Here is a 104,878-nt window from a genome sequence, read left to right on the forward strand (position 1 = left end):
GTGGCCGACCAGGTGGCGGTCAATTACCGCAAGGCCGACATCAGCGCCCGCCAGCGCGCCATGCTGGACTTCGCCATGAAGGTCTGCGAACGCAGCCATGAAATCTGCGAGGCCGACTTCGAGGCGCTGCACGCCCACGGCTTCGATGATGAGGACATCTGGGACATTGCCGCCATCACGGCCTTCTTCGGCCTGTCCAACCGCATGGCCAGCTTTGCCGGCATGCAGCCCAATCCCGAGTTCTTCCTCATGGGGCGCGTGCCGCGCGAGAAGAAGTAGGCTGGCCGACCTGTGCCCCCTGGCGCGCAGCAGCACCCTCGACCAAACCCCGGCATATCTCCCCCACCTGCCCCACGGCCCCCAGCAGGCGCGGCGTGGGCTCGTTGGCGCAGTTCAGGCGCAGGTGGTTGGGCAGGTCCGAGCGCGATGAAAACAGCGGGCCGGGGCTGACGCCAATGCCCAGCTCCAGCGCGCGGCGGTGCACCTCCAGTGCATTCACCTGGCGCGGCAACTCCACCCACAGCAGAAAGCCCGCGCGCGGGGCCGAGACACGGGTGCCGGGCGGAAAGCTGGCCTCGACCCTGGCCGTGACGGCCTGCACCCCGGCCTGCACGCGGGACTTGAGACGGCGCAGGTGCCGGTCGTAGTCGCCGCTGGCCAGCACCTCGCTCACGGCGGCTTCCAGCAGCGGCGCACCGGCCCAGTCGCCCGCCAGGCGCACCTGCAGCACCTGGGCATGGAAGCGGCCCGCCGCAATCCAGCCCACGCGCCAGCCCGGCGCCAGGGTCTTGGACACCGAGCCGCAATACAGCACGTTGCCGCTGCCGTCGAAGGCCTTGCAGGCCGGCGGGCGCTGGCCGTCGCCTGCAAGGTCGCCATAGACATCGTCTTCGATCAAGGGAATGCCCGCCCGCTCCAGCAGCGCCACCAGGGCCTGCTTGCGCTCCACCGGCATGCTGGCGCCCAGCGGGTTCTGCACGGTGGGCGATGCCAGCACGGCAGCCGGCCGGTGGCGGGCAATGGCCTCGGCCAGCGGCTCCAGCAGCAGGCCTTCGCGGGGATCGGTGGCAATCTCCAGCGCCTTCAGGCCCAGGTCCTCCAGCAGCAGCAGGCTGCCGAAATAGGCGGGCCGCTCTACGGCCACGACATCGCCGGGCTTGCACACGGCGCGCAGGGCCAGCCGCACGGCCTGGGTGGCGCCTGCCGTCAGGACCAGGTCATCGGGGCCGAAGCGCGCACCCCATTGCGCGGCCCGGGCCGCGATCTGGCCGCGCAGGTCGGCGCGGCCCGGCGGCATGCTGTAGGTCTGCCCGTGCGCGTCCAGGCGGCGCCCGGCGGTCTGCAGCGCGCGCTGCAGCCGGGCCGTGGGCAGCCAGGCCGGATCGGGCAATGCCGCACCCAGCGGGATCAGGCGCGTGTCGGGACTGCTGAACAGCGAGCGCGCCAGGGCCGACAGGGTCACGGGCACGGGGCGCGACGACGGGCGGGACGCCTGCAACGCCGCGCCGCCGATTGCCTGCCGCACAAAGTAGCCCGAGCGCGGGCGCGCCACGATCAGGCCCTCCGCCTCCAGGCAGCGCAGCGCCTCCAGTGCGGTCGGCAGGCTGACCTGTTCGCGCTCGGCCAGGCTGCGGGCGGAGATCAGCCTGTCGCCGGGGCGCAGTGCGCCGCAGGCCAGCGTCTGGCGCAGGGCCTGGGCAATGCGGCGGTACTGGGGCAAGGGTTCGTTGGTGGTGGGCATGCCAATCTGTACAGGTCAGTTTTCTTGGATTCTGCTTATACAGGCATTGGCTGCCCGGATTTATCGTTGCAGCCATCAAGCAACCCGAGGAAACCCATGCAAGCCAGCAATTTCGATCTCCAGGCCTACTTCCGCCGCATCGGCTTCAGTGCCGGGGACTCCGCCCAGGCGAATGCCGCCACCCTGCATGCGCTGATGCGCCAGCAGCTGTTTTCCGTGCCTTTCGAGAACCTCGACGTGCAGGCCGGCAAGATCGTCTCTCTGGTGCCCGAAGACATTGCGGGCAAGATCCTCGGCGGCGCCCGGGGCGGCTACTGCTACGAGGTGAACGGCCTGTTCGCCATGGCGCTGCAGGCCCTGGGCATTGCCTACCGCTTTGTGGCGGCGCGGCCCATGTTCTATCCGGCCCGCCGCCCCCGCACCCACATGGCCCTGGTGGCCGAGGTCGAGGGACGGCGCTGGCTGTGCGACCTGGGCTTTGGCAGCTACGGCATACGCGCCCCCATGGCCCTGGACGTGCTGGACACCGAGGTCCGCCAGGACGGCGACACCTTCCGCCTGAGCCTGGATGACCAGGGCGAGTACCTGCTGCAGGCCCGCGTGGACGGTGAATGGGCCAACCAGTACGCCTTCAACCTGTCGCCCCAGGAATGGGTGGATTTTGCCCCCGCCAACTACCTGAACTCCACGCACCCGGATGCCATCTTCGTGCAAAAGCGGGTGGTGGTGCTGCACCAGCCGGCCGGCCGCATGATCCTGGTGGGCGACGCGCTCAAGACCATCACGGCCAGCGGCACCGAGACCAGGCAGCTGGCGCCTGATGAAATCCAGCACGTGCTGGGCAGCCTGTTCGGGCTGGCGACCGAGCGCCAGGCGGCCGCCGTGTGCTGACTCTCTAAGCCAGGCGGGTCGAATCCCGCTCGATCAGCTCGAACCCCAGGTCGAACGCCGAGCGCCCGGCACTGTGGCCCTTGCAGCGTGCCAGCACGAGTTCGGCGGCCAGGCGGCCTATGCCCGGTCCGTCCACATGCACGGTGGTCAGCGACGGCAGCAGGTGGGCCGCGAAATCGGCATTGCCGAAGCCCGAGACGGCCAGGTCCACGGGCACGCGCAGGCCGCGCGCCTGGGCTTCCACCAAAATGCCATGGGCCAGCATGTCCGAGCTGCAGACCACGGCCTGCAGATCGGGCTGCTGCGCCAGCAACTGGCCCAGCGCCTGCCGGCCCAGCTCCAGGCTGCCGGGCGCGGACACGGTGACCGTGGGCACCTCGCGGCCCCAGGCTGCAAGAAAGCCCTCGCGCCGCTGCTGGGCCCGGTGGTCGCTGCCCGTGGCCATGCCAACGCGCTGCAGGCCGCGCGAGAGGAAATAGCCGGCCAGCGCGCTGCCCACCTTGAGGTGGGAAAAGCCCACCACCATGTCCAGCGGCCGGTCGCTGAAGTCCCAGGTTTCCACCACGGGAATGCCGGTCCTGCGCAGCCGCTCGCGCGCCTTGTCGGACTGCACCAGGCCCATCATCACAATGCCGTCGGGCTGGCGCCCGATCATGGCGTTGAGTACCTCCTCCTCCCGCTGCTCGTCGTAGAAGGTCTGTCCCAGCAGCAGCTGATAGCCCTCCTGCGCCAGCGTTGCCGTCAATGACTGCACCGTGGGCAGGAATTGAGACACTGACAGCGCGGGCACCACGCCCGCCACCATGCGGCTGCGGCGGGACTTGAGCCCGCCGGCCAGCAGATTGGGGATATAGCCCGTGGCCTCCACGGCCTGGCGCACGCGCTCGCGCGTCTTCTCCGAAACGATGGAAGGATTGCCCAGGGCGCGCGAGGCCGTGATCAGCGAGACGCCGGCCGCCTCGGCCACGTCGTGCAGCGTGGCGGGCCTGGGTGGTGTGGGTGTGTTCATGGGCAAGCGCGATCGCGGGCTGGTATCGGGGACGGGCCTGAAGATAGCAGACCGCCCTCCACGCACGGGCGCCAGGCCTGCCCTGCATCGCAGAAATCGTGATTGACAGCCAAAATGACAACGATATCATTTTGTTGGAAGCGCAAATCCTTGCATCTAAAAAACGGCATCTGCGCTTTTTCATTTCCACGGAAATGACAACGATGTCATTCATAAACCAGGAGACAAGATGAACCACATTCTTCGTGCCATGGCGCTGGCCCTGGCCGCGCTCACCGCCTTTTCTGCCTCGGCCCAGGCCTGGCCCGACAGGCCCGTCACCCTGGTCGTGCCCTTCCCCGCCGGCGGCTCCACCGACCAGGTCGCGCGCGCCGTGGCGCCCAGGCTGGGCGAGAAGCTCAGGCAGTCCTTCGTGGTGGAGAACAAGGCCGGCGCCACGGGCACCATCGGCGCGGCCTTCGTGCAGCGCGCGGCGGCGGACGGGCAGACCTTTCTCGTCACCTCGCTGGGCCCGCTGGTCATCGTGCCCCACCTGATCAAGAACCTGCCCTACGACGCCCTCAAGGACTTCGACCTGATCACCGTGGCCGTGCAGTCGCCCAACGTGCTGGTCGTGCCTGCCGCCTCGCCGCACAGGAGCGTGGCCGACGTGGTCGCCCACCTCAAGGCCCATCCGGGCAAGATGAGCTTTGCCTCAGCCGGCCACGGCTCCAGCGACCACCTGACGGCCGAACTGTTCTGGCAGCAAACGGGCACCCAGGGCGTGCACATCCCCTACAAGGGCGGCGCACCCGCCCATGCCGACCTGATCGGCGGCCAGGTCGATGCCTCGTTCCAGAACATCAATGCCGTGATCCAGCACATCCGGGCCGGCAAGATGCGCGCCCTGGCCGTGACCAGCCCGCGCCGCTCGCCCGTGCTGCCGGACCTGCCCACGCTGGCCGAGGCCGGGGTGAAGAACGTGGAGGTCGCCTCCTGGCAGGCCATCGTCGCGCCCAAGGGCCTGCCGCCTGCGCTGCGCGACAAGGCCCATGCGGCCTTTGTCGAGGCGCTCAACGATCCCCGGGTGCGCGAGCAGTTCGTCTCCATCGGCTACGAGATGGTGGCCGGTACGCCCCAGCAGTTCGCCGAATTCCAGCGCCAGGAATACGCGCGCTGGAAGACGGTCATCGAGGCCGGAAAGATCAGCATCGACTGATGCCTGCCCCTGTCCTTTTTCCAACCACCGCACTCCCGCAGCCATGACCTCTTCCGCGCTCTCCGAAACCACCAGCCAGGACCGCATCCAGTGGATACGCCTGTCGTCCTGCTACCTCCCCCTGGCCCGGCCCATCAGCGATGCCAAGGTGCTCACGGGCCGCCAAAAGCCCATGACCGAGGTCGCCATGCTGTTCGCCGAGATCCAGACCCGCGACGGCCACCGGGGCCTGGGCCTGAGCTACGCCAAGCGCGCAGGCGGCCCCGGCCAGTTCGCCCATGCCAGCGAGATCGCCCCCCAACTGCTGGGCGAAGACCCCAGCGACATCGCGCGGCTGTGGACGCGCATGTGCTGGGCCGGCGCCTCCGTGGGCCGCAGCGGGCTGGCCGTGCAGGCCATCGCGGCCTTCGACGTGGCGCTGTACGACATCAAGGCGCGCCGCGCGGGCCTGCCGCTGTCCAAGCTGCTGGGCTCGCAGCGCGAATCCGTGCGCTGCTACAACACCTCGGGCGGCTTTCTGCACACGCCGCTGGATGAACTCAAGCGCAACGCCAGCGCCTCGCTGGAGCGCGGCATTGGCGGCATCAAGCTCAAGGTGGGCCAGCCCGACTGCGCGCTGGACATACGGCGTGTGGAGGCCATGCGCGCCCACCTGGGCGATGCCGCGCCCATCATGGTCGATGCCAACCAGCAATGGGACCGCCCCACGGCCCAGCGCATGTGCCGTGTCTTCGAGGAATTCAACCTGGTCTGGATCGAGGAGCCGCTGGACGCCTACGACCACGAAGGCCATGCCGCGCTGGCCGCGCGCTTCGACACGCCGATCGCCACCGGCGAGATGCTGACCAGCGCCGCCGAGCACGGCGATCTCATACGCCACCGCAGCGCCGACTTCCTCATGCCCGACGCGCCGCGCGTGGGCGGCATCACGCCCTTCCTGCAGATCGCCGCCCAGGCCGAACTGGCCCACCTGAGCCTGGCGCCCCACTTCGCCATGGAGCTGCATGTGCACCTGGCCGCCACCTGCGCCAACGAGCCCTGGGTGGAACACTTCGACTGGCTGGAGCCGCTGTTCAACGAACGCCTGGACATCGCCGATGGCCGCATGCTCGTGCCCACGCGCCCCGGCCTGGGACTGAGCCTGAGCGAGCAGGCGCGGCGCTGGACGCGCGAAAGCGTGGAGTTCGGGGAGCGGGGTTGAGGGAATTGGGGCGTCAGGCCTCAAAGGCTTACGCCCCGTACTGCAGAGAAATGGCGCCATCAGTCACTGGAGTAGGCCCAGACTCAATGGGACCTACTTTCATTCCAGCGGCCATTCGAGATAGATGTAATTACCTGAAACAAAAAAGAAAAGGTCGGACAGAAGATTGTTACGATGCTTGCCGCCAGACAACGATCCGCCCAAATTGGGGATTGCAAACCTGCACGCCAGCCTGCCGATCAAGGGAAAAATGCGAGTGGTAAGCCCCCGTCCCGATTGCAGCCAGCCCGGACACTCTCCATCACTTTGCGGTATCGACATGAAGATTGGCGTATAGCAACGAAAGGCGAATTTTGATCAAACCAAATTTTCATCGGCTATGGCAGGAGTTTCCTGACCACGTCAGATTCAAGACCATGAAAGATCTATACACAGAACTGGGTGGTGCTGCCGAGAAAAATATCTACTTACCAGGCTTCGGTCCCAATGGAAACACATGTGCCAGCCGGTTGAGCGTTGCCTTCAACAAGGCCGGTGCGCCGATCAACGCAGCCTTGGCGGGTACGGCTGGTGCACGGACATTGGGAACAAAAGACGGTTCTCGCATCATTTATGGCGTAGCAGATTTTCGATCCTATCTTTTGAAATCACTTGGCAAACCATCCACTGATGCCGTCAGCCCATATGATGACAAATTTCGCGGCCTGAAAGGCATCATTGCCTTCAGCGTGAACTGGAGTGGCGCCACAGGTCATATCGCCTTATGGAATGGAGTCCATTATCGTGAACCGGGCTATGACAACTACTCCACTTACACAAATCCGGACAACCCATCCATCAAAACTTCACTTGGTGAATTTTGGGAGCTCACTTGATGCGCATGGCTTTGCTGGCATGTGGTCTGGTCATCGCCGGATGCACCCCAGACACGAATCCCGCAGGTGGCACTCGCACGCAAGTGCAGCGCGACGTTGAAAGCTATGCCATCGCAAGCTGCCTGACCCAGCAGGCCGAGCCCTATCTCAAGGACCAAGGAGATGCCTGGGCATCCGTTGTCGTGCAGCGCATGCACGGGGATATCGAAGTGCTGGTGGGCATTGCCGAGCAGGTGCAACGGGAGAACACCAAGGGCGATATGGCCGTCATGCGCGACGAAACCCGTCCCGGGCAGGGCAAGCCATTGCCCGTGCTGCACTGTGGCGAGGTGATCGACCGGCCCGCCGTGCACGCTGCGATTCAAAAGGCGATTGCGGCACTGCGCCCATCCTACGAATCCAGGTAGGCCAGGCTGTTTCCCGAAAATCCGGGTTGAGGGTGGGCGACCAGCCCTTACCCATCCAGCCCGTACTTGCGGATCTTGTCGTGCAGCGTGGTCTTGGGCATGGACAGGGCTTCGGCCGTGCGCGCCAGGCTGCCGGCGTGGCGGCGCAGGGCGTCGGCGATGAGGGCGCGCTCGAAGGCCTCGACAGCGGCGGACAGCGGCCGGGGCGCGGCGTCCTGCGCGGTGGTGCCGGCCGGCTGGCCGAAGGGGGGCGAGCCGGTCTCGATGCCCAGCACCGTGCGCTCGGCCACGTTGCGCAGCTCGCGCACGTTGCCGGGCCAGTCATAGCCCAGCAGTTGCTGCACGCGCGCCGTGGTCAGCTCGGGCACGGGCCGCTGGTGGCGCGCCGCGCCCTGCAGCGCGAAGTGCTCAAACAGCAGCGGCACGTCCTCGCGCCGCTCGCGCAGTGGCGGCAGCGAGACGGTGGCCACGTTCAGGCGGTAGTAGAGGTCGGCGCGGAACAGGCCCTGCCTGCTGAGCTCGAGCAGATCCACCTTGGTGGCCGCGATCACGCGGCAGTCGATGGGGATCAGGGTGTTGGAGCCCAGGCGCTCCAGCACGCGCTCCTGCAGCACGCGCAGCAGCTTGATCTGCATGGGCAGGGGCATGCTCTCGATCTCGTCCAGGAACAGCGTGCCGCCGCTGGCGTGCTCCAGCTTGCCGATGCGCTTCTTGCCCGCGCCGGTATAGGCGCCGGCCTCGCTGCCGAACATTTCGCTGTCGAACAGCGTGTCGGGCAGGCCGCCGCAGTTGACGGCCACGAAGTTGCCCTCGCGCCGCGCGCTGGCTTCGTGCAGGCAGCGCGCCACCAGTTCCTTGCCCGTACCGGTCTCGCCCTGGATCAGCACATCGGCCGCGCTCTGCGCCAGCCCCGTGAGCATCTGGCGCAGCTGGCGCATGTTGGGCGCGCGGCCTATCAGCCGGTGCTCCAGGCTGTCGCGCTGGTCCAGCTGCTGGCGCAGCGCCCGCACCTCCAGCACCAGGCGCCGGCGCTCCAGGGCGCGGCGCACGGCGCCGACCAGGGTTTCGGGGGCGAAGGGTTTCTGGATGAAGTCCTGGGCGCCGTCCTTCATGGCCTGCACGGCCATGGAGATGTCGCCGTGGCCGGTGATCAGCACCACGGGCAGCTCGGCATCCATGGCCACCAGTTCGCGCAGGAAGGCCATGCCGTCCATGCGCGGCAGGCGGATGTCGCTGACCACGATGCCCGCGAAGTCGCGCGACAGGCGCCGGCGCGCCTGCTCGGCGCTGCCCACGCTTTCGCAGGCGATGCCTTCGAGCTGCAGCGCCTGCTCGCAGCCGAGCACGATGTCGGGGTCATCCTCGATGATCAGGACTTTGAGGGCGTCGGTCATGGTGTGTCGGCAGAGGGTGTGGAGGGTGCCAGGGCCAGGCTCAGCGTGAAGACGGCGCCGCCGCCCGGATGGTTGCTGCCCGTCAGCGTGCCGCCGCATTCACGCACGATGCCGGCCGACAGCGCCAGCCCCAGGCCCAGGCCCACGCCCTCTTCCTTGGTGGTGAAGAACGGCTGGAACAGATGGGCCTGCGCCGCTTCGCTCAGGCCCGGGCCGTGGTCGCGCACGGTGACCTGGGCGCGGCCATCGGCCACGGCGCAGGCCAGCTCCAGGCAGGGCGCGGGCTGGCCGCGCATGGCGTCCAGGGAGTTGTTGATAAGGTTGATCAGCACCTGCTCGATGCGGTTGCGGTCGCACCAAGCCACGGCCTCGGGCACGCCGTCATCGCGCAGGATGCGGGCGCCGGTCTCGGCCACGCGCGACTCCAGCACGGCCAGCGCATTGTCCAGCGCATGCGCCAGCGGCACGGCCTGGCTGGCGCCGCTGGACTTGCGCGCGAAGTTGCGCAGCTGGCCGGTGATGCGGCCCATGCGGTCGGCCAGCTGCGCCATGCGCTCCAGGTTCACGCGCGTGGTTTCGGTATCGCCGCGCTCCAGAAAGCGTTGGCTGTTGCCGGCCAAGGTGCGCAGCGCCGTCAGCGGCTGATTGAGTTCATGGGCCACGCCCGTGGACAGCTGGCCTATCACGGCCAGCTTGCCGGCCTGCACCAGTTCGTCCTGGGCGGCGCGCAGCGTGGCCTCGGCGTGGGTGCGCTCGGCCACTTCGGCCTGCAGCGCCTCGTTGGCGGCCGACAGGTCGGCCGTGCGCTGCTCCACTTTGCGCTCGAGCTCATCGTGCGCGGCCTGCAGCGCCTCGCGCGCGGCCAGCCGGTCGCGCAGGTGGCGGCGGCGCTCGTTGACCATCATGGCCAGCAGCAGCACAAAGGCCGCACCCACGGCCGCGGCCAGCGCGCGGCTCTGGGCCAGCTGGTCGACCTGCTCCAGGTGCGAGAGCACGGTGATCGTCCAGGGCGTGCCAGGCAGCTGGCGCGACTGGGCCAGGAAGCGGCCGCTGACCGGGTAGACCGAGCCCGGCGATTCCTCGCCATGGCGGGCAATGCGCACCAGGCGCGCGCCCTGGCCCAGGTCGCGCAGCACTTGCAGGCCCAGGGGCTCCAGCGCGCGGCGGTTGTACTGGCGCGTGTGGTCGAAGGCGGCGCGCGTGCCCTCGTCCAGCGTGCGCAAGGTGGTGAATTTCCAGTCGGAGACCGTGCCCAGGATGACGACGCCGTTCTCGTCGCCCACCAGCACGGGCGCCTCCACCGTGGACCACGATTGCTCCAGCTGGTCCAGGCTGACCTTGACCACGGCCACGCCCAGCGTGTGGGTGTCGTCGCCCAGGGTGGAGGCCAGGTAGTAGCCGGGCTCGCCGCGCGTGGTACCAATGCCGAAGAAGCGCGCGCTGCCCGTGGCCATGGCGGTGCGGTAGTAGGGGCGAAAGCTCAGGTCCTCGCCCATGTAGCTGTCGGTGCGCCGCCAGTTGCTGGAGGCCACGACGTGGCCGCGCGCATCGACCAGGTAGGCGGTCAGCGTGCCCGCACGGTCGTTGAGCTGCTCCAGGTAGGCGTTGACGCGGTTGGTGAGCTGCTCGTCGCCGGGCTCGGCCAGCAGCCTTTGCACATTGCCTTCCAGTGCCAGCACGTCGGGCAGGAAGGCGTATTTGCCGATCTCGCGCTGCAGGCTGGCGCCGTACAGCTCCAGCCGGTGCATGCCCGTGGCACGCAGATCGGCGATGCCCAGCCGCTGCGCCAGCAGGTACGCACCCCAGCCGCTCAGCCCGCTCAGGGCAAGCCACAGCAAAAGCAGGATGAGCTGGCGCAGGGGGCGGCGGGCGGGCATGGTGAAGGCACCGATGTTATCAGTGCCCCCCAGCGCCGCCTGGGCCTCAGGCCGAGACAGCGGGCCGCCCTTGCTCGGAATGGTCCGTGGGCAGCAGGGACTCGTCGTCATCCGTGGCCGCGGTCGGATCGACGGCGCCTTCCCACTTGGCCACCACGGCCGTGGCAATGGCATTGCCCAGCACATTGGTCAGCGTGCGGCCCATGTCCAGGAAGTGGTCGATGCCCAGGATCAGCAGGATGCCCGCCTCGGGCAGGCCGAACATGGGCAGCACGGCGGCCACCACCACCAGCGAGGCGCGCGGCACGCCGGCAATGCCCTTGCTGGACACCATCAGCACCAGCAGCATGGTGATCTGGGCCGTCAGCGTCATGTCGATGCCGTAGGCCTGGGCGATGAAGATGGCCAGGAAGGTGGTGTAGACCATCGAGCCGTCCAGGTTGAACGAGTAGCCCAGCGGCAGCACGAAGCCGATGATGCGCGGCTTGATGCCGAACTTCTCCAGCTGCTCCATCAGCTTGGGATAGGTCGATTCGCTGCTGGCCGTGGAAAAGCCCACCAGCAGCGGGCCGCGGATCAGGTTCAGCAGGCGGAAGATGTCACGGCCCAGCACGCAGTAGCCGGCCACGATCAGCAGCACCCACAGCGTGGCCAGGGCCAGGTAGAAGCACAGCATGAACTTGCCGAACACCGACAGCATGCCCAGCCCATGGATGGTGATGGTGCCGGCCACGGCGCCGAACACGCCCACGGGGGCGAAGCGCATCACGTAGTCGGTGACCTTGAGCATGATGTGGACCACTTCGTCCATCAGGCCCACCATGGAGCGCGCGGCCTGGTTGTGCAGGTTGCCCAGCGCAATGCCGAAGAACAGCGCGAACACAAGGATCTGCAGCACCTCGTTGGTCGCCATGGCCTCGAAGATGTTCTTGGGGAACACGTGGGCGATGAAGTCCTTGAGGTTCAGCGCCGAGGTCTTGAGGTTCAGGCCCTCGGCCGACGACGGCAGGGCCACGCTCAGGCCATGGCCGGGCTGCAGCACGTTCGCATAGATCAGGCCGATGGCCAGCGAGCAGAACGAGGCCACGATGAACCAGCCCAGCGCGCGGCCGCCGATGCGGCCCACGGCCTTGGCGTCGCCCATGTTGGCCAGGCCCGACACCAGGGTGGCGAACACCAGGGGCGCAATGATCATCTTGATCATGCGCAGGAAGACATCGGTGAGGATGCCGAAGTAGCTGGCGACTTCCTTGGCGGCCTCGGGCGTGGGTGCGTAGCTGTTGCAGGCATAGCCCACCAGCACGCCGAGGACCATGGCCACAAGCACCATGGTGGTCAAGCGGTTGAATTTCATGCGGATTTTTTCGTTGGACGTATTTCGGTCTTGCAAGCGAGCCCGCCCACCACGGCTGCCGGCACGGGCCGGATGCCACAGCGAAGACGGGCTTGTCTCCCTGCATACACAACCACGATGCACGTGGCCTGCGCCTGACAGTGCACAGACCGTGCCAGCCACATCCGGCACCTGCACCCCGCGCTAACTGCTTGATTCGCCTATATCGACCTTACTTTTATGCATAAGGTGGCACGGAAATCCGAACGATGGAACGCCTGCATCGTTCGGAAAACCGGATGGCCGGGCCTGCCGCCTCCGGCCCTCCCGGCCGGCGCTATCATCCGCACCGGCCCCCTGTCACGGGGCCGGTGCTTCAAAACACCTCCATCACACAGCGGCACAACCTCTTCGAAAGCGAGGTCTGTCAATGCAATTCACGGATCAATGCAATCGCAAAGGCCAGTGAATTCGCTTTGCAATGGAGCATCAAGCATGAACACCGTTTTCCTCGCACTCGCCTGCGCGCCCTCTGCTGGCGCCGCCCCTTCCACACGGAGGGCCAAGGCATGAACCCCACCACCCAGCCCAGTCCCGACACGGACGGCCACACCACGCGGCAGCTGTCCAATGCCCTCACCCAGGTAGACCATCTCGTGCAGCAAGGCTGTGCAGAGATTTCCGCCATCGCCCAGCTCGCCCTGGCATGGCTGGAGACGCCCAAGGGCCATCGCCACATGGACGTGGTGGCCCGCGCCCTGCAAAGCATCCGCGACAGCGCCGAGACACTGGCCGACTACGCCGGCACCGAGGCCCAGGCCATGGGCTGCGGGTTTGAAGACGCGGCCGAGATGCGCCGTGCCGAAGCGGCCGAGGCAGCCGCCAAAGCCATGGCGCAACTGTTTGAACGCCGGCCGGTGCCCGGGCAGGACGGCAGCAGCGGCTGATGTTCCGGCGCCTGTAGAGGGGCCCGCTCTCCCAGGGTCCCGCACCGTGTCTTCACCGGTGCGCCAACCCTGCCTCAACCCTGCGCATGAGGCCCCAGGCGAAAAACGCTCACGGACTGCACAAGGTCATGCGCCTGCTGGCGCAGGCTCGTGGCTGCCGCCGCCATTTCCTCCACCAGGGCTGCGTTTTGCTGCGTCGCCTGGTCCATCTGCGTGACCGCCTCGCCCACTTGTGCCACGCCGCTGCGTTGTTCGGCGGAAGCCGCGCTGATCTCGCCCATGAGGTCGGTGACGCTGCGTATGCTCGTCACCACTTCAGCCATGGTGCCCCCCGCACGGTCGGCCAGCACAGAGCCCTGTTCGACCCGCTCGACGCTGTCGGAGATCAGGGCCTTGATCTCCTTGGCCGCCGCCGCGCTGCGGCCGGCCAGGCTGCGGACCTCGGAGGCCACCACAGCGAAGCCGCGGCCCTGTTCACCGGCACGCGCAGCCTCCACCGCAGCGTTCAGCGCCAGGATGTTGGTCTGGAACGCGATGCCGTCGATGACGTTGATGATGTCGGCGATGCGGCGCGAACTTTCACTGATGCCCTTCATCGTGTCCACGACCTGGGTGACCACCTCGCCCGCCTGCCCGGCCACGCCGCTGGCCCGCTGCGCGAGCGCGTTGGCCTTGCCGGCACCCTCTGCGTTCTGGGTCACGGTGGCTCCGAGCTGTTCCATGGAGGCCGCCGTCTGTTCAAGCGCGCTGGCCTGGCTCTCGGTTCGCGAGGACAGGTCGGTGTTGCCCTGGGCAATCTGCGTGCTTGCACTCGCCACGGATTCGCTGCCGCTGCGCACGACGGCCACGACCTGCGATAGCGCATCACTCATCTCGCCGAGGCTGCGCAGCAGGGTCCCCACTTCATCGTGGGTGGTGGCCTCCACCCGCTGCGTCAGATCACCGCATGCCACCGCGCGTGCCACCTGGATGGCCCGGCCGATGGGGCCCGTGATGGAGCGCGTGACCCAGGTACCCAGCAGAGCGGCCAGCACGACGGCCACCAGCGCGCCGCCCAGCTCGAACGCCAACGTCATTGCCGCCAGCGACTCGGTGCGCGTCAGGCGCTCGGCCATGAGCTGTTCCTCCTCACGCACCAGGTCCACCTGCAGTGCGCGCAGCCCATCCATGGCCGCCTTCTCGCGCCCCAGGGAGAACTCGCGAACCAGATCCTCGACCGTCGCCGTGCCGTCCTGGACTTGCCGCCGCAGCGCCTGCAGCGGCTGCACCGCCTGCACGAATTCACGGTGGCGCAGCCGGATTCCGTCGAGCCGGCGCTGCTGGGCGGGGTTGTCCTCGGTCAGGCGTACGGCCTCCTGCCAGGAGGCCTCGAACTCCTTGAGTCCTTCATCCCACGGGGCAAGAAAACGGGAGTCACCCGACAGGAGATAGCCCCGCGAGGCCGTCTCCATGTTGACCATGCCCGTGAGCATGCGCTGTCCCTGGGACATGACCTTGAAGGTGTGCTCATTCCATTGCTGGGCCTCCTTGAGCCGGGACTGGCTGCTCACGGCCAGCGCGATGACAAGAAGAAAAATGGCGATGACGCATGCGAAGGCAGCTGCGAGACGGCGGGCCAGTGGCCAGTTGGACAAATTCATGATGATCATCGGTACGGACTGCGTGGCCGGAAAGACTGCACAAGGGCGCGGCGATCATGGTGTGAAGCCTCGCCTGCGCCTGGGGCAGTCATCTCCTGGCCGGGATCTACAAAGCACTCGCGCCAGCGGCTGCCGGGTGGCGGCCAGCGGGTCCGCGCTTTGTTTCTCTATGTAATATATTGGACAAAACATATTTTTGTCCTAGACAATTCGCAAAATCCCTCAAAACATCCCGGCCATGACCGGACGTTTTGTCCCCTTCAGATCAATGACGCCACTTTCTGACCCCCTGCCTTTGGCGCCTGGCCCCGGGCTGCCCATCTCGGCCGTCGAACGCGAGACCGGACTTGCCAAGGACACCCTGCGTGTCTGGGAAAGACGCTACGGCTTTCCAAGGCCTGAACGGGATTCGGCAGGCGATCGCCGCTACCCGGCGGACCAGGTTCGACAACTGACCCTGATCCGGCGGCTCATGGATACGGGACTGCGCCCCAGCAAGCTGATGGGCGTGGATCTGGACGGCCTGCAGGCGCTGCTGGCCCGCGCCGACACCTCGCCGAGCGTGGATTTGTCCAGGACAAATTCAGAGAATGCAGCAGACTCTGACCGCTTCGCACCCATGCTCGACGCCATTGCCGCACATGATCCCGCCCAGCTCAGGCATTGCCTTAGCCTGGCCCAGTCGCGCATGGGCCTGGCCGGTTTCGTGACCACGCTCGTGGCCCCGCTGACCGCAGCGGTCGGCGAATTCTGGGCACAGGGGCGTTTTGAGGTGTTCGAAGAGCACCTGTACACCGAGGTGCTCACCGGCGTCTTGAGGCAGGCAATCGCCTCGCTCGCCCCCCCTTCCCCGCCGTCCACGCCCAAGGTGTTGCTGACCACGCTGCCGCAGGAGATGCATGGGCTGGGACTGCTCATGGTCGAAGCCCTGCTGGCCCTGGAAGGCTGCAACTGCGTATCGCTGGGCACCCAGACGCCCATCGGCGACGTGGCACAGGCCGCGCGGGCGCATCGCGCCGACATCGTGGGGCTGAGCTTCAGCAGCTCGCACAACGGAGCGATGGCGCAGGCTTGCCTGGGCGAGCTGCGCAGCCACCTGCCGCCGTCCATCGAGTTGTGGGCCGGTGGAGCTTGCCCGGCGCTTTATTCCAGCCCGGTCGCGGGCATGACGCCGGTGCGCCATCTCACGGATCTGCAACCGCTGGTCGCCCGATGGCGGCAGACGACAAGAACATCAAGGACATACGCATGAACTTTCCCGCCCCCCGCACCATCTTCATCGCCAGGCGGCGCACCCTGCTGGCAACGGCCCTTGGCGCCGGCCTGCTGGCCAGCGGTTGCGCCAGCATGCGCCCGCCAGGCTCGGTCACGCCCGTCTCACCGTTCGACCTGCAGCGCTACCAGGGCCTGTGGTACGAACTGGCACGGCTGGACCATGGTTTCGAGCGGGGCATGACCGATGTGACCGCCGAGTACACGCCGCAGGCAGACGGCAGCGTGAAGGTGGTGAACCGGGGGTTTTCCGTGCCCCGGGGCAAATGGCAGCGTGCCGTCGGCAAGGCCTTGTTCACGGGCAAGCCGGACACGGCTTCGCTCAAGGTCTCCTTCTTCGGCCCGTTCTACGGCGGCTACCATGTGGCCGCCCTGGACCCTGACTACCGCTGGGCGCTGGTCCTCGGGCCGGACATGCAGTACTGCTGGATACTGGCCAGAGAGCCGAAACTGCCCCCGCAGACGCTGCAATCCATCGTCGCCAAGGCCGCGCAACTGGGCGTCGATACCGGCGCGCTGATCTGGGTCAGCCATGAGCGGCACCAGGAAGCGCACAGCCAGGAGGCCTTGTGAACGGTGCGCCCCCCGTCGCGGTGATCGGCGCGGGAATGGCAGGTTTGGCATGTGCACAGCTGCTGGCCGATGCTGGCTGCCGCGTGGATATCTTCGAGAAAAGCCGAGGCCCATCCGGGCGCATGAGCACGCGGCGCGCGCAGGATCCGCAGGGTGCGTGGCAGTGCGATCACGGCGCTCCATCGTTTGCGGCCCAGGACCCGGAGTTTGTGCAGGAGGTGCGCCAGTGGGAGCAGCACGGCGTTGTCGCCGCCTGGCGTCCGCGCGAAGTGCGCCTGCAGGGCAAAGACGTGGTGCCAGCAGATGGGGGCCCCGACCGCTGGGTGGGCGTGCCGCGCATGACCTCTCCCGCAGCGTTTCTTGTCCAGCGGCTTGCACAACAGGGGCATGGCGCACGGCTGCACCTGCAAACCACGGTTCAGCAGTTGCAGTACGAATCTGCCTGCTGGACTGTGCACTGTGCCGAACACGGGCAGATCGGATCGGAATACTGCGCCCTGGTTTTGGCAGTGCCTGCACCGCAGGCGGCAGCCTTGCTGGGGCCGGTCTCGCCCTATGCGTCGGCACTGGCTGCCAGCGCGCGCATGCAGCCTTGCTGGGTGGCCATGCTGCGCACCGACGCCCCCCTGCCGCTGGACTGGGATGCGGCAGAAATCACGGATGGCCCGCTGTGCTGGGTGGCACGCGACAGCGCCAAGCCAGGACGACAGGGGCCGCAAGTGCCGCAAGGACCTCAGACCTGGGTGCTGCATGCCAGTGCACGGTGGAGCCAGGATCACATCGAGTCGGACGCCGAATCCGTGGCCCGGCAACTGCTGCAGGCATTCGAGGCCCTGGCCGGGCCACTGTCCGGCTCTCTGTACGACTCTCTGCCAGGCGGCCTGCGCGTCACTGCCCACCGCTGGCGCTATGCGCTGCCGGCGCCGCACCTGGTCAACCGCTGCTGGTGGGACGCACCTGCGGGCCTGGGCCTGTGCGGCGACTGGATGTGCGGCGCAGGCGTCGAAGGCGCCTGGCTCAGCGGACGGGCGCTGGCCCGGCGCGCCCTGGCCACGCTGACGCGCTGAACGGCAGGAACGCCCGCGCCATGCACAAGAAGCCCCACCTGCCCTCCAAGCTGTGTGCGTGCTGCGGTCTTGCGTTCACATGGCGCAAAAAATGGGCACGTGATTGGGACGAGGTCAAATACTGCTCGCAGCGCTGCCGCAACGCGCGACTGCCGCGTGATCCCACTCCCCCATCTGCAGGCCGTCAGCCAAGGCGCTGACCTCCAAGCGGGCCATGCGTCCCGCACATCCTGGGAGCCCTGGATTGCCGCCAGGCCGGCCCCATAATGCGCCACCCATTGATATCAAGGAATTGGCACCTATGTCTTCCGGCGGCTTTCACGTCCACGGCCCACACGATCACGAACTCGAACATGCTGCCCAGGGCGAGCATGGCCAAACCGCCCACCACGGCATCGGCGGCGGCAGCCTGACCAACCAGATCGCCATGTGCACGGCAGTCATCGCCACGGTGGGCGCCATCTTCGCGTACATGGGCGGCGCCACCCAGGCCAATGCCGGGCTGTACAAGAACGACGCAGCCATCAAGAAGACCGAAGCGGCCAACCAGTGGGCCTTCTTCCAGGCCAAGAGCACCAAGCAATCGCTGTCCGAGTTCGCACGTGATCTGGCGACCACGGAGGACAGGCGGGCGGCCTACCAGGCCAAGGTGGAGCGCTACGAAAAGGAAAAGGACGACATCAAGCGCGATGCCGACCGCCTGGAAGCCGAGGCCCGGCAATGGGACGAGAAGTCCGAGATGCAGATGCATCTGCATCACCGCTGGGCGCAGGCCACCACCGCGCTGCAGGTCGCCATTGCCCTTGCAGCCATCGCGCTGCTGACCAAGAAGAAATGGCTGGAATACGCCATGCTCGGCGTGGCAGCGCTAGGCCTTGGCGTGGGCGGGCTGGCCATGCTGCACATCTAGAGCGTGTAGCAAAGCCGCAAAGCCGCATATCCGCCTTGGAAGGCAGCTGTGAAACAGCCCCCTGATTCCCCGGCCTTGCCCGCGGCTCAGTCCTCGCTGGGACGGGGGTAGCCAGCCTCTGCCCAGGCTTGCGCAGACGTCCGGGTGAGCTGATGGTCCGGCCTGACTCCCACCTTGGCCAGCTCGCTGCCGTCGGCAGCAGTGGCGGTGAGCGTGGCGCTGGGATTGTCCTCATCGGGCTCGATATCCAGAGAGACGGTCACGCGTGACCCGCTCACCACGATCTGCACATCCTTGTGCAACTGCGCTGCCAGATGCTGCTCATGCCGGCGCATCACCTCGTGCGCCGTCTTCACGAGCGTGTTGAAGGCGGAAACGTCCAGCGGCTTGGGATTTTTCTTGTCGCGGCCCATGGTCCACGGGCCGACCAGGCTTGGCTCCACCTGGCCGTCCTGGGTCATGGCAACGGCCCAGCCATCGTCGTCTTCATTCTTGATGACGCGGGCCTCCCAGCCGTTGTGATGCCAAAGGCGGTCTTCGAAGATTGAGACGACTTCTTGTTCGAGTTCTGCGGACATGTCCAGACCCTTCCCTTGTGAAAACTATCGAGCCCGAAATTCTACTGTCCATCCATACAGTTCGCGCTCAGGGGTCTATTCCCAAACCGTGGACTCCCAAGAGACGAAAATGCTTCCCGATGGCACCGGAGACGGCATGAACAACGACCTTGCACACCAGGACCCTGAACTGTTGCGCCGGCTGCTGCGCGCGAAGGACAGCATTGACGCCGCATCGCACGAGGCCTGGCCTGTCGGGCGACTGGCGCAGGTCAGTGGCGTGTCCGAAGCGCACTTCGCCCGGTCGTTCAAGCAGGCCTTCGGCAGTCCGCCGCACCGGTACTTGCTCACGCGGCGCATCGAGCGGGCAATGACGCTGCTGCGCGAAACCGATCTGGCCATTACCGACATCGCCTTTGATACAGGCTGGGCAAGCCTGGGCACCTTCGGACGCACCTTCCGCGATATCACAGGCGACAGTCCCAGCGCAGTCCGGGTGCGCGCCCGGGCGACGATGCACGAGCTGGGCCTCGTGCCCGCCTGCATCGTCAGCGCCGCGCACCGCCCCGACCTCACGACCGCAGTTTCGGAGAAGCGACACCGGGCAACAAGCGATACAAACGAACCCGAACAACAGGAGATCCCATGATTCAAGGCGTTGAAGTGGTTGGTTTGTATGTGCGCGATCAAGACGAAGCACTCGCGTTCTATGTCGACAAACTCGGGTTCCGCGTTCACACGGACGTGGCAAACGGCGACTATCGCTGGCTCACGGTGCAGCACCCGGAACAGCCGTCGTTCCAGCTCGGCCTGTTCACACCCGGCCCGCCCGTGCTCGACGCAGCAACGGCGCAGGCAGTGCGCGCGATTGTGGCCAAAGGCGCCATGCCGCCCCTCGTACTGACCGTGGATGACTGCCGCGCGGCCTACGACCGAATGCTCGCAAGCGGAGTGGAATTCACGCAGGAACCCGTGGCACGGTACGGCACCGTGGACGCGGGCTTCCGCGATCCGTCGGGGAACGGGTGGAAGATGATCCAGGCGCGCCGCTAAGGGAGGCCGCCTTGAACTGGAACCACCGGATCCGGCAGATCCACCGCTGGCTGTCAGTCGCCTTCACGGTCACCGTCATCGCCAACTTCATTGTCCGGGCGCAGGGGGAACCTCCCTCCTGGGTCAGCTACTCGCCGTTGCCCCCGCTCTTTCTCTTGCTGTTGAGCGGTCTGTACCTCTTCGTGCTGCCGTACGCCTGCATGCGACGCAGTGGAACAAGGAAGCCAGGCGATGCAAGGTAGGTGTCTTGGCCATTGAATGGCCGCCAGCAACCGAAGGCCACAGCCGGGCGTCGCCAGCCGGCTGCTGGCCGGTGGCTTCAGGCTGGGAACAGTCTTTCGGGGCGAGCTGATCGACTGTCCGCAGTCGACCCCATAAGGAACATCTGCAACTAACTCCCCTGCTCCTGGCCAGCGGCACCGAATGCGGGAATCCTGGAGAACACGTCGCCCATGAAGTCCATGAACGCGATGGCCCGTGTGGGAAGCAAGCGGTTTGCGACGTAGACGATCTGAACAGGCACATGCGGGGCGGTATGTTCCAGCAGGATGCGCTGCAAGGCCCCGCTTTTCAGCCCCCCCTCGAACAACCACGCGGGGCCGTGTCCAACCCCCAAACCGGCGATGACCGCTTCGCGAACCGCGTCGGGCGAGTTGACCCTCAACCGGCCTGAAACCGGAACTTCGGCGTCACGGAAGCGCCATGTCGCACCGGACGACAACAAGGTGTAGACCACGCAGTCGTGGTCACGCAGTTCATCGGGCGTCTGTGGCTCTCCGCGTTTGGCCAGATAGTCCTTGCTGGCAACGAACACCCGCTCGTACGAGCCGACGCGCCGAGCTCGCAGCGCACTGTCTTCAAGATGTCCAATGCGAATGGCAAGTTCAGTCCCCTCGTTGACGAGGTCCACGTAGCGATCGCTGATTTGCAGGTCCAGGGCCAGCCTCGGGTAGCGCTCCAGAAACGCGGGGACGTGGGGCATCACGAAGGTGTGTGCCAGTGAGGTGGGACAGGCCACGCGCAAGAGCCCTGAAGGATCGACGCTGTCCCGGAACGAGGATTCCGATTCGTCCACGGCATCCAGGATGCGCCGCGCGTCGGCGTAGTAGCGCTCACCCTCCGGCGTCAGGGAGAGCTTGCGTGTGGACCGGTGCAGCAGCCGTGTCTGCAGGTGCTCTTCCAGCGCCGCCACGTAGCGGCTCACGTTGGGTTGTCCCAGGCCCAGGTCGCGCCCCGCAGCAGAGAAGCTGCCTGTCTCCACGGCGCGGGCAAAGCAGGTCATCCAGAGCAGTCGGTCCATGTTTTTCCTTTTATTCATGCCAATTTTGCATGAAATATATTGAAAAACCATATCTTATGTATTCCAAGACATGAATGCACATTACTCCCAGGCGGCCGCGGTTGGTCGTCACCCCAAGGAGAATTTCATGTCACGCCTGCAAGGCAAACGCACCCTCATCACCGGCGGCACCAGCGGCATCGGCCTGGAGACCGCCAGGCAGTTTCTGGCTGAAGGTGCCCGTGTCATCGTGACCGGAGTCAATCCCGATTCGATCGCCAAGGCCCAGGCCGAACTCGGCCCAGAGGTCCCGGTGCTGCGCGCAGACTCGGCCAGCGTCGCCGCACAGAAAGAACTGGCTCAAGCCGTAAAGGACCGCTTTGGCCAGCTGGACGTCGCCTTCCTCAACGCCGGTGTGTCGGTCTGGCGTCCCATCGAGGAATGGACGGAAGAGATGTTCGACCGCCTGTTCGATGTCAATGTCAAGGGGCCGTACTTCCTGCTTCAGTCCCTGCTGCCGGTGTTCGCGAATCCCGCTTCCGTGGTGCTGACCACGTCCATCAGCGCCCATGCCGGTGCGGATCGCTCGTCCGTCTACGCCGCCACCAAGGCAGCGTTCCTGAACATGTCCAAGACGCTGTCAACCGAACTGCTCGGGCGTGGCATCCGTATCAACGCGGTCAGTCCCGGCCCCGTCGAGACACCGCTGTACGACAAGCTGGGCATCCCCGGCGCCTACCGCGAGCAGATCAACAAGGACATCGTGGCAACCATCCCGCTCGGCCGCTTCGGCACCTCCGAGGAGGTGGCCAAGGCTGTGCTGTACCTGGCGTCCGACGAATCCCGCTGGACGGTGGGCTCTGAAATCGTGCTCGATGGCGGCCGCCTGCTCAACCGCTGAGGACGCAGCGTGTGCGGTGTGTCACCGCCTGTGGCTACCGCACCCCCACTTCGAAAGAGCTTCATGATCGAGCCCCGCCTCACCCTCGTCAGCCATCCGCTATGCCCCTTTGTCCAGCGAGCGGCGATCGTCCTGCTGGAAAAGGGCGTTCCCTTTGACAGGATCACCATCGATCTGGCCGCCAAGCCCGACTGGTTCCTGGACATGTCGCCGAACGGCAAGGTCCCGCTGCTGCGCGTGCGCCAGCAAGACGGAACGCAAGCCGTGATCTTCGAGAGCATGGTGATCTGCGAGTACCTCGAAGAGTCGCAGGGCGGCGCACCGATGTATCCACGCGACGCACTGGCGCGTGCCCGCCAGCGGGGCTGGATCGAGTTCGGCACCGCGACACTTGCGCACGCCTGGCAGTTCCTCAACGCCATCGACCGCGCGGCTGCAGATGCCAAGCAGGCAGCGTTCCGGCACCGCCTCCAGCAACTGGAAGCGGAGCTCGGGTCGGGGCCCTATTTCGACGGCACCGCGTTTGGCATGGTGGACGCCGTCTTCGCTCCTGTTTTTCGCTACTTCGACAGCCTGGATCCAGCGGTGTCGCACGCCATCTTCGAGAACCTGCCTCGCGTGTCGGCATGGCGCAACGCACTCGCGCTGCGACGCAGCGTCATCGATTCCGTGGGAAGCGACTATGCGCAGCGGTTCAGGCAGCACCTGCGTGAGCACGCCGCGCTGCTCGCCGGCTGACCCGTGGGGATTCAGGGCTCCGTGGCCCGCAGTTCGTCGTGAAGCCAGTCCACCAGCTTCACCACATCGGGGCGGCGGCTGAGGTGGGGCGCGGTCCAGGACACGAGCCGGTTGGGGCCGCGCACAAAGCCCATGGGCGCCACCAGGGTGCCGCTCATCAAGTCGTCGCGCACCAGCATGCGCGGCACATTGGCCATGCCCAGGCCGCAGCGCGCGCCCTGGATAAGCAGGTAGAAATGCTCGAACGACTGGTCCACCCGCAGGTTTTGGTCTGGCTGCGTGCTGCAGCGGGCCCAGTCGGCCCAGGCGTTCGGGCGGGTGCGGGAAACCATGAGCTGCGCTCGCGCCAGGTCTTCGAAGGAAGCGATGCGGTTCTGTCGCAGGTACTCGGGCGAACACACCGGTCCGATCCACTCGTGCGCGACGTCTGCACGCACGGCGTCCCGGGGCGGTTCGATCGACGACAGCCGGATCGCCACACTGACGTTGTCGTGCGCAAAGTCGATCGGCCCGTGGCTCATGTTGAAGCGCAGCTCCACCTCGGGGTGAGCTTCCTTGAAGCGACCCAGCCTGGGAATGAGCCAGTACATCATGATCGACTCCGAGCAGGCCAGGGTCAGCGGGCCCGGCTTGAGCTGCTCGACGCTGGACTGGATCAGTCCGAAACCCTTCGAGAGGCCCTCCGCCAGGCGCTGCCCTTCGCCGGTCGGCATGGCCCCCTGCGCCGTGCGCTGCAAAAGTGCCAGACCCAGCGTGTCTTCCAGCATCCGGATGTGGCGGCTGACCGCGCCATGCGTGACCGACAGTTCCTCCGCCGCCGCGCTGAAGCTGCGCAGGCGCGCCGTCGCTTCAAAGGCCCGCAGTGCGTTGAGCGAGAGGCGGTGGGGGGTGGTCATGGATGCACTTTCCAACTAAGGGTCAACCTGGGTGCCGTGTGAGTTTAAGTCACAGCCTACCGAAATCATATCGTTTTACACAAGGAAAGATGGCTCTTATCGTTCAGTCCGGTTTCAAAATTAACTCACAGCCCGATGACCAAGAACACCACCCGTGCCGAATTCACCGCGCGCTACTTCGTCGAAAGCTCGGTCTCGTCCGAGAAGGTTGCGCAGGTCATCGCCGGCGAACAGTCCAGCGGCACCTTCCTCTCGTTGCCCGGCGAGACGGACGAGCTCAAGGAACGCTCTCGCGCCCGTGTCACCCGCATCGAGCCGCTCGCCCCTGCGCTTGAGCCCACGCTGCCCAGCGCCTATGTGGATCGCCAACCGCACGGCGGGGTGTTCCATCGGGCCGAGATCGAGATCGCGTTCCCGGAGGCCAACGTCGGAGCCAACCTGTCCAGCCTGCTGGCCACGGTGGCGGGCAACCTGTACGAACTGGGCGAGGTCACCGGTCTGCGCCTGCTGGACCTGGACCTGTCGCCCGGCTACGCCGCCCAATTCGCCGGCCCGGCCTTTGGGGTGTCCGGCACCCGGCGGATGGCCGGGGTCCACGGCCGGCCGCTGATCGGCACCATCATCAAGCCCAGTATCGGCCTCACGCCTGGCCAGACTGCCGAACTGGTCGACTCGCTGTGCGCAGCCGGCATCGACTTCATCAAGGACGATGAGCTGATCGCCGATCCACCCTATGCGCCGTTCGACGAGCGCCTGCGGGCCGTCATGCCGGTGCTGCAGCGCCATGCAGACCGCCTGGGCCGCATGCCGATGTACGCAATCAACATCTCCGGCTCCATCGACGAGATGCTGCGCCGCCACGATGCCGTGCTCGCAGCAGGCGGCACCTGCGTGATGGTGAGCGTCAACTGGGTCGGCTTCGCCGGGGTGGAACACCTGCGCCGCCACGCCCAGTTGCCGATCCACGGCCACCGCAACGGCTGGGGCGCGTTCACACGGCACCAGGGGCTGGGCTTCTCGTTCCAGGCTTACCAGAAGCTGTGGCGCCTGGCGGGGGTGGACCACCTGCACGTCAATGGCCTGCGCAGCAAGTTCTGGGAGCCGGACGACTCGGTCATCGCCTCGGCCCGCGCCTGCCTGTCGCCCTGGGCCGGACACCAGCCGCTGATGCCGGTGTTCTCGTCGGGCCAGTGGGCGGGCCAGGCGCCGGACCTGTACGCGGCTCTGGGTTCGGTGGACCTCATGCACCTGGCCGGCGGCGGCATCATCGGCCACCCCGACGGCATCGCCGCCGGTATGGCCAGCATGCGTGAAGGCTGGGAGGCGGCGGTGGCGAGCATCGGCCTGGACGCCTACGCCAAAACGCACCCCGCACTCCAGCGGGCAATGGCGCACTTTGCCGGGCGGTGAACGATGACTTCGACTGACAAGGCCCAAGGGCTGAAGCTCGCGTTCTACGGCGACGACTTCACCGGCTCCACCGATGCGCTGGAGGTCCTGGCTTTCGGCGGGCTGCGCTGCGCGCTCTTCCTGTCGGTGCCGAAGTCGGCGCAGATGGCTGCGTTGGGCGGCTTCGACGCCATCGGCGTGGCCGGCGCGAGCCGGGCGATGACGCCGCAGGAGATGGATGCGCAGCTGCCCGACGTATTGAGTGGGCTCGCCGCCCTGGCGCCGCAGATCGTGCACTACAAGGTGTGCTCCACCTTCGACAGCGCGCCAGCGGTGGGCAACATCGGCCGGGTCATCGAACTGTCTCGGGCGGCCTTCCCGCAGCCCGTGGTGCCGATCGTCGCCAGCACGCCGGCACTGGGTCGCTACTGCCTGTTTGGCCACCTGTTTGCGCGGTCGGGCACCGACGGCGAGGTGTACCGCATCGACCGCCACCCGATCATGAGCGTGCACCCGGTGACGCCGATGCAGGAGTCCGACGTGGCCCGGCACCTGGAAAAGCAGGCGCCATTGGCCATCGGCAACGTGCCGCTGACCTGGCTCGACACCCAGTCGCCGGCCGAGCTGGCGCAACACATCCGCGCCATGGCGCCAGCCCGGCAGGCGGTGGTGATCGACGGCCTGAGCGCCGGCCACCTGACCACCACCGGCGACTGCCTTCAGCAGATGGCTGCGGGGCTAAAAGCGCCCCTCTTTGTGGTCGGATCGTCCGGTGTCGAGTACGCGTTGACGCAATCCTGGCAGGGAGAAACGGCTGCGTCGGGCGACCGCTACGGCAGCTTCGGCGCCGTCGACCAGGTGCTGGTCGTCTCGGGCAGCGCCTCGAAGCTCAGTGCGATGCAGATCGAGGCGGCGGTGGACGCCGGCTTCCGCGAGGTGGCGATCGATGTCGAGGCGCTGGCCATCGGCCCGGACACCGCCGCCGCCGAGGCGCGCCTCGTGAGCGAGGTGGTCAGTGCGCTGGCCAGCGGCGCCAGCGTGGTGATGCACACCGCACGCGGCCCGTCCGATCCGCGCGTGGCCCGCTTGACCCAGGGCCTGCAGATGCGGGGCGCCAGCCTGGAGCAGGCGCGCCACCAGAGCGGGCGCCTGGTCAGTGAACGGCTGGGCATCGCGGTGGACGCCATCGTTCGCCGCCACCGGCTGCGTCGCCTGGTGCTCTCGGGGGGCGACACGTCCAGCCGCATCACACAGGCCCTCGGCCCCGACGCCCTGGAGATCCGCGCCCGCCTGTCGCCCGGCGCACCGCTGTGTGCCGTCCTGTCCACACAGTCCCACCTGAGCGGGCTGGAGCTGGCCCTCAAGGGCGGCCAGATGGGCGCTCCCGACTACTTCGTCCGCGCGCTGCGGGGCAGCGCCGGGGACGCCTGATGCATTGAACCATTCACACAAAACCACCAGGAGACCTGTCTTGCCATCCACCCACACTCCACACCGCGTCGCGGTCGTCACCGGCGGCGCCATGGGCATCGGCGCCGAAGTCTGCCGGCGTCTGGCCGCCGCAGGCTTTGCCATCGTCGTCGCCGACCGCGACCAGACGGCCGCCGAGACCACCGCCGCGGACCTGCGCGCCGACGGTGCGACCGCCGAGGCCCAGGCCATCGACGTTGGCGACGCCGCATCGGTCGACAGCGCCTTCGCCGCCATCGAGCAGCGCCATGGACGCTGTGACGTGCTGGTCAACTCGGCCGGCATCGCCAAGGTCCATCCCTTCCTGGAGTTTCCGGACGACAACTTCGCGGCCACCATGGCCGTCAACGTCAACGGCACCTTCCTGTGCAGCCAGCGCGCAGCGCGCCTGATGGTGCGCAACCATTGGGGCCGTATCGTCAACATCGCCTCGGTGGCAGGCATGCGCGCCGTCGGCACCGGGCGGACTGCCTACGGCACCTCCAAGGGCGCCGTGATCGCGCTGACCCGCCAAATGGCAGTCGAGCTGGCCGAAAAGGGCGTGACGGCCAACGCCGTGGCGCCCGGTCCGGTGGACACACCGATGACCCGTGTGCTGCACACCGCGCAATTCCGTCGAGAGTACGAGAACGCGATCCCGATGAACCGATACGGCACCGTGGGCGAAATCGCAGCGGCCGTGATGTACCTGGTGTCCGAGGACGCGGGGTTCGTGACCGGCGTCACCCTGCCGGTCGATGGCGGCTTCCTCGCCTCTGGCGCCCGGGGCATCTGAACCATCACTTTTTCCACCCTGAGAGGAGACTCCATGAACAAGCGCAACTTCATCGCGGGCGCTGCGCTCGCACTCGCCACCCTGGCCGCCGTTCCGGCCATGGCCCAGCAGGTCAAGGCCCGAATGGGCCATGTCTTCGCTGCCAACAGCACCATGGACCAGGCAGCGCAGGAATTCGCCAGGCTGGTGGGCGAACGCACCAAGGGCCGGATCGGCATCATGGTCTTCCCGGCCAACCAACTGGGCGGCGAGCAGGCACAGGCGCGCGAACTGTCGCGCGGCTCGTTGGAGCTGGCACTGCTGAACCCCGGCTCGCTGGCCGGCCTGAACCCGCTGCTCGACATCCACTACCTGCCCTACATCGCATCCGACTTCAAGCAGGTAGATGCCATCTTCTACAACCCCAAGGGCGTTCTGCAGACGACGCTGCGCGAGACACTGGCCAAGCAGAACATCGAGACGCTGGGCTTCTTCGAGCTCGAGTTCCGCGCTGTGACCAACTCCAGCCGTCCGGTGGAGAAGCCGGCTGACCTGAAGGGCCTGAAGCTGCGGGTTCCAGGTTCGGCTGCGATCAAGGGCTTTTTCGAGGAAACCGGCGCCCAGGTGGTTGTGATGCCGTTCCCCGAGCTGTTCACGGCGCTTCAGCAAAAGACGGTGGACGGCCAGGACAACGGCGCCAGCATCACCTACGAATCGCGCCTGTTCGAGACACAGAAGTACATGACGCTGACCAACCACGTCTACGCCATGGGTACGGTGGCATCGAGCTCGAAGTTCTGGTCGGCGCTGTCCGAAGCCGAAAAGAAGATCCTGACCGACACCGCCGCCGAGGTGACCAGCAAGCAGATCGAAAAGAGCCGCCAGCTCAACGCAGACTTCCTGAAAAAGATCGAGGCCGGTGGAATCAAGATCGTCCGGCCATCGGCGCAGGCCATGGCCGAGTTCGAGAAGGTGGGCCAGGGCCTGTGGGGAAAGCTGTCGGGCACCTACGGTGCTGAACGCATCGCTGCTCTGCGCCAAGAGGCTGCGGCTGCTCGCAAATAAGTGAAGGAGGGGCCCATGTCCGTCAGCAAACGCGCCAGCACGTGGCTGTTTTCGGTGGAACGCCACGCGTTCCTGGCCGAGAAGTGGATTTGCATCATCTCGCTTGTCGCCATGCTGGTGGGCATCTGCTTCAGCGTGGCGGTGAGGTACTTCAGTCTCCACCTGCCCGACGCCGGTGAAATCGCCATCTACGCCATGGCGCCACTCACTTTCGTCGGTGCAGCAATGTGTACCTGCACAGGGACGCACATCGCGGTGGACATCATCGACCAGGTCAAGCGCCCGTGGGTTCGCCGGACCGGTCGGGTGTTCACGGCGCTCACCATGATCGTCTTCGGCGCAGTCTATTTCTGGACAGCACTGGGGTTCTTTCAAAGCGCGTTGAGCTCCGGCGAGCGAGGCCTCGACATGGGCATTCCTGTCGCGATTCCCACTTTCTTCTTCCCGCTCGGCATGGCGCTGGTGGTGCTGCATGCCCTGGCCGAGCTGATCCGTGCCGCAACCAATCAACCATCGGTTGCCAAGGAACACCCATGATCATCGGTCCCGCTCTCATCTTCATTCTGTTGTTGGGTGTGCCCGTCGGTGTGGCCTTCACCTTGGTGGTGATGGTCAACGCCGAACGGTGGAACATCGACTGGTCGGTGCTGCCCTCCATCACCTATGACACCGTTACCGTTTTTCCGCTTCTGGCGATCCCGCTTTTCCTGCTGGGTGGGCAGCTCATGAGTCATGGGGGGCTGATCCGGCAGCTCACCGCTGTCTGCGATGCACTGATCGGGCGGCTACAGGCCCACCTGGGCCATGTGATGGTGCTGGCCAGCGCCCTGATGGGCGCCATCACCGGCTCGTCGGTCGCGACTGTGGCCGCGATAGGTAGCACCGTCGGCAAGGAAATGATCGAACGCGGCTACTCGCCCGGCTACACCGCGGCGCTCAATGCGTCTGCGGGATTGCTCGGCGTGCTCATCCCTCCGTCGATTCCGTTGATCCTGTACGGCTCCATCGTGGGAGTCTCGATCACCGAGCTGTTCATGGCATCCATCGGGCCCGGGATCGTCATGATGCTGGCCTTCATGATCGTGCACGCCTCGCTCGCCCGCCGCGTGCTGCCGGGTGGCAAGGAAAAGCCGGCGGCAGTGCATTCCGGTGAATCCAGCCGTACCGGCGCTGCCGCGCCCGTCTCGCGCACCAGCGTGTTCGTGCGTGCCGTGCCCGCGCTCATGCTGCCGGTGCTGGTGCTGGGAGGCATCTACACGGGCATCTTCACGCCCACCGAGGCGGCAGCGGTGGCGGCGCTCTACGCGCTGCTGATCACGCTCGTCAGCAGGGCCGTGCGCGTGCGCGACATGGAGAAGATTTTCCTGAGCGCCGCGCTGTCCGCCGCGGCGATCCTGGTGATCATCGGCTTCACCAGCATCTTCAACCGCGCCATGGTGCTGGAGCAGGTACCGCAGTCGATCGCGATGTGGGCCACCACGGTGACCGACAGCCCGATCATCTTCCTCCTGGTGGTGAACATCATCCTGCTGGTCGTCGGCATGTTCATGGAAACCAATGCCGCAACCCTGCTCATGGGCCCCCTGCTGGCGCCGACTGCAGCGAAGTTCGGCATCGATCCGATCCACTTCGCCATCATTTTGGTGACCAACATCGAGCTCGGGCTGCTCACGCCGCCGCTGGCCGCGAACCTCTATGTGGCGGCACGAACAAACAAGGTACCGATCATCGACCTGCTTCGAAACCTGGGCTGGTTCCTGGTGGCGTGCCTGGTCGTGATGGCCATGATCACCTACGTTCCGCAGCTGCCCCTTTGGTATCGATTTTTCTAAGCCGCGATGCCCCGCATCCCCATCAAAACCTCAATCGTCACCGTCGTCGCGTCGTCATCCGGCCTTTTGCGATGCGCGATGCCCAACGCCCTTGACAGTGCCGGCCGCAGGGGTCGCGTGGTGATGCGTGGGTCAGGCTGCGGTGCGCCGGCCTCGTGGGGCAGCAGCGCGGCGCCGTAGCCCGCCGCCACCAGGCTCTTCATTGCGTCGTTGTAGTTCAGCTCGATCCGTGCCTGTGGCCGGGCGCCGCCTGCGGCAAACCATTCGGCGGTCTGGCGTGACAGCCGGGTTCCACGGTCGTTGGCGATCAGCGGACGGGCCGCAAGCCACGCGGGCGTGATGTGCTGCGGCGGCTTCCAGGCGGCCGGGATGAAGGCCAGCACGGGGTCCTGGCGCCAGGCCTGCACCTGCAGCCCGCGCAGCACGGGCTGTGGCAAGGCAACGATGCCGATGTCCAGGCTGCCGGCGGCCAGGCGCGCCAGGGCTTCCTCGCTGGTCATCACCGCCACTTGCACGTCGATCTCGGGATGCCGGGCGGCCAGGGTTTCCAGCGCCTGGGGCAAGAGGTGCGCGAGTGCGCCGGTGGAGGCGCCCAGGCGCACGCGGCCCCCGCGCGTGGCGATCTGGCGCTGCACGGTCTGCAGGAGATCGTCGGCCTCGGCCAGGAGCTGGCGCGCCTTGTCTATCAGCAGGCTGCCCGCCGATGTGGCGGTGACGCCGGCCGGTGCGCGGTGCAATAGACGAGTTCCCAGACGCTCTTCGAGCTGCGCCACATGCAGCGTCACCGTGGGCGGCGCCAGGTGCAGCACCTTGGCGGCGGCGGCGAATGAGCCCAGGTCGGCCACCGTCAGCAGGGTGCGCAGACGGTCCAGATTGATTTCGCGCATGGTGCGGTGTCCCAGGTTGCCAGCAATTCAGGAATCATGAATCCGTAGTTTGTCAGATTCAACTGGTCTGCATGCGGCAGGCGCTGCACCATGCGCTCCACACCCAATCGGAGCAACCCATGACCTCTCTTGTTTTCATCGATGGCGACCAAGGCACCACCGGCCTGCAGGTGCGCGAATGGCTGGCGGATCGGACCGACCTGCGCCTGCTGCAACTGCCGGCCGACCAGCGCAAAAGCACGGCGCACCGTGCCGAGGCGCTCAACGACTGCGACATCGCCTTGCTGTGCCTGCCGGACGAGGCTGCGCGCGAGGCCGTGGCGCTGGTGCGCCGGCCCGGCGTGCGCGTGATCGATGCGAGTTCTGCGCATCGCACCGCGCCGGGCTGGGTCTATGGCCTGCCGGAACTGGAGGCAGGCCAGGCTGAACGCATCGCCCATGCCCGGCGCGTCAGCAATCCCGGCTGCTATCCGACAGGTGCGCTGGCACTGCTCAGGCCCTTGATCGACGCGGGCCTGCTGCCCCCCGACTACCCGCTGGCCATTCACGCGGTATCGGGCTACTCGGGACGGGGCCGCGCAGGACTGCTGGACCATGAGGGCGCTGCCGCCGCGACTGCCGTGCCCCTGCAGGTCTATGGCCTGGGACTGCACCACAAGCACGTGCCCGAGATCCAGCAGCATGCCGGCCTGGCCCATGCGCCGGTGTTCGTGCCGGCCTATGGCCACTACCGGCAAGGCATCGTACTGACCATCGCCCTGCATCTGCGGCTGCTGCCCGCTGGTGTGACCGCCCGCAGCCTGCACGCTGCGCTGCAGGTGCGGTATCAGGGCCAGCCCTGCATCGAGCTGCAACCCCTGGAGGAGGACGCCGATGCGCAGCGGCTCGATCCGCGCGCGCTCAATGGCAGCAACCGGATGCGGCTCGCGGTGTTCGGACAGCCGCAGGAGCAGCAGGTGCTGCTGACCGCCGTGTTCGACAACCTGGGCAAGGGCGCCGCCGGCGCGGCGGTGCAGAACCTTGATCTGATGCTCGGGCTGCAGCCACTGCTGCAGCCACTGCTCCACGGCTCAACGAATCCGTCGCGCATTCCCCTCCCCCTCTGAGCGAGGGGACATGCACCCCCTGCATAGCGCGGCAAGCAGGCCGCCGCCTCGCTGCCAGCCAGACCGAAGCGGGTACTGCGCCAGTCGGCCTGAACCGTGCGGCTCGGCGGGCCAGGGCCTGCGGTTTCAGCGGGGCAGCCTGTCGATGGTCTGGATCAGCAACTGGGCCAACCTGTCGCTGGCGGCCTGGGTGCGGTGCACGCCATCCGGGTTCAGATCCTCGTCCCCGCGAAAATCGGCATCCCAGCCGGCGTGCGGTATGCCCTGTTGCGTGGCGATGTCGTGCATCACCGCGTTCAGGGCGTCAAGGTTGTCCGTCCATTCCACGGGAAAGCGCCCCAGCGGCATGCCGGGCAGGCCCGTGAACACGGGAGTGGAGCCGCATTCCCGACTGATGCGCACGGCCTCCAGCAGGTCGGCCCGGTACTCGTCTGGCGGGACCAGGCCGAAGCCGTCATTGGCGCCCAGGGCGATGACCGTGACGCGGCTGTTGTGCGGCACGTCGGCAAACGTCAGCATGAGTTTTTGCAACCGCAGGCCGTTGATGCACCTGTCATCCAGCGTCCACCAGGGGCGTGCCGCCTGGATGCGCTGCACCGGCGTGATGTCCACGCTGTAGCCGTTGAGAATGCTGTCGCCGTTGAGCTCGATGCTCAACGGGCAGCGATAGCCAAACAGCCGGCACAGCAGCTTTTGCAACCAATCCATATCGAACCTCCTGGGGAATGCGGGCATGGACGACACGGCATGTGTCGTTCACCCGATGATCCGCGAGGCTCCCTCGCCCGCAGGCACTCCGGGCGCCATGGCCTGGCGTGCAGTGCCCAGGCACATCATCTGAAGGGCGCCAGGGCCGCTATCCCACCATCTCCCGCACCCAGCCCGGCAACTCGATGGCCTTCTGCCTGGGAAAGTCCACCCAGATCACGGTGCCGCCGCCGGCCGCGCAGATGACGCCGGGCTCGGAGATGCGTTCCATGGTTCCCCAGGTCTCGAAGGTGGTGCGGCCGGGGTCGCTGACGTACATCTTGAGCAGCACTTCGTCGGGATAGGCCAGCTGCTGGTGGAAGTTGCAGAACGCATTGACGATGACCGGCCCCTGCCCGCCCGGCGTAGGCGCCATGCCCGCTTCGACCATCCAGTCGATGCGGGCAGTCTCCAGATAGCGGAAGTACATGGCGTTGTTGACATGGCCCATGGCGTCCATGTCGCCCCAGCGCACTTTGAATCGCATCTCGTGAACGCATTTTTTATATTCTGGAATCTCTATGCGCATGCCTGCAGTCTCCTTGTTGTAGCGCCACCGCAAGGCACCATGCCCCGCAGCCCCCGGTCACTGTGCAGCAGGGCGGATTCCCGCGCTGTCACCTATCAGCAACGACGGGGTCCACGCACGTCATAGAATCCACCGCATTGCGGCATTTGCGCTGCAGCCGAACGAACGTTCGGTCTGCCGAACATCCTGTTTTTTCAATATCCAAGCGAGACACCCCGATGACGAACGAAGAAATCCTGGCCCAGTACGGGCCGCGCGAAGCCATGGAATACGACGTGGTGGTGGTTGGCGGCGGCCCCGGCGGGCTGGCCACAGCCATCCGCCTCAAGCAGCTGGCGGCCGAAAAAGGCCAGGATGTCTCCGTCGTCGTGCTGGAAAAGGGCTCGGAGCCCGGTGCCCACATCCTGTCGGGCGCCATCATGGACCCGCGTGCGCTGACCGAGCTGATCCCTGACTGGAAGGAAAAGGGCGCGCCCCTGACCCAACCCGTCACCGATGACGCCATGGTTTTCCTGGGTGAGAAATCCGCCCTGCGCACCCCCAACTTCCTGCTGCCGGCCTGCTTCCAGAACCATGGCAACTACATCGTTCGCCTGGGCTACGTGGTCAAGTGGCTGGGCGAGCAGGCCGAGGCACTGGGCGTTGAAATCTTCCCGGGTTTTGCTGCCGCCGAGGTGCTCTACAACGAGGACGGCTCGGTCAAGGGCGTGGCCACCGGCAACATGGGCATCGGCAAGGACGGCGAGCCCACGGGCGAGTTCCAGCTGGGCATGGAGCTGCACGCCAAGTACACGATCTTTGCCGAAGGCTCACGCGGCCACCTGGGCAAGCAGATCATTGCCAAATACCAGCTGGACGCCGGCAAGGACCCGCAAAGTTACGGCCTGGGCATCAAGGAGCTGTGGGAAATCGACCCGGCACGCCACAAGCCCGGCTTCGTGATGCACACGGCCGGCTGGCCCATGGACAGCAAGACCTACGGCGGCGCCTTCCTCTACCACCTGGACGACAACAAGGTCACGCTGGGCTTCATCACGGGCCTGGACTATGCCAACCCCTACCTGAGCCCCTTCGAGGAATTCCAGCGCTGGAAGACCCATCCCAACATCCGCTACTACCTGGAAGGCGACGAGTCCAAGGGCATCAAGCCGGCCAAGCGCCTGGGCTACGGCGCGCGCGCCATCACGGCCGGCGGCCTGCTGTCCCTGCCCAAGTTCGTGTTCCCGGGCGGCGCGCTCGTGGGCTGCGACGCAGGTTTCCTGAACGTCAGCCGTATCAAGGGCAGCCATGCCGCCATCAAGACCGGCATGCTGGCCGCCGAAGCCGCCTATGACGCCATCGTCGCGGGCCGCCAGGGCGACGAGCTGGGCGCCTATGTAGAGGCCTTCGAGAACAGCTGGCTGTACGAAGAGCTGAACAAGTCGCGCAACTTCAAGGCCTGGTTCAAGAAGGGCCTGACCACAGCCACGCTGATGAACGGCATCGAGCAGTTCGTGCTCAAGGGCAACATCCCCTGGACGCTGCACCGCGACAAGCCCGACCACGCCTACCTTAAGCCTGCGGCCGAGTGCAAGCCCATCGACTACCCCAAGCCCGATGGCAAGCTGACCTTCGACCGCCTGTCCAGCGTCTTCATCAGCAACACCAACCACGCCGAAGACCAGCCCGCCCACCTGACGCTCAAGGACGCCTCGGTGCCCGTGGCCATCAACCTGGCCAAGTACGCAGGCCCCGAGCAGCGCTACTGCCCGGCCGGCGTCTATGAGTTCGTGGACGACACGGCCCAGGGCGGCAAGCGCCTGCAGATCAACGCCCAGAACTGCGTGCACTGCAAGACCTGCGACATCAAGGACCCCACGCAGAACATCGTCTGGGTCACACCCGAAGGCGGCGGCGGGCCGAACTACGCGGGCATGTGATCCGCACGCCACACCGGCCCTCCTCTGAAGCCTGCCCAAGCCTGCTTGTGCAGGCTTTTTCTTTGAGCGCCGTCAAAGCCATGCAGGCCCAGAAAGCATAGAAGGCCATCCGAAAGGCGCTTGCACGCAATAAAAATGCACGACAAAGCCAAAAACAAGCCCCTGAAGACGCAAACCTGCACCGCCAAACCTATCCAACACGCATGAAAAAGTTGCACCTAGGGCATTCCCCGCAGATTTCATGCCAATTTTTAGATACAAACCTATAGGTGAAAACCGGGTCGTCCAAACGCCAAGGCGTACAGGGCGGCTGCAGTAGACTTTGCCGCGAAGCGCCGCGACCGTCCTGTGCGGCCTTCTGCTGAGCAAACAGGAACAAACACAAGCACGTTGGAGATACACGTATGAAGCACTTGTCTTGGGCGCCCCTGGGCGCGCTGGCCCTGGCAATTTCCGCCATCACGGGCGGCGCCCACGCCGCTGACGAGAAGTCGGTCGCAGTGACCGCCATCGTCGAGCACCCTGCACTCGACGCCGTGCGCGACGGCGTGCAGGCCGCGCTCAAGGAAGCAGGCTACGAAGCCGGCAAGAATCTCAAGTGGCAGTACCAGAGTGCCCAGGGCAACACCGGCACGGCCGCGCAGATCGCACGCAAGTTCGTGGGCGACAAGCCTGACGCCATCGTGGCCATCGCCACGCCCTCGGCCCAGGCCGTGGTCGCATCGACCAAGACCGTGCCCGTGGTGTTCTCCGCCGTGACCGACCCCGTGGCCGCCAAGCTGGTGCCCAGCTGGGAGCCGTCCAAGAACAACGTGACCGGCGTGTCCGACCTGTTGGCCCTGGACAAGCAGATGGATCTGGTCAAGCAGGTCGTGCCCAACGCCAAGCGCGTGGGCATGGTCTACAACCCCGGCGAGGCCAACTCCGCCGTGGTGGTCAAGGAACTCAAGGCCCTGCTGCCCAAGCTGGGCATGACCCTGGTGGAAGCCGCCGCACCCCGTTCCGTGGACGTCAGCAGCGCCGCGCGCAGCCTGGTCGGCAAGGTCGACGTGATCTATACCAATACCGACAACAACGTGGTCTCGGCCTACGAGTCGCTGGTCAAGGTCGGCCAGGACGCCAAGATCCCGCTGGTGGCCTCGGACACCGACTCCGTCAAGCGCGGCGCCGTGGCTGCCCTGGGCATCAACTACCGCGATCTGGGCGAGCAAACCGGCCGCATGGTCGTGCGCATCCTCAAGGGCGAAAAGCCCGGCGACATGAAGACCGAAGTCAGCACCAAGATGGAGCTGTTCGTGAATCCCGGCGCCGCCGAGAAGCAAGGCGTCAAGCTGTCCGACGCGCTGGTCAAGTCGGCCGCCCAGGTGATCAAGTAATACCCGGGGTTTGCCTGCCCGGGACCAACCCGGGCAGTGCGCCCACGGTGGCAGGCGCCATGGCAACATGGCCCTGCCCTTTTTTTAAGTCGTTTTCTGTCCCACGCGCCTGTCGCTCCTCCTATGTCTCTTTTCTCATTGCTCGGTGCCGTCGAGATCGGCCTGATCTTCAGCCTGGTGGCGCTGGGCGTCTTCATCTCGTTCAGATTGCTGCGCTTTCCCGACCTCACGGTGGACGGCAGCTTCCCGCTGGGCGGCGCCGTCTGCGCCATCCTGATTTCCACGGGCACCAACCCCTGGCTGGCCACGCTGGCCGGCACGGCCGCGGGCGCCGTCGCGGGCCTGATCACGGGCTGGCTCAATGTGCGCCTGAAGATCATGGATCTGCTGGCCTCCATCCTGATGATGATCGGCCTGTATTCGGTCAACCTGCGCATCATGGGCGGCCCCAACGTGCCGCTGATCAACGAGACCACGCTGTTCACCCTGCTGCAGCCCGACAGCGTGGCTGACTATGTGATGCGCCCGGTCATCCTGTTCGTGATCGTCGTGCTGGCCAAGCTGGGCCTGGACTGGTTCTTCGCCACCGAGCGGGGCCTGGCCATCCGCGCCACGGGCTCCAACGCCCGCATGGCCCGTTCGCAGGGTGTGAACACCGGCGCCATGATCCTGCTGGGCATGGCGATCTCCAACGGCCTGGTCGGCCTGGCCGGCGCGCTGTTCGTGCAGACCCAGGGCGGCTCGGACATTTCCATGGGTATCGGCACCATCGTCATCGGCCTGGCTGCCGTGATCGTGGGCGAGTCCATCCTGCCTTCGCGCCGCATCGTCTGGGCCACGCTGGCCGTGGTGGTGGGCGCCATCGTCTACCGCTTCTTCATTGCAGCGGCCCTCAACAGCGATTTCATCGGCCTCAAGGCCCAGGATCTGAACCTCGTCACCGCCCTGCTGGTGACCGTCGCCCTGGTGATCCCCCAACTGAAGCGCAAGTTTGCACAGCGCAAGTCCTGATCGCCGGAGAACCCTCATGCTGAGCGCACAACAACTCGAAATCACCTTCAACCCCGGCACGCCCATCGAAACGCGGGCGCTGCGCGGCATGTCGCTGGACATTCCCGACGGCCAGTTCGTCACCGTCATCGGCTCCAACGGCGCCGGCAAGTCCACCTTCCTGAACGCCGTCTCGGGCGACCTGTCCGTGGACAAGGGCCGCATCGAGATCGCCGGCCAGGACATGACGCGCCTGCCCGTGTGGGCCCGCTCCGAGCGCGTGGCCCGCGTCTTCCAGGACCCCATGGCGGGCACCTGCGAGGACCTGACCATCGAGGAAAACATGGCCCTGGCCCAACGCCGCGGCACCTTCCGCCGCCTGAGCCGCGCCGTCAAGGCAGAGATGCGCGACAACTTCCGCGAGCGCCTGTCCATCCTGGGCCTGGGCCTGGAAAACCGCCTGACCGACCGCATCGGCCTGCTCTCTGGCGGCCAGCGCCAGGCCGTGAGCCTGCTGATGGCGGCGCTGCAGCCTTCGCGCATCCTGCTGCTGGACGAGCACACCGCCGCGCTCGACCCGCGCACGGCCGACTTCGTGCTGCAGCTGACGGCGCGCATCGTCTCCGAGGCCAAGCTCACCACCATGATGGTCACCCACAGCATGCGCCAGGCGCTGGACGTGGGCGAGCGCACGGTGATGCTGCACCAGGGCCAGGTGGTGCTCGACGTCAGCGGCGAAGAACGCGCCCGCATGGACGTGCCAGACCTGCTGCACATGTTCGAGAAGGTGCGCGGCGAAAAGCTGGCCGACGACGCGCTGCTGCTGGGCTGAGCGCTCCGCACTTCCGGGAACAAGGGGCGCTGCGGCGCCCCTTGTTCATGGGATGGCTACGGGCTGGCTATACCCACACGTCGTTCAACGCCGTCCTCTCGCCGCCTTCCTCCCCGGTGTTCAGCACCCCGCGCGGCTCGATCAGCATGAGGCGGGCTTCCCGCTCGGCGCTGGGCTTGTGCTCCGTGCCTTTGGGGACCACGTACAGCTCGCCCTGGCGCAGCAGCACATGGCCATCACGGAAGTCGATGCGCAGCTCGCCATCCAGCACCAGGAAGGCTTCATCCGTTTCGGCATGCGAGTGCCAGATGAACTCGCCCTGCACGCGCACGATCTTGAACTGGTAGTCGTTCATCTCGGCGACGACGCGGGGGCTCCACTGGCCGGTGAAGCGGCTGAATTTGTCGGGGAAGTTGATGGCCTCGTAGGGGCGGTTTCCAACGGGGAACGTCATGGGCAGACCTTATGAAAGCGTGTGAAGCCTCCATGCTAGGAAGCGCCTTCCCTGCGGTCTTGCACGATCGTGCAGCTCAGGCCGCGCCCAGGCGCCTGAGCCAGCGTGCGGGCGGCACGCCATAGGCCATGGCGAACTGGCGCGCCATGTGGCTCTGATCGAAGAAGCCGGCCTGCAGTGCGGCATCGGCCACGCCCTGCCCCGCCAGCAGCAGGCGCCGCACGGTGTCCAGCCGGCGCATGGTCAGGTAGCGGTAGGGGCTGGTGCCGTAGAGCGCGCGGAAGTCACGGCACAGCCGCCAGCGGTCCAGGCCACTGGCCTGTGCCAGGGTATCCAGGGTCACGCCCTGCACCAGCGCGTCGTGGATGCAGGCGCGGGCGCGCTCCACGGCCCCCAGGTCGGGCAGGCGCCGGACGTTGCGCCGGCCCGCCACGGCGTCCAGCGCGCATGCCAGGTCGTAGATGGCGTCGTCGCGCGCCAGCGGCTCCAGGTCTTCATCCAGGCCCTGCAGCAGCGGCAGCAGCGCGGCCTTGAGCCGCGGATCGGCAGACAGCCCGCCCTCGACAAAGGGCAAGGGCCTGCCGCCGAGCACCTGCTGGATCAGGGCCGGCTCCACATAGACCATGCGGTAGCGAAAACCTGCGTCGGTGCCCGCGTGGCCGTCATGCAATTCATCGGGATGCAGCACCATGGCACCGCCCGGCAGGCTGTGCCGCTGGCTGCGGCGGTAGGCAAAGCTCTGCACGCCGGACAGCGTCAGGCCCAGTGCATAGGTGTCGTGCCTGTGGGGCGCATAGCCGTGCCCGCCGAAGTAGGCCTCGATGCGCTCCAGGCCTGCACCCAGCTGCGAATGCCGGACCCAGTCGCTGGAGATGCTCGTTTCTGCCATGTGGGTTGGTGGTGAGGGGTGTGCAAAGCAGCCGCAGATGGTAACTGCGGGCCAGTGACCTCAAGGCGAGCAGGCCGGCTGCTCCGCGCCCGGCACGGCCTGGATTGCCGGTGCGCGGCGCATGCCCGCCGACACCACCCACCCCAGCAGCGCGATCAGCGCAGCACCCCATTCGGCCTGCTGCAGCCCCCGGGCCGTGGCCTCGCGCAGCGCATCGGGCGCCGTGATGCCGGCCAGCGGCGCGGTGGCCACCATGACCAGCAGGGCCAACCCCAGCGCCGCGCCCACTTGCTGGGCCGTGGCCGCAATGCCCGATGCCACGCCCTGCTGCGCAGCCGCCACGCCCTGGCCTGCCACCACCCACATGGCGGTCCAGCACGCGCCCTGGCCCAGGCTGAGCACCACGAAGCCGGGCACCAGCCAGACATAGCTGCCGCCCAGCGGCAGCGCCCAGGCCATGTAGGCCAGGCCGATGGTGCCTGCGGCCCAGCCCCCCATCAGCACGGCGCGCGGTGTGGAGCGGTGCAGCCAGTGTTCGGCCCAGCGGATACCCAGCGTGCAGACCGCCGTGGGCAGCAAAAAGGCCATGCCAGCCTGCAGCGGGCTCCAGCCGAAGATCTGCTGGAAATACAGCGCCAGAAAGTAGTACTGCACGCCAAAGCTGCTCATGAAGATCATGGTCAGCAGCATGGCCGCGCGCAGGCTGGGAACGCGCAGCAGGGACAGCGGCATCAGCGGCGAGGCAATGCGCGCCTCGATGCGCCAGAACAGGGCCAGCGCCGCCATGGCCAAGGCCAACGTCCCCAGCGTGGCGGCGCTGGCAAAGCCCCATTCAGGGCCTTGCACCAGGGCCGTCACCAGCAGGCTGCTGCCCACGGTCACGCTCAGGCAGCCGGCCAGATCAAAGCCCTGGCCCGGCGCGGCACGCCCGGTATGGGCCGAGGGCGGCAGAAAGCGCAGCGCCGCCATGGCACACGGCCAGGCCACGGGCACCAGCACCCACAGCACCCAGTTCCAGCCCAGCGTCTGCGTGAGCACGCCGCCCAGCAGCGCGCCGGCCGCCAGCCCGCCGGCCGACGCCATGCTCCACACGGCCAGGGCGCGGTTGCGCTCGGGCCCGGCCGCATACAAGGTGTTGATCAGCGACAGCGTGGCCGGAAACAGCAGCGCCCCGGCCACGCCCTGCCCTGCGCGGCCCAGCACCAGTTGCCAGGGCTGCGAGGCAAAGCCGCCGACCAGGGAGGCCAGGCCGAACAGCGCCATGCCCGCCACATACATGCGCCGCTTGCCCAGCAGGTCCGCGCAGCGCCCGCCCAGCAGCAGGCAGCCGCCAAAGGCCACGCTGTAGGCACTGACTACCCATTGCAGATGGTGCGCGTCCATCTGCAACTGCTGGCCCATGGCGTCGAGCGCGACGAAGACGATGGTGGCATCCAGCGCAATCAGCAGCTGGGACAGGGACAGCAGCGCCAGGGCGGCGCGCGGGTGGCGCAGGGCGCCGGGGGAATCGGTCATTGGCATGGCGCCGATCCTAATTAATGCACTTGTGAAGATAAACAGCAGATTTTCATTTTTCTTATGCAAAACTGCATTAATCGAATCTGGAGACATGCCATGGATCTCAACGCCGTGCACCTGCTCATCAAGGTGGCCGAAAGCCGCAGCTTCACCCAGGCCGCCACGCTGCTGGGCACCAGCCAGCCCCGCATCTCGCGCGCCGTGGCCCAGCTGGAAAAGGACCTGGGCACGCGGCTGCTGCACCGCAATACGCGCAGCGTCTCGCTCACGCCTGATGGCTGTGCGCTGGTGGACCGCTGCGCCCCGCTGATTGCCGGGCTGGAAGAGGCCCGCCAGCTGGTCAGCGACCGGCGCTGCGCGCCCAGCGGCGTGCTGCGCATGACGGCGCCGTCCATGCTGGGCCGCATCGTGCTGGTGCCGCTGCTGGGGCAGTTGCTGCGCGAGCATCCGCAGCTGCAGATCGACACCAGCTTCACCGACCGCATGGTGGACATGGTGGAAGAAGGCTTTGACGCGGCCGTGCGCATCGGCCCGCTGGCAGACAGCCGCATGATTGCCCGCGCCCTGCCGCCGCTGCGCTGGGTGACCGTGGCCTCGCCCGCCTACCTGGCGGCGCGCGGCACGCCGCAGACGCTGCAGGAGCTGGCGCAGCACAGCTGCATGGCCGTCTACAACCACTACCTGGGCCGGCGCGTGCCCTGGCAGTTCCTGGCGGGCAATGGCGAGATGCTGGACTGGCCTGCGCCACAGACCGTGACCTTCGACAGCGGCGATCCGCTGGTGGAAGGCTCGCTGGGCGGCCTGGGCGTGGCCCAGGTCATGGAGTTCGCGGTACGCGAGCACCTGCAGGCGGGCCGGCTGGTGCGGCTGCTGCCCCAGCATGAGGGCCGAGCCCGCGAACTGTCCCTGGTCTACCCGCGCACGCGCCAGGCCTCGCCGCGCATCAAGGCACTGGCCCAGCTGCTGCTGGCGCAGACACAGTGGTAGGCAAGCAGGCGGGCCGCAGACGGCGTGGCGCCATGCACACAGTAGGTTCGGATTCAGTTCCGCTTATGTGGGTGAAGGGGGATTAAACTCCTGCCTTTCCACGATGGCAGCGTTCTCGGACAATCACGCCTTTTCGTGGTGCATGCACCTTGATGGGGCCGCGACACAGCGGCTCTTTTGTTTTTCCTGTTTTGCATTCCTGCCCCCGCGCCGGCCAGCGGCCGCGCGGGATCTGATCCACCAATCGACACATCCATGGCAGCAGAAAACTCCAAGAATGCCGCTCCCACCGCGCTCAGGCGCGAACTCAAGGCGCGGCATCTGTCCATGATCGCCATCGGCGGCTCCATCGGCACCGGCCTCTTCGTTGCCTCGGGCGCCACCATCTCGCAGGCCGGCCCCGGCGGCGCCCTGCTGGCCTACATGATCGTGGGCCTGATGGTCTACTTCCTCATGACCAGCCTCGGCGAAATGGCCGCGAACCTTCCCGTCTCGGGCTCATTCGCCACCTACGGCGCGCGCTATGTGGACGAAGGCTTCGGCTTCGCGCTGGGCTGGAACTACTGGTACAACTGGGCCGTCACCATTGCCGTGGACCTGGTGGCCGCCCAGCTGGTCATGGCCTACTGGTTCCCCGACGGCAACGGCATGCTGTGGAGCGCCCTGTTCCTGGCCATCATGTTCGGCCTCAACGCCATCTCGGTCAAAGGCTTCGGCGAGGCCGAGTACTGGTTCGCCGCCATCAAGGTGACCACCGTCATCCTCTTCATCGGCGTGGGCGTGCTCATGATCCTGGGCATCGTGCGGGGCGGCGCGCCTGAAGGCGTCTGGGGCAACTTTGCCCTGTGGAGCCAGGGCGACGCGCCCTTTGCGGGCGGTTTCTCGGCGCTGATCGGCGTGGCCATGATCGTGGGCTTTTCCTTCCAGGGCACGGAGCTCATCGGCATTGCCGCCGGCGAATCCGAGAACCCCGCCAAGAACGTGCCCCGCGCCGTGCGCCAGGTGTTCTGGCGCATTTTGCTGTTCTACGTCTTCGCCATTCTGGTCATCAGCCTGCTGATCCCCTACACCGATCCGCACCTGCTCAAGAATGATCTGGGCGACATCAGCGTGAGTCCCTTCACCCTGGTCTTCGAGCGCGCTGGCCTGCTGTCGGCCGCCGCCGTGATGAACGCCGTGGTGCTGACCTCGGTGCTGTCGGCCGGCAATTCGGGCATGTACGCCTCCACGCGCATGCTCTACACGCTGGCCTGCCAGCGCATGGCGCCGCGCATGTTCTCATATGTCAACAAGCGTGGCGTGCCCACGCTGGCCCTGCTGGCCACCACCGTGGTGGCGGCGCTGTGCTTCCTGACCAACATCTTCAGCCCGCAGCTGGTCTACATCTGGCTGCTGAATCTGTCGGGCATGACGGGCTTCATCGCCTGGCTGGGCATTGCCATCAGCCACTACCGCTTCCGCAAGGGTTTCGAGGCCCAGGGCCTGGACCTGAACCAGCTGCCCTACCGCGCATCCTGGTTCCCGTTCGGCCCCATCTTCGCCTTCGTGCTGTGCATGGTGATCACGCTGGGCCAGAACTACGAGGCCTTCATGGCCGACCGCATCGACTGGACCGGCGTGGTCGCCACCTACATCGGCCTGCCGCTGTTCCTGCTGATCTGGGGCGGCTACCGCCTGGTCAAGGGCACGCACATCGTGAAGTACAAGGACATGCAGCTGGGCTCCAACGTCGATTGACGCCCGGCCCAGTCCCCATGAAAAACAGCCCGCAGATGCGGGCTGTCGTCTTTCAGGCATCGGCCGACCATACGGCCAGTTCGTACCCGTCCGGATCGGTGAAGTGGAACCTGCGGCCACCCGGGAACGCGAACACCGCGCGGCTGATCACGGCCCCAGCCGCCTCCACGCGGCGCTGCGCCTCGGCCAGATCGTCGGCGTAGAGGATGACCAGCGGGCCGCCGGGCCGCACCTCCTCGCCCGTGGTGAAGCCGCCCGTCAGCCGGCCGTCGCTGAACTCGGTGTAGCTCGGCCCATAGTCGGTGAAGGTCCAGCCGAAGGCCTCGCCGTAGAACGCCTTGCTGCGTGCGATGTCGGCCACGTTGAACTCGATGTTGTCGATCTGGTGGTTCTTGCCCCTGATGCCCATGTGCTGCTCCGTTGAATACTGGTAGGCCGCCATCATCGGCCACGCCGTGGCAGCGGTCTTGAACAAAACGGCCAGACGGGCCGCTCAATCCAGCAGTTGCTGCAGGGCAGCGCGGGGCGTGATGCCGCACAGCGCCCTCACTTCGCGCGACAAATGCGCCTGGTCCGCATACCCGGCGTCCGCCGCCAGCGCCGCAAGACCTGCCTGCTGATCAGACCGTGCCAGGGCCAGCAGGCGCTGAAAGCGCATCACGCGCTCCAACGTCTTGGGGCCGTAGCCAAACTGCGCGTGGCACAAGCGGCGCAGGCTGCGCTCGGACATGTCCAGCTGCGCGCGCATGGCGGCCAGCACACCGGATTCATCCCGCCCGGCTGCAGCCGCCACATTGAACAGCTCCATGGCCTGCCGGTCCGGCGCTGGGGCGTCGCGGCCCATTTGCACCAGTCCATGGATGAACACGGCCTGCCCTGCGCCCGGCTGCGCATCGTTGATGCGATGCACCCACTCCCGCGCGCGCGGCCCCAGCAGATCGCCCAGTTCCACCGCCTGCCCCACGATCTCGTCCATGGGCAGGCCCAGCCAGGCGCTGGCCGCACCGGGGCCGAAGCGCGCCCCCCATACCTCGGACCCCGGCACCAGCGCGGGCCGCGCAGCCACCCTGTCAGGCCCCACGGCCAGCAGCCGCCCGCCCTTGCAGACGATGTCCACGCAGCCATCGGGCACCACGAGAAAGCCGCCGGCATAGTCCGGGGCCACGGTGCTGCTCCACAGGCACTGGAAGTGCGGCTGCAAGGCGGGCGGCGGGCAGTGTTCGCGGTAGGGGGCGGGCGGCGGCGCCTGGCCAGAGGGCATGGACTTCAGACCCCCAGCGGCAGGTCGGCCTTCTTCAGCGTGCGCAGCACAAAGCTGGACTGGCTGTGGCGAATGCCCTTGATCTTGTAGAGCTTCTCGCGCAGCAGGCGCTCGTAGTCACGCGTGTCCTTGACGACGACGCGCAGCAGGTAGTCGTACTCGCCCGAGACCAGGTGCGCCTCCACCACCTCGGGAATGGTCGCCAGCATCTCGCCGAATTTCTCCAGCGTGTTGTCCGAGTGGCTGTCCAGCGTGACCTGCACCAGCACCGTATCGCCCAGGCCCAGCGCCAGCGGGTTCAGGCGCACGGTATAGCCCTCGATCACCCCCGCCTCTTCCAGCTTCTTGATGCGCGCCCAGCAGGGCGAGGCGCTCAGGCCCACGGCGGCGCCGATTTCCTGCAGGCTGGCGCGCGCGTTGGCCTGCAAGGCGGAAAGAATCTTTCTGTCGAGGGTATCCATGGCCGGCAATCTACTGCAAAACAGGCAGTTGCAGAATAATTTTCTGTAGCAACGCCTGTTTTGAAGAAATAAAGTAGCATTTTCTGAGGCCAAACGCGCACACTTGTCTGCATGGGAGCACGCTTACCGGCGCAGCAAAACCATTCACCCAGCCCCGCCGACTACCGCCAGCGCCCGGATGCGTGATCCAGACCAGGAGCCCGTTACAGGCCGCCCCGCTTATCCGCAGCGGGGCGGCCTGTTGCATTGGGGCACCTGGCAGACGACAGACAGCGCTTTCCCGCAATGGCCGCCGGTGCACAATGGCCCCCCGCAAGCCTGCACGGCGGACATATACGGGCGCACGCCACATCAACCAATCGGACCCTTGATCCACACGCAAGACAATCCCACCGAAGGCGGCCGGGGGCACTGGCAAACGGGTGCTGCAGCGCAATGGCTGATGCAGACCCTGGTGCAGGCCCTGGCAGCTGCAGCGCTTCTGGCACTGCTCACCCGCTTGCTGCCCAATCCCCAGGCAGCCCAGGGCATCGCGGTCTTTCCCGGCAGGAGCATGGCGCCGGCCGCCATGCTGCTTTACGCGTACATGGGCTCGGCCCTGGCCATCACGCTGATGAGCCTGATCCTGTGGTGCTGGCTCAGGGAAAGGCTCTACATTCTTTGCGCCGCGCTCCTGGCAGCCGGCTTTGCCTACGCTGCTTTCCGTTACCGGCCCGAAGGCCTGTGGCTGCCCGGCGCCGACCAGCCCCAGCATGCGCTGTCCATCGCCTACTGCAGCTTCTGTGTGGTGGCGACGGTGTTTTTCAGCCAATTGTTCGAGTTCCGTCGCCATTGGATCTGGGCTGCGCACCTCTTCAGCGTGGTGGCCTGGCTGAATGCCATCGCACTGGGCATGGCACTGTTGGGTGGCTATCCGCAGATCTCGCGTGCCGTGGTGTTCACGGCCCTGGTGTCCACATCGTTCGGTGCGGTCTTCGTGCTGTACCTGCTGGTGGTTCGAAGGCAGTGGCAATACCTGCCGGGCGCGCTGGCGTTTGCGGTGCCTTCCGCCCTGGGCATCCTGAACCTGCTGAGAACCCAGGGCCTGCTGCCGGATGTTGCGCTGCCATCGGCCCAGATGCTCTGGTTTGCCGGGCGTGTTTCCGAGGCCATCCTGCTGGGAATGGCGGTGACCAACCGCACGCGGGTGGCGGAGCGCGCCCTGCGCAGTGAGCGGATGCAGGCCCTGTCACGCGCCCAGGCTGCCGAGCGCGAACTGGAGTCCAAGGTCCTGCAGCGCACCGCACAGCTGCAAACGGCCCAGCAGGCCCTGCAGACCGCCTTGCACAGCGAGCGGGAGATGCGGCTGGAACAGCGCCAGTTCTTCAACATGATCAACCACGAGTTCCGCACCCCGCTCACGATCGTGGACGGCGCCGCGACCGAGCTGCAGACGTTCCCGACGACGGACGCGGACTCCCTCATCGAGCAGGCGTCGCAGATACGCAGGGCCTCGCGCCGGCTGATGACCCTGGTGGACACCTGCCTGATCAACGACCGGCTGGACGCGGGCGCGTTCCGGCTGCAACTGGAGCAGACGCCATTGGATGAACTCCTGGAGGAGTCTGCAGAGCTCGTCGGCTGGTCCCGGCGGCATCGCCTGAAACTGGATCTGGAACACGGCCCGCAGCAATGGCAATGCGACCCTGTCCTGGTGCGCATCGCCATCTCCAACCTTGTCGGCAACGCCATCAAATATGCCAAGGCGGGCGACATCACCCTGGCCGCCCGCTGCGATGCGTCCGGTGACCTGCTGATTTCCGTCAGCGACCAGGGACCGGGCCTTGCGCCCGAAGCGGCAGGACAGGTTTTCGAGCCCTATGAACGCGCAAGCGCCACCCGGCACGTCAACGGGCATGGCCTGGGCCTGTCCGTGGTGAGGCGCATCGCCAGGCTGCACGCAGGCGACGCGTTCTTCCAGCCGGCTGCCGGAGGCGGGGCCTGCTTTGTCATCCGGCTGGGCCGGTTCCTGCCCGGCACGGCAGATGCCCGCCAGGAACGTCCGCCAGCGGCAAGGCCGGCCGCCGTGCCGCCGGGCATGCCCGCCTGACGCGGGCAAGGCCGGGGCCTTCGCCCCTGAAGCAGGGCGTGCTCGCGGCGCTCATGGGGCCGCCGCTGCACGGGCCGTCCCGCCCTGCACCACCAGCAGCACGCCACCCAGGATCAAGGCCACGCCGGCCAGGCGCGTCGCATTGACCGGCCGTGCGCCCAGGCCCATCAGGCCGAAGTGGTCGACCAACACCGAGACCACGATCTGCCCCGCCACCACGCAAACCAGAAAGCCGCCTGCGCCCAGCCTGGGCGTGACGGCGGCCGCGCTGGCCACATAGATGGCCCCCAGTACACCGCCTATCCATAGCCACCATGGCCCCGCTGCCGCCTGGGCCATGGCCGGAGCGGGCGCCCGCAGCACCCACAGTGCAGGCACCACGACCATGACGCTCACGGCCAGCGAGACCAGCGCGCCCCACAGCGGGTGGCCCAGCAGGCGGCCCACCAGGGCATTGCTGGCGGCCTGGAATGGCAGCATGGCCCCCGCCATCAGCGCCAGGGCCACGGGAGCAAGGGCGGTGAATGTGCTTTTACCTGTCATGCAGCAAGACCTTTCTTGTTCTGTCAATCGATGCCTGCATGCTCTCGCATCCAGCGTGTTGATGGAAATCGTTTGTGTGCACGGTCTATATTCATGGCATGGATGAACTGCGCCGGATCGACCTCAACCTGCTGCTGGCCCTGCACGCCCTGCTGGCCGAAAAACATGTGACGCGTGCGGCCCTGCGGCTGCACAAGAGCCAGCCGGCCATGAGCCATTCGCTGGCGCAGCTGCGCGAGCATCTGGGCGACCCGTTGCTGGTGCGGCGCGGCGGCCGCATGGCGCTGACGGCACGCGCACAAGGCCTGGTGCAACCGCTGGCGGATGCGCTGGGCAGCCTCAACGGCTTGCTGGCGCAGGCGGAGTTCGACCCAGCCCACGCACGCGGACGGCTGCGGCTGGCGCTGTCGGACTACGCATCGCGCATCGTGCTGCCGCCGCTGATGCGGCATCTGCGCCAGCACGCACCCGGGCTGGACCTGGCCATCAGCCAGTCCACGCGCGAGGTGATGCTGGCCCAGCTGGCCGATGGCGAACTGGACCTGGCCCTGGGCCCCTTCCCCGGCGCACCCGACCTACCCGACGGCATCGAGGTGCAGGATCTTTTCCAGGAACAGTTCGTGAGCGTGGCCGACCAGGCCGTGCTGCCTGCACGCGGCGGGCTGTCACTGCAGGACTGGCTGCAGCGTCCGCACGTCATGCTGGCCATGCGGCCCGACGCCAGCGAGGAGATCGAACGGGCGCTGGCCGCCCAAGGCCTGAGCCGCCGCGTGGTGCTGGCCCTGCCCCACTGGAGCGCAGCGCTGGAGGTGCTGGCAGGCACCGACCTCGTGCTGACCGTGGGCAGCCGCGCCATTGGCGACCTGCGCCGCCACAAAACGCTGCGCCGTTTCGCTCCGCCGCTGGAGCTGCCCCGGTTTGCCTACCAGCAGGCATGGCATGTGCGCAAGCAGGGGGATGCCATGCATCGGTGGCTGCGCAACTCGATGGCGCAGTGCTGTACTGCGCAGAAGTAAACGCAGGCCGCAGCCTCAGGCTGCCACCACCACCCTCAGCAACTGCTTCTGTATCTTCCCGCTGGCCGTCTTGGGCAGGGCCTCGCGGAAGTGGTAGCGGCGCGGGCGCTTGTAGGCAGCCAGGCGGTCGCCATGGACCAGGAAGGCGTCCAGCGCCTCGGCCGTGGGCGTGGCGCCAGGCTTGGCGACCACGTGGGCGGCGACGATCTGGCCCCAGCGCTCGTCGGCCTCGCCGATGACGGCGACTTCGAGCACATCGGCGTGCTCGACCAGGGCGTCTTCCACTTCGCGGGGATAGACGTTCTCGGCGCCCGAATTGATCATGTAGTCGATGCGGTCGCGGATCCAGAGATAGCCGTCGTCGTCGATGTGGCCCAGGTCGCCCGTGTGGTACCAGCCGTGCGCCAGGGCACGGGTGTTGGCGTCAGGGCGGTTGAGGTAGCCGGCCATCATGCAGGGACCGCGCACCAGGATCTCGCCCACCTCGCCAGGCAGGCAGGCCTCGGCCGGATCGGTGGGGGCGTTGTCTTCGCGCAGGCGGGCCACGATGAGGTCATGGCCCATGGAGGGCAGCCCCGCCGAGCCCGCGTGCGAGAGTTGCTCGCGCGGCAGGAGGATGGACATGCAGGGCCCCATCTCGGTGGTGCCGTAGACCTGGACCAGGTCGCTGCCGACCTTGCGTGTCCATTCGCGGATCAGGTGCGGCGCCATGGAGGCGCCGCCGTACTCCACCAGCCGCAGCGCGGGCGCCTGCTCAGGCGAGGCGATGGGGTCGGCCAGCAGCATGGTGACCATGGTGGGCGCCGCGAAGAAGAAGCTCACGCGCTCTTCGCGGAGCAGGCGCCAGGCCTCGGTCACGTCGAAGCGCCGCAGCAGCACCTGGGTGGCACCGGCCTGCAGGCGCGGCAAAAAGCTGGTGTGCAGCTCGGCCGTGTGGTTGAGCGGCGCCATGGCCAGGCCCACGTCGTCGCGCGTGAACTGCATGGTCTGGTGCATGAGGGCGTTGTGCGCCAGCTTGCTGCGGTGCGTATGCAGCACGCCCTTGGGCCGGCCCGTGGTGCCGCTGGTGTACATGAGGATGCAGGGATCGCTCTCGCGCACATGGGCCTGGGGCGGCGCGCTGCTGCGGCCCCTGGCCAGGGCGGACAGGCGCTGCGTGGCCCAGACCGGCAGCGGGTCGGCCGGGGCATCGTCGGCAAAGATCCAGTGCTCGATGCCTGCGCCAGTGCCGCCGCCTTCGGCCTTGAGCAGGGCCTGGGCGCGCGCGGCCACCTCGCCGCCCTCGTGCTCGAACACCAGGGCGCGCGCTGCGCCGTCCTTGAGGATGAAGGCCAGCTCCTGGGCCGCCAGCCGGTAGTTGATGGGGTTGAAGATGGCGCCCAGGCGCGCGGCCGCCAGCATGGTGAAGACAAAGGCCGGCGTGTTGTAGAGAAAGGCCGCGACCACGTCGCCATGGCCTATGCCCAGCTCGGCCAGGCCGTGGGCGTGGCGGTTGACTTCGGCATCGAGCTGGGCGTAGGTCCAGGCGCGGCGCTCGCCGCCCTCCCACGCGACCAGGGCTTCCTTGTTCGGCAGGTAACGTGCCGGCCAGGCCAATGTGTCTCCCAGCGTCTGCTGCATGTGCGCTTCTTCCTTCTCGCTCACGAGATTTCATATATCGATGCATCTCAATGTAGGAGATTTTTTAGACAGTTATGCAATTTGCAAATGCATCCATGCAGGCAAGCGCATGGAGCTGGGGCCGGCCCGCGGAAATCCCGAAGCCGCGCGGACGCTGGCCGCAGCTAGAATGCGCCGGTCAGGAGAGAGTGCCCGCCCGGCCGCAATGGTCACAGGCAGCGGCACCGCCGAAGGCGCAGGGTTCGCCCCGAACGCTCAGGCAAAAGGACTGGCACCGCCTGCCGCCACGGCCGCAGGCGTTCCTAGCTGGAGAGAGATGCAGGGCACGGCGGTGTGCCCCATCCACCGAAGGAGCAAGCCCCACGCATGGAAGGTGCGGGTGAATCTCTCAGGTAAAGCGGACAGCAGGGCAGGACATCCCGGGATTCCGGGATGGCGTTGTGCCTTGCCCCTTGCCGAAAAGAGAGTCCCTCCTTGACCGCTGCCTCCACCACCGATCTGCTCAAGACCCCGCTGTTCGACCTGCACCAGGAACTGGGCGCGCGCATGGTGCCGTTTGCCGGCTACTCCATGCCCGTGCAATATCCGCAGGGGCTGATGGCCGAGCACCTGCACACGCGCGAGGCGGCAGGCCTGTTCGATGTCTCGCACATGGGCCAGATCAGCCTGCGCGGCCCGGATGCCGGCGCGGCGCTGGAATCGCTGCTGCCCATGGACGTGCTGGGCCTGGGCGAACACCGCCAGCGCTACGGCCTGCTGCTCAACGACGCGGGCGGCATTCTGGACGACCTGATGTTCGTGCGCCGCGAGGACGACCTGTTCCTGATCGTCAACGGCGCCTGCAAGCACGAAGACCTGGCGCACATAGAGGCCCGCATCGGCCAGCGCTGTGAAATCGAGCCCCAGTTCGACCGGGGCCTGCTGGCGCTGCAGGGCCCGCAGGCCGCCGCGGCCATGGAGCGCCTGCTGCCCGACACGGCCGGGCTGGTGTTCATGACGGGCGGCTACTTCGACTGGGAAGGCGCCGAGCTGTACATCACGCGCAGCGGCTATACCGGCGAGGACGGCTTCGAGATCTCCCTACCCGCCAGCCACGCCGAAGCCTTTGCCCGTGCCCTGCTGGCCCAGCCCGAAGTTAGGCCCGTGGGCCTGGGCGCGCGCAATTCGCTGCGCCTGGAAGCCGGCCTGTGCCTGTACGGCAACGATCTGGACACGACCACCACCCCGGCCGAGGCCGCCCTGACCTGGGCCGTGCAGAAGGTCCGCCGCATTGGTGGCGAGCGCGAAGGCGGCTTTCCCGGCGCGGCCACCGTGCTGGCCCAGCTGCAATCGCCCGAGCTGCTCACGCGCAAGCGCGTGGGCCTGGTGGCCCTGGAGCGCGTGCCCGTGCGCGAAGGCACGGAGCTGCTGGACGCCAGCGGCCGCAAGGTCGGCCAGGTCACCAGCGGCCTGCTGTCGCCCACGCTGAACCAGCCCGTGGCACTGGCCTATGTGGAGCCGGGCAGCGCCGCCATCGGCACCACGCTGCAGGCCATGGTGCGCGGCAAGGCCGTGCCCATGCAGGTGCAGGCCACGCCCTTCGTGGCGCCCCGCTATCACCGCGGTTGAGGACAGCCTGCGCGCTTGGCGTGGATCGAGTTCGGCGGATTCGTTTTTCCTGCCATCGCATGCCGCTACAGTGCGCACTGACCTTTCTCAAACCGCCTTTCACAGGTTTTTTTTAGTTTCTATCGGAGCAAGCCATGAGCATCCAGTATTCCAAGGACCACGAATGGATCAACGCCGCCAACCCTGACGCGGCCATCGTCGGCATCACCCTCCACGCGCAGGATGCGCTGGGCGACGTGGTGTTCGTCGATCTGCCCGCCGTGGGCACCAGCTTCAACCAGGGCGATGTGGCCGGCGTGGTCGAGTCCGTCAAGGCCGCCGCCGATGTCTACATGCCCGTCAGCGGCGAGATCGTCGAAGTCAACGAAGCCCTGCGCGACGACCCCTCCCTGGCCAACAGCGACCCGCTGGGCGAAGGCTGGTTCTTCAAGGTCAAGCTCAGCGACGCAGGCCAGCTGGCCGCGCTGCTCGACGAAGCCGCCTACACGGCCTTCGCACAGAGCAACTGACGCCACTTTCCGGCCAGGACGGGCGCCAGGGCCCGCCCTGGCGCTTTTCAGCTTTTGAGACAGGTCCCTCCATGCTGATGTCCTCCACCCAGCCCCTTGCCGCCCTCGAGAACGCCACCGAATTCGTGGCCCGCCATATCGGCATCGCGCCCGAAGACGAGGCCCACATGCTCAGCGCCATTGGCGCGGCATCGCGCGATGCGCTGATCGACGCCATCGTCCCGCCCTCCATCCGGCGCCACCAGCCCATGGCGCTGCCGCCGGCCGCCACCGAGGCACAGGCGCTGGCCGAACTCAAGGCGCTGGCAGGCCGCAACCAGCTGCTCAAAAGCTTCATCGGCCAGGGCTACTACGGCACGCACACGCCCGGCGTCATCCTGCGCAACATTCTGGAGAACCCCGCCTGGTACACGGCCTACACGCCCTACCAGGCCGAGATCTCGCAAGGCCGCATGGAGGCCCTGGTCAACTTCCAGACCATGGTCTGCGACCTGACGGCCATGCCGATTGCCAACGCCTCCATGCTGGACGAGGCCACGGCGGCCGCCGAGGCCATGACGCTGGCCAAGCGCTCCGTCAAGAACAAGAGCAACCGTTTCGTGGTGGCGGGCGATGCCCACCCCCAGACCATCGAGGTCATCCAGACGCGCGCCGCGCCGCTGGGCATCGAGGTGCTGCTGGCCAACTCGCTGGAGGAATGGAACCAGCTGATGGAGGGCGACTACTTCGCCGTGCTGGCCCAGTACCCCGCCACCAGCGGCCGCATCGACGATCTGCGCGCCGACGTGGACAAGGCCCATGGCAAGCAGGCCGCCTTCATCGTGGCCACCGACCTGCTGGCGCTGACCCTGATCACGCCGCCCGGCGAATGGGGTGCCGACATCGTGGTGGGCACCACCCAGCGCTTTGGCATGCCCATGGGCGCGGGCGGCCCGCATGCCGCCTTCATGGCCTGCCGCGACGAGTTCAAGCGTTCCCTGCCCGGCCGCCTGGTCGGCGTGAGCGTGGACGTGCACGGCAAGCCCGCCTACCGCCTGGCACTGCAGACGCGCGAGCAGCACATCCGCCGCGAAAAGGCCACCTCCAACATCTGCACGGCCCAGGTGCTGCCCGCCGTGGTGGCCAGCATGTACGCCGTCTACCACGGCCCCGAGGGCCTGGAGCGCATCGCCCGCCGCGTGGCCTCGTACACGGCCATCCTGGCGCGCGGCCTGGCCGAGCTGGGCGCGCCGCTGCGCGAGGTGCCCAGCTTCGACACGCTGAGCCTGCACACGGGTGCGGCCACGCAGGCCATCGTGGAGCGTGCCGTGTCCCTGGGCGCCAACCTGCGTGTGTATTTCAAGGAATACCTGTGCATCTCGCTGGACGAGACCACCACGCGCGCCGATGTCGAGCTGCTGTGGAAGATCTTCGCCCGGGACGGCCAGGCCCTGCCCAGCTTCGCCGCCTTCGAAAAGGGCGTGGAGCCGCTGATCCCTGACGGCCTGCGCCGCAGCAGCGACTTCCTCACGCACCCGGTGTTCAACACCCACCGCTCCGAGACCGCCATGCTGCGCTACATCCGCCAGCTGTCGGACAAGGACCTGGCGCTGGACCGCAGCATGATTCCGCTGGGCTCCTGCACCATGAAGCTCAACGCCACCAGCGAGATGATTCCCATCACCTGGCCCGAGTTCGCCCAGGTGCACCCCTTTGCCCCGGCCGACCAGCAGCAGGGCTATGCGGAACTGGACAAGCAGCTGCGCGACTGGCTGTGCCAGGCCACGGGCTACGCCGGCATCAGCCTGCAGCCCAATGCCGGCAGCCAGGGCGAGTACGCGGGCCTGCTGGCCATCAAGGGCTGGCATGCGAGCCGGGGCCAGTCGCACCGCAACGTCTGCCTGATTCCCAGCAGCGCCCACGGCACCAACCCCGCCAGCGCGCAGATGGTGGGCATGCAGGTGGTGGTCACCGCCTGCGATGCCAACGGCAACGTCGATATGGCGGACCTGGCGGCCAAGTGCGAGCAGCACAGTGCCAACCTGGCCTGCATCATGATCACCTACCCCAGCACGCACGGCGTGTTCGAGACCCAGGTCAAGGAGCTGTGCAAGCTGGTGCATGACCACGGCGGCCGCGTCTACGTGGACGGCGCCAACATGAATGCCCTGGTGGGCCTGGCCGCGCCGGGCAGCTTCGGCGGCGATGTCAGCCACCTGAACCTGCACAAGACCTTCTGCATTCCGCACGGCGGCGGCGGCCCGGGCGTGGGCCCGGTCTGCGTGGTCGAGGACCTCGTCCCCTTCCTGCCCGGCCATGCCACGGCGGGCCTTGCGGGCGGCACGGGTGCCATCAGTGCCGCACCGCTGGGCAATGCGGCCGTGCTGCCCATCAGCTGGATGTACATCCGCATGATGGGTGCCCAGGGCCTGACCCTGGCCACCGAGACCGCCATCCTCAGCGCCAACTACATCAGCGCACGGCTGCGCGACCACTACCCCACGCTGTACGCGGGCGAGCACGGCCATGTGGCGCACGAGTGCATCCTGGACCTGCGCCAGTTCAAGGAAAGCACGGGCGTCATGGCCGAGGACGTGGCCAAGCGCCTGATCGACTACGGCTTCCATGCGCCCACGCTGTCCTTCCCCGTGCCCAACACGCTGATGGTGGAGCCCACCGAAAGCGAAAGCCTGTACGAGCTGGACCGCTTCGTGGACGCGATGATCGCCATCCGCGAGGAAATCCGCGCCATCGAGCAGGGCCGCCTGCCCCAGGACGACAACCCGCTCAAGAACGCGCCGCACACGGCCGAGACGCTGCTGGCCTCGGAATGGGCCCACCCCTACAGCCGCGAGGCCGCTGCCTACCCGGTGGCTGCCCTGCGCCAGTCCAAGTACTGGTGCCCGGTGGGCCGCGTGGACAACGTCTACGGCGACCGCAACCTGTACTGCAGCTGCATCCCCGTGGACGCTTACCTGAGCTGAAGCACCTGCCACCGAAAGGGGCGCTTGTGGCGCCCCGCCTGGCGCGCGTACACTGCGGCCCTGCCCGCGCCGGGCTCCGGTAATCTGCCGGACGCCGGGCGCGGGCCACCAGGATTTGTGCGGCATGTGCCGCTTTCCCCAGCGCCAGCCCGCGATGAGCAGCCCAGACCATTCCGATCCGCCTCGCGACGACGAGCACCTGCCCCTGCATGCGCTGCTGGCGCCCGGCGCCGACCTGCCCCCCGTCGAACGCTTCCCCCCCTTCCAGCCCGAAGACGACCCGCTGCAGGCCCTGGTGGCCGAGCTGCGCAACTACCAGCGCGAACTGGAAATCCAGAACCGCGTGCTGGACTACAGCCAGGCCGTAGCCGAAAGCGCCTCCGAGCGCTTCGAGGCCCTGTTCGCCAGCATTCCCCTGCCGCTGCTGGTGGTGGACGAGCACGACATGGTGGTGCAGGCCAACGCCATGGCGCACAGCGCCTTCCAGCCCTCCGAGCATGACCGACTGCTGGTGAACTTCGCGCCCTTCGTGCACCCGGACGACGCCGAGCGCGTGCGCGAGACCTTCTCCGCCGCACGCGAGCTGGGCCGCACCGAGGCCCACGAGGTCTGCTTCGAGATCACCGAGCAGCACCAGCTGCGCGCCGACCTGCACGTGGCCTGCATCGCCATCCCCCAGCAAAGCGGCCCGCCCATTGCCCAGTACCTGTGCGCCGTGGTGGACCAGGGCCCGCTGCTGGCCGAGCGCCTGGCGCTGCAGCAGCGCAACCACCAGCTGTTCCTGAGCGAGCGGCGGCTGGAATCGGTCATCAACTCGGCGCTGGACGCCATCATCTGCCTGGACTCGGACCAGCGCATCACCGTCTTCAATCCCACGGCCGCCGCCCTGTTCCTGTGCCCGCCGCACGACGCGCTGGGCAGCCCGCTGGAGCGTTTCCTGCCCGATGCGGCACAGGCCCTGTCCTTTGCACCGCTGACCACGCAGGCCGTGCTGGGCGAGATGACGGCGCGCACGGCCAGCGGCCGCGAGATTCCGGTCGAGGTCAGTGTCTCCTTCGAGCACCACAGCGGCGGCGAGACCACCACCGTGTTCGCGCGCGACCTCACCAGCCGCAAGAAGGCCGAGGCCCAGCGCAACGAGCTGGAAGACCAGCTGCGCGAATCGCACAAGATGCAGGCCCTGGGCACCATGGCCGGCGGCATTGCGCACGACTTCAACAACATCGTGGGCGCCATCCTGGGCAACGTGGAGCTGGCCAAGGCCGACTGCGGCGGCAATGCCGCAGCCATCGAAAGCCTGCAGGAGATCGAAAAGGCCGGCCGCCGCGCGCGCGACCTGGTGCGCCAGATCCTGACCTTCAGCCGCAACGAGCCACCACAGCGCAAGCCCGTGCAGGCGCGCGAAGTCATGGGCGATACGGCGCGGCTGCTGCGCGTGACCCTGCCGCCCGCCGTGGAGCTGCAGGTGCACGTGCCGCCGCAGCTGCCCCCCATGCTGGCCGACGCCATGCAGGTGGAGCAGGCCCTGTTCAACCTGTGCACCAACGCCATGCACGCCCTGGGTGAGCGGCGCGGCCTGATCCAGATGGACGCCGACCTGGTGCGCCCCGACCAGCGCCTGTGCGAGCGCCTGGGCCTGCCGCCCGTCAGCTACGTGGCGCTGTCGGTGCAGGACAACGGCCCCGGCATGGATGCGCGCACGCTGCAGCGCATCTTCGAGCCCTTCTTCACCACCAAGCCCGTGGGCCAGGGAACGGGCCTGGGCCTGCCCGTGGTGCACGGCGTCATGCGCAACCACGGCGGCGCCGTGGACGTGTACAGCATTCCAGGGCAAGGCAGCCGTTTCACGCTGTACTTTCCCCCGGCCGACGCCCTGGCGCCCGCCGAGTACGCACCAGCCCAGGCGCCCGTGGCCGAAACGCCGCCCAGCCTGCCGGAGCCGCTGGCAGCCGCAGAAACCCCGACCGGCCCGCAGTTCGCCCTGCTGCCCGACCCGCAGGCCGCACAGCAGCATGTGATGTACGTGGACGACGACCAGGCCCTGGTCTTCCTCGTGCAGCGCCTGCTGCGCCGTCGCGGCTACCAGGTCAGCGGCTTCACCGATCCGCACGAGGCCACCGAGGCGCTGCGCGCCGCCCCCCAGGACTACGACCTGCTGGTCACCGACTACAACATGCCCGGCTACAGCGGCATCGACCTGGTGTACGAGGCGCTGTCCATCCAGCCGCTGCTGCCCATCGCCCTGGCTTCGGGCTACATCACCGCCGAGATCGAGCAGGCCGCCATGGCCGCAGGCGCCCGGGCGCTGGTGCACAAGCCCAATGACGTGGAGGAGCTGTGCGCCACCGTGCACAGGCTCCTGAATGAACGGTGAGCGGCTCAAGCGCTGAACGGCTGCAGGAGTGCATCGGTGCTGGTACTGCTGCCGATGCAGATACCGATGCAGGTGTCTCCTGCCTGTACGAGGACGCCGAGCTGCTGGTGCTGGACAAGCCCTCCGGCCTGCTGTGCGTGCCCGGACGCGGCCCCGACAAGCAGGACTGCCTGAGCGGCCGCGCCTTGCAGCGCTGGCCCGATGCGCTGGTCGTGCACCGGCTGGACCAGGCCACCTCGGGCCTGGTGGTCATGGCGCGCAGCCTGGCCAGCCAGCGCCTCCTGAGCGAAGCCTTTGCGCAGCGCCGCGTGCACAAGCGCTATGTGGCCGTGGTCGCCGGCCGCCCTGCCGCGCAGCAGGCCGACGCCTGGCAAAGCATCGACCTGCCGATAGCCGCCGACTGGGAGCGGCGCCCCTTGCGCATCATCGACGCCCTGCAGGGCAAGCCCAGCCAGACCCTGTGGCGCGCCATGCCACCAGCCACCGAAGACCAGGGCACACTCACCACGCGGGTGCAGCTGCAGCCCGTGACGGGCCGCACCCACCAGTTGCGCGTGCACATGGCGGCGCTGAGCCATCCCATCCTGGGCGATGCGCTCTATGCCGATGCCGCCGTGCAGGCCCTGTCGCCGCGCCTGCTGCTGCATGCGCACCAGCTGGAGCTGGCGCATCCCCTGTCGGGCCAAACGCTGCGTTTCGAATCCGCCGTACCGTTTTGATCCACCGCAGAAACACGGAAACCGGCGTCCCCTGACGCGTTGCTGCGATGCAACATTCCGTGTACGTGTTTCCCCTTCTTGCAGTCGGTCATATTGGTTTCATGCAGCACCGTCTGGGTGCACCGTCGGCATCAGGCGTTTTCGTCGCCCAAAACCGGCGTTGACAAGCGGCCTGCGATGGCATCCAGCCCTTAGCGAAAAGCCTGCATGCGCGCCAGCCCCGGGATAACCCTGTTGCCATTGGTAACCAGGAGATTAATCTGTGCTTCTTTGCGCGGATCGCCCCTACAGGAGCCACCGCGTTTTTCAGAACGCTTTACCCAAAGTTGAAGGAAGTACTCATGAGCATTCCGTTCCGCATGCACACCGTCGTCGCCGCCCTGGGTTTGGCTGGTGCCGCCTTGTTCTCCACAGCGCATGCGCAAATCAAGATCGCCATGGTGGTTCCCACCACCGGCCCGCTGACGCAGTACGGCGACATGGTCAAGGAAGGCGTGAACACCGCCGTGGAAATGGCCAATGCGGCTGGCGGCGTCAATGGCAAGAAGATCGAGCTGGTGTCCGTCGATGACGCCTGCGAACCCAAGCAAGGCCCCGTGGCCGCCAACCGCGTGGTCAACGCCAAGATCGGCTACGTGATCGGCCCCGTCTGCTCGGGCGCATCGATTGCCGCCGCCCCGATCTACAACAACGAAGGCGTGGTCGTCGTGACCCCCTCGGCCACCTCCCCGGCCCTGACCGACGGCAAGAACTACCACTTCATCTTCCGCACCATCGGCCGCGATGACCAGCAGGGCCCAGCCGCCGCCAAGTTCATCCTGGAAAAGGCCAAGCCCAAGAAGGTTGCCGTGCTGCACGACAAGCAGTCGTATGGCCAGGGCATTGCCTCCTCCGTGCGCGACGACCTGAAGAAGGCCGGCGTGGAAGTGGCCCTGTTCGAAGGCATCAACGCCGGCGACAGCGACTACTCCGCCGTCATCACCAAGCTCAAGAGCGCTGGTGTGGACTTCGTCTACTACGGCGGCTACCACCCTGAAATGGGCCTGCTGCTGCGCCAGGCTTCCGAGCAGGGCCTGAAGGTCCGCATGATGGGCCCCGAAGGCGTGGGCAACCCCGAAGTCAACGCCATCGCCGGCAACGCCGTCGAAGGCATGCTGGTGACCCTGCCTGCAGACTTCTCGGCCAACCCCAAGAACGCCGCCGTGGTCAAGGCCTTCAAGGACAAGAAGCGCAATCCCTCGGGCGCCTTCCAGCTGACCGCCTTTGCCGCCACGCAAGTGCTGCTGGACAGCATCAAGGCCGTGGGCGACAGCCCCGCCAAGGTGGCTGACCACCTGCACAAGTCCAACTTCGAGACCGTTCTGGGCTCGGTGGGCTGGAACAAGCAGGGCGACCTGAAGTCCTTCGACTTCCAGGTGTTCGAATGGCACAAGGACGGCAGCAAGTCGGTCGCTGCCAAGTAATCCCCCTCGTTGACTGGCCGGGGCACGCTTGCGCGTGTCCCGGTTGTCTGCATCCTGGCCTTTTAGGCCTTTTCCTGTTTTGGGGCGGCATTACACCATGTCAGAACTCTTACCTCAGCTGATACAGCAGCTGTTCAACGGACTGTCCCTGGGCGCCATCTATGCCCTGATCGCCATCGGCTACACAATGGTCTACGGCATCATCGGGATGATCAACTTCGCCCACGGCGACATCTACATGATCGGCGCCTACATCGGCCTGGTCACGCTGTCGGCCATCGGCACGACAAGCGGCCTGCCCGTGTGGGCCATCATCGGCCTGATGCTGGTGGTGTCGGTCTTCGTCACCGGCGTCTACGGCCTGGTGGTGGAACAGGTGGCCTACAAGCCGCTGCGCCGCAGCCCGCGCCTGGTGGCCCTGATCTCGGCCATCGGCATGTCCATCTTCCTGCAGAACTGGGTGGCCCTGGGCCAGGGCGCGCGCGACATGGCCGTGCCCTCGCTGCTGCCGGGCGCGCTGCGTTTCGGCGCCGAAGGTGGCTTCGAGATCTATGCGCCCTACTCGCGCATCCTGATCATCGTGGTCGCCATCGTGCTCATGGTGCTGCTGACGCTGTACATCCGCCATTCCCGCATGGGCCGTGCCTCGCGCGCCTGCGCCCAGGACATGCACATGGCCAGCCTGCTGGGCATCGACACCAACCGCGTGATCTCGTTCACCTTCGTGCTGGGCGCCATGCTGGCGGCCGTGGGCGGCGTGCTGATCGCGCTGGCCGTGGGCAAGCTCAACCCGTTCATCGGCTTTCTGGCCGGCATCAAGGCCTTCACGGCGGCGGTGCTGGGCGGCATCGGCTCCATCCCCGGCGCCATGCTGGGCGGCGTGCTGCTGGGCGTGGCCGAGACCTTTGCGGCAGCCTACATCTCGTCCGAGTACAAAGACATCGTGGCCTTCGGCCTGCTGGTGCTGATCCTGCTGTTCCGCCCCACGGGCCTGCTGGGCAAGCCTGAAGTGGAGAAGGTCTGATGAAAGCCAAACCCACCTTGAACCTGCGCGACGCCCTGATCGCCACGGTGATGACCGCCGTGGTCGTCACGCCCATCTTCGGCCTGCACCTGGAGCGCGCCGGCACCCGTACCATCATCAACCCCGACTGGACGGTGGTGGCCTGGGCCTGCGCCCTGGTCTTCCTGGTGCAGCTGCTGCGCCCGCTGATCGCGGCGAAGATGCCCAAGGTCTCGCTGCCCTCGCTGCCACACGCACGCCCCAGCCACCGCAACGGCCTGATCCTGGCCGCCCTGCTGATCGCCGTGTCCTGGCCCTTCTTCGCGGGCCGCAACGCGGTGGACATCGCCACGCTGGCCATGATCTACGTGATGCTGGGCCTGGGCCTGAACATCGTCGTGGGCTTTGCCGGCCTGCTGGACCTGGGCTTCGTGGGCTTCTACGCCGTGGGCGCCTACACCTATGCGCTGCTGTTCCACTGGGCCGGCTGGTCCTTCTGGGAAGCGCTGCCGCTGGCTGGCGCCGCCGCCGCGATGTTCGGCTTCGTGCTCGGCTTTCCGGTGCTGCGGCTGCGCGGTGACTACCTGGCCATCGTGACGCTGGGCTTCGGCGAAATCATCCGCCTGATGCTGGTCAACCTGACCAGCATCACGGGCGGGCCGGACGGCATCTCCAGCATCCCCAAGCCCACGGTGCTGGGCCTGGAGATGACGCGCAACCCCTCCACCGAGGGCGGCACGACCTTCCACCAGTTCCTGGGGCTGGAGTTCAGCTCGCTGCACATGGTGATCTTCCTGTACCTGATGGCGCTGCTGCTGGCCGTGGTCACGCTGTGCATCTCCAACCGCCTGGTGCGCATGCCCATAGGTCGCGCCTGGGAGGCGCTGCGCGAGGACGAGATCGCCTGCCGCTCCCTGGGCCTGAACCCCATGAAGATCAAGCTGTCCGCCTTCACGCTGGGCGCCATGTTCGCCGGCCTGGGCGGCGCCTTCTTCGCGGCGCGCCAGGGCATCGTCAACCCCGAATCGTTCACCTTCATCGAATCGGCGCTGATCCTGTCCATCGTGGTGCTGGGCGGCATGGGCTCGCAGCTGGGCGTGATCATCGCGGCCATCTTGCTGACGGTGCTGCCCGAGCTGGCGCGCGAGTTCTCCGAGTACCGCATGCTGATCTTCGGCCTGGTGATGGTGCTGATGATGATCTGGCGCCCGCAGGGCCTGCTGCCCATGCGCCGCCACCATGTGGAGGTGCGCTCATGAGGCATGCCGACACCATGATTTTTGGGACAACAGAAAGCAGCAAGGGCCGGCAATGAGCGAGTATTTGCTAGAAGTCAAAGACCTGTGCATGCGCTTCGGCGGCCTGCTGGCCGTGGACCATGTGGGCTTCAACGTGCGCCCGCAGGAAGTGTTTGCCATCATCGGCCCCAACGGTGCCGGCAAGACCACGGTGTTCAACTGCATCAGCGGTTTCTACCAGCCCAGCAGCGGCTCCGTCACGCTGGACGGCAGCGCCATCGAGGGCCGCAGCAGCCACCACGTGGCCAACCACGGCGTGGTGCGCACCTTCCAGAACGTGCGGCTGTTCAAGTCCATGACGGTGCTGGAAAACCTGCTGGTGGCACAGCACCGCAGCTCGGGCGTCAACCTGCTGTCGGGCCTGTTCAACACGGCAAGCTACCGCCGCAGCGAAGAGGAAAAGATCGAGAGCGCCCTGCACTGGCTGGACGTCATGGGCCTGCGCGAGTTCGTCAACCGCGAGGCCGGCAACCTGGCCTACGGCCACCAGCGCCGCCTGGAGATCGCGCGCTGCATGATCACCAAGCCGCGCGTGCTCATGCTCGACGAACCCGCCGCCGGCCTGAACCCGCAGGAGAAGAAGGACCTGCAGGGCCTGATCGACCAGCTGCGGCGCCAGTACGGCATTGCCGTGCTGCTGATCGAGCACGACATGGGCCTGGTCATGGGTGTGTCCGAGCGCATCCTCGTCATGGAGTACGGCAAGCCCATCGCCATGGGCCTGCCGGACGCCATCCGCAACGATGAACGGGTCATCAAGGCCTACCTGGGAGAAGCCTGATGCCTGCCATGCTGCAACTGGAGAACATCTCCACCCACTACGGTGCCATCTGCGCGGTCGACAGCGTGAGCCTGCACGTCAACCAGGGCGAAATCGTCTCGCTGATCGGCTCCAACGGCGCCGGCAAGACCTCGCTGCTGATGACGGTGTGCGGCAACCCGCGCGCCAGCTCGGGCCGCATCTCGTTCGAGGGCGAGGACATCACCCAGCTGCCCTCGCACCACATCATGCGCAAGGGCATCGCGGTCTCGCCCGAGGGACGGCGCATCTTCTCGGACCTCACGGTCACGGACAACCTGAAGATGGGCGGATTCTTCCTGGACAAGCCGCAGATCGAGGCCGGCATCGAACATGTGTTCGGCCTCTTCCCGCGCCTGCGTGAGCGCGCCCACCAGCGCGCCGGCACCATGTCGGGCGGCGAGCAGCAGATGCTGGCCATCGGCCGCGCGCTGATGAGCAAGCCCCGCCTGCTGCTGCTGGACGAGCCCACGCTGGGCCTGGCGCCGCTGATCATTGCGCAGATCTTCGAGATCATCCAGACCATCCGCACGGCCGGCGTCACGGTCTTCCTGGTCGAGCAGAACGCCAACCGCGCCCTGCAGATCGCCGACCGCGGGTATGTGCTGGAAACCGGCAAGGTGGTGCTGGAAGACACCGGCGCCAACCTGCTGACCAACGACGCCGTGCGCCGCGCCTACCTGGGCGCCTGACAACGCACAGGCGCCCAGCGCTCCACGGGCCCGCCCTTTGGCGGGCCTTTTTCTTTTCACGCGCAGATCGCACAGTGGTCTGGTCATGCGCGGCCGATTGTGGGGTCTGCGGCTTGGGCGCAGGCGTTATAAAACACGTCCCTGCCTCTCATTGCTCCCCTACGCCCATGAACGCCTGCGCCCCCCAAGACATGCTGCAACCCCTGGCCATCGACGTGGTGTCCGTGCAGTCCCAGGTCGTCTACGGCCGCGTTGGCAACAACGTGGCCATGCCCACGCTGCAGGCGCTGGGGCTGGCGGCGGTGGCCGTGCCCACGGTGGTGTTCAGCAACACGCCGCACTATCCCAGCATCCACGGCGGAGCAATTGCCGCCGAGTGGTTTGCGGGCTATCTGCAGGACCTGGGTGCGCGCGGCGGGTTGCGGCAGTTGCAGGCCGTGCTGGCCGGCTACCTGGGCGGGCCGGCCCAGGCCACGCTGCTGGCGGACTGGGTTGCCGGCCTGCTGGCGCAGCGGCCCGGCCTGCGCGTGGTGGTGGACCCGGTGATCGGCGACCACGACAGCGGCATCTATGTGGACCCCGCCATGGTCGAGGCCTACCAGCGCCACCTGCTGCCGCTGGCCGACGGGCTGACACCCAACCATTTCGAGCTGGAGCAGCTGACCGCGCGCCCTGTGCGCGGCATGGACGATGTGGTCCAGGCCGCGCGCAGCCTGCTGACCGGCCGCACGCAGTGGGTGGCCGTGACCAGCGCATCGCCCGAGCTGGACGGCGAGCCCGCCCAGCGCATGCGCGTGGCCCTGGTCACGCGCGATGATGTGCATGTGATCACCCACGCGCGGGTGGACGCGGTGCCCAAGGGAACGGGCGATCTTTTCAGTGCCGCGCTCACCGGCCACTGGCTGCAGGGCGCCAGCCTGCACGAGGCGGCCGAACGTGCCTGCGAACGCATCGTGCAGGCGCTGGAGCGCACCCGGCAGGCGCACAGCGCCGAGCTGCTGCTGCCATCGGACCCTGTCGCCGCCCAGGCAGCGGCCGGGCCGGCAGCACGGGCACAAGCGATACCATCGCCCGCATGAACAATGCATCGCCTCTTCTTTCCCTGACGATTCTTACCGGCGCCTCGCGCGGCATGGGCCAGGCCATGGCCCGGCAACTGCTGGATGCCGGCCATGAACTGGTCACGCTGTCGCGCTCCACCAGCGAAGACCTGGCCCAGGCGGCCGCCACGGCGGGCGCGCCGCTGCAGCAGTGGAGCGTGGACCTGGGCGAGCCCGAGGCCGCGGCCCGCAGGCTGGGCGACTGGCTGGCCGGCCTGGACGCCGCGCGCTACGCCAGCGTCACCCTGATCAACAACGCGGGCGTGATTCCGCAGATTGCACCGCTGTCGCAGCTGCAGCCCGCCGACATTGCCCAGGCCATGCGCGTGGGGCTGGAGGCGCCCATGCTGCTGACGGCCGCCTTCCTGGCCGCCACCGAGAGCTGGACAGCCGTGCCGCGCAAGGTGCTCAACATTTCTTCGGGCCTGGGCCGGCGCGCCATTGCCTCGCAGGCCTCCTACTGCGCGGCCAAGGCCGGCATGGACCATTTCAGCCGCAGCGTGGCGCTGGACGAGGCGCTCAAGCCCCACGGCGCGCGCATCTGCTCGCTGGCGCCCGGCGTCATCGACACCGACATGCAGGTGCAGTTGCGCAGCGCGGATACCGCCGCCTTCCCCGACGCAGGCAACTTTGCCCAGCTCAAGCAAGGCGGCAAGCTGTCCACGCCCGAGCAGGCGGCAGCGCTGGTGCTGGGCTGGCTGCAGCGTGCCGATTTTGGCGAGCAAGTGGTGGCCGACGTGCGCCAGCCCTGAGCATTTTCCGGATGGCAGCTTCAATGCGGCGATGAATATCCGGCAATGGAAAAGGCATCGCCGCACTGGCCTGAATAATCCAAATACCGCACTGGAAAATGTTCTGCAAGAATTACCGATTGCAGGCAGCATTTTCCGTATCCAACCTGAGCATTCGCTTGAAAATCGTCATCTGGCAAAGGATGACGTTTTTCATCTGCGTTTGCCAGTCCTGCATTTCCAATCCTCCTACAGCGGCGTCTATTGCGACTGGCAAGAATGGGGCACTCAACTCCAAGAAAGTCGGCCATGTCCATTGCCTATTCCGAATCCGCGCCCCTGGCTGAAGCGCCAGTGGTCAACACGGTCGCCACCGTAGATACCTCACGCAGCGGCGTTTCATGGGCCGCGATATTTGCCGGCGCCATGGCGGCGGCATCGCTGTCGCTGCTGCTGTTCATTCTGGGCACAGGCCTGGGCCTGTCGTCGGTGTCGGTATGGTCCGGTGAAGGCCTGGATGCAGGCGCCCTGGGCCTGACGGCCGTGGCATGGATCGCCTTCACCCAGCTGGCCTCGGCCGGCGTGGGCGGCTATCTGGCCGGGCGGCTGCGCACACGCTGGCAAGGCGTGCACACGGACGAGGTCTACTTCCGCGATACGGCCCACGGCTTTCTGTCCTGGGCACTGGCCACGCTGGCCATGGTGGCCCTGATGGGCGCCGCTGCAGGCGGTGCCGTCTCCGGCGCCTTCAAGGCAGCGCAGACCGTGGCCACCAGCGCCTCCAACGTGGTGGGCGGCGCGATCGGCGCCGCCGGCGGTGCAGCTGCAGGCGGTGCCGCAGCCATGGCCGGTGCCTCGGGCGCCGATGCCTCGCCCCAGGGCCTGGTCTACTGGACCGGCAGCCTGTTCCGCAATTCAGGCGCCGCTACCTCCACCAGCAATGCCACCCCCGCCGACCTGGCCAGCGCCACCCGCGAGGCCGGCGTGATCTTTGCCCAGTCGCTGCGCACCGGCCAGCTGTCTCCCGCAGACGAGCAATACCTGGCCCAGCTGATTGCGCGCAATTCCGATATGTCCGTGGAAGATGCGCAAAAGAAAGTGCGTAGCACCTTTGATTCCGTGCAAATGCAGATAAAGCAGGCCGAGCAAAAGGCTGAAGAAGCCAAGCAAAAGGCCAAGCAGGCTGCTGAAGAGGCGCGCAAGGCCACGGCCCATTCCATGCTCTGGCTGTTTGTTTCGCTGATGCTGGGCGCTTTTGTGGGCAGCCTGTGCGCCACCTGGGGTGGTCGTCAACGCGATGCCTTTTGATAATCCCCGGCACTGAAACCCAATCAATCCAATTCAATCCATTCAACGGAGGCTTGCCATGCGATCCATACTGCTTTTTCTCCTGGGCGTTCCCATTCCCATCATCATCCTGATTGCGCTCATCCACTGACGGATGCCGCCATGCCGGCCACGCGCAGCAAGTCCCAGGCATCCCGCCAGGCCCGCCCCACCAAAGGGGCGGCCAAGGCGGCGACACCCCAGGCCTCGCTCGCGCTGTACCGGCAAAAGCGCGACTTCACGCGCACACCGGAACCTTCGGCAGAACCTTCCAGTGAGACGATTGCAGGGCAGCCCGGCGCGGGCGCCCTGCAATTCGTCATTCAAAAGCACTGGGCCAGCCATCTGCACTACGACTTCCGGCTGGAGCTGGACGGCAGCATGAAAAGCTGGGCCGTGCCCAAGGGCCCCAGCTACGACCCGGCCGACAAGCGCATGGCCGTCCAGGTGGAAGACCACCCCATGGCCTACAACCGCTTCGAGGGCCAGATTCCACCGGGGCAGTACGGCGCGGGCAAGATCATCATCTGGGACCGTGGCACCTGGCTGCCCGAGGGCGATGCGGCCGAAGGCTATCGCAAGGGCAAGCTCAAGTTCGAACTGCGAGGCCACAAGCTGCAGGGCCGCTGGACCCTGGTGCGCATGCGCGGCAAGGACGACGCCAAAAAGCCCGCCTGGCTGCTGATCAAGGAGCACGACGGCCTGGAACGTGCTGCCAGCGAATTCAACGTGGTCGGGGACATGCCCGACAGCGTGGCCGGCCTTCCCCTGCCCACCGCCACAGCGCCCGTCACCACACCCGTCACCACGCCCGTCGCTACGCACGTCACCGCGTCCATGCCGCAGAGCATCGCCCCGCAGTTGGCAACCTTGGTGGACCATGCACCTGCAGAGGCCGGGCAATGGATCTTCGAGAGCAAGTTCGACGGCTACCGGCTGCTGGCGCGCATCGAGGACGGCGCCGTTCGCCTTTTCACGCGCAACGGCAAGGACTGGACCACCAAAATGCCCGCCCTGGCCCGCGCCTTTGCCGCACTGCCCCTGCAATCGGGCTGGGTGGATGGCGAGGTGCTGATGCTGGACAGCGACAGCCGCCCTGACTTCCAGGCCCTGCAAAACGCCTTTGACGGCGAGCGCACCGACCACCTGGTGTTCTTCGCGTTTGACCTGCTGTGGCATGACGGCCAGGACCTGCGGCCCCAGCCCGTGGAGCAGCGCCGCCAGCAGTTGCAGGCCCTGCTGCACAAGGCGCCTTCGGACCGCCTTCGTTTCAGCGAGGCCTTTGACGCCCCGCCCGCCGACCTGGTGGCCGCCGCCTGCCAGCTGGGCCTGGAGGGCGTGATCGGCAAGCGGCGCGGCAGCGCCTATGCCTCGCGGCGCAGCGCGGACTGGATCAAGCTCAAGTGCGGCCTGCGCCAGGAATTCGTGATCGCGGGCTACACCGATCCCCAGGGCACGCGCACGGGCCTGGGCGCCCTGGTCCTGGCCGTGCATGGCGAGGACGGCCAGCTGCGCGCGGCAGGCAAGGTGGGCACGGGGTTCAACAGGCGCACCCTGGCCGACCTGCGCCAGCGCCTGGAGCGCCTTGCCACCGGCACCTCGCCGCTGGCGGACAGCCGGGGCCTTGGCAGCGGGGTGCACTGGGTGCGCCCCACGCTGCTGGCCGAGGTCTCGTTCGCGCAGTGGACCGAGGACGGCCAGGTCCGCCATGCCGTATTCCAGGGCCTGCGTGCGGACAAGCCTGCACGCAGCATTGTCAAAGAGGAGCCACAGCACGTGCCATCGACCGCATCTTCCGCCAGCGCTGCCGCCACGCCTGGCGCTGCACGAACGCAAACCCGCCATGCCAGGGCGGCGCGACTGCCCGCCTCGATGACCATCACCCATCCCGAGCGGGTCATCGATCCCTCCACCGGCATCACCAAGATGGATCTGGCGCGCTACTACGCCACGGTGGCGCCCTTCATGATCACCCACCTCAAGTCCCGCCCCGTGGCCATGGTGCGGGCGCCGGACGGCATCGAGGGCGAGCTGTTCTTCCAAAAGCACCTCGACCAGGCGCCGCTGCAGGGCATCGCCGCCCTGTCGCCGGAACTGGACCCCGGCCATGCTCCGCTGATGGAGGTGTCCCGGCGCGAAGGCCTGGTGGCGGCGGCGCAGATGAACACCATCGAATGGCACACCTGGAACGCGCGCAAGGACCGCATCGACCGGCCCGATCGCATGACCTTCGACCTGGACCCGGGCGAAGGCGTGCCCTGGCAGCAGGTGCAGGAGGCCGCCAGCCTGCTGCATGTGCTGCTGCAGGAGCTGGAGCTGCCGGCCTTCCTCAAGACCAGCGGCGGCAAGGGCCTGCACGTGGTCGTACCCATCAAGCGGCTGCTGGACTGGGACACCGTCAAGGCCTTCTCGCAGGCCGTGGTCCAGCACTTGGCCCATGCCGTGCCCCAGCGCTTCGTGGCCAAAAGCGGGCCGCGCAACCGCGTGGGAAAGATTTTTGTGGACTACCTGCGCAACGGCTTCGGCGCCACCACGGCCTGCGCGTGGACGGCCCGGGCGCGGCCGGGCATGGGCATCTCCGTGCCCGTGGCCTGGAACGAGCTGGACAGGCTCACGGGCGGCGCGCACTGGACCATTCGCTCGGTAGACCAGCGCCTGCGCCTGGGCAACTCCCCCTGGGAGCACTACGGCACGGCCGCCGTGGGCCTGGGCCGCGCCATGAAGGCGCTGGGCTTCGAGGCGCAGCGCTGAGCACCGTCCTGCAGGAATCGAAGAAAGCAACGCCATGAAGAAAGCCGCCTCCCCCAAATCCAGTCCGTCCACCTCCGCGCGCAGCATGTGGAAGGGCGCCATCAGCTTTGGCCTGGTGCACATTCCCATCGGCCTGTACGCGGCCACGGCCAGCTCGGACATCGACTTCGACTGGCTGGACAAGCGCAACATGCAGCCCGTGGGCTACAAGCGCATCAACAAGGTCACGGGCAAGGAGGTGGCCACGGCCGACATCGTCAAGGGCGTGGAATTCGAGGAGGGCCGCTACGTGGTGCTGAGCGCTGAAGAGATTGCCGCCGCCTTTCCCAAGACCACGCAGACCATCGAGATCGAGGCCTTTGTCGATGCCCAGGACATCCCCTTCATCTACCTGGAACGCCCCTACTACACCGCCCCCCTGCACCGTGGCGAGAAGGTCTACGCCCTGCTGCGCGAGGCCCTGCGCAAGAGCAACAAGGTGGGCGTGGCCAAGGTGGTCATCCAGACCAAGCAGCATCTGGCCATCCTGATTCCCTGCGGCCGGGCGCTGGTGCTCAACCTGCTGCGCTGGGGCGGCGAGATCCGCTCCTTCGAGCAACTGGACCTGCCGCCTCTGGACGCCAAGGCCGCCGGCATCAAGAGCGCCGAGATGACCATGGCCATGGCCCTCATCAAGGACATGAGCCAGGCCTGGGACGCCGACCAGTTCCGCAACTCCTTCAGCGAGGAAATCCACCAGCTCGTGCAGGCCAAGGCGCACGCGGGCGATGTCCAAAACGTGGAAAAGCAGGAGACCACACCCGCCGCGCCGGCCAACGCGGCCGTGCTGGACCTGACGGCCCTGCTCAAGAACAGCCTGGGCAAGGGCGCAGGCGGACCATCCGCCACCGCAGCCAAGGAAAAAAATACCGCGTCAACGGTAAAAAATGCAAAGACGCCAGCGTCCAGAAAATCGACAAAATCCACAAAAACCCCGGCCAGGGCCCCTGCAAAACGCCCCGCCGCTAAATAACCCCATATTTGGCCTGGCTGCATTTTTTACAAAAGCAATTTCATTATAAGAAATACATCCATTTGTACCGACAAAATGGAACAAGACCACTCCATAGCAAATTCCAATGCTTTACCAAAAGTAATCTTCCAAATATCCTACAAGCCCGCCATTTTCACGGTCGCACAATGAAATTGCAGTGATGACGGCATCGCTGTTTACTTAAGGAGTACGGAAATGACGCAACAGACCAACAACCCTCAAGGCAACACGGCCAGCAACCAGCAAAACGACAAGAACAAGCAGCAGCAGCAACAGAACAATCCGGGGCAGCAGCAGCAAAGCAATCCCAACAACCCGAACAATCCCAACCAACAGCAGCAACAGAGCAATCCCCAGCGCAACCAACCAGGGGAACAGCAAAAGCAGGGCAGCCATCAGCAGCGTTAAGCTGCCGATAGCGTGAACTGGCAAAGGGCCCCCTGGGCCCTTTTTTTATCTCCAGAGCTTTGCTGACGATGCCCTTTGGTTCAGCCAATCGCCTCTTCCAATAATTATTGCCTCATACAACAGGCCATCCTCTTTCTTTCAAGGAGTAAATCGTGGCTAAGAAATCCCCTGGTGAAAAGAAATCGTCCAAGCAATCCCCCACAGGCCATGGCGGAGAATTACAGCAACAGGCCGACGGACAGCACCCCGGATTGACCACGCAGCAAGGCATTCCGGTCCCTGATAATCAGAACTCCCTCACCGCCTGGGAAAAAGGCCCTACGCTGCTGGAAGATTTCATCCTGCGCGAGAAAATCACGCATTTCGACCATGAGCGCATTCCAGAGCGAATCGTCCATGCACGCGGCACAGGCGCCCACGGTTATTTCCAGCTGACAGATTCGCTGGAGCAATACACCACCGCCAAGGTCCTGACCGAAACCGGCAAGCAAGTGCCGATCTTTGTGCGCTTCTCCACCGTGGCCGGTGGAGCGGGCTCGGTGGATACCCCGCGCGATGTGCGCGGCTTTGCCATCAAGTTCTATACCGAAGAGGGCAACTGGGATCTGGTGGGCAACAACATCCCGGTCTTCTTCATCCAGGACGCCATGAAGTTTCCCGACCTGGTCCATGCCGTGAAGATGGAACCCGACCGGGGCTTTCCGCAGGCCGCCACGGCGCACGACACGTTCTGGGACTTCATCTCCCTCATGCCCGAGTCCATGCACATGGTCATGTGGATCATGAGCGACCGCACCATCGCGCGCAGCCTGCGCATGATCGAGGGCTTTGGCGTGCACAGCTTCCGGCTGGTCAATGCCCAGGGTGAAAGCACCTTCGTGAAATTCCACTGGCGGCCTGAGCTGGGCATCCAGTCCACGGTCTGGGACGAGGCCCTCAAGCTGCAGGCCGCAGACAACGACTACCACCGCCGCGACCTGTTCGAGGCCATCGAGGCGGGCGACTACCCGGCCTGGGAGCTGTGCGTGCAGCTGTTCTCGCAGGAGCAGGCAGACGCCCTGCCCTACGACCACCTGGACCCCACCAAGCTCATCCCCGAAGAGGAAATTCCGCTGCGCAAGATCGGCCGCTTCGTGCTGGACCGCTGGCCCGACAACTTCTTCGCCGAGACCGAGCAGGTGGCCTTCTGCCCGGCCAATATCCCGCCCGGCATCGATTTCAGCAACGACCCGCTGCTGCAGGGCCGCCTGTTCTCGTACCTGGACACCCAGCTGTCGCGCCTGGGCGGGCCCAACTTCACGCAGCTGCCCATCAACGCGCCCAAATGCCCGTTCGCCCACCACCAGCGCGACGGCCACATGCAGACCGAGGTGCCCAAGGGCCGCGTGGCCTATGAGCCCTCCAGCCTGCAGGCCGACAGCCCGCGCGCCTCGGCAGCCCGCGGCTTGCGGCACTTTGCGCAGCCCGCGCAGGAGGGCGCCAAGGGCCGCATCCGCCCAGAGAGCTTTGCCGACCACTACAGCCAGGCGCGCATGTTCTACCAAAGCCAGAGCGCGCAGGAGCAGGCCCACATCGCCAGCGCCCTGGTGTTCGAGCTGTCCAAGGTACAGACGCCGCATGTGCGCTTGGCCGTGGTCGGCCACCTGCAGGTGATAGACGCCGACCTGGCACAGCGCGTGGCCGACGGCCTGGGCCTGCCCCAGTTGCCGCCTGCCGCCAAGCCTGCCGTGCCCCCGCAAAAGCTGCCGCCCAGCCCGGCCACGCGCATCATCGACCGCATGAAGCCCACCTTGCAGAGCCGCTGCGTTGCCATCCTGGTGGACGAAGGCTCCAGCGCCAGGCACGTTGCCGCCTTCCACAAGGCGCTGGTGGCGCAAAAGGCCAGCGTGAAGATCATTGCGCCCAAGATCGGCGGCGCCACGCTGGACGACGGCAGCCACCTGCCCGCCGACGGCCAGCTGGCCGGATCGCCATCCGCGCAGTTCGATGCCGTGGTGTCCATCATCACGCTGGAGCGCGGCCAGGCGCTGGCCCGTGAGGCAGCCGCGCAGGACTGGTTCCGCGACGCCTTCGGCCACCTCAAGGCCATTGCCGCCTGCAAGGCCACGCAGCACATCATGAAGACGGCCGGCATCACACCGGACGAGGGCGTGTTCCCCATCGACAAGCCCGAACCCTTCATCGAAGGCGCCAAGAAGCGCTTCTGGGCCCGCGAAGCGAAGTTGAGAACGCTGGCCTGACCCCCCGCCCCGGCGTGCGCCACATCATTGCCACCAGATGGCACCGCGCCGGACTTCAACCAACCTTGTACCCGGGCCATTTACCTCGGGTCCAGGCATGGCGCTTGCCACGGCAACACCAAGGCCGGCCCGGCCTGCCACCCCTACAGGAGCAACTTCCCATGATCACTTCGGTACCTGCACCCCCTGTCACCCCGCCTGTCACCCCGCCTGTTGCGCCCCCGGTCAACCCGCCCCCCACCGAGCCGCTGGTTCCCCCCGTGGGCGACCCGCCACCGGCCCCGGCACCTTCGCCCTACTCCGACCCGCCCATTGCCCCGCCGCCACCGCCGCCGCAGGGGGTGCACTGAGCTCCGCGCCAGCCAGGGGCAGGGCAGCGAACGCAGACGGCCCCGGCCCTGCCCTGACCTATGTGAACGACCGCATGCCCGGCTGGCGCCGCGTGCGGCACGGCAAGGGCTTTTCCTACGTGGCGCAGGACGGCAAGCCCGTGCGCGATGCCCAGGCGCTGGCGCGCATCCGCAAACTGGCCATTCCACCGGCCTATGTGGATGTCTGGATCTGCCCCGATCCCCAGGGCCACCTGCAGGCCACGGGCCGCGATGCCCGGGGCCGCAAGCAGTACCGCTACCACCCGCAGTGGCAGGAACAGCGCAAGCAGGTCAAGTTCGACCGCATGCACGCCTTTGGCCTCCACCTGCCCGCCATCCGTCGGGCGGTGGCGCGCGACCTCAAGCCTGGCCGGCCGCAGCTGGACACCGTGGTGGCCGCCATCGTCTGGCTGCTGGACTGCACGGCCCTGCGCATAGGCAATGACGAGTATTCCGAGAGCAATGGCTCCTACGGCCTCACCACGCTCAGAAACCGCCATGCCCAGGTGCACGCGGGTGAGCTGACGCTGAGCTTCAAGGGCAAGAGCGGCGTGCTGCAGCAGGCCCGCGTGTCCGACCGGGCCGTGGCCCGCATCGTCAAGCGCTGCCAGGAGCTGCCGGGCCAGCGGCTGTTCCAGTTCATCGACGATGAAGGCGAAGTCCACCATGTGCGATCCGAGCACGTGAACGACTACATCCGCAGGATATGCGGCAAGGCTGCGGCCCATGGGGCTGATACCGCAGATGTCGGAGATGCCGCAGACAGCCCGGATTTCAGTGCCAAGGATTTCCGCACCTGGCATGCCAGCGTGTACGCGCTGGAACTGGCGCTGACCGCAGGCAAGGCAGCGCCGCAAGAAGGCGCAGGCACCAGTGCGGCGGCGTTGAACGCTCTGGTCACGCAGGTCGCCCGGCGCCTGGGCAATACCTGTGCGGTTTGCCGCAAGTTCTACATCCATCCCCAGGTGCTGGCCCTGTGCGAGCAACCTGGGCAGGACATTCCCACCGCACCGGACAGGCGCCCGCGCGGACTGAGCGCCAAGGAATGCCTGTTCCTGGGGCTGCTGCAGCCCCGCAGCGGCCGGCGCGCCAGTCGCCAGCCGCCTCCCTGATCCCGCCTCCCGCACGCCCGGCAAACACTGTGCCTGTGGACTGACAAAGACGCCCGCATGCTCGCCCTTAAACTGGCCGATCATGAAATTTTGTCAAAACGCGTTGCGGCGAGGACCCCTGGAGGCCATGCAATGAACCACGTGCTGATCGTCGATGACGATGCGGATTCCGCAGCGACCATGCGCGAACTCGTGGGCGTGGACCGCTTCTCGGTCGCCGTGGCCCACACCCTGCGCGACGCGCGCCGGCAGATGGCCATGCAGCCGCCCAGCCTGGTGCTGCTGGACCTGCAACTGCCCGATGGCAACGGCATGGACCTTTTCGGCGACCAGCAGGTGCCGCAGGACTCGCAGATCGTGCTGGTGACCGGCCACGCCAGCCTGGACTCCTCCATCGAGGCCCTGCGCCGCGGCGCCATGGACTACCTGGTCAAGCCCGTGGGCATCGGGCGGCTGGAGGACATTCTTTCGCGCTTTCTGATCCCCACGGCTGGCCTGCCGGAGACGGGCACCAGCACCGTCGCGGGCGCGGCCTTCGACCAGATCACCCCGCAAGACAGGCCCGGCGCCGGCTACTGCGCGCAGGAAGGGCGCTTTGGCCGGCTGTGGGGCGGCTCGCCCCCCATGCAGCGGCTGTACCAGCAGATGGAGCGCGTGGCGGGTACCTCGGTCACGGTCTTTCTGACGGGCGAAAGCGGCACCGGCAAGGAAGTCGTGGCACAGACCCTGCATGAGCTGAGCCAGCGGCGCAGCCGGCCCTTCCTGGCGGTCAACTGCGGTGCCATTTCTCCGCACCTGATCGAAAGCGAGATCTTTGGCCATGAAAAGGGAAGCTTCACCGGCGCCGACCGCCAGCACCAGGGCTTTTTCGAGCGCGCGGCCACGGGCACGCTGTTTCTGGACGAAATCACGGAAATGTCGATGGAGCTGCAGGTCAAGCTGCTGCGCGTGCTGGAGACCGGGCGCTTCATGCGCGTGGGCTCCACACAGACGCTGCAGACCGATGTGCGCGTGATCGCCGCCACCAACCGCTGCCCCTACGAGGCCGTGGCCAGCGGCAAGCTGCGCGAAGACCTGCTGTACCGCCTGAACGTCTTCCCCATCGAGCTGCCGCCGCTGCGCGAGCGCCTGACCGACGTTCCGCTGCTTGCGCAGCATTTCATGGAGGCCATCTCCCAGCGCGAGGGCCAGGCCAAGCAATTCACGGCATCGGCCCTCAAGCAGCTTGCGCAATACAGCTGGCCCGGCAATGTGCGCGAGTTGCGCAATGCCGTGCAGCGCGCCTATGTGATGGAGCCCGGCCCGCTGGTGGGCCAGGAATGGCTGCCCCGGCCGCCCGTGGCCATTGCCCAGCAGCCGGCCCCGGTGCATCCGGCCGCCCACGCCCTGCACCTGCCCCAAGTGCCGGAAATGCCGCAAATGCCACATATGCCGCAGGCGGGGTCCATGCCAATGAGCGCGCCATTGACCACGCCATTGACTGCGCCCACCTCCCCCACCATCACAGCGCATGCGCCCGCCGACCACGCCCCTGCAGCCGCCACCTACGACCTGCCCGACACGGAGCCGGCCACCATACAGCTGCCCATCGGCATGACCATGGCGCAGGCCGAGCGGTTGCTCATCCAGGCCACGCTCAAGCAGTGCAAGTACCAGAAGGAACGCACGGCGGCCGTGCTCGGCATCAGCCTCAAGACCCTGTACAACCGGCTCAGGGACTATGGGGGGGGCAAAAAGGGCGAAACGGACGCCGAGCCCGGCTGACACCCGCCTGCAGGCACGCTGCTTGCCACCTTGCTTGCACCTTCGTGCAACCAAGGACAAGCCCATGGACTCCTCTCCTCCCCGCGCCTACGGTGTCTTCAAGCCCGTGGGCCACATGGTGGTCTCGTTTCCCACAGCTGCGCAGGCCGATGACGGCGTGGCCGCGCTGCAGGCGCTGGACCTGCCCGCCCAGGACATCCAGCGCTATACCGACCGGGAAATGCTGGCCCAGATCGATGAAGACCTGCGCCAGGCCAGCCCCGTTGCCGCCGTGGGCCAGGAGCTCAACCTGGTCAAGGCCCACCAGGCCCTGGCCGAACGCGGCTACCACTGGCTGGTGGTGCGCGTGGACAACGACGAGGCCGCACGCATGGCCGCCGATGCCCTGAAGGCCGCCGGCGCCGAGCGCGCCCAACTGTATGGCCGCTTCATCATCGAGGAATTGATAGAGCACGCCGCCGACCTGCCCCAGGTCAGCGAGTCGCCCGACCGGGGCCTGGATGCCCAGACGCCTTCGGGCCATGAGGCGGAGCGTGCAGAGATTCGCCCTGCCTCGGACCAGGACACCGCCCCTGACAAGCCGAGGCTCTGAACGGCCTGCAGGAGCCGGGCACGCCGATTGCCCTTGACCACCAACCGTAACTTTTTCTCAAGGGCAATGCCATGGACTTCCTCATCTGGCTGATGGTGGGTGGCCTGATCGGCTGGATTACCAGCATGGTCACGAACACCCAGGCCGAGCAGGGCATTTTGCTCAACGTGGTCATAGGCGCCATTGGCGCACTGCTGGGCGGCTGGCTGCTGGCGCCGATGCTGGGGCCTTCGGCCATGAATGCGCAGACGGAGGCGCCGGCCACCTCCATGTCCATCTTCGTCTCTCTGGCCTGCGCCGTTGCGCTGCTGGCCATCTTCAACCTGTGCAAGCGGAGCGTGCCGCGCTGAAAGCGGCCAGGCAGCCTGTCAGTCCAGCCTTTGCGCCAGGCAGTCCTGCGCCGCCATGGCCACGCGCGGCAGCACCAGTGAGACCGCCAGGCAGCGGCCATGCTCACCCTCGGCCCGCACCACGCCACCGCGCTCCAGGCACAGGCGGCGCGCCAGGCTCAGGCCGCAGGTGGCGTCCGCATCGGCATCGTTCAATGGAGTGAAGACAGGCGGCGGGTCCTGCCTTTCCACACTTTCCAGCCGTGGCGCGCCCGCCTCGCCAGTACCGGAGCCGGTGCTGGCGGCGCCCGCCCCGTGGGCCAGGGCCTCGATGCGGATCTCCACCAGCGCATTCCCGCGAGAAGCTGCGGCCTGGTCCTCGGGCAGGGGCCGGGCGGCCATGTGCACCTGCGCGCCATCGGTCATCGCTTCGCGGATGGCAAGAAAAATACTGATCAGCGCCAGCTCCAGCTCATCCGGGTCCACATGCACGCCCAATCGCGGCGCCGGCTGGCCGGGCTGACTGGCCTCGGCAGGCTCCGCCACCTCCATCGCCATGCGCTTGCCCAGCACCACGGCCAGCGTGCCCTGCAGGCCGGGCAGCCAGCGGTACAGGTCCACCACCAGCGCATGCGTGCAATGGCGCGCCCCAAAACGCAGCAGTTGCTGCGTGAGGCGGCTGGCCGTGTCCACCGAGCGCAGCATGGCCTGGGCGGGCAGGCGCAGGCCCGGGTCCTCGGAGCGCCGCTCTATCAGATAGGCGCTGTTGCTCAGAATGCCCAGCTGGTTGTTGAACTCATGGGAAAACCGGCCTGCCAGCCGCCCCACCACCTGCAGGCGTTCGCTCTGGAGACGGGCAGCGGCCTCTTCGAGGCCGGCAGCGTCCACCGCAGCGCCATCGGGCCGGCCGGCATCACCGCCGCCCTGGCCCTGGCCATGGTCTTGCGCATTGCCGCCCATTGCCGGCAACACCAGGGCCGCGCTGCCCCGCAGCGCCAGCCGCGCCAATCCCAGGCCCGCCACCGCAAACAAAACGATGGCCACCCAGATCACCCCCTTCAGGGGCCGGGAGCATGCGGGGTCCAGCGCAGAACAGGGGACCCAGCTCACCCAGGTCCAGCCCTGGGCGGACTTGCTGAAGAAGGCCCGCAGCGGCCCGCCCTGCGCATCTGGCAGATCCAGCCAGCCCTGCGAAGCGTCCTGCCCTGCGCCCTGCCCTGCGCTTTGCTCTGCGCCTTGCCCCGCACTTTTCACGCCGGGCGCAGCCTGCGCCAGGCTGGCCGCCAGCCGTTCGCTGAAATCGGCGGGCAAGGCAGGCAGGTCGGCTGCCGCGCCGGGCCCGGCCGGCAGGGCGCGGCCTGTGCTGTCCACCAGAAAGCCGGGCCAGCCGGAGTCCAGCAAGGGCCGCAAGGCCGCCAGCACCTGGTCGGCGCCGGCCGTGCGCGGCTCCTTGTCCAGCAAATGGGCCACGGCCATGCTGCTGACGCGCGCGGCCTGCTCCTGCGCCGCATGCTCGGATTGGTAGGCGCGCAACAGCAGCCAGGACGAGGCCGCCAGTACAAAGACCAGCAAGGCCAGCAGCAGCAGGACCAACCTCAGGCGTATGGACATGGGATCTTCGGGTAGGGCATCACGCGGCGCCTCCCGTGGAACGGAATTTTGGGCCCCCGGGGGCGGGACCGTGTGGAAGCTGGTGGACTGGTACATGGCAAAGTTTGCAGAAAACCTTGCGCCCAAACGGCAATTTCTGCCGTGGACGCCATGACCGGCCCCGCTGTTCCAGAACCGATCCCCCGCAGCGGCGGCAAAACCCTGGGCCCCGTGCCGCCTGCGCAGGGAGACCACAGCAGGTTTCGTGCCCAAAGTGTATCCAGACGATTCGCCGCCCGCATGGCGGCATGGAGCTTGCGTCTTCGGGTCATCGCACCAAGGAGATGAAATGGGTTCCATGCACCTCAGGGCGGACATACGCCAGTCCCAGACGCTTTCTCCCCGCCTGCAGCTTGCAGTGCGGATGCTGCAGATGTCCTCGCTGGACTTTGCCGCCGTGGTGCGCAGCAAGCTGGAGGACAACCCGTTCCTGGAAGACCCGCAAGATGCGCAGGACGGCGAGTACGAACAGGGGCTGCTCGACGGCAAGGAGCTGGGTGAAGAGGACCGGGAAGGCGGCATGGGCAGGCTGGCCCCGGAGGCAGGCCTGGCCCCGGACACGGGCATGGATGACGGCATCGGCATGGGCATCGGTCTGGACATGGACCGCGATCTCCCCGGCATGCAGCACCCGCCCGACCCGGCCGACCACCTGCCCGGCCCCGCCACCGAACCCGCCGACGACCGCGACCTGTGGCTGGCCGACATGCATACCGGCGCGCGCCAGGGGGTGGATGGAGAAGGCACCGCCATGGATCTGGCGGCCTGCGAGACCACGCTGGCCATGCACCTGCACGGCCAGCTCAATGTGATGACGATGACGCCGCGCGACCTGTGCATGGCCCGCGCCATCGTGGAGTCGCTGGACGACGACGGCTATCTGCGCACCGACCTGCAGGAGCTGGCCGGCCTGCTGGCCCTCACCCCCGCACCTGACGCGCAGGAAATGCTCATTGCCCTGCGCCTGGTGCAATCGCTGGACCCGGCCGGCGTGGCCGCCCGCAGCGTGGGCGAATGCCTGTTGCTGCAATGCCCGCAGATCGGCGATGCCCACCTGCGCCAGCTGGCCCAGGCCATGGTGCAGGACCACATGGATGCGCTGGCCGCCCGCGACGTGCCCCGGCTGGCCCGGGCGCTGCAGGTGCCACCCGCGCAGATCACGCAGGCGCTGGACTGCATACGTCGGCTGAACCCCAGGCCGGGCTGGAACTTCGGCTCCTCCCACGTGGACTACATCGTTCCCGACGTGATCGTGCGCCGGGGCCAGAACGGCTGGGACGTGCACCTCAACCCCGCGGTCGTGCCGCGCGTGCGCCTGAACCGCGTCTACGAGCAGCTGTTTCAGCGCCACCGCCGCAGCGGCCAGAACCAACTGGCCGACCACCTGCAGGATGCGCGCTGGACGGTGCGCAACGTGGAGCAGCGCTTTTCCACCATCCTCGACGTGGCGCAGGCCATCGTGCGCAAGCAGCAGCTGTTCCTGGAGTTCGGCGCCATGGCCATGAAGCCGCTGGTGCTGCGCGAGATTGCCGAGGAAGTGGGCGTGCACGAGTCCACCGTCTCGCGCGTGACCAACAACAAATACATGGCCACGCCCACGGGCGTGTTCGAGCTCAAGCATTTCTTCTCGCGCCCCATGCTCAGCGCCAGCGGCAATGCCTGCTCGGCCACGGCCATCCGCGAGCTGATCGGCGACATCATCGCGGCCGAGTCCGATGCCCGGCCGCTGTCGGATGTTGAAATCGCACGCCAGCTCGGTGCCCAGGGCCTGGTCGTGGCGCGCCGCACCGTCACCAAATACCGCCAGCTGCTGCGCATAGAACCGGCCGACCGGCGCAGGCGCCACGCCTGAAACCTGGCGTGGTGGCAAGCGGCGTGCCTGTCCAAAAGCCTGTCCGGCCCGTCCTGCCAAGCCCCACCGCCGTGCAGCGGCTTGTCGCTCCCGCAGGGCATGCCTTGTCCGACAGTTGCAGGCCGCCGCCCGGCCTAAGGTGAAAGCTCATGGACTGAAGGAGCCCGCCATGGACAACTCACCCCGCCGAATGCATGCCCCCCTCGAACGCCAGCGCAGCGAGAACAACCACATCCGCGACGGACGCTGGCCCCTGCGCATTGGCGCACTCACCGCCGCCGTCGCACTGATCCTGGTGCTGATGTTCAACTTCATGGCCCCCAAGGGCCGGCTGGATGCGCCCAGCGCCACTGGAGCGACTGGAACGCCTTCGCCCTCACCGTCTCCCGCGACACAGTCCGTGTCGCCGCCCGCGCCTTCCGCCGCGCCGCAGCAGGCTGATCCGGCCACGACGCCTGCCCCCACCTCCACGCCTGCGCGCTGAGCCGGCATCCACCGCTCATCACCACACACCCCCAAAAGGACACGCACCATGAATCACCCTCTGCCCCACGCACCCAATATTCCCCAGGTGCCGACCACGCCCAACGACCCAGTGGCCCCCGATGATCCCAACCGCCAGCCCGGCCGCCCGCGCGGGCCCGAGCCCATCGACCCGCCCACCACGGCGCCGCCCATCGAGCTGCCACCGTCCCCGGAGCAGGAACAGACGCGCAAGGGAGAGTGACATGCCACAAGGTGACAAATCGGCCTATACCGATAAGCAAAAGCGCCAGGCTCGGCATATCGAAGACAGCTACGAGTCGCGCGGCGTGGGCCACGAAGAAGCTGAAAAGCGCGCCTGGGCCACCGTGAACAGGCAAAGCGGCGGCGGCAAGCTGTCGGGCTCGGGCCGGGGCAGGCAAGCGGGCCAGTCCAAGTCAAAATAACCGCGACTGCGGCCAGGCCCGAGACCCGAGACCCGCAATTGCCGTGGGAGAAAGTGTGAACTCAGAAGACAGTTTTCGATTCCTGCCGCAGCGCGGCGAAATGCCGGCACGCGTGCGTTCCCACGACTGGGCGGCCACGCCCCTGGGATCGCCGGATGGCTGGCCGCAGAACCTGCGCAATGCCGTGAGCCTGGCGCTGGGCTCGCGCTTTCCCATCACCATCTGGTGGGGCGAAGACTTCCGCCTGATCTACAACGATGGCTATATCCCCTTCCTGGGAACCAGCAAGCACCCCCAGGCGCTGGGCCAGGCCGGCGCGCACTGCTGGAGCGAGATCTGGAGCGATATCGGCCCCATGCTGGAAGGCGTGATGCGTACCGGCGAGGCCACCTGGTCCACCGACGCCCGCTACTTCTTCGACCGCGACCTGCCCCAGGAAGAGGTCTTCGTGACCTTCACCTACGGCCCCATCCTGGCCGATGACGGCGTCACCGTGCAGGGCGTGTTCTGCCCCTGCACCGAGACCACGGAAAAAATCGTCAGCCGCAGGCGCCTGGAGACGCTGCACCGCCTGGGCATACGCACGCTGGACATGCACAACGCCAGGGACGCCGCCCAGAAAGTCTGCGCCGTGCTGGACGAGAACCCCTACGACGTGCCCTTCGCCATCATCTACGAATGCGTGGACACCCCTGCCGCGGGCAGCGCAGGCGCCAGCGGCCCGGCCTTCAGGATGCTCTGCGCCACGGGCATGGATATGGACATGGAGCTGGCGGCCGACCCCTCGCGCTGGCCGCTGGACCGGGCCGTGCAATCCGATCCATCGGACCGAACGGACCAGGCGCATCAGGCGGCCCAGCCGGGCCAGCCCGCCAATGTGGAACTGGCGTCCTTGGGCCTGTCCCTGCCCGGCGGCCCCTGGCCCGAGGTCTCGCGTCTGGCGCGCATCGTGCCTGTGCGCTGGTCGGGCGACGGCCAGGTCTCGGGCGTGATGGTGCTGGGCGTCAGCCCGCGCCGTCCGCTGGATGTGGACTATTGCGCCTTCCTCGACATGGTGGCAAGCCACACGGGCAGCGTGGTCGCGCACGCCCAGGCCTACGAGCAGGAAGCGCGGCGCGCCAAGGCCCTGGCCGAGGTGGACCACGCCAAGACCGTGTTCTTCTCCAACGTCAGCCACGAGCTGCGCACCCCGCTGACCCTGATCCTGGGCCCGCTGGAAGATGCCCTGCGCGAGCACGGCGGCCAGGTGCCGGCCGGGCAGACGCAGATGATCCACCGCAACGCGCTGCGCCTGCAAAAACTGGTCAATGCCCTGCTGGACTTCTCGCGCATCGAGGCCGGGCGCATGCAGGCCAGCTACGAGCCCACGGACCTGGCCCGCACCACGGCCGAGCTGGCCAGCATGTTCCGCTCGGCCGTGGAGCAAGCCGGCCTGCGGCTGCGCGTGGATTGCCCGCCGCTGGACGGACCGGTCCATGTGGACCGCGACATGTACGAAAAAATCGTGCTCAACCTGTTGTCCAACGCCTTCAAGTTCACGCTGCAAGGCGAAATCGCAGTGGCGCTGCGCGATGTGCCCGATGTGTCCGATGTGTCCGATGCGCACGGCGCGGGCGGGGCCGATGGTGCGGTGGAGCTGTCCGTCACCGACACCGGATCGGGCATTGCGCCCCAGCACCTGCCCCATCTCTTCCAGCGTTTTCACCGCATTCCCGGCAAGCCGGCCCGCACGCACGAGGGCACGGGCATCGGCCTGGCCATGGTGCAGGAGCTGGCACGACTGCATGGCGGCACCGTCACGGTCAGCAGCACGGAGGGCGAAGGCAGCCGCTTCACCGTGCGCCTGCCCAGGGGGCATGCGCATCTTCCGGCCGAGCACCGGCCCGCGCGCCCGCCTGCATCGCACCCGCAGGTGGATGAGGCCCTGCGCTGGCTGCCCGGCGAGCCCGCCCCGGCTGCCAGCGACGAAGTCAGGCCCATGCAGCGGGACATGCGCGGTACGCAGCCCCCACGCGCCCGCATCGTCTGCGCCGATGACAACGCCGACATGCGCAGCTACATCGGCCAGTTGCTGGAGCCGCTGTATGAAGTGGAGATCGTGGGCGATGGCCGCGCCGCGCTGGCCAGCATCCACCGCCAGCGGCCCGACCTGGTGCTGGCCGACGTGATGATGCCCGTGCTCGACGGCTTCGAGCTGCTGCATGCGCTGCGCAGTGACGAGACCACGCGCGCCATTCCCGTCATCATGCTGTCCGCGCGGGCCGGCCAGGAGGCCCAGGTCGAAGGCCTGCGCGCGGGCGCGGACGACTACCTGGTCAAGCCCTTTTCGGCGCGCGAGTTGCTGGCGCGCATCGCATCGCTGCTGCAGCTGGTGCGTGTGCGCGAACAGGTCCACGCCGCCGTGCAGGCCAACGAGAAAAAGCTGCGCGCCATCATCGACCAGATGCCTGCGGGCGTGGGCGTCTCCGACATGAGCGGCACCATGGTATTGAGCAATGCGCTCATGGACCGCTTCGTGCCGCGCGCCATTCCGTCCACCCTGGCGGACCGCCTGCCGCGCTGGAAGGGATGGGATGACAAGGGCCAGCCCATTGCCCCCGAGAACTGGCCCGGCAAGCGCGCGCTGCGCGGCGAAGTGGTCATGCCGGGTCTGGAGATGCTGCACACCGACGACGATGGCCGCGAATGGTGGATGCGCGTCAGCTGCGCGCCGCTGCGCGATGACGACGGCCAGCTCATAGGCACCTGCTCCGTCATACAGGACATCACCGAACTCAAACAGGCCGAGTACCACCTCAAGGAAGCCGACCGACGCAAGGACGAATTCCTGGCCACGCTGGCGCATGAGCTGCGCAATCCGCTGGCGCCCATCAGCCACGGCCTGCAAATCCTCAAGCGCACCGCCAGCGGCGACGACAGCGTGCGCCACAGCCACGAGATGCTGGAGCGCCAGGTCAACCACATGATCCGCATGGTGGACGACTTGCTGGAGGTCTCGCGCATCACCACGGGCAAGGTCCAGTTGCGCAAGGAACTGGTGGATCTGAACGATGTGCTGCAAGGCGTGGTGGCGGCCAGCGGCGCGGTCATGGAGGCAGGCAGCCACCAGTTGCGCCTGGAGCTGCCCGCCGCGCCCGTATCGCTGCTGGCCGACCCGATGCGGCTGGCGCAGATGGTCTCCAACCTGCTCAACAATGCCGCCAAGTACTCGCACTCCGGCGGCCACATCGTTCTGTCCGCCTGGACCGATGGCGCGCAGGCCGTGGTCTCGGTACGCGACAACGGCATCGGCATCCCGCCCGCCCTGCTGGGCAAGGTGTTCGATCTGTTCATGCAGGTGGACCGCAACGGCCGCCGTGGGCAGGGCGGCCTGGGCATCGGGCTGACCCTGGTGCGCAGCCTGGTCGAGATGCACGGCGGCAGCGTGCAGGCGCTCAGCGGAGGCAAGGGCCAGGGCAGCGAATTCAGGCTGCACCTGCCCCTGCCCACCCAGGCGCAGCCCCTGGCGGGACAGGCACCAAATGCCCAGCCCGAGGATGCAACGGCCTTCGGCCGCATCCTGGTGGTCGATGACAACATCGACGCCGCCGACACCCTGGCCATGCTGCTCAGGCTGCTGGGCGCCGAAGTCGAGATTGCCCGCGACGGCCCCGGCGCCCTGGCCATGCACGCGGCGTTCAGGCCCGAAGTGGTGCTGCTGGACATCGGCCTGCCCGGCATGGACGGCCTGGAGGTCGCCCGCCGCATCCGTGCCGAGCACGGCCGCGACCAGGTCGTGCTGATCGCGCTCACGGGCTGGGGGCAGGAGGAGGACCTGAGACGATCGCGGGAAGCCGGCATGGACCACCACCTGGTCAAACCCGTGAGCTTCGACACGCTCGAGCGTCTGCTGGCGGGCCTGCGTCCCCTGCCGTGAGGACTGCTTTTTTCGCGCGAGAATTCGGGCTGCCCGATCCAGCTGCCCCAGACGCCACCGAGACCGATGACCGCCCTGCCCGCTTCCTCCGCCCCCAACCTTCCCCCCATCAATGCCGAGCGCCTGTGGCGCCGCGTGGAGACCCTGTCCACCTTCACCCTGCCCGACGTGCCGTGGACGCGCCGCGCCTTCTCCCCTGAATTCGACCAGGCCCGCGCCTGGCTGCGCGGGCAGTTCGAGGCTGCGGGCATGCAGGTCCATCTGGATGAGGGCGGCAACCTGGTAGGCCGCCTGCCGGCTGCCCCAGGCCCGGTGCAACGCGCCCCCATCTCCACCGGATCGCACTGCGACACCGTGATGATGGGCGGGCGCTTCGACGGCATCATCGGCGTGCTGGCCGGCATCGAGGTCGCGCACTGCCTGCACGAAAACGGCATCGCCCTGCAGCACCCGTTCGAGGTGATCGACTTCCTGTCCGAAGAACCCAGCGACTACGGCATCTCCTGCATAGGCAGCCGCGCGCTGTCGGGCAAGCTGGACGCCGCCATGCTGGCCGCCCGCAACCCGCAAGGCGAAACCCTGGCCGAAGGCATGCGCCGCATCGGCGCGCGGCCCGAGGCGCTGGACCGCCCGCTGCGCAGCGCCGGCGGCACAGCCGCCTTCGTGGAACTGCACATAGAGCAGGGCCCGGTGCTGGAGCAGCGCGGCCTGCCGATTGGCGTGGTGACGAACATCGTGGGCATACGCCGCGTGAGCTTCACCGTGCGCGGCCAGGCCGACCACGCAGGCACCACGCCCATGGACATCCGCCAGGACGCGCTGGTGGGCGCGGCGCGCATCATCGATGCGGCCAACCGCAAGGCCGCCGCGCTCAATGGCCAACCCCACTATGTGGTGGCCACCGTGGGCCGGCTATCGCTCACGCCCAATGCCTCCAACGCCGTGCCCGGCCTGGTCGAGATGATGATGGAAGTGCGCAGCGACCACGCCGGCGTGCTGGAGAGCTTCCCCGAGGAACTGCTGGCCGAAGTCCTGCCCGGCCTGGCCGCCTTGCGCGTGCGTGCCGAGATGGCCGACGTGAGCCGCTCCCAGCCCACGGACTGCGCTGGCCTGGTCATGCAGGGCGTGGAGCAGGCCTGCGCAAACCTGGGCTACGCCCACATGCGCATGCCCAGCGGCGCCGGCCATGACGCCGTCTACATGGCGCCCACCGGACCCATGGGCATGATCTTCATCCCCTGCCTCCACGGCCGCAGCCACGCGCCCGAGGAGTGGATAGAACCCGCCCAGCTGCTGGACGGCACCAGGGTGCTGTACGAGACGGTACGCGTGCTGGACAGGCAGTTGGCACAGGGCTGAGCGCCTGGCCTGCGGCCAGGGACCAAGGCGGCATAAAATAGCCCGCTTCCCTCTGGAGCAGGCACAAGCTGCTCCTTGGTGGAAGCCCCTGTGGCACAGATTGCGGAAATCCGCCCAAATAGCGGGTTTCCCAATGCAAGATGGCGGAACCACCCTCCCCGATCATCGACAACCCACCGCATGGGCGGCCCGGCACTGCCGGTCCGCTGCGAGAGGGTTGCACCGCCCCATCAGACCCTGGAGTTTCTTCTTTCATGTTCCGCCAACTGATCACCTGCACCGCCGTGGCCGCCGCCATGGGCCTGAGCTTTTCCGCAGCCGCCCAAGGCACGGCGGCCGACTATCCGAACAAGCCCGTGCGCATGATCGTGCCCTTCCCGCCCGGCGGCGGCACCGACATCCTCGCGCGCGTGGTGTCCAACAAGCTCACCGAAGTCAGCAAGTGGACCGTGGTGCCCGACAACCGCGCAGGCGCAGGCGGCACCATCGGCATCACCGAGGCCGCCAAGGCGGCGCCCACGGGCTACGACATGGTCATGGGCCAGAAGGACAACGTGGTCCTGGGCCCCTACCTCTACAAGAACCTGCCCTGGAACCCCGTCAAGGACCTGGTACCCGTGGCCCACGTGGCCTACACGCCCATCGTGATCGCCACCAGCGTGAACTCGCCCTACAAGACCCTGGCCGACATCGTGGCCGCTGCCAAGCAGCACCCGGGCAAGGTGACCTACGGCTCGCCGGGCAATGGCACCAGCATCCACATCTCGGGCGTGCTGCTGGAGAAGGCCGCAGGCATCCAGCTGGTGCACGTGCCCTACAAGGGCTCCAATCCGGCATTGATGGATGCGCTGGCCGGCAACGTGGACCTGCTGGTGTCCTCCGTGCCCTCGGCCATCGGCCAGATCAAGGCCGGCAAGCTGCGCGCCATCGCCGTGACCTCGGCCAAGCGCTCGTCCTCGCTGCCCGACACGCCCACGCTGGCCGAAGCAGGCCTCAAGGGCTTTGACGTGAGCACCTGGTACGGCCTGTTCATGCCCAAGGGCACGCCCACGGCCATCGTGACCAAGGTCAACGCCGAAGTGAACAAGCTGCTGGCCATGCCCGAAGTGCGCGACGCCATCCAGACCCAGGGCGCCGAGCCCCAGGCCATGAGCGTGGCCGACTTCGACAAGATGTTCCAGGCCGACTTCAAGCAGTCCAAGCAGATCGTCGAGTCCTCGGGCGCCAAGATCGAGTGACATGCCTGCGGTGCCAGGGCGGCATGCCCGGCACCGCCTGCAATGGCCAACGCCGCATTTCATTGATGCAGATCAGCCTGATCTGCATCAAGGAGCTATGTGACAGTCCCATGAATACTTCTCTGGAAATCACCGAATTCCTGGAGAACGTCATGGCATTGCTGGTCTGGGTCCCCGAGCTGGACACCGGGATTGCAGAAATCGACCGGCAGCATCGCCGCATCGTCGATTACATCAACAAGCTCTACGAGCTGCGCTCGTCGCCCGACCGTGAGGCCCTGGGCGATGTCATCGGCGAGATGATCGACTACACCGTCTCGCACTTCGTGTTCGAGGAAAGCCTGATCGAGAGCGCCGGCTACATGTTCGCCGGCCCGCACAAGAAGGTGCACGAGCTGTTCACGCGCCGCGTGATAGAGATGCAGACCCGCTTCGATGCAGGCGAGGACGTGGCCGCCGAGCTGCACGGCATGCTCTCGCGCTGGCTGTTCAACCACATCCGCAACGAAGACACCGGCTACGTGGATTCGGCCAAGGCCTATCTGCGCATGGCGCGCGAGTCCAGTCCTGCCGCCGAGAAGGAAAGGCTCAAGAACGAAGTGCTGCAGGAGCTGGAACTGCAGCGCAAGAAAAAGGGCTGGCTGGCACGGCTGCTCAATCGCTGATCACCCTCTCCCCTTGCAGCGCACCAAGAAAAACGGCTCCCGAGGGAGCCGTTGACGTTTCACCCGGCGAAGGGCCGAGCGGCCCGGTGATTACTCGCGCACCACCAGCACCGGCACGCGCACGGCGCCCAGCACGCGCTGGGTCACGCTGCCCAGCATCAGCTTTTCCAGGCCACGGCGGCCTTGCGAGCCCATGATGATCAGGTCGGCGCCCGTGCTCTCGAGCACGCGCACGATGCCTTCGTGCACCGCATGGCCTTCGCCCACCACGGTGGTGGCGGTGATGCCGGCCTCGTCGGTGATCTTCTTGACGGCATCCAGCGTGGTGTTGGCCTCGGCCGTGGCCGCGCTCAGGTACTGCGACTGGCCGTAGGCGAAGTCGGCGCCCACGCCCGTGAATGGATAGGGGTCCACCACGTAGACCGCCGTCAGCGTGCTGCCAAAGGCCTTGGCCAGCTCCACGCCCTTGTGAACCGCCAGCATCGAGCTGTTGGAGCCGTCCACGGGAACCAGGATGTGCTTGAACATGCGTTTTCTCCTTTGTGCTTGGCCGCCGTCAACAATCGGGGGCGGCCGGGTCGATGAACCAAAGTGTGCGCCCATCATGCGCCAGCGTCTTGAGCTGCATCAATCCTTGCGGCGACGCGTCAGCTCCGAGCCCTGGAAACCCTGGCGGCGATAGGTCAGCACCAGGGTATCGCGCACGCCGCCCGGCTGCTCTGGCTGGATGGGCGTGGTCTCATGGATCATGCGGGCATCGTCCAGCAGCATCACCGACCAGGGCTCGGTCAGCGTGAAGCGCTGGCCGCTGGGGCCCGTGGCCTCGAAGATGCGTGTCTCGCCGCCCTTCACGCCCTCGCGCCCGACCAGGATCACGGCCACCAGGTCCACGCCGTCGCGGTGCGCGCCTTCGGGCGTGGGCCGGCCAATGCCGTCCGTGGTGTCGATGCGGAACTGGTGGGACTCGATGAACCAGCGCTCGTGCTGCACATCATCACCCTGGGCGCAGAACACCTGGTCGGACAGGCCCGCCAGCGCCAGCAGCAGCCGGCTCCAGGTGGCGCTTTGCGCCGTGGCGTCGCGCATGGGATCGAACATGCGCAGCATGCCGCCATGCAGGGCGTTGTATTCCACCGGCTGCCAGTGCGCGCGGTGCTCCACCTGCTGCAGCCCGTCCTCCCCGGCGATGAAGCAGGAATGGCGGCGGCGCCGGTAGCGCCCGCCGTCCTTCAGAAAGGCATCTGGCGGCAGCTGGGCCCAGTCGGCATCGAGCGCATGCAGCTCGGTCAATGACACGCTTGCCCAGGCCGCGAATTCATCGGGGCGCAGCACCGCATAGCCTGCGTCGCGCAGCGACTGCGCTGCATTCTGGGGGGCGATATAGGGAGGGGGAAACGTGATGTGCGCCATAACCCGACAAGCTTACTCCTCGCCCGCACCCGTCCGGGCGAGGCGGGCTGCAAATTTGCGCAATGCTGTGGCGACAGACGCGCATCAATGCGGGCGCAGCCTCGGCGGCGCGCGGGGCCTCACACCGGTTCTCACACCAGCGGCAGCCCCACATAGTTCTCCGCCAGCGAGGTCGAGCCTGCGCGGGAGTTGACGATGTAGTCCAGTTCCGCCTCCTGCACCTTGGTGTCGAAGCCGCCTGCATCGGGGAAGCGGTGCATGAGCGAGGTCATCCACCACGAAAAACGCTCGGCCTTCCAGACGCGGCGCAGGCATTGCTCGGAGTAGCCGTCGATGCCTTCGGGCGCCTTGTCGCGGTAGTACTGCGCGAAGGCGCTGGACAGGTAGCCCACGTCCGAGGCGGCCAGGTTCAGGCCCTTGGCGCCTGTGGGCGGCACGATGTGGGCCGCGTCGCCGGCAAGGAACAGGCGGCCGAAGCGCATGGGCTCGGTCACGAAGCTGCGCAGCGGGGCAATGCTCTTTTCCAGCGAGGGGCCGGTCACCAGGCGCTCGCGGGCCTCGGGGTCCAGGCGCAGGCGCAGTTCGTTCCAGAAGGCCTCGTCGCTCCAGTCCTCGACCTTTTCGGTCAGCGGCACCTGCAGGTAGTAGCGGCTGCGCGTGGCGCTGCGCTGGCTGCACAGTGCGAATCCGCGCTCGGTCTGGGCGTAGATCAGTTCGTGCGAGACGGGCGGCGTGTCCGACAGCAGGCCCAGCCAGCCAAAGGGGTAGACCTTCTCGAAGGTGCGCACCTTGTCCTGGGGCACGCTGGCGCGGCAGATGCCATGAAAGCCGTCGCAGCCGGCGATGAAGTCGCATTGCAGCTCATGGACCTGGCCGTCCTTCTCATAGCGCACGACGGGGCTGTCGCCATCGAAGCCCACGGGCTGCACGTTGCTGGCCTCGTAGACCGTGGTCAGGCCCTCGGCGGCGCGCACTTCCATCAGGTCGCGCGTGACCTCGGTCTGGCCGTAGACCATGACGCGCTTGCCGCCGGTCAGGCCATGCAGGTCGATGCGGTGGCGCTGGCCGCCGAACAGCAGCTCGATGCCGTCGTGCGGCAGGCCTTCTGCGCGCATGCGGGCGTCGGCACCGGCCTGCTCCAGCAGGTCCACGGTGACCTGTTCCAGCACGCCGGCACGGATGCGGCCCAGCACGTAGTCGGCGCTGCGCTGCTCGATGATGACGTTGTCTATGCCTGCGCGGTACAGCAGCTGGCCGAGAAGCAGGCCGGCAGGGCCTGCACCGATGATGGCGACTTGGGTGCGCATTGATTTGTCTCCGTTGCGTTGTTCGATGTCATGGCCGGTTCATGCCATGGCCTGCGCCCAAGATTAGTTTTGAGGCAGCGCAAAGACGAGGGGCTGCAGCACGCGTTGCGCGGTGATCGCGCAATCTGCGCGACAATCGCGCACTACCTGCATGCCCGCCCTCCCCGCCCATGAACCAGCCTTTTCCCATCGACCCGGATGACTTCATCGCCGGACTGGCCAAGGGCCTGGCCGTGCTGGAGAGCTTCGACACCGAGCGCCAGCGCCTGAACGCCACCATGGCGGCCGAGCGCTCTGGCATCACGCGCACGGCCGCGCGCCGCCATCTGCTGACCTTGACGCACCTGGGTTATCTGGAGACGGACGGCAGCCATTTCTGGCTGGCGCCCAAGGTGCTGCGGCTGTCGGGCAGCTACCTGGCCTCGGCGCGGCTGCCGCGCATCGTCCAGCCCGTGCTCTACCGGCTGGCGGCGCAGACCCAGTTGTCGTTTTCCTGCGTGGTGCGCGATGGCCACGAGGTGGTCATCGTCGCGCGCAGCGCCCTGCACGAGCGCGGCCAGCGCCTCATGGCCCACGGGCTGCACCTGGGCAGCCGCCTGCCCGCCCATGCCACCTCCACGGGCCGTGTGCTGCTGGCCGCCCTGCCTGCGGCCGAGCTCAGGCAATGGCTGGCATCGCACGATCTGCGGCGCCTGACCGCCCACACGGTCACCGACAGCGCCGCGCTGGAAGGCGTGCTGGACGAAGTGCGCCGACAGGACTTCTGCCTGGCCCTGGAAGAGCATGAGCTGGCCGTGCAGGCCCTGGCCGTGCCGTTGCGCAACATGGAGGGCCGCACGGTGGCCGCGCTCAACATCGTGACCTCGCCCCAGCGCATGGCGCCCGCCGACATGGCGGCCGAGCTGCTGCCGCTGCTGCAGGAGGCGGCGCGGGAGCTGCGGCCGCTGCTCTGAGGCCTGCTGACCTGCGACCTGCCGCGGTCGCTGCAACCGCTCAGAGCGGCGCGCACACCAGCCGGCTCAGTTCGCGCAGGGCCAGCGAGGTCTTGCGGATCAGCGGCGTGGCCTTTTTCTTGGCCGACTGCGCCAGGCACAGCGTGCTCACCACATGGGGCGACTCGATGGGAATGCCCACCAGCTCGGCATCGGTCAGGTGGCTGCGCATGGCGCTGTCGGTCAGCGCGGCGTAGCCGTAGCCGCCGCGCACCAGGTCCAGGATGGCCGGCACGCTGGACACTTCCCAGACCACGTTGAGCTTGACCTGGGACAGCGTGGCCTGCGCTTCCATCAGCTTGCGGAAGATCTGGCCGTGCTGCGGCATGATCAACGGAAACTGCGACAGCTCGTCAAAGCGCACGCCGCTGCGCCCGCCCAGGGTGCGCGCCGGGCCGATCAGGCACAGGCGCTCTTCCAGCACGGGCGTGACCTCGATGTGCGGATGCGGCTCGGGCGTATAGACCAGGCCCAGGTCCATGCGGCCCGAGGTCAGCCATTCGGCGATGTTCATGGAAAAGCCCTCGACCACGGCCAGGCGGGCCTTGGGCATGTCCTTGCTGAACAGGTCGATCAGCGGCAGCGTCAGGCGCCGCGCCAGGCTGGGCGGCAGGCCCACCACGATGCGGCCCACGGGCTCGTCGCGCTGGCTGCCCAGATCCTCCTTGGCCAGCGCCACACGCTGCATGATGGCGTGGCCGTGCTCCAGCAGGCGGCGGCCCGCGTCGGTCAGCGTCACGCCGCGGCCGGTGCGGATCAGCAGGGTTTCGCGCAGCTCGGTCTCCAGCGCCCGCACCTGGCGGCTCAGTGCGGGCTGGGCCGTCTCCAGCAGCACGGCCGCCTTGCTGAAGCTGCCGGTCTCGGCCACATGCACAAAGGTCTCTATCTGCTGCAAATTCATGTTCTATCGTCTCCTCACTTATGCCATTTTGCTATAGCTGCTAGCGGCGGCGATGGCTAGGTGCTTTGCGGCGAACTGACACAATGCGGCGACTGGATCATCCAGCCGCTCCCGCAAGAGAGCGTAAAAAACAAGAGCGGCCCGTGCATTCCCGGCATAGGGCCAAGCCACCCAGCAAGCCCAACAGCGACTCGGAGACAAACCATGAAAGACAGCGCCTTCAGCATCAATCGCCGCCAGGCGGGCCTCGCCCTTGGCGCCCTGGCCCTGGGCGCGCTGGCGCCCGCGCGTGCCCAGTCGGGTGCCGCCGCCAACTGGCCCACCAAGCAGGTGCGCATCATCAATCCGTTCCCCGTGGGCGGCGGGCCGGACGGCACTTCGCGCCTGGTGGCCGACAAGCTGGCGCGCCTGTGGAACCAGCCCGTCATCGTGGAAAACCGCCCCGGCGGCAACGGCTTCATCGCCATCGAGGCCTTCAAGCGCGGCGCCACCGACGGCACGGACATCATCCAGCTGGACAACGTCCACCTGGCCGCCTATCCCCATCTGTTCAAGAAGCTGCCCTACAACATCGACAAGGACTTCGAGGTCGTCCTGCCGCTGTTTCGCACCTTCTTCTTCGTCTGCGTGCCGGTCAACAGCCCCTACAAAACCGTGGCCGACCTGATTGCCGACGCCAAGGCGCGCCCCGGCAAGCTGAACTACGGCTCGTGGTCCGTGGGCAACCCGGTGCACCTGGGCTCGGCCCTGCTGGAGTCGCTGACGGGCACCAAGATGGAACACGTCATCTACAAAGAAACCAGCCAGCTGTACACCAGCGTGGCCACGGGCGAGCTGGCCTTTGCCTTGGGCTCCTCGGGCACGGCCGGCCCGCTGATGCGTTCGGGCAAGCTGCGCTTCCTGGCCGTGCTGGCACCCCATCGCCTCAAGGGCTATGAAGACGTGCCCACCGTGGCCGAGTCCGGCGGCCCGGCCGACGCCGTGGTCACCGGCTGGAATGCCTTTGCCGTCTCCAAGTCCACGCCGCCCGCCGTGGTCGAGAAGATCCGCCAGGACACCATGAAAGTCCTGCGCGAACCCGACATCCAGCCCAAGTTCCAGACCTTCGGCTACGAGAACTACTTCCCCACGCCCGAGGAGTTCAAGGCCTTCATCGTCGAAGAGAACAAGCGCTTTGGCGACGTGATCCGCCGCGCCAAGATCGAGCTGTAAGCCACAGGCCACAGCAGGCCGCAGACGCAAAAAAGCCGCCGTGCCGCAAGGCCGGCGGCTTTTTTCATGCCGTCTTCAGCGCGACAGCCCGCGCGCCGCAATCGGCCACAGCGCGTGCACCACGCCGTCGTGCAACACCACCAGCTCGTCGTGCAGGTTGAATGTCGGGTCCACGTGCGAGGGCAGAAGCTGCAGCACGCTGCCCAGGGCGGGCGCCTGGGCGCCCGGCTCCACGCGCACCACGCTGTGCTCGTCGTTGATGGCCACGCAGCGCAGGCCCGGCGTGCCGTACATGGCAGGCGGCCCGCATTCGGCCGAGGTGGACTTCAGGCCCACGTCCAGGATGACGCGGTCCGGCGCGGGCGTGCTCATCACCGTGGACAGCAGGAACAGGCTGCTGCGAAAGGCCAGCGCCCCGTCCCACTCGTTGGCGCCGTAGTCGCCATCCATGAAGGCATAGGAGCCCGGCTGCAACTCGGTGTAGACGCCGCTGGCCGCGTCGAACTCCACGCTGCCCGTGCCGCCGCCCGTGATGGTGTGGCAGGCCATGCCGTTGTCGCGCAGCAGTTGCGCGCATGCCGCCGCCTGGCGCGCCGCCTCCCGGCAGACCTGCGCACGCTCTTCGCGGCTGCGCCGGTGCTGCACCGCGCCGTGGTAGGCCTGTAGGCCTGCGAAATTCACGCCCGGCAGGTCATGCGCCTGCCGCGCCAGGGCCAGCACGGCCTCGGGGCCCGTGACGCCGCAGCGGCCCTGGCCCACGTCCACTTCCACCAGCACGTCGATCTCCACGCCCGCCTGCGACATGGCCCCGGACAACTGCACCAGGTTGGCCGCGTTGTCCACGCACACCGCCATGCGCGCACTGCGCGCCAGCCGGGCCAGCAGCGCGTGCTTGGCGGGTCCCACGACCTCGTTGCTGATCAGGATGTCGCGCACGCCGGCCGCCACAAAGGGCACGGCCTCGCTCACCTTCTGGCAGCAGATGCCGCGCGCGCCCAGCGCCAGCTGGCGCAGCGCGATCTGCGGGCACTTGTGCGCCTTGGCATGCGGGCGCAGCGCCACGCCGTGGCGGTCGGCCCAGTCCTGCATGGTGCGCAGGTTGGCGTCGAAGACGGTCAGGTCCAGCGCCAGGCTGGGTGTATCGACCCGGTCGAGCGGATCGCCGGGCCGTGCGGCAGGCTCCATTGCCAGGCCGCTGGAGTCATCGTGCAGGGGCATGGGGCTGTGCCTCATTCCTGCGGGGGCGCGTATTGGGCGATGACCTCGGCCTCGGTCATGGTCGGCGTCTGGTTGGCGAAGTCGTAGTAGCCGGGCTTCTTGTCGATGTAGATCTGCGTGGCCAGCTCGAAGTCCTGCGACTCGAAGGCGCCGGCCGGCACAAAGTACTCGCCCGTGGCGTGCAGCCGGTAGTACAGGTGCGTGCCGCACTGCTTGCAGAAGGCGCGCTCGGCCCATTCGGAGGATGCATAGGTGCCGATGTGCTCGCCGCCCTCGAACTTCACATCGGGCCCGCAATGCACCGCCAGCATGGGGCCGCCGCCCCAGCGCCGGCAGTACCCACAGTGGCAGGCCCCGATTTCCCGGGCCTGGGGAGAGACAAAGCTGACTGCGCCGCAAAGACAGTGACCGTTCATGGTGCGTGGACCTTTCCGTGGGTTGCAAGTAGCTGTGATTATTCACAGGTGCCGCGCATCATAGGCGATGGCGCAGCGCCTGCAAACCGCGGCGCCCTACACTGCGCGCCATGCAGCTTTTTCACTTCAGCGAAGACGGAGATATCCGGCAATTCCAGCCCCGCCCGGTCCTGAAGGCGGCACCCCGCCGCCAGGGACAGGAATGGCTCAACGGCCCCCTGGTGTGGGCCATCGCCCATACGCATCAGCGGCTGTACCTGTTTCCGCGCGAATGCCCGCGCATCGTCATATGGCCGCACGAGCACAGCACCCGCGAAGACAGGGCCCAATGGCTGAACGCCCTGCCCGCCGCAGCGCTGGCCGTGGCCTATGTGGAGACCGCCTGGGCCGCGCGCCTGCAAGCGGCCCGGATACACCGGTACGAGCTGCCAGCCGATACGTTTGAAAGTCTGGAGGACGCCGGCATGTACGTGAGCCGGCAGGCCGTGCAGCCCCTGCGCCGGGACCTGCTGGTCGATCTGCCGCAAGCGCTAGCGGAATGCGGCACCGAGCTGCGCATCGTCGATTCGCTGCAGCCGCTGCGCGGCGTCTGGGACAGCTCGCTGCATGCCAGCGGCATACGGCTGCGCAATGCGGCCAGCTGGGCCTGAGCGCACTTGCATTCAAAGACCAACGCCTCTTTCCAACATGCCCCGCAATGACAACCGCCTCAAGGTCCTCTTCGTCTGCAGCCGCAACCAGTGGCGCAGCCCCACGGCAGAGCAGGTCTGGCGCAGGCACCCTGCCTTGCAGGTGCGCTCGGGCGGCACCAGTGCGGGCGCCCGCCACCGCGTGTCGGCCGACGATGTGGCCTGGGCCGACGTGATTCTCGTGATGGAGGAAAGGCACCAGTCCCGCCTCAAGGCCGATTTCGGCCGGCTGCTGGCGCAAAAGCGCGTGCATGTGCTCGATATCCCTGACGAGTACCGCTACATGGACCCCGAGCTGGTGGACATGCTGCAGACCGCCGTCAGCGCACTGCTGCAACTGGACTGAGCGCCGGACGCCACGGCGACGGCAACCATAGGCAAGCACGTAGGCAAAAACAGTCAATTGCATTCGGACGTACGCTATAGTAACGAACGGTATCAAAAGCACGGTCTGCCGTATGACAAATGGACGACTGGATACCCTCCAGGAGGACCCCCAACCGAGGCTGAAATGCACGATGCCATCACCAACCCCACGCAAGCTGCGGTGACCCCGGTGGCGCCAGCCCCCCTGGAAATACCCGATTACGAACTGCTGGAAACCTTGGGATCGGGTGGCTACGGCACCGTCTACCGCGCGCGCCACCGGCGCACGGGTGCATCGGTGGCCATCAAGGTCGTCAGGCTGCAGGAAGGCGGCCGCCAGGTGGAGCGCTTCCACCGCGAGACCATGCTGTGCGCGTCCCTGCACCATCCGCACATCGTCCAGTTGCTGGACAAGGGCGAGCAAGGCGACTGTGTCTACGGCGTCTTCGAGTATGTGCCCGGCGAGACCCTCAAAAGCCTGATCCGCCGCCAGGGCGTGCTGACTGCCGCCGAGGCCGGCCGCCTCATGGCCGAGGTGCTCGATGCGCTGGACTGCGCGCATGCCGCCGGTATCGTGCACCGCGACCTCAAGCCCGACAACGTGATGGTCACCTCCACGGGCGCCGTGCGTCACGCCATGGTGCTGGACTTCGGCATCGGCACCGTCATTCCCCAGTTTGCCGGCCCGCAGGTCTCGCAGCTCACCATGGGCGACGAGTGCCTGGGCACGCCGGCCTACAGCGCGCCCGAGCAGCTGCGCGGCGAGCCGCCCAGCGCCCGCACCGACCTGTATGCCTGGGGGCTGATGTTCCTCGAATGCCTGACGGGCACGCCCGCCGTGCAGGGCGCCTCGGTGGCCGAGATCGTGCACCGCCAGCTCAGCCCGCAGGAAGTGCAGCTGCCGCCCGCCATCTCCACCCACCCCATCGCCACCTTGCTGCGCAAGGCGCTCAAGAAGCGGCCTGCGGAGCGCAGCGACTCGGCGGCGGCCCTGCTCAGGGACCTCATGCGCGTGCGGCTGGACGATCTGGTGGGCCAGTTGCCCGCCGCCGCCCAGGTGCAGCAGGCGGACCTGACACGCACCGTGGCCACCACACGCGTGTTCTCCGAAGTGCGCCAGCTCACCGTGCTGTGCTGCAGCGTCTCCCTGTGGCCGGGCAGCGACATCCACGGCATGGACAGCGCGGCACGCACCGCAGGCCAGCCCTCGCAGGGGCTGAACATCGAAGACATCGAACTGCTGCAGCGCGAGGAACTCACGCTGTTCTCCGACGTTGCCACCCGGCGCGGAGGCATGCTGGCGGGCACGCTGGGCGACCGCATGCTGGTGCTCTTCGGCTACCCGCACACCAGCGACACCGATGCCCGCCAGGCCGGCATGACGGCGCAGGAGCTGCTGACGCTCAGCCGCAGCCGCGCGGCCGCCATCGAGCAGGTCCACGGACTGCACCTCGGAATCCGCATGGGCCTGCACACCGGCATGGCCGTGGTGGTCGGCGGCGAAGCACCCTCGGGCCATGCCGTCAACGTGGCCATGCGGCTGGAGGCCATCGCCGATGCGGGCACCCTGCTGGCCAGCGAAAGCAGCCATCGCCTGCTGGCCCGCCATGCGCGCTTCGAGAAAGCCGGCAGCCTGCGCCTGCCCGGCCAGCCCACGGGCATGCAGACCTATCGCCTGGAGCTGGAGCAGCCGGCCGAGCCACTGCCAGGGCCTGTGTCCGATGCGGCCTTGCAGTGCATAGGCCGCGAACCCGAACTGCAGCGCCTGAACGACGCATGGGCGCGGGCCCGCGAAGCCGGGGGCAATGCGCTGTGGATTCGCGGCGAGCCGGGCATCGGCAAATCCTGCCTGGCCGACATGCTGCTCGTCCACGCCAGGACACAGGGCGCGAACACCGTGGTGCTGCAATGCCAGCCCGAGCACCGCAACACCGCGCTGACCCCTTTCCTGGGCCTGATACGGCAGCGGCTGGAGGCGGCCGATCCCCCGCAGGACCACCGCGAGCAGATGCGCGAAGCCCTGCGCGCCGCAGGCTGCGATGCCGAGGCCGCCCTGCCCATTCTGTGCGCCTGGCTCTCGCTGCCCCTGGGCGACTGCGAGCCCAGCCGCATCTCGGCCGTCATGCAAAGGGCGCTGCTGCTGCAGTCCACCGCGCAATGGCTGCTGCACATGTCCGAAGCCGAGCCCTTGCTGCTGGTCGTCGAAGACGTGCACTGGGCCGACCCCACCAGCATCGAACTGCTGGAGCAACTGGTAGCGCGCCTGCCCGGGCGGCGCGTGCTGCTGGTGCTGACGGCGCGGCCGCAGTGGCAGCCGCCCGAAGGCCTGCAGGCCGAGTGCGTGGACGTGCGGCGCCTGGAAGACGCGCAGGCCACCGAGCTGGCCCGCCAGACGCTGGCGCCGCGCAGACTCAGCCCCGCCGTGATCCGCCACGTGGTGGAGCGCACCGACGGCGTGCCGCTGTTCATCCAGGAAATGGCGCGCATGCTGCTGGACGCCCACCTGGTGGAGCAGGACGGCGTCTGGGACTTTCGCCATGCCGGGCTGCCGGCCGCCATTCCGCTGACCCTGCGCGACTCGCTGGTCAGCCGCTTTGACCGCATCGGCCCTCTCAAGCCGCTGCTGCAACTGGCCGCCACCATGGGCCGGCACTTCGACTTCGGCCTGCTGTGCGCCTGCGTGGAACGCCCGCAAGGTGAGGTCGAACAGGAACTGGCGCAACTGGGCCAGGCCGGCCTGGTCATTGCCGATGAACGTGCGGGCGCCGGCGCCTTCATGTTCCGCCACGCGCTGATCCGCGACACGGCCTACGAATGCATGCTGGCATCGCAGCGCCGGCTGCTGCACCGCGACGTGGCCCTGGCCCTGATGCAGCACCAGCCCCAGCGCGTTGCCGCAGAACCCGCAGGCGTGGCCCAGCACTGGGCAGACGCGGGCGACCATGCCCAGGCCGTGGCGCTTGCGGTACGGCAGTTGCGCATCACGCAGCTGCGCTCGCTCAACGATGAAACCATTGCCTACGCGCGCCACATCGACGACTGGCTGCACCAGCTCCAGGGCGTGGCCCAGCGCGAGGCGCGGCTGGACGTCAACAGCTACGTGACCCAGGCGCTGATGAACAAGCACGGCTGGGCCCATGCCCAGGTGGTGGAAAGCATCGCGCTGTCGCAGGAGTTGCTGGCCGGCCCCGGCGCCAATGCGGTGGCCGACTACAAGCAGGTGCAGCACCTGTGGATGCTGATCACCTACCACCACGTGGCCAGTAACCGCGAGGAAGTGCGCCAGCTCAGCCACCGCCTGCTGGAGCAGGCCGTGCGCCAGCAGGACACGGGCGTACTGGTGGCCGCGCAGACCTACCTGGGCCTGGCCCACTACTCCGACGGCCGATTCGAGCAGGCCGAAGAAGCGCTGACCGACGCCATCACTCGCTACGACCCCGTGGCCCATGCCCACCATGCGGCCGAGTTCGGCTTCGACACGCGCGTCTGGGCCACCTGCGGGCGCGCCCTGGTGCGCTGGTTCGCCGGCTTCGACCAGGCCGCGCTGGCCGATGCGAACGACGCCGTGCGCCTGGCGCACGAGGTCTCGCACATCCCCTCCCTGAGCATGGCCCTGCTCTACCAGGCCCTGGTCCACCAGGCGCGTGGCGACAAGGAAAGCGCCTTGGCCACCACGGGCGAGCTGCTGGACATCACGGCCCGCTACGGCCTGCCCGCGTTCTCGGGCTATGCGGACATCATCCGCTGCTGGGCGCTGGGTGACAGCGCAGGCAGCGCCAGCGCCGAGGGCATTGAACGCGCCAGCGGCACGGCGCAGCTGCTCTGGGACATGGGCTGCCGCTACTGCCAGACCTACTACCGCTCCTTCGTCGCCGAAATGCTGGCGGCCAGCGGGCGCTGGGCCGAGGCCCTGGACAAGATCGACGAGTGCCTGCGCCTGGCCGACGTGCTGGACGAGCGGCTGCACAGCAGCGAGCTGCACCTGAAGAAGGCCCGCTTCCTGCTGGCCATGGGCGCCAACCACGCAGCCGTGCAGGACAGCCTGGCCCAGGCGGCAGGGACTGCGCGCACCGCCGGCAAGTACCGCACCGAAACCGAGGCGCTGGCCCTGTCGCAGGCCCTGGCACCCGCCAGGCCGGACGTGGCCGCGCGCCTGAGTGAGCTGGCCGCATTGCGGCCTGAACTGTCCGTGCACCTGTCCGGGCCCCTGCCCGGCCAGGTGCATTTTTCTTGAACCGAGGATGAAGTCACATGACCACCCAGCTGCAGAATACTGAACCGTTGCTCGCATTCCGCCTTGCCTATCTGCGGGCCATCGCCCGCTCCTGGCAGGATGACGCCTACCGCCGTGATCTGCTGGGGCAGCGCGACATCCAGCCCATGCTGCACCGCGACTTCAGCCTGCCGACCCAGTGGCCCCAGGTCGATGTGTCGCTGCGCCTGAGCGACGACCCCACCCAGCGAGCCGAATGGAAGCCCGTGCTCACGGCCGGCTGGATCGGTCCTGACGATGAATTCGTCATCGTCCTGCCCCAGGCGCCCCAGACCCATGCCTCCGAGGCGCTGGCCGCCTACTACCAGCTGTTCCCCAACTTCATGGGCATCAGCACCTCGTTCGAGGAACCGAGCAACGGCACGCTCAGGGCCGCCCTGCCCACGGGCCTGGGCATCCCCGGCGGCGGCCCGGACTCGCTGCTGGCCTTTGGCGGCGTGGTGCTGCGCGCCATCGCCCTGGCCTGGCAGTCGCCCGAGTTCCATGCAGAGCTGACGCGTGACGATGGCAAGGACAAGGCCCCCGTGCTGAGCCAATGGCTGGGCTACAACAACCCGTTCAACTTCCAGGTGCGTTTCGAGACCGAGCAGGCCTTCACCTGGGATGCGGCACGCGGCGAATGGAACCTGCAGCGCGCAGACGGCACGGCCATCAAGAACGGCATCGTGCTGAACTACCCGGTGGCACCCGCCGAGCAGGACCTGTGGGCCATCGCCCTCACCTCCTACAACAACACCGGTGACGCCTACCCCTTCACCTGCTGATACGGCACCGGCGCAGCTGCAAGGGGCCACGGCCACCTTGCTGCTGACGCTGGCGGCACGTGCCCGGGCGGCAGGTCCGGCAGCTTCCACGGAACTGCCGGACCTGCCGCCTTTTTCCGACCCCGAGGCGCGCCGCATTGCCGCCGCCCTGCCCCAGGCCAGCGAGGCCCATGCGGCCGACCCCGCCTTTGTACGCAGCGTGGTGCTGCGCTCGCAGCTGTTCGACCGGCTCACCACCGAATTTCTGACCACCCATCCGTCCGGCCTGTGCATTGCGCTGGGTGCAGGACTGTGCACGCGGCGCAACCGCCTGGCACCCGAGGCCGGCACCGCACGCTGGCTGAACGTGGACCTGCCAGACGCCATCGCCCTGCGCGCGCAATACATTGCAGGCCCTGAAGCCAACCTCGCCTGCTCCATCCTCGACACCTCCTGGCTGGACACCGCCGCCCTGCCCGGCAACCAGCCCGTTCTGGTGCTGCTGGAAGGCGTCTGCCCCTATCTTCCCCAGGCTGCGCTGGAGGCCATGCTGCAGCAGCTGGCCCAGCGCTTTGCCGCGCCCGGCAGCCCGCCGTGCACCGTCGTACTCGACCATGTGCACCCGGCCCTTGCGCGGCTGCCCATGCAGGTGGGCGGAATGCGCCTGCCCGTCGTCTCCGGCTTTGCGGACGGCGCGCAGATAGAGCGCATCCACCCCGCCATCCGCATCAGCCTGCAAGAGCACCTGTATGCCCGCTTCTCGCAGCAGCACCAGCTGTTCGAGACCGCCTTCCACGCCACCACCGGCCAGCACCCCTATGCCGTCGTCCGCCTTGAACTCGGAGCACAGCCTCTTGCCTGAGCCCACGGCCCCGGACCTGTTCGTCCACGCCTTTCGCTGGCACGAGAAATTCCTGCCGCCCGTGCAGCAGGGCGACCGCCTCTTGCTGGCCAGCGAACGCGACACCCTGGCCCTGGGCTCTGCCGCCGTGCTGGCGCTGAACGCCCCGCTGCAGGCCGGCACCAGCCTCATGCAGCACTGCGCCGCAGCGCCCGATGCGCCGCTTGCACAGATGCTGCACGCCCTGGGCGCCCTGCTGCGCCAGGGCCTGGTCCAGCCGGTGCTGCACAGCGACTTGAACGGCCACGGTTATCTGCAACCGGATTTCTCGGCCCCGCCCGTGCGCCTGCAGGCATCGGAGCAGATCGACATCGTCATGCTGACTGCAGCGCTGGACAGCACAGCTGCCTGCCGCTGGGCTGCGGCCGTTGCCGGGGCCGTGGCCACGCAGGCACCCGCCCCCGCCCCCACCCCCGCCCCCGCCCC

96 protein-coding genes, 1 pseudogene and 2 riboswitches are annotated in these 104,878 nt (G+C 67.2%); of the genes and pseudogenes, 68 read left to right on the forward strand and 29 right to left on the reverse strand.

From position 1 onward, the window contains the following. Positions 1–279: peroxidase-related enzyme (locus tag DA1_RS21690; protein WP_155737663.1), on the forward strand; the 279-nt coding region annotated here is incomplete at its 5' end. Here the strand turns inward: DA1_RS21690 and DA1_RS21695 are convergent. Continuing rightward, positions 248–1,741 carry an aminotransferase-like domain-containing protein gene (locus DA1_RS21695; protein ID WP_034394762.1) on the reverse strand — a complete coding sequence of 498 codons (1,494 nt, stop codon included), beginning with the start codon at positions 1,739–1,741 and terminating at the stop codon, positions 248–250. The genes DA1_RS21690 and DA1_RS21695 overlap by 32 nt on opposite strands. A gap of 96 nt (positions 1,742–1,837) precedes the next feature. Between DA1_RS21695 and DA1_RS21700 the strand changes: the two genes are divergently transcribed. Then, positions 1,838–2,632: an arylamine N-acetyltransferase family protein gene (locus DA1_RS21700; RefSeq protein WP_034394766.1), complete on the forward strand. Its 795-nt coding sequence runs from the start codon at positions 1,838–1,840 to the stop codon at positions 2,630–2,632. Positions 2,633–2,636: 4 nt separating this feature from the next. On the opposite strand, the gene DA1_RS21705 is transcribed toward DA1_RS21700, so the two are convergent. Beyond that, complete coding sequence (locus DA1_RS21705) at positions 2,637–3,641, reverse strand: LacI family DNA-binding transcriptional regulator (RefSeq protein WP_034394769.1); 1,005 nt, start codon at positions 3,639–3,641, stop codon at positions 2,637–2,639. A gap of 229 nt (positions 3,642–3,870) precedes the next feature. Here DA1_RS21705 and DA1_RS21710 point away from each other — a divergent pair, with 229 nt between their 5' ends. Further along, the gene (locus DA1_RS21710) at positions 3,871–4,839 is read left to right on the forward strand and encodes a Bug family tripartite tricarboxylate transporter substrate binding protein (RefSeq protein WP_034394772.1); all 969 of its coding nucleotides are present in this window, start codon (positions 3,871–3,873) and stop codon (positions 4,837–4,839) included. A gap of 43 nt (positions 4,840–4,882) precedes the next feature. Beyond that, on the forward strand, positions 4,883–6,040 hold the full coding sequence (locus tag DA1_RS21715; RefSeq protein ID WP_034394774.1) for an L-talarate/galactarate dehydratase: 1,158 nt from the start codon (positions 4,883–4,885) through the stop codon (positions 6,038–6,040). A gap of 99 nt (positions 6,041–6,139) precedes the next feature. Here the strand turns inward: DA1_RS21715 and DA1_RS30610 are convergent, their stop codons facing one another. Continuing rightward, on the reverse strand, positions 6,140–6,361 hold the full coding sequence (locus DA1_RS30610) for a hypothetical protein (RefSeq protein WP_155294289.1): 222 nt from the start codon (positions 6,359–6,361) through the stop codon (positions 6,140–6,142). 95 nt (positions 6,362–6,456) lie between these two features. Here DA1_RS30610 and DA1_RS29960 point away from each other — a divergent pair, with 95 nt between their 5' ends. After that, positions 6,457–6,915 carry a T6SS effector amidase Tae4 family protein gene (locus DA1_RS29960; protein ID WP_080518216.1) on the forward strand — a complete coding sequence of 153 codons (459 nt, stop codon included), beginning with the start codon at positions 6,457–6,459 and terminating at the stop codon, positions 6,913–6,915. 83 nt (positions 6,916–6,998) lie between these two features. Then, positions 6,999–7,322 carry a hypothetical protein gene (locus DA1_RS21720; RefSeq protein WP_230590878.1) on the forward strand — a complete coding sequence of 108 codons (324 nt, stop codon included), beginning with the start codon at positions 6,999–7,001 and terminating at the stop codon, positions 7,320–7,322. 47 nt (positions 7,323–7,369) lie between these two features. Here DA1_RS21720 and DA1_RS21725 read toward each other — a convergent pair whose 3' ends face one another. The 3 genes from DA1_RS21725 to DA1_RS21735 are packed head-to-tail and all read right to left on the reverse strand — an operon-like array spanning position 7,370 to position 11,947. Next, on the reverse strand, positions 7,370–8,716 hold the full coding sequence (locus DA1_RS21725) for a sigma-54-dependent transcriptional regulator (protein WP_013801992.1): 1,347 nt from the start codon (positions 8,714–8,716) through the stop codon (positions 7,370–7,372). After that, positions 8,713–10,593 (reverse strand): sensor histidine kinase, encoded by a 1,881-nt coding sequence (locus DA1_RS21730; protein WP_034394780.1) that lies wholly within the window; start codon positions 10,591–10,593, stop codon positions 8,713–8,715. Before DA1_RS21730 ends, DA1_RS21725 begins: the two co-directional genes overlap by 4 nt. Positions 10,594–10,639: 46 nt before the next feature. Continuing rightward, positions 10,640–11,947 (reverse strand): dicarboxylate/amino acid:cation symporter, encoded by a 1,308-nt coding sequence (locus DA1_RS21735; protein WP_034394783.1) that lies wholly within the window; start codon positions 11,945–11,947, stop codon positions 10,640–10,642. Positions 11,948–12,495: 548 nt separating this feature from the next. Here DA1_RS21735 and DA1_RS21740 point away from each other — a divergent pair. Beyond that, on the forward strand, positions 12,496–12,873 hold the full coding sequence (locus DA1_RS21740) for a hypothetical protein (RefSeq protein WP_034398693.1): 378 nt from the start codon (positions 12,496–12,498) through the stop codon (positions 12,871–12,873). Positions 12,874–12,947: 74 nt separating this feature from the next. Here the strand turns inward: DA1_RS21740 and DA1_RS21745 are convergent, their stop codons facing one another. Further along, positions 12,948–14,522: a methyl-accepting chemotaxis protein gene (locus DA1_RS21745; RefSeq protein ID WP_034394787.1), complete on the reverse strand. Its 1,575-nt coding sequence runs from the start codon at positions 14,520–14,522 to the stop codon at positions 12,948–12,950. A gap of 229 nt (positions 14,523–14,751) precedes the next feature. Between DA1_RS21745 and DA1_RS21750 the strand changes: the two genes are divergently transcribed. The 5 genes from DA1_RS21750 to DA1_RS21765 all read left to right on the forward strand — a co-directional run bounded on the left by DA1_RS21750 (position 14,752) and on the right by DA1_RS21765 (position 18,335). Then, a complete protein-coding gene (locus DA1_RS21750) occupies positions 14,752–15,765 on the forward strand; it encodes a MerR family transcriptional regulator (RefSeq protein WP_034394790.1) in 1,014 nt (337 codons plus the stop codon). Beyond that, positions 15,726–16,358, forward strand: a complete 633-nt coding sequence (locus tag DA1_RS21755; protein WP_034394794.1) for a lipocalin family protein — start codon at positions 15,726–15,728, stop codon at positions 16,356–16,358. The genes DA1_RS21750 and DA1_RS21755 overlap by 40 nt, the downstream gene beginning before the upstream one ends. Next, on the forward strand, positions 16,355–17,425 hold the full coding sequence (locus DA1_RS21760) for an NAD(P)/FAD-dependent oxidoreductase (protein WP_034394797.1): 1,071 nt from the start codon (positions 16,355–16,357) through the stop codon (positions 17,423–17,425). Before DA1_RS21755 ends, DA1_RS21760 begins: the two co-directional genes overlap by 4 nt. 20 nt (positions 17,426–17,445) lie before the next feature. Beyond that, the gene (locus DA1_RS29965) at positions 17,446–17,625 is read left to right on the forward strand and encodes a DUF2256 domain-containing protein (RefSeq protein WP_080736916.1); all 180 of its coding nucleotides are present in this window, start codon (positions 17,446–17,448) and stop codon (positions 17,623–17,625) included. A 101-nt stretch (positions 17,626–17,726) separates the two neighbouring features. Beyond that, positions 17,727–18,335 carry a DUF4337 domain-containing protein gene (locus DA1_RS21765; protein WP_012206105.1) on the forward strand — a complete coding sequence of 203 codons (609 nt, stop codon included), beginning with the start codon at positions 17,727–17,729 and terminating at the stop codon, positions 18,333–18,335. Between the two features lie 86 nt (positions 18,336–18,421). Here DA1_RS21765 and DA1_RS21770 read toward each other — a convergent pair whose 3' ends face one another. Continuing rightward, a complete protein-coding gene (locus DA1_RS21770) occupies positions 18,422–18,913 on the reverse strand; it encodes a hypothetical protein (protein WP_034394802.1) in 492 nt (163 codons plus the stop codon). A gap of 136 nt (positions 18,914–19,049) precedes the next feature. On the opposite strand from DA1_RS21770, the gene DA1_RS21775 reads away from it, so the two are divergent. Further along, positions 19,050–19,541 (forward strand): helix-turn-helix domain-containing protein, encoded by a 492-nt coding sequence (locus DA1_RS21775; protein WP_034394805.1) that lies wholly within the window; start codon positions 19,050–19,052, stop codon positions 19,539–19,541. Further along, positions 19,538–19,945 carry a VOC family protein gene (locus DA1_RS21780; protein WP_013801980.1) on the forward strand — a complete coding sequence of 136 codons (408 nt, stop codon included), beginning with the start codon at positions 19,538–19,540 and terminating at the stop codon, positions 19,943–19,945. Before DA1_RS21775 ends, DA1_RS21780 begins: the two co-directional genes overlap by 4 nt. A 391-nt stretch (positions 19,946–20,336) precedes the next feature. Here the strand turns inward: DA1_RS21780 and DA1_RS21790 are convergent, their stop codons facing one another. After that, positions 20,337–21,245 (reverse strand): LysR family transcriptional regulator, encoded by a 909-nt coding sequence (locus tag DA1_RS21790; protein WP_034394811.1) that lies wholly within the window; start codon positions 21,243–21,245, stop codon positions 20,337–20,339. A gap of 127 nt (positions 21,246–21,372) precedes the next feature. Here DA1_RS21790 and DA1_RS21795 point away from each other — a divergent pair, with 127 nt between their 5' ends. Both DA1_RS21795 and DA1_RS21800 read left to right on the forward strand, forming a co-directional pair. Further along, positions 21,373–22,125, forward strand: a complete 753-nt coding sequence (locus DA1_RS21795) for an SDR family oxidoreductase (RefSeq protein ID WP_034394814.1) — start codon at positions 21,373–21,375, stop codon at positions 22,123–22,125. A gap of 63 nt (positions 22,126–22,188) precedes the next feature. Further along, on the forward strand, positions 22,189–22,863 hold the full coding sequence (locus DA1_RS21800) for a glutathione S-transferase family protein (protein ID WP_034394817.1): 675 nt from the start codon (positions 22,189–22,191) through the stop codon (positions 22,861–22,863). Between the two features lie 11 nt (positions 22,864–22,874). Here the strand turns inward: DA1_RS21800 and DA1_RS21805 are convergent, their stop codons facing one another. Next, positions 22,875–23,759 carry a LysR substrate-binding domain-containing protein gene (locus tag DA1_RS21805; RefSeq protein WP_034394820.1) on the reverse strand — a complete coding sequence of 295 codons (885 nt, stop codon included), beginning with the start codon at positions 23,757–23,759 and terminating at the stop codon, positions 22,875–22,877. 135 nt (positions 23,760–23,894) lie between these two features. Between DA1_RS21805 and DA1_RS21810 the strand changes: the two genes are divergently transcribed. From DA1_RS21810 to DA1_RS21835, 6 genes are read left to right on the forward strand one after another with little or no spacing between them, the layout of a single operon-like run. Further along, complete coding sequence (locus DA1_RS21810) at positions 23,895–25,169, forward strand: ribulose-bisphosphate carboxylase large subunit family protein (RefSeq protein ID WP_034394822.1); 1,275 nt, start codon at positions 23,895–23,897, stop codon at positions 25,167–25,169. A gap of 3 nt (positions 25,170–25,172) precedes the next feature. Continuing rightward, positions 25,173–26,579, forward strand: a complete 1,407-nt coding sequence (locus tag DA1_RS21815; RefSeq protein WP_034394825.1) for a four-carbon acid sugar kinase family protein — start codon at positions 25,173–25,175, stop codon at positions 26,577–26,579. 40 nt (positions 26,580–26,619) lie between these two features. Continuing rightward, positions 26,620–27,393, forward strand: a complete 774-nt coding sequence (locus DA1_RS21820) for an SDR family NAD(P)-dependent oxidoreductase (RefSeq protein WP_034394828.1) — start codon at positions 26,620–26,622, stop codon at positions 27,391–27,393. A gap of 33 nt (positions 27,394–27,426) precedes the next feature. Continuing rightward, on the forward strand, positions 27,427–28,437 hold the full coding sequence (locus DA1_RS21825) for a TRAP transporter substrate-binding protein (RefSeq protein WP_034394832.1): 1,011 nt from the start codon (positions 27,427–27,429) through the stop codon (positions 28,435–28,437). Between the two features lie 15 nt (positions 28,438–28,452). After that, on the forward strand, positions 28,453–28,974 hold the full coding sequence (locus tag DA1_RS21830; RefSeq protein WP_062794161.1) for a TRAP transporter small permease: 522 nt from the start codon (positions 28,453–28,455) through the stop codon (positions 28,972–28,974). After that, positions 28,971–30,269: a TRAP transporter large permease gene (locus DA1_RS21835; protein ID WP_034394840.1), complete on the forward strand. Its 1,299-nt coding sequence runs from the start codon at positions 28,971–28,973 to the stop codon at positions 30,267–30,269. Before DA1_RS21830 ends, DA1_RS21835 begins: the two co-directional genes overlap by 4 nt. Here the strand turns inward: DA1_RS21835 and DA1_RS21840 are convergent. After that, positions 30,266–31,156, reverse strand: a complete 891-nt coding sequence (locus DA1_RS21840; protein WP_034394842.1) for a LysR family transcriptional regulator — start codon at positions 31,154–31,156, stop codon at positions 30,266–30,268. The genes DA1_RS21835 and DA1_RS21840 overlap by 4 nt on opposite strands. A gap of 119 nt (positions 31,157–31,275) precedes the next feature. Between DA1_RS21840 and argC the strand changes: the two genes are divergently transcribed. Beyond that, positions 31,276–32,262, forward strand: coding sequence for an N-acetyl-gamma-glutamyl-phosphate reductase (gene argC, locus DA1_RS21845; RefSeq protein ID WP_034398696.1), 987 nt, complete (start codon positions 31,276–31,278; stop codon positions 32,260–32,262). A 126-nt stretch (positions 32,263–32,388) separates the two neighbouring features. Here the strand turns inward: argC and DA1_RS21850 are convergent, their stop codons facing one another. Next, complete coding sequence (locus tag DA1_RS21850; RefSeq protein WP_034394844.1) at positions 32,389–32,970, reverse strand: GDSL-type esterase/lipase family protein; 582 nt, start codon at positions 32,968–32,970, stop codon at positions 32,389–32,391. A 148-nt stretch (positions 32,971–33,118) separates the two neighbouring features. Next, positions 33,119–33,538 (reverse strand): acyl-CoA thioesterase, encoded by a 420-nt coding sequence (locus DA1_RS21855; RefSeq protein ID WP_013801953.1) that lies wholly within the window; start codon positions 33,536–33,538, stop codon positions 33,119–33,121. A gap of 218 nt (positions 33,539–33,756) precedes the next feature. Between DA1_RS21855 and DA1_RS21860 the strand changes: the two genes are divergently transcribed. The 4 genes from DA1_RS21860 to DA1_RS21875 all read left to right on the forward strand — a co-directional run bounded on the left by DA1_RS21860 (position 33,757) and on the right by DA1_RS21875 (position 38,655). Beyond that, positions 33,757–35,457 (forward strand): electron transfer flavoprotein-ubiquinone oxidoreductase, encoded by a 1,701-nt coding sequence (locus DA1_RS21860; protein ID WP_034394846.1) that lies wholly within the window; start codon positions 33,757–33,759, stop codon positions 35,455–35,457. Between the two features lie 404 nt (positions 35,458–35,861). Then, entirely contained in the window at positions 35,862–36,833 is a 972-nt protein-coding gene (locus DA1_RS21865; protein WP_034394850.1) for an ABC transporter substrate-binding protein, read from the forward strand. A 123-nt stretch (positions 36,834–36,956) separates the two neighbouring features. Next, positions 36,957–37,844, forward strand: a complete 888-nt coding sequence (locus DA1_RS21870) for an ABC transporter permease (RefSeq protein WP_034394853.1) — start codon at positions 36,957–36,959, stop codon at positions 37,842–37,844. Positions 37,845–37,860: 16 nt separating this feature from the next. Further along, positions 37,861–38,655, forward strand: coding sequence for an ABC transporter ATP-binding protein (locus DA1_RS21875; protein ID WP_012206116.1), 795 nt, complete (start codon positions 37,861–37,863; stop codon positions 38,653–38,655). A 67-nt stretch (positions 38,656–38,722) separates the two neighbouring features. Here DA1_RS21875 and DA1_RS21880 read toward each other — a convergent pair whose 3' ends face one another. The 3 genes from DA1_RS21880 to DA1_RS21890 all read right to left on the reverse strand — a co-directional run bounded on the left by DA1_RS21880 (position 38,723) and on the right by DA1_RS21890 (position 41,519). Next, positions 38,723–39,109, reverse strand: coding sequence for a cupin domain-containing protein (locus DA1_RS21880; RefSeq protein ID WP_034394856.1), 387 nt, complete (start codon positions 39,107–39,109; stop codon positions 38,723–38,725). Between the two features lie 76 nt (positions 39,110–39,185). Beyond that, the gene (locus tag DA1_RS21885) at positions 39,186–39,998 is read right to left on the reverse strand and encodes an AraC family transcriptional regulator (protein WP_034394859.1); all 813 of its coding nucleotides are present in this window, start codon (positions 39,996–39,998) and stop codon (positions 39,186–39,188) included. 60 nt (positions 39,999–40,058) lie between these two features. After that, entirely contained in the window at positions 40,059–41,519 is a 1,461-nt protein-coding gene (locus DA1_RS21890) for an MFS transporter (RefSeq protein ID WP_034394863.1), read from the reverse strand. A 93-nt stretch (positions 41,520–41,612) separates the two neighbouring features. Here DA1_RS21890 and DA1_RS21895 point away from each other — a divergent pair, with 93 nt between their 5' ends. Together DA1_RS21895 and DA1_RS21900 are read left to right on the forward strand one after the other, a co-directional pair. Next, a complete protein-coding gene (locus tag DA1_RS21895; RefSeq protein WP_012206120.1) occupies positions 41,613–42,503 on the forward strand; it encodes a LysR family transcriptional regulator in 891 nt (296 codons plus the stop codon). A 255-nt stretch (positions 42,504–42,758) separates the two neighbouring features. Continuing rightward, entirely contained in the window at positions 42,759–44,240 is a 1,482-nt protein-coding gene (locus DA1_RS21900; protein ID WP_034394868.1) for an amino acid permease, read from the forward strand. A 52-nt stretch (positions 44,241–44,292) separates the two neighbouring features. Here DA1_RS21900 and DA1_RS21905 read toward each other — a convergent pair whose 3' ends face one another. The 3 genes from DA1_RS21905 to DA1_RS21915 all read right to left on the reverse strand — a co-directional run bounded on the left by DA1_RS21905 (position 44,293) and on the right by DA1_RS21915 (position 45,962). Beyond that, positions 44,293–44,649: a VOC family protein gene (locus DA1_RS21905; RefSeq protein WP_012206122.1), complete on the reverse strand. Its 357-nt coding sequence runs from the start codon at positions 44,647–44,649 to the stop codon at positions 44,293–44,295. 84 nt (positions 44,650–44,733) lie between these two features. Next, positions 44,734–45,501 (reverse strand): helix-turn-helix domain-containing protein, encoded by a 768-nt coding sequence (locus tag DA1_RS21910; RefSeq protein ID WP_034394871.1) that lies wholly within the window; start codon positions 45,499–45,501, stop codon positions 44,734–44,736. A 5-nt stretch (positions 45,502–45,506) separates the two neighbouring features. Then, positions 45,507–45,962 (reverse strand): Lrp/AsnC family transcriptional regulator, encoded by a 456-nt coding sequence (locus tag DA1_RS21915; RefSeq protein WP_016446324.1) that lies wholly within the window; start codon positions 45,960–45,962, stop codon positions 45,507–45,509. A 367-nt stretch (positions 45,963–46,329) separates the two neighbouring features. Between DA1_RS21915 and DA1_RS21920 the strand changes: the two genes are divergently transcribed. Beyond that, positions 46,330–48,051, forward strand: coding sequence for a sensor histidine kinase (locus DA1_RS21920; RefSeq protein WP_373861122.1), 1,722 nt, complete (start codon positions 46,330–46,332; stop codon positions 48,049–48,051). 51 nt (positions 48,052–48,102) lie between these two features. On the opposite strand, the gene DA1_RS21925 is transcribed toward DA1_RS21920, so the two are convergent. Beyond that, positions 48,103–48,594 carry a DMT family transporter gene (locus DA1_RS21925; RefSeq protein WP_034394874.1) on the reverse strand — a complete coding sequence of 164 codons (492 nt, stop codon included), beginning with the start codon at positions 48,592–48,594 and terminating at the stop codon, positions 48,103–48,105. Between the two features lie 98 nt (positions 48,595–48,692). Here DA1_RS21925 and DA1_RS21930 point away from each other — a divergent pair, with 98 nt between their 5' ends. Continuing rightward, complete coding sequence (locus DA1_RS21930; protein WP_034394877.1) at positions 48,693–49,610, forward strand: LysR family transcriptional regulator; 918 nt, start codon at positions 48,693–48,695, stop codon at positions 49,608–49,610. A 15-nt stretch (positions 49,611–49,625) separates the two neighbouring features. On the opposite strand, the gene DA1_RS21935 is transcribed toward DA1_RS21930, so the two are convergent. Continuing rightward, positions 49,626–51,230 carry a fatty acid--CoA ligase gene (locus DA1_RS21935; protein WP_034398700.1) on the reverse strand — a complete coding sequence of 535 codons (1,605 nt, stop codon included), beginning with the start codon at positions 51,228–51,230 and terminating at the stop codon, positions 49,626–49,628. Between the two features lie 169 nt (positions 51,231–51,399). Beyond that, positions 51,400–51,511, forward strand: a riboswitch (glycine riboswitch). A gap of 15 nt (positions 51,512–51,526) precedes the next feature. Further along, a riboswitch (glycine riboswitch) is annotated at positions 51,527–51,645 on the forward strand. Positions 51,646–51,704: 59 nt separating this feature from the next. On the opposite strand from DA1_RS21935, the gene gcvT reads away from it, so the two are divergent. From gcvT to DA1_RS21995, 12 genes are all read left to right on the forward strand, one after another. Next, entirely contained in the window at positions 51,705–52,838 is a 1,134-nt protein-coding gene (gcvT, locus tag DA1_RS21940; RefSeq protein WP_034394880.1) for a glycine cleavage system aminomethyltransferase GcvT, read from the forward strand. A gap of 134 nt (positions 52,839–52,972) precedes the next feature. Continuing rightward, complete coding sequence (gene gcvH / locus DA1_RS21945; RefSeq protein ID WP_012206130.1) at positions 52,973–53,347, forward strand: glycine cleavage system protein GcvH; 375 nt, start codon at positions 52,973–52,975, stop codon at positions 53,345–53,347. Between the two features lie 71 nt (positions 53,348–53,418). Beyond that, positions 53,419–56,310, forward strand: a complete 2,892-nt coding sequence (gcvP, locus tag DA1_RS21950) for an aminomethyl-transferring glycine dehydrogenase (protein ID WP_034394884.1) — start codon at positions 53,419–53,421, stop codon at positions 56,308–56,310. A gap of 154 nt (positions 56,311–56,464) precedes the next feature. Beyond that, entirely contained in the window at positions 56,465–58,684 is a 2,220-nt protein-coding gene (locus DA1_RS21955) for a PAS domain-containing hybrid sensor histidine kinase/response regulator (RefSeq protein ID WP_034398702.1), read from the forward strand. A 32-nt stretch (positions 58,685–58,716) separates the two neighbouring features. Further along, positions 58,717–59,403 carry an RluA family pseudouridine synthase gene (locus tag DA1_RS21960; RefSeq protein ID WP_155294348.1) on the forward strand — a complete coding sequence of 229 codons (687 nt, stop codon included), beginning with the start codon at positions 58,717–58,719 and terminating at the stop codon, positions 59,401–59,403. A gap of 341 nt (positions 59,404–59,744) precedes the next feature. Next, the gene (locus DA1_RS21965; RefSeq protein WP_034394886.1) at positions 59,745–60,866 is read left to right on the forward strand and encodes a branched-chain amino acid ABC transporter substrate-binding protein; all 1,122 of its coding nucleotides are present in this window, start codon (positions 59,745–59,747) and stop codon (positions 60,864–60,866) included. 97 nt (positions 60,867–60,963) lie between these two features. Continuing rightward, positions 60,964–61,890 carry a high-affinity branched-chain amino acid ABC transporter permease LivH gene (gene livH / locus DA1_RS21970; RefSeq protein WP_034394887.1) on the forward strand — a complete coding sequence of 309 codons (927 nt, stop codon included), beginning with the start codon at positions 60,964–60,966 and terminating at the stop codon, positions 61,888–61,890. Continuing rightward, positions 61,890–63,128, forward strand: a complete 1,239-nt coding sequence (locus DA1_RS21975; protein WP_034394889.1) for a high-affinity branched-chain amino acid ABC transporter permease LivM — start codon at positions 61,890–61,892, stop codon at positions 63,126–63,128. The genes livH and DA1_RS21975 overlap by 1 nt, the downstream gene beginning before the upstream one ends. A gap of 52 nt (positions 63,129–63,180) precedes the next feature. Further along, the gene (livG, locus tag DA1_RS21980) at positions 63,181–63,948 is read left to right on the forward strand and encodes a high-affinity branched-chain amino acid ABC transporter ATP-binding protein LivG (RefSeq protein ID WP_034394891.1); all 768 of its coding nucleotides are present in this window, start codon (positions 63,181–63,183) and stop codon (positions 63,946–63,948) included. A gap of 8 nt (positions 63,949–63,956) precedes the next feature. Beyond that, the gene (locus tag DA1_RS21985) at positions 63,957–64,658 is read left to right on the forward strand and encodes an ABC transporter ATP-binding protein (protein WP_034398706.1); all 702 of its coding nucleotides are present in this window, start codon (positions 63,957–63,959) and stop codon (positions 64,656–64,658) included. Positions 64,659–64,825: 167 nt separating this feature from the next. Further along, positions 64,826–65,737 carry a pyridoxine/pyridoxal/pyridoxamine kinase gene (gene pdxK / locus DA1_RS21990; RefSeq protein WP_034394895.1) on the forward strand — a complete coding sequence of 304 codons (912 nt, stop codon included), beginning with the start codon at positions 64,826–64,828 and terminating at the stop codon, positions 65,735–65,737. Continuing rightward, the gene (locus tag DA1_RS21995) at positions 65,734–66,510 is read left to right on the forward strand and encodes an SDR family NAD(P)-dependent oxidoreductase (protein ID WP_034394897.1); all 777 of its coding nucleotides are present in this window, start codon (positions 65,734–65,736) and stop codon (positions 66,508–66,510) included. The genes pdxK and DA1_RS21995 overlap by 4 nt, the downstream gene beginning before the upstream one ends. A 20-nt stretch (positions 66,511–66,530) precedes the next feature. Here DA1_RS21995 and DA1_RS30615 read toward each other — a convergent pair whose 3' ends face one another. Then, positions 66,531–66,800 carry a hypothetical protein gene (locus DA1_RS30615; protein ID WP_155294290.1) on the reverse strand — a complete coding sequence of 90 codons (270 nt, stop codon included), beginning with the start codon at positions 66,798–66,800 and terminating at the stop codon, positions 66,531–66,533. On the opposite strand from DA1_RS30615, the gene DA1_RS22000 reads away from it, so the two are divergent. The 9 genes from DA1_RS22000 to DA1_RS22040 all read left to right on the forward strand — a co-directional run bounded on the left by DA1_RS22000 (position 66,799) and on the right by DA1_RS22040 (position 78,436). Continuing rightward, a complete protein-coding gene (locus DA1_RS22000; protein ID WP_034394899.1) occupies positions 66,799–67,797 on the forward strand; it encodes a hypothetical protein in 999 nt (332 codons plus the stop codon). The two genes, DA1_RS30615 and DA1_RS22000, sit on opposite strands and share 2 nt — an antisense overlap. A gap of 141 nt (positions 67,798–67,938) precedes the next feature. Next, positions 67,939–70,566 (forward strand): DNA ligase D, encoded by a 2,628-nt coding sequence (ligD, locus tag DA1_RS22005; protein WP_034394904.1) that lies wholly within the window; start codon positions 67,939–67,941, stop codon positions 70,564–70,566. A gap of 34 nt (positions 70,567–70,600) precedes the next feature. Next, positions 70,601–71,578 carry a non-homologous end joining protein Ku gene (gene ku, locus DA1_RS22010; protein ID WP_034394907.1) on the forward strand — a complete coding sequence of 326 codons (978 nt, stop codon included), beginning with the start codon at positions 70,601–70,603 and terminating at the stop codon, positions 71,576–71,578. A gap of 216 nt (positions 71,579–71,794) precedes the next feature. Continuing rightward, positions 71,795–72,007 carry a hypothetical protein gene (locus DA1_RS22015; protein ID WP_012206144.1) on the forward strand — a complete coding sequence of 71 codons (213 nt, stop codon included), beginning with the start codon at positions 71,795–71,797 and terminating at the stop codon, positions 72,005–72,007. 152 nt (positions 72,008–72,159) lie between these two features. After that, positions 72,160–74,247: a catalase gene (locus DA1_RS22020; protein ID WP_034394910.1), complete on the forward strand. Its 2,088-nt coding sequence runs from the start codon at positions 72,160–72,162 to the stop codon at positions 74,245–74,247. Between the two features lie 424 nt (positions 74,248–74,671). Further along, positions 74,672–75,730 carry a DNA topoisomerase IB gene (locus DA1_RS22025; protein ID WP_034394913.1) on the forward strand — a complete coding sequence of 353 codons (1,059 nt, stop codon included), beginning with the start codon at positions 74,672–74,674 and terminating at the stop codon, positions 75,728–75,730. Positions 75,731–75,862: 132 nt separating this feature from the next. After that, positions 75,863–77,494: a sigma-54-dependent transcriptional regulator gene (locus DA1_RS22030; protein ID WP_034394915.1), complete on the forward strand. Its 1,632-nt coding sequence runs from the start codon at positions 75,863–75,865 to the stop codon at positions 77,492–77,494. 64 nt (positions 77,495–77,558) lie between these two features. After that, a complete protein-coding gene (locus DA1_RS22035) occupies positions 77,559–78,086 on the forward strand; it encodes a hypothetical protein (RefSeq protein ID WP_034394917.1) in 528 nt (175 codons plus the stop codon). Positions 78,087–78,157: 71 nt separating this feature from the next. After that, positions 78,158–78,436: a GlsB/YeaQ/YmgE family stress response membrane protein gene (locus DA1_RS22040; protein WP_013801923.1), complete on the forward strand. Its 279-nt coding sequence runs from the start codon at positions 78,158–78,160 to the stop codon at positions 78,434–78,436. 18 nt (positions 78,437–78,454) lie between these two features. On the opposite strand, the gene DA1_RS22045 is transcribed toward DA1_RS22040, so the two are convergent. Further along, positions 78,455–80,026, reverse strand: coding sequence for a nitrogen regulation protein NR(II) (locus DA1_RS22045; RefSeq protein ID WP_230590881.1), 1,572 nt, complete (start codon positions 80,024–80,026; stop codon positions 78,455–78,457). Between the two features lie 328 nt (positions 80,027–80,354). Between DA1_RS22045 and rpoN the strand changes: the two genes are divergently transcribed. The 8 genes from rpoN (at position 80,355) to DA1_RS22085 (ending at position 90,024) form a co-directional block, all read left to right on the forward strand. Beyond that, complete coding sequence (gene rpoN / locus DA1_RS22050; RefSeq protein ID WP_034394922.1) at positions 80,355–81,917, forward strand: RNA polymerase factor sigma-54; 1,563 nt, start codon at positions 80,355–80,357, stop codon at positions 81,915–81,917. A gap of 169 nt (positions 81,918–82,086) precedes the next feature. Then, positions 82,087–82,401 carry a hypothetical protein gene (locus DA1_RS22055; RefSeq protein ID WP_034394925.1) on the forward strand — a complete coding sequence of 105 codons (315 nt, stop codon included), beginning with the start codon at positions 82,087–82,089 and terminating at the stop codon, positions 82,399–82,401. Between the two features lie 48 nt (positions 82,402–82,449). Then, positions 82,450–82,644: a hypothetical protein gene (locus DA1_RS22060; protein WP_012206153.1), complete on the forward strand. Its 195-nt coding sequence runs from the start codon at positions 82,450–82,452 to the stop codon at positions 82,642–82,644. Between the two features lies 1 nt (position 82,645). Further along, positions 82,646–82,846, forward strand: a complete 201-nt coding sequence (locus DA1_RS22065; protein ID WP_013801919.1) for a hypothetical protein — start codon at positions 82,646–82,648, stop codon at positions 82,844–82,846. 55 nt (positions 82,847–82,901) lie between these two features. Next, positions 82,902–86,762: an ATP-binding protein gene (locus tag DA1_RS22070; RefSeq protein ID WP_198488069.1), complete on the forward strand. Its 3,861-nt coding sequence runs from the start codon at positions 82,902–82,904 to the stop codon at positions 86,760–86,762. Between the two features lie 66 nt (positions 86,763–86,828). After that, positions 86,829–88,121, forward strand: coding sequence for an N-carbamyl-l-glutamate amidohydrolase ErtE (gene ertE / locus DA1_RS22075; protein WP_034394931.1), 1,293 nt, complete (start codon positions 86,829–86,831; stop codon positions 88,119–88,121). A 254-nt stretch (positions 88,122–88,375) separates the two neighbouring features. Next, positions 88,376–89,359, forward strand: coding sequence for a Bug family tripartite tricarboxylate transporter substrate binding protein (locus tag DA1_RS22080; protein ID WP_034394933.1), 984 nt, complete (start codon positions 88,376–88,378; stop codon positions 89,357–89,359). Between the two features lie 110 nt (positions 89,360–89,469). Continuing rightward, positions 89,470–90,024, forward strand: a complete 555-nt coding sequence (locus DA1_RS22085; protein ID WP_224986183.1) for a bacteriohemerythrin — start codon at positions 89,470–89,472, stop codon at positions 90,022–90,024. Positions 90,025–90,114: 90 nt separating this feature from the next. Here DA1_RS22085 and DA1_RS22090 read toward each other — a convergent pair whose 3' ends face one another. From DA1_RS22090 to pobA, 3 genes are all read right to left on the reverse strand, one after another. Further along, the gene (locus DA1_RS22090) at positions 90,115–90,552 is read right to left on the reverse strand and encodes a universal stress protein (RefSeq protein WP_012206159.1); all 438 of its coding nucleotides are present in this window, start codon (positions 90,550–90,552) and stop codon (positions 90,115–90,117) included. Positions 90,553–90,651: 99 nt separating this feature from the next. Continuing rightward, positions 90,652–91,434: a 2OG-Fe dioxygenase family protein gene (locus DA1_RS22095; protein WP_034394936.1), complete on the reverse strand. Its 783-nt coding sequence runs from the start codon at positions 91,432–91,434 to the stop codon at positions 90,652–90,654. Positions 91,435–91,565: 131 nt separating this feature from the next. Then, positions 91,566–92,741 (reverse strand): 4-hydroxybenzoate 3-monooxygenase, encoded by a 1,176-nt coding sequence (gene pobA / locus DA1_RS22100; protein WP_013801914.1) that lies wholly within the window; start codon positions 92,739–92,741, stop codon positions 91,566–91,568. 170 nt (positions 92,742–92,911) lie between these two features. On the opposite strand from pobA, the gene DA1_RS22105 reads away from it, so the two are divergent. Then, entirely contained in the window at positions 92,912–93,694 is a 783-nt protein-coding gene (locus tag DA1_RS22105) for an IclR family transcriptional regulator domain-containing protein (protein ID WP_012206162.1), read from the forward strand. A 40-nt stretch (positions 93,695–93,734) separates the two neighbouring features. On the opposite strand, the gene DA1_RS22110 is transcribed toward DA1_RS22105, so the two are convergent. Beyond that, the gene (locus DA1_RS22110; protein WP_012206163.1) at positions 93,735–94,634 is read right to left on the reverse strand and encodes a LysR family transcriptional regulator; all 900 of its coding nucleotides are present in this window, start codon (positions 94,632–94,634) and stop codon (positions 93,735–93,737) included. Between the two features lie 204 nt (positions 94,635–94,838). On the opposite strand from DA1_RS22110, the gene DA1_RS22115 reads away from it, so the two are divergent. After that, a complete protein-coding gene (locus DA1_RS22115) occupies positions 94,839–95,846 on the forward strand; it encodes a Bug family tripartite tricarboxylate transporter substrate binding protein (RefSeq protein WP_013801912.1) in 1,008 nt (335 codons plus the stop codon). A 75-nt stretch (positions 95,847–95,921) separates the two neighbouring features. Here the strand turns inward: DA1_RS22115 and DA1_RS22120 are convergent, their stop codons facing one another. Further along, positions 95,922–97,064, reverse strand: coding sequence for a DSD1 family PLP-dependent enzyme (locus DA1_RS22120; RefSeq protein ID WP_034394941.1), 1,143 nt, complete (start codon positions 97,062–97,064; stop codon positions 95,922–95,924). Between the two features lie 11 nt (positions 97,065–97,075). Beyond that, positions 97,076–97,480, reverse strand: a complete 405-nt coding sequence (locus DA1_RS22125; protein WP_034394943.1) for a GFA family protein — start codon at positions 97,478–97,480, stop codon at positions 97,076–97,078. A gap of 110 nt (positions 97,481–97,590) precedes the next feature. Here DA1_RS22125 and DA1_RS22130 point away from each other — a divergent pair, with 110 nt between their 5' ends. The 6 genes and pseudogenes from DA1_RS22130 to DA1_RS22155 all read left to right on the forward strand — a co-directional run. Then, on the forward strand, positions 97,591–98,130 hold the full coding sequence (locus DA1_RS22130) for a DUF6886 family protein (protein WP_034394946.1): 540 nt from the start codon (positions 97,591–97,593) through the stop codon (positions 98,128–98,130). A 37-nt stretch (positions 98,131–98,167) separates the two neighbouring features. Then, entirely contained in the window at positions 98,168–98,515 is a 348-nt protein-coding gene (locus tag DA1_RS22135) for a low molecular weight protein tyrosine phosphatase family protein (protein ID WP_034394948.1), read from the forward strand. 165 nt (positions 98,516–98,680) lie between these two features. Next, positions 98,681–102,769, forward strand: a complete 4,089-nt coding sequence (locus DA1_RS22140) for a TOMM system kinase/cyclase fusion protein (RefSeq protein WP_034394951.1) — start codon at positions 98,681–98,683, stop codon at positions 102,767–102,769. A 17-nt stretch (positions 102,770–102,786) separates the two neighbouring features. Then, positions 102,787–103,572 carry a BMA_0021/BMA_0022 family TOMM bacteriocin gene (locus DA1_RS22145; RefSeq protein WP_034394953.1) on the forward strand — a complete coding sequence of 262 codons (786 nt, stop codon included), beginning with the start codon at positions 102,787–102,789 and terminating at the stop codon, positions 103,570–103,572. Beyond that, entirely contained in the window at positions 103,547–104,413 is an 867-nt protein-coding gene (locus DA1_RS22150; protein ID WP_230590884.1) for a class I SAM-dependent methyltransferase, read from the forward strand. The genes DA1_RS22145 and DA1_RS22150 overlap by 26 nt, the downstream gene beginning before the upstream one ends. Beyond that, positions 104,406–104,878, forward strand: a pseudogene (locus DA1_RS22155) (TOMM precursor leader peptide-binding protein); the annotation flags it as partial. The gene DA1_RS22150 and the pseudogene DA1_RS22155, both read left to right, overlap by 8 nt.

The organism is Delftia acidovorans NBRC 14950 (assembly GCF_001598795.1).
In the GTDB taxonomy this organism is placed as follows: Bacteria; Pseudomonadota; Gammaproteobacteria; order Burkholderiales; family Burkholderiaceae_C; genus Comamonas; species Comamonas acidovorans.

Bases quoted from the DNA above. Each gene is read 5' to 3' on its own strand.
- DA1_RS21695 (WP_034394762.1), bottom strand. From the start codon at position 1,741: ATGCCCACCACCAACGAACCCTTGCCCCAGTACCGCCGCATTGCCCAG.
- DA1_RS21700 (WP_034394766.1), top strand. From the start codon at position 1,838: ATGCAAGCCAGCAATTTCGATCTCCAGGCCTACTTCCGCCGCATCGGC.
- DA1_RS21705 (WP_034394769.1), bottom strand. From the start codon at position 3,641: ATGAACACACCCACACCACCCAGGCCCGCCACGCTGCACGACGTGGCC.
- DA1_RS21710 (WP_034394772.1), top strand. From the start codon at position 3,871: ATGAACCACATTCTTCGTGCCATGGCGCTGGCCCTGGCCGCGCTCACC.
- DA1_RS21715 (WP_034394774.1), top strand. From the start codon at position 4,883: ATGACCTCTTCCGCGCTCTCCGAAACCACCAGCCAGGACCGCATCCAG.
- DA1_RS30610 (WP_155294289.1), bottom strand. From the start codon at position 6,361: ATGTCGATACCGCAAAGTGATGGAGAGTGTCCGGGCTGGCTGCAATCG.
- DA1_RS29960 (WP_080518216.1), top strand. From the start codon at position 6,457: ATGAAAGATCTATACACAGAACTGGGTGGTGCTGCCGAGAAAAATATC.
- DA1_RS21725 (WP_013801992.1), bottom strand. From the start codon at position 8,716: ATGACCGACGCCCTCAAAGTCCTGATCATCGAGGATGACCCCGACATC.
- DA1_RS21730 (WP_034394780.1), bottom strand. From the start codon at position 10,593: ATGCCCGCCCGCCGCCCCCTGCGCCAGCTCATCCTGCTTTTGCTGTGG.
- DA1_RS21735 (WP_034394783.1), bottom strand. From the start codon at position 11,947: ATGAAATTCAACCGCTTGACCACCATGGTGCTTGTGGCCATGGTCCTC.
- DA1_RS21740 (WP_034398693.1), top strand. From the start codon at position 12,496: ATGAACCCCACCACCCAGCCCAGTCCCGACACGGACGGCCACACCACG.
- DA1_RS21745 (WP_034394787.1), bottom strand. From the start codon at position 14,522: ATGATCATCATGAATTTGTCCAACTGGCCACTGGCCCGCCGTCTCGCA.
- DA1_RS21750 (WP_034394790.1), top strand. From the start codon at position 14,752: ATGACCGGACGTTTTGTCCCCTTCAGATCAATGACGCCACTTTCTGAC.
- DA1_RS21755 (WP_034394794.1), top strand. From the start codon at position 15,726: ATGGCGGCAGACGACAAGAACATCAAGGACATACGCATGAACTTTCCC.
- DA1_RS29965 (WP_080736916.1), top strand. From the start codon at position 17,446: ATGCACAAGAAGCCCCACCTGCCCTCCAAGCTGTGTGCGTGCTGCGGT.
- DA1_RS21765 (WP_012206105.1), top strand. From the start codon at position 17,727: ATGTCTTCCGGCGGCTTTCACGTCCACGGCCCACACGATCACGAACTC.
- DA1_RS21770 (WP_034394802.1), bottom strand. From the start codon at position 18,913: ATGTCCGCAGAACTCGAACAAGAAGTCGTCTCAATCTTCGAAGACCGC.
- DA1_RS21775 (WP_034394805.1), top strand. From the start codon at position 19,050: ATGAACAACGACCTTGCACACCAGGACCCTGAACTGTTGCGCCGGCTG.
- DA1_RS21780 (WP_013801980.1), top strand. From the start codon at position 19,538: ATGATTCAAGGCGTTGAAGTGGTTGGTTTGTATGTGCGCGATCAAGAC.
- DA1_RS21790 (WP_034394811.1), bottom strand. From the start codon at position 21,245: ATGGACCGACTGCTCTGGATGACCTGCTTTGCCCGCGCCGTGGAGACA.
- DA1_RS21795 (WP_034394814.1), top strand. From the start codon at position 21,373: ATGTCACGCCTGCAAGGCAAACGCACCCTCATCACCGGCGGCACCAGC.
- DA1_RS21800 (WP_034394817.1), top strand. From the start codon at position 22,189: ATGATCGAGCCCCGCCTCACCCTCGTCAGCCATCCGCTATGCCCCTTT.
- DA1_RS21805 (WP_034394820.1), bottom strand. From the start codon at position 23,759: ATGACCACCCCCCACCGCCTCTCGCTCAACGCACTGCGGGCCTTTGAA.
- DA1_RS21810 (WP_034394822.1), top strand. From the start codon at position 23,895: ATGACCAAGAACACCACCCGTGCCGAATTCACCGCGCGCTACTTCGTC.
- DA1_RS21815 (WP_034394825.1), top strand. From the start codon at position 25,173: ATGACTTCGACTGACAAGGCCCAAGGGCTGAAGCTCGCGTTCTACGGC.
- DA1_RS21825 (WP_034394832.1), top strand. From the start codon at position 27,427: ATGAACAAGCGCAACTTCATCGCGGGCGCTGCGCTCGCACTCGCCACC.
- DA1_RS21830 (WP_062794161.1), top strand. From the start codon at position 28,453: ATGTCCGTCAGCAAACGCGCCAGCACGTGGCTGTTTTCGGTGGAACGC.
- DA1_RS21835 (WP_034394840.1), top strand. From the start codon at position 28,971: ATGATCATCGGTCCCGCTCTCATCTTCATTCTGTTGTTGGGTGTGCCC.
- DA1_RS21840 (WP_034394842.1), bottom strand. From the start codon at position 31,156: ATGCGCGAAATCAATCTGGACCGTCTGCGCACCCTGCTGACGGTGGCC.
- argC (WP_034398696.1), top strand. From the start codon at position 31,276: ATGACCTCTCTTGTTTTCATCGATGGCGACCAAGGCACCACCGGCCTG.
- DA1_RS21850 (WP_034394844.1), bottom strand. From the start codon at position 32,970: ATGGATTGGTTGCAAAAGCTGCTGTGCCGGCTGTTTGGCTATCGCTGC.
- DA1_RS21855 (WP_013801953.1), bottom strand. From the start codon at position 33,538: ATGCGCATAGAGATTCCAGAATATAAAAAATGCGTTCACGAGATGCGA.
- DA1_RS21860 (WP_034394846.1), top strand. From the start codon at position 33,757: ATGACGAACGAAGAAATCCTGGCCCAGTACGGGCCGCGCGAAGCCATG.
- DA1_RS21865 (WP_034394850.1), top strand. From the start codon at position 35,862: ATGAAGCACTTGTCTTGGGCGCCCCTGGGCGCGCTGGCCCTGGCAATT.
- DA1_RS21870 (WP_034394853.1), top strand. From the start codon at position 36,957: ATGTCTCTTTTCTCATTGCTCGGTGCCGTCGAGATCGGCCTGATCTTC.
- DA1_RS21875 (WP_012206116.1), top strand. From the start codon at position 37,861: ATGCTGAGCGCACAACAACTCGAAATCACCTTCAACCCCGGCACGCCC.
- DA1_RS21880 (WP_034394856.1), bottom strand. From the start codon at position 39,109: ATGACGTTCCCCGTTGGAAACCGCCCCTACGAGGCCATCAACTTCCCC.
- DA1_RS21885 (WP_034394859.1), bottom strand. From the start codon at position 39,998: ATGGCAGAAACGAGCATCTCCAGCGACTGGGTCCGGCATTCGCAGCTG.
- DA1_RS21890 (WP_034394863.1), bottom strand. From the start codon at position 41,519: ATGCCAATGACCGATTCCCCCGGCGCCCTGCGCCACCCGCGCGCCGCC.
- DA1_RS21895 (WP_012206120.1), top strand. From the start codon at position 41,613: ATGGATCTCAACGCCGTGCACCTGCTCATCAAGGTGGCCGAAAGCCGC.
- DA1_RS21900 (WP_034394868.1), top strand. From the start codon at position 42,759: ATGGCAGCAGAAAACTCCAAGAATGCCGCTCCCACCGCGCTCAGGCGC.
- DA1_RS21905 (WP_012206122.1), bottom strand. From the start codon at position 44,649: ATGGGCATCAGGGGCAAGAACCACCAGATCGACAACATCGAGTTCAAC.
- DA1_RS21910 (WP_034394871.1), bottom strand. From the start codon at position 45,501: ATGCCCTCTGGCCAGGCGCCGCCGCCCGCCCCCTACCGCGAACACTGC.
- DA1_RS21915 (WP_016446324.1), bottom strand. From the start codon at position 45,962: ATGGATACCCTCGACAGAAAGATTCTTTCCGCCTTGCAGGCCAACGCG.
- DA1_RS21925 (WP_034394874.1), bottom strand. From the start codon at position 48,594: ATGACAGGTAAAAGCACATTCACCGCCCTTGCTCCCGTGGCCCTGGCG.
- DA1_RS21930 (WP_034394877.1), top strand. From the start codon at position 48,693: ATGGATGAACTGCGCCGGATCGACCTCAACCTGCTGCTGGCCCTGCAC.
- DA1_RS21935 (WP_034398700.1), bottom strand. From the start codon at position 51,230: ATGCAGCAGACGCTGGGAGACACATTGGCCTGGCCGGCACGTTACCTG.
- gcvH (WP_012206130.1), top strand. From the start codon at position 52,973: ATGAGCATCCAGTATTCCAAGGACCACGAATGGATCAACGCCGCCAAC.
- gcvP (WP_034394884.1), top strand. From the start codon at position 53,419: ATGCTGATGTCCTCCACCCAGCCCCTTGCCGCCCTCGAGAACGCCACC.
- DA1_RS21955 (WP_034398702.1), top strand. From the start codon at position 56,465: ATGAGCAGCCCAGACCATTCCGATCCGCCTCGCGACGACGAGCACCTG.
- DA1_RS21965 (WP_034394886.1), top strand. From the start codon at position 59,745: ATGAGCATTCCGTTCCGCATGCACACCGTCGTCGCCGCCCTGGGTTTG.
- livH (WP_034394887.1), top strand. From the start codon at position 60,964: ATGTCAGAACTCTTACCTCAGCTGATACAGCAGCTGTTCAACGGACTG.
- DA1_RS21975 (WP_034394889.1), top strand. From the start codon at position 61,890: ATGAAAGCCAAACCCACCTTGAACCTGCGCGACGCCCTGATCGCCACG.
- livG (WP_034394891.1), top strand. From the start codon at position 63,181: ATGAGCGAGTATTTGCTAGAAGTCAAAGACCTGTGCATGCGCTTCGGC.
- DA1_RS21985 (WP_034398706.1), top strand. From the start codon at position 63,957: ATGCTGCAACTGGAGAACATCTCCACCCACTACGGTGCCATCTGCGCG.
- pdxK (WP_034394895.1), top strand. From the start codon at position 64,826: ATGAACGCCTGCGCCCCCCAAGACATGCTGCAACCCCTGGCCATCGAC.
- DA1_RS21995 (WP_034394897.1), top strand. From the start codon at position 65,734: ATGAACAATGCATCGCCTCTTCTTTCCCTGACGATTCTTACCGGCGCC.
- DA1_RS22000 (WP_034394899.1), top strand. From the start codon at position 66,799: ATGTCCATTGCCTATTCCGAATCCGCGCCCCTGGCTGAAGCGCCAGTG.
- DA1_RS30615 (WP_155294290.1), bottom strand. From the start codon at position 66,800: ATGGCCGACTTTCTTGGAGTTGAGTGCCCCATTCTTGCCAGTCGCAAT.
- ligD (WP_034394904.1), top strand. From the start codon at position 67,939: ATGCCGGCCACGCGCAGCAAGTCCCAGGCATCCCGCCAGGCCCGCCCC.
- ku (WP_034394907.1), top strand. From the start codon at position 70,601: ATGAAGAAAGCCGCCTCCCCCAAATCCAGTCCGTCCACCTCCGCGCGC.
- DA1_RS22015 (WP_012206144.1), top strand. From the start codon at position 71,795: ATGACGCAACAGACCAACAACCCTCAAGGCAACACGGCCAGCAACCAG.
- DA1_RS22025 (WP_034394913.1), top strand. From the start codon at position 74,672: ATGCCCGGCTGGCGCCGCGTGCGGCACGGCAAGGGCTTTTCCTACGTG.
- DA1_RS22030 (WP_034394915.1), top strand. From the start codon at position 75,863: ATGAACCACGTGCTGATCGTCGATGACGATGCGGATTCCGCAGCGACC.
- DA1_RS22035 (WP_034394917.1), top strand. From the start codon at position 77,559: ATGGACTCCTCTCCTCCCCGCGCCTACGGTGTCTTCAAGCCCGTGGGC.
- DA1_RS22040 (WP_013801923.1), top strand. From the start codon at position 78,158: ATGGACTTCCTCATCTGGCTGATGGTGGGTGGCCTGATCGGCTGGATT.
- DA1_RS22045 (WP_230590881.1), bottom strand. From the start codon at position 80,026: ATGTCCATACGCCTGAGGTTGGTCCTGCTGCTGCTGGCCTTGCTGGTC.
- rpoN (WP_034394922.1), top strand. From the start codon at position 80,355: ATGGGTTCCATGCACCTCAGGGCGGACATACGCCAGTCCCAGACGCTT.
- DA1_RS22055 (WP_034394925.1), top strand. From the start codon at position 82,087: ATGGACAACTCACCCCGCCGAATGCATGCCCCCCTCGAACGCCAGCGC.
- DA1_RS22060 (WP_012206153.1), top strand. From the start codon at position 82,450: ATGAATCACCCTCTGCCCCACGCACCCAATATTCCCCAGGTGCCGACC.
- DA1_RS22065 (WP_013801919.1), top strand. From the start codon at position 82,646: ATGCCACAAGGTGACAAATCGGCCTATACCGATAAGCAAAAGCGCCAG.
- ertE (WP_034394931.1), top strand. From the start codon at position 86,829: ATGACCGCCCTGCCCGCTTCCTCCGCCCCCAACCTTCCCCCCATCAAT.
- DA1_RS22080 (WP_034394933.1), top strand. From the start codon at position 88,376: ATGTTCCGCCAACTGATCACCTGCACCGCCGTGGCCGCCGCCATGGGC.
- DA1_RS22085 (WP_224986183.1), top strand. From the start codon at position 89,470: ATGAATACTTCTCTGGAAATCACCGAATTCCTGGAGAACGTCATGGCA.
- DA1_RS22090 (WP_012206159.1), bottom strand. From the start codon at position 90,552: ATGTTCAAGCACATCCTGGTTCCCGTGGACGGCTCCAACAGCTCGATG.
- DA1_RS22095 (WP_034394936.1), bottom strand. From the start codon at position 91,434: ATGGCGCACATCACGTTTCCCCCTCCCTATATCGCCCCCCAGAATGCA.
- pobA (WP_013801914.1), bottom strand. From the start codon at position 92,741: ATGCGCACCCAAGTCGCCATCATCGGTGCAGGCCCTGCCGGCCTGCTT.
- DA1_RS22105 (WP_012206162.1), top strand. From the start codon at position 92,912: ATGAACCAGCCTTTTCCCATCGACCCGGATGACTTCATCGCCGGACTG.
- DA1_RS22110 (WP_012206163.1), bottom strand. From the start codon at position 94,634: ATGAATTTGCAGCAGATAGAGACCTTTGTGCATGTGGCCGAGACCGGC.
- DA1_RS22115 (WP_013801912.1), top strand. From the start codon at position 94,839: ATGAAAGACAGCGCCTTCAGCATCAATCGCCGCCAGGCGGGCCTCGCC.
- DA1_RS22120 (WP_034394941.1), bottom strand. From the start codon at position 97,064: ATGCCCCTGCACGATGACTCCAGCGGCCTGGCAATGGAGCCTGCCGCA.
- DA1_RS22125 (WP_034394943.1), bottom strand. From the start codon at position 97,480: ATGAACGGTCACTGTCTTTGCGGCGCAGTCAGCTTTGTCTCTCCCCAG.
- DA1_RS22130 (WP_034394946.1), top strand. From the start codon at position 97,591: ATGCAGCTTTTTCACTTCAGCGAAGACGGAGATATCCGGCAATTCCAG.
- DA1_RS22135 (WP_034394948.1), top strand. From the start codon at position 98,168: ATGCCCCGCAATGACAACCGCCTCAAGGTCCTCTTCGTCTGCAGCCGC.
- DA1_RS22140 (WP_034394951.1), top strand. From the start codon at position 98,681: ATGCACGATGCCATCACCAACCCCACGCAAGCTGCGGTGACCCCGGTG.
- DA1_RS22145 (WP_034394953.1), top strand. From the start codon at position 102,787: ATGACCACCCAGCTGCAGAATACTGAACCGTTGCTCGCATTCCGCCTT.